Source organism: Haloarcula pelagica (assembly GCF_030127105.1).
Lineage (GTDB): Archaea > Halobacteriota > Halobacteria > Halobacteriales > Haloarculaceae > Haloarcula > Haloarcula pelagica.
This window is the reverse complement of the sequence record NZ_CP126161.1, coordinates 332088-442019: the sequence shown is the minus strand read 5'-3', so window position 1 is coordinate 442019 and position 109932 is coordinate 332088. Positions and strand designations below refer to the sequence as shown.

At 67.2% G+C, this 109932-nt stretch carries 117 protein-coding genes and 2 tRNA genes (2 of these 119 running past the window's edge); 64 read left to right on the top strand and 55 right to left on the bottom strand.

The features are described 5' to 3' along the window. Nucleotides 1-1222: the 3' portion of a nickel pincer cofactor biosynthesis protein LarC gene (larC, locus tag P1L40_RS02405; protein WP_284009717.1), read on the top strand. 44 nt of this gene lie to the left of the window's left edge; only the last 1222 of its 1266 coding nucleotides appear in the window; the start codon falls outside the window, past its left edge; its stop codon occupies nt 1220-1222. Here the strand turns inward: larC and P1L40_RS02400 are convergent, their stop codons facing one another. Further along, nucleotides 1223-1957, bottom strand: a complete 735-nt coding sequence (locus P1L40_RS02400; protein WP_284009716.1) for a hypothetical protein — start codon at nt 1955-1957, stop codon at nt 1223-1225. Nucleotides 1958-2047: 90 nt separating this feature from the next. Between P1L40_RS02400 and P1L40_RS02395 the strand changes: the two genes are divergently transcribed. Both P1L40_RS02395 and radB read left to right on the top strand, forming a co-directional pair. Beyond that, nucleotides 2048-2887 carry a hypothetical protein gene (locus P1L40_RS02395; RefSeq protein ID WP_284009715.1) on the top strand — a complete coding sequence of 280 codons (840 nt, stop codon included), beginning with the start codon at nt 2048-2050 and terminating at the stop codon, nt 2885-2887. A gap of 42 nt (nt 2888-2929) precedes the next feature. Further along, complete coding sequence (radB, locus tag P1L40_RS02390) at nt 2930-3646, top strand: DNA repair and recombination protein RadB (RefSeq protein ID WP_284009714.1); 717 nt, start codon at nt 2930-2932, stop codon at nt 3644-3646. 17 nt (nt 3647-3663) lie between these two features. On the opposite strand, the gene P1L40_RS02385 is transcribed toward radB, so the two are convergent. Next, a complete protein-coding gene (locus P1L40_RS02385) occupies nt 3664-4737 on the bottom strand; it encodes a tubulin/FtsZ family protein (RefSeq protein ID WP_284009713.1) in 1074 nt (357 codons plus the stop codon). 26 nt (nt 4738-4763) lie between these two features. Continuing rightward, a complete protein-coding gene (locus P1L40_RS02380) occupies nt 4764-5057 on the bottom strand; it encodes a winged helix-turn-helix domain-containing protein (protein ID WP_284009712.1) in 294 nt (97 codons plus the stop codon). A 132-nt stretch (nt 5058-5189) separates the two neighbouring features. On the opposite strand from P1L40_RS02380, the gene P1L40_RS02375 reads away from it, so the two are divergent. After that, the gene (locus P1L40_RS02375) at nt 5190-5720 is read left to right on the top strand and encodes an SRPBCC family protein (protein WP_284009711.1); all 531 of its coding nucleotides are present in this window, start codon (nt 5190-5192) and stop codon (nt 5718-5720) included. A gap of 1 nt (nt 5721) precedes the next feature. Here the strand turns inward: P1L40_RS02375 and P1L40_RS02370 are convergent, their stop codons facing one another. Further along, on the bottom strand, nt 5722-6384 hold the full coding sequence (locus tag P1L40_RS02370; protein WP_284009710.1) for a halocyanin domain-containing protein: 663 nt from the start codon (nt 6382-6384) through the stop codon (nt 5722-5724). A 151-nt stretch (nt 6385-6535) separates the two neighbouring features. On the opposite strand from P1L40_RS02370, the gene P1L40_RS02365 reads away from it, so the two are divergent. From P1L40_RS02365 to P1L40_RS02355, 3 genes are all read left to right on the top strand, one after another. Next, entirely contained in the window at nt 6536-7327 is a 792-nt protein-coding gene (locus tag P1L40_RS02365; RefSeq protein WP_284011100.1) for an aldo/keto reductase, read from the top strand. A gap of 84 nt (nt 7328-7411) precedes the next feature. Beyond that, complete coding sequence (locus P1L40_RS02360; RefSeq protein WP_284009709.1) at nt 7412-8155, top strand: hypothetical protein; 744 nt, start codon at nt 7412-7414, stop codon at nt 8153-8155. A 41-nt stretch (nt 8156-8196) separates the two neighbouring features. Continuing rightward, nucleotides 8197-8382 (top strand): DUF7333 family protein, encoded by a 186-nt coding sequence (locus P1L40_RS02355; protein ID WP_284009708.1) that lies wholly within the window; start codon nt 8197-8199, stop codon nt 8380-8382. Here P1L40_RS02355 and P1L40_RS02350 read toward each other — a convergent pair. After that, on the bottom strand, nt 8374-9129 hold the full coding sequence (locus P1L40_RS02350; RefSeq protein ID WP_284009707.1) for a hypothetical protein: 756 nt from the start codon (nt 9127-9129) through the stop codon (nt 8374-8376). The two genes, P1L40_RS02355 and P1L40_RS02350, sit on opposite strands and share 9 nt — an antisense overlap. A 78-nt stretch (nt 9130-9207) precedes the next feature. On the opposite strand from P1L40_RS02350, the gene P1L40_RS02345 reads away from it, so the two are divergent. Further along, entirely contained in the window at nt 9208-9513 is a 306-nt protein-coding gene (locus tag P1L40_RS02345) for a MazG nucleotide pyrophosphohydrolase domain-containing protein (protein WP_284009706.1), read from the top strand. 13 nt (nt 9514-9526) lie between these two features. Here P1L40_RS02345 and dnaJ read toward each other — a convergent pair whose 3' ends face one another. Continuing rightward, nucleotides 9527-10681 (bottom strand): molecular chaperone DnaJ, encoded by a 1155-nt coding sequence (gene dnaJ / locus P1L40_RS02340; protein WP_284009705.1) that lies wholly within the window; start codon nt 10679-10681, stop codon nt 9527-9529. Nucleotides 10682-10740: 59 nt separating this feature from the next. After that, entirely contained in the window at nt 10741-11532 is a 792-nt protein-coding gene (locus tag P1L40_RS02335) for a hypothetical protein (protein WP_284009704.1), read from the bottom strand. Between the two features lie 87 nt (nt 11533-11619). On the opposite strand from P1L40_RS02335, the gene P1L40_RS02330 reads away from it, so the two are divergent. Both P1L40_RS02330 and P1L40_RS02325 read left to right on the top strand, forming a co-directional pair. Continuing rightward, nucleotides 11620-12135 carry a type IV pilin domain-containing protein gene (locus P1L40_RS02330; RefSeq protein ID WP_284009703.1) on the top strand — a complete coding sequence of 172 codons (516 nt, stop codon included), beginning with the start codon at nt 11620-11622 and terminating at the stop codon, nt 12133-12135. A 71-nt stretch (nt 12136-12206) separates the two neighbouring features. Beyond that, nucleotides 12207-13958 carry a Rieske (2Fe-2S) protein gene (locus P1L40_RS02325; RefSeq protein WP_284009702.1) on the top strand — a complete coding sequence of 584 codons (1752 nt, stop codon included), beginning with the start codon at nt 12207-12209 and terminating at the stop codon, nt 13956-13958. An 81-nt stretch (nt 13959-14039) separates the two neighbouring features. Here P1L40_RS02325 and dnaK read toward each other — a convergent pair whose 3' ends face one another. The 3 genes from dnaK to P1L40_RS02310 form a co-directional block, all read right to left on the bottom strand. Further along, on the bottom strand, nt 14040-15938 hold the full coding sequence (dnaK, locus tag P1L40_RS02320) for a molecular chaperone DnaK (protein ID WP_284009701.1): 1899 nt from the start codon (nt 15936-15938) through the stop codon (nt 14040-14042). 265 nt (nt 15939-16203) lie between these two features. Next, complete coding sequence (locus P1L40_RS02315; RefSeq protein ID WP_284009700.1) at nt 16204-16878, bottom strand: nucleotide exchange factor GrpE; 675 nt, start codon at nt 16876-16878, stop codon at nt 16204-16206. A 98-nt stretch (nt 16879-16976) separates the two neighbouring features. Further along, complete coding sequence (locus P1L40_RS02310; RefSeq protein ID WP_284009699.1) at nt 16977-17597, bottom strand: hypothetical protein; 621 nt, start codon at nt 17595-17597, stop codon at nt 16977-16979. Nucleotides 17598-17690: 93 nt separating this feature from the next. Here P1L40_RS02310 and P1L40_RS02305 point away from each other — a divergent pair, with 93 nt between their 5' ends. The 3 genes from P1L40_RS02305 to P1L40_RS02295 all read left to right on the top strand — a co-directional run bounded on the left by P1L40_RS02305 (nt 17691) and on the right by P1L40_RS02295 (nt 21042). Further along, the gene (locus P1L40_RS02305; RefSeq protein ID WP_284009698.1) at nt 17691-19028 is read left to right on the top strand and encodes a DEAD/DEAH box helicase family protein; all 1338 of its coding nucleotides are present in this window, start codon (nt 17691-17693) and stop codon (nt 19026-19028) included. A gap of 60 nt (nt 19029-19088) precedes the next feature. Continuing rightward, nucleotides 19089-20636: a DUF790 family protein gene (locus P1L40_RS02300; protein WP_284009697.1), complete on the top strand. Its 1548-nt coding sequence runs from the start codon at nt 19089-19091 to the stop codon at nt 20634-20636. 193 nt (nt 20637-20829) lie between these two features. Next, on the top strand, nt 20830-21042 hold the full coding sequence (locus tag P1L40_RS02295) for a dodecin family protein (RefSeq protein ID WP_284009696.1): 213 nt from the start codon (nt 20830-20832) through the stop codon (nt 21040-21042). Here the strand turns inward: P1L40_RS02295 and P1L40_RS02290 are convergent, their stop codons facing one another. Together P1L40_RS02290 and P1L40_RS02285 are read right to left on the bottom strand one after the other, a co-directional pair. After that, nucleotides 21043-21543 (bottom strand): DUF7122 family protein, encoded by a 501-nt coding sequence (locus tag P1L40_RS02290; protein ID WP_284009695.1) that lies wholly within the window; start codon nt 21541-21543, stop codon nt 21043-21045. It lies immediately after the preceding gene. Then, nucleotides 21540-22448 (bottom strand): RsmB/NOP family class I SAM-dependent RNA methyltransferase, encoded by a 909-nt coding sequence (locus P1L40_RS02285; RefSeq protein WP_284009694.1) that lies wholly within the window; start codon nt 22446-22448, stop codon nt 21540-21542. The genes P1L40_RS02290 and P1L40_RS02285 overlap by 4 nt, the downstream gene beginning before the upstream one ends. A 95-nt stretch (nt 22449-22543) precedes the next feature. Here P1L40_RS02285 and P1L40_RS02280 point away from each other — a divergent pair, with 95 nt between their 5' ends. The 5 genes from P1L40_RS02280 to P1L40_RS02260 all read left to right on the top strand — a co-directional run bounded on the left by P1L40_RS02280 (nt 22544) and on the right by P1L40_RS02260 (nt 27019). Next, nucleotides 22544-23284, top strand: coding sequence for a proteasome assembly chaperone family protein (locus P1L40_RS02280; RefSeq protein WP_284009693.1), 741 nt, complete (start codon nt 22544-22546; stop codon nt 23282-23284). After that, entirely contained in the window at nt 23284-24285 is a 1002-nt protein-coding gene (gene sppA, locus P1L40_RS02275) for a signal peptide peptidase SppA (RefSeq protein WP_284009692.1), read from the top strand. Before P1L40_RS02280 ends, sppA begins: the two co-directional genes overlap by 1 nt. 40 nt (nt 24286-24325) lie before the next feature. Beyond that, nucleotides 24326-25450 (top strand): DUF373 family protein, encoded by a 1125-nt coding sequence (locus P1L40_RS02270; protein ID WP_284009691.1) that lies wholly within the window; start codon nt 24326-24328, stop codon nt 25448-25450. A gap of 35 nt (nt 25451-25485) precedes the next feature. Next, complete coding sequence (locus tag P1L40_RS02265; RefSeq protein ID WP_284009690.1) at nt 25486-26208, top strand: diphthine--ammonia ligase; 723 nt, start codon at nt 25486-25488, stop codon at nt 26206-26208. Between the two features lie 172 nt (nt 26209-26380). Further along, nucleotides 26381-27019 (top strand): NUDIX hydrolase, encoded by a 639-nt coding sequence (locus P1L40_RS02260; RefSeq protein WP_284011099.1) that lies wholly within the window; start codon nt 26381-26383, stop codon nt 27017-27019. A 2-nt stretch (nt 27020-27021) separates the two neighbouring features. Here P1L40_RS02260 and mce read toward each other — a convergent pair whose 3' ends face one another. The 3 genes from mce to P1L40_RS02245 all read right to left on the bottom strand — a co-directional run bounded on the left by mce (nt 27022) and on the right by P1L40_RS02245 (nt 29677). Beyond that, nucleotides 27022-27411: a methylmalonyl-CoA epimerase gene (gene mce, locus P1L40_RS02255; RefSeq protein ID WP_284009689.1), complete on the bottom strand. Its 390-nt coding sequence runs from the start codon at nt 27409-27411 to the stop codon at nt 27022-27024. A gap of 58 nt (nt 27412-27469) precedes the next feature. Next, the gene (locus P1L40_RS02250; RefSeq protein WP_284009688.1) at nt 27470-27862 is read right to left on the bottom strand and encodes an SHOCT domain-containing protein; all 393 of its coding nucleotides are present in this window, start codon (nt 27860-27862) and stop codon (nt 27470-27472) included. Between the two features lie 132 nt (nt 27863-27994). Further along, nucleotides 27995-29677 (bottom strand): acyl-CoA mutase large subunit family protein, encoded by a 1683-nt coding sequence (locus P1L40_RS02245; RefSeq protein WP_284009687.1) that lies wholly within the window; start codon nt 29675-29677, stop codon nt 27995-27997. Nucleotides 29678-29930: 253 nt separating this feature from the next. Here P1L40_RS02245 and P1L40_RS02240 point away from each other — a divergent pair, with 253 nt between their 5' ends. From P1L40_RS02240 to P1L40_RS02215, 6 genes are all read left to right on the top strand, one after another. Beyond that, the gene (locus P1L40_RS02240) at nt 29931-30638 is read left to right on the top strand and encodes a DUF8071 domain-containing protein (RefSeq protein WP_284009686.1); all 708 of its coding nucleotides are present in this window, start codon (nt 29931-29933) and stop codon (nt 30636-30638) included. A gap of 188 nt (nt 30639-30826) precedes the next feature. After that, nucleotides 30827-31672 carry an NOP5/NOP56 family protein gene (locus P1L40_RS02235; RefSeq protein WP_284009685.1) on the top strand — a complete coding sequence of 282 codons (846 nt, stop codon included), beginning with the start codon at nt 30827-30829 and terminating at the stop codon, nt 31670-31672. Beyond that, complete coding sequence (locus tag P1L40_RS02230) at nt 31669-32295, top strand: fibrillarin-like rRNA/tRNA 2'-O-methyltransferase (RefSeq protein ID WP_284009684.1); 627 nt, start codon at nt 31669-31671, stop codon at nt 32293-32295. Before P1L40_RS02235 ends, P1L40_RS02230 begins: the two co-directional genes overlap by 4 nt. Before the next feature lie 52 nt (nt 32296-32347). Further along, a complete protein-coding gene (locus P1L40_RS02225; RefSeq protein ID WP_284009683.1) occupies nt 32348-33430 on the top strand; it encodes a glutamate--cysteine ligase in 1083 nt (360 codons plus the stop codon). A gap of 397 nt (nt 33431-33827) precedes the next feature. Continuing rightward, nucleotides 33828-34349: a helix-turn-helix domain-containing protein gene (locus P1L40_RS02220; protein WP_284009682.1), complete on the top strand. Its 522-nt coding sequence runs from the start codon at nt 33828-33830 to the stop codon at nt 34347-34349. A gap of 70 nt (nt 34350-34419) precedes the next feature. Beyond that, the gene (locus P1L40_RS02215) at nt 34420-34908 is read left to right on the top strand and encodes a phosphopantetheine adenylyltransferase (protein WP_284009681.1); all 489 of its coding nucleotides are present in this window, start codon (nt 34420-34422) and stop codon (nt 34906-34908) included. A gap of 1 nt (nt 34909) precedes the next feature. Here P1L40_RS02215 and P1L40_RS02210 read toward each other — a convergent pair whose 3' ends face one another. Continuing rightward, complete coding sequence (locus P1L40_RS02210) at nt 34910-35218, bottom strand: cyclin family protein (RefSeq protein ID WP_284009680.1); 309 nt, start codon at nt 35216-35218, stop codon at nt 34910-34912. 91 nt (nt 35219-35309) lie between these two features. Here P1L40_RS02210 and P1L40_RS02205 point away from each other — a divergent pair. Continuing rightward, nucleotides 35310-35393: transfer RNA gene (locus P1L40_RS02205), tRNA-Leu, on the top strand. 213 nt (nt 35394-35606) lie between these two features. Here the strand turns inward: P1L40_RS02205 and P1L40_RS02200 are convergent. Together P1L40_RS02200 and P1L40_RS02195 are read right to left on the bottom strand one after the other, a co-directional pair. Continuing rightward, complete coding sequence (locus P1L40_RS02200; protein ID WP_284009679.1) at nt 35607-35849, bottom strand: DUF8028 family protein; 243 nt, start codon at nt 35847-35849, stop codon at nt 35607-35609. A gap of 177 nt (nt 35850-36026) precedes the next feature. Next, nucleotides 36027-36440, bottom strand: a complete 414-nt coding sequence (locus P1L40_RS02195; protein ID WP_284009678.1) for a DUF8009 family protein — start codon at nt 36438-36440, stop codon at nt 36027-36029. Nucleotides 36441-36593: 153 nt separating this feature from the next. On the opposite strand from P1L40_RS02195, the gene P1L40_RS02190 reads away from it, so the two are divergent. Then, on the top strand, nt 36594-37163 hold the full coding sequence (locus tag P1L40_RS02190; RefSeq protein WP_284009677.1) for a response regulator: 570 nt from the start codon (nt 36594-36596) through the stop codon (nt 37161-37163). A gap of 4 nt (nt 37164-37167) precedes the next feature. On the opposite strand, the gene P1L40_RS02185 is transcribed toward P1L40_RS02190, so the two are convergent. Beyond that, on the bottom strand, nt 37168-38388 hold the full coding sequence (locus P1L40_RS02185) for an FAD-dependent oxidoreductase (protein WP_284009676.1): 1221 nt from the start codon (nt 38386-38388) through the stop codon (nt 37168-37170). Nucleotides 38389-38566: 178 nt separating this feature from the next. Here P1L40_RS02185 and P1L40_RS02180 point away from each other — a divergent pair, with 178 nt between their 5' ends. Then, a complete protein-coding gene (locus P1L40_RS02180; RefSeq protein WP_284009675.1) occupies nt 38567-38965 on the top strand; it encodes an Hsp20/alpha crystallin family protein in 399 nt (132 codons plus the stop codon). Between the two features lie 74 nt (nt 38966-39039). Beyond that, nucleotides 39040-41019: an AMP-dependent synthetase/ligase gene (locus tag P1L40_RS02175; protein ID WP_284009674.1), complete on the top strand. Its 1980-nt coding sequence runs from the start codon at nt 39040-39042 to the stop codon at nt 41017-41019. A 22-nt stretch (nt 41020-41041) separates the two neighbouring features. Here P1L40_RS02175 and P1L40_RS02170 read toward each other — a convergent pair whose 3' ends face one another. From P1L40_RS02170 to P1L40_RS02150, 5 genes are all read right to left on the bottom strand, one after another. Further along, a complete protein-coding gene (locus P1L40_RS02170) occupies nt 41042-41428 on the bottom strand; it encodes a secondary thiamine-phosphate synthase enzyme YjbQ (RefSeq protein WP_284009673.1) in 387 nt (128 codons plus the stop codon). Nucleotides 41429-41492: 64 nt separating this feature from the next. Next, a complete protein-coding gene (locus P1L40_RS02165; protein WP_284009672.1) occupies nt 41493-43526 on the bottom strand; it encodes a SpoVR family protein in 2034 nt (677 codons plus the stop codon). Continuing rightward, nucleotides 43523-44836 carry a YeaH/YhbH family protein gene (locus P1L40_RS02160; RefSeq protein WP_284009671.1) on the bottom strand — a complete coding sequence of 438 codons (1314 nt, stop codon included), beginning with the start codon at nt 44834-44836 and terminating at the stop codon, nt 43523-43525. Before P1L40_RS02160 ends, P1L40_RS02165 begins: the two co-directional genes overlap by 4 nt. Next, nucleotides 44827-47109: a PrkA family serine protein kinase gene (locus P1L40_RS02155; RefSeq protein WP_284009670.1), complete on the bottom strand. Its 2283-nt coding sequence runs from the start codon at nt 47107-47109 to the stop codon at nt 44827-44829. The genes P1L40_RS02160 and P1L40_RS02155 overlap by 10 nt, the downstream gene beginning before the upstream one ends. Then, the gene (locus tag P1L40_RS02150; RefSeq protein WP_284009669.1) at nt 47109-49181 is read right to left on the bottom strand and encodes a PrkA family serine protein kinase; all 2073 of its coding nucleotides are present in this window, start codon (nt 49179-49181) and stop codon (nt 47109-47111) included. Before P1L40_RS02150 ends, P1L40_RS02155 begins: the two co-directional genes overlap by 1 nt. 446 nt (nt 49182-49627) lie before the next feature. Between P1L40_RS02150 and P1L40_RS02145 the strand changes: the two genes are divergently transcribed. Both P1L40_RS02145 and P1L40_RS02140 read left to right on the top strand, forming a co-directional pair. After that, nucleotides 49628-50005 (top strand): DUF5820 family protein, encoded by a 378-nt coding sequence (locus P1L40_RS02145; protein ID WP_284009668.1) that lies wholly within the window; start codon nt 49628-49630, stop codon nt 50003-50005. A gap of 32 nt (nt 50006-50037) precedes the next feature. Beyond that, nucleotides 50038-50490: a UPF0179 family protein gene (locus P1L40_RS02140; protein ID WP_284009667.1), complete on the top strand. Its 453-nt coding sequence runs from the start codon at nt 50038-50040 to the stop codon at nt 50488-50490. On the opposite strand, the gene menD is transcribed toward P1L40_RS02140, so the two are convergent. Next, entirely contained in the window at nt 50487-52259 is a 1773-nt protein-coding gene (menD, locus tag P1L40_RS02135; RefSeq protein ID WP_284009666.1) for a 2-succinyl-5-enolpyruvyl-6-hydroxy-3-cyclohexene-1-carboxylic-acid synthase, read from the bottom strand. The two genes, P1L40_RS02140 and menD, sit on opposite strands and share 4 nt — an antisense overlap. Beyond that, the gene (locus P1L40_RS02130; protein ID WP_284009665.1) at nt 52256-53587 is read right to left on the bottom strand and encodes an isochorismate synthase; all 1332 of its coding nucleotides are present in this window, start codon (nt 53585-53587) and stop codon (nt 52256-52258) included. The genes menD and P1L40_RS02130 overlap by 4 nt, the downstream gene beginning before the upstream one ends. A gap of 229 nt (nt 53588-53816) precedes the next feature. On the opposite strand from P1L40_RS02130, the gene P1L40_RS02125 reads away from it, so the two are divergent. Continuing rightward, nucleotides 53817-54032, top strand: coding sequence for a ribbon-helix-helix domain-containing protein (locus tag P1L40_RS02125; RefSeq protein ID WP_276220921.1), 216 nt, complete (start codon nt 53817-53819; stop codon nt 54030-54032). Nucleotides 54033-54107: 75 nt separating this feature from the next. Continuing rightward, nucleotides 54108-54389 carry a UPF0058 family protein gene (locus P1L40_RS02120; protein WP_284009664.1) on the top strand — a complete coding sequence of 94 codons (282 nt, stop codon included), beginning with the start codon at nt 54108-54110 and terminating at the stop codon, nt 54387-54389. Between the two features lie 33 nt (nt 54390-54422). On the opposite strand, the gene P1L40_RS02115 is transcribed toward P1L40_RS02120, so the two are convergent. Continuing rightward, a complete protein-coding gene (locus P1L40_RS02115; protein WP_284009663.1) occupies nt 54423-54935 on the bottom strand; it encodes a winged helix-turn-helix domain-containing protein in 513 nt (170 codons plus the stop codon). Nucleotides 54936-54991: 56 nt separating this feature from the next. Further along, the gene (locus P1L40_RS02110; RefSeq protein ID WP_284009662.1) at nt 54992-55786 is read right to left on the bottom strand and encodes an enoyl-CoA hydratase/isomerase family protein; all 795 of its coding nucleotides are present in this window, start codon (nt 55784-55786) and stop codon (nt 54992-54994) included. A gap of 90 nt (nt 55787-55876) precedes the next feature. Here P1L40_RS02110 and P1L40_RS02105 point away from each other — a divergent pair, with 90 nt between their 5' ends. The 4 genes from P1L40_RS02105 to P1L40_RS02090 all read left to right on the top strand — a co-directional run bounded on the left by P1L40_RS02105 (nt 55877) and on the right by P1L40_RS02090 (nt 59358). Continuing rightward, nucleotides 55877-57280 carry a cryptochrome/photolyase family protein gene (locus P1L40_RS02105; RefSeq protein WP_284009661.1) on the top strand — a complete coding sequence of 468 codons (1404 nt, stop codon included), beginning with the start codon at nt 55877-55879 and terminating at the stop codon, nt 57278-57280. A 283-nt stretch (nt 57281-57563) separates the two neighbouring features. After that, entirely contained in the window at nt 57564-58175 is a 612-nt protein-coding gene (gene sod, locus P1L40_RS02100) for a superoxide dismutase (RefSeq protein ID WP_284009660.1), read from the top strand. 92 nt (nt 58176-58267) lie between these two features. Beyond that, nucleotides 58268-58537 (top strand): DUF5827 family protein, encoded by a 270-nt coding sequence (locus P1L40_RS02095; protein ID WP_284009659.1) that lies wholly within the window; start codon nt 58268-58270, stop codon nt 58535-58537. Then, nucleotides 58534-59358 carry an ATPase gene (locus P1L40_RS02090; protein WP_284009658.1) on the top strand — a complete coding sequence of 275 codons (825 nt, stop codon included), beginning with the start codon at nt 58534-58536 and terminating at the stop codon, nt 59356-59358. The genes P1L40_RS02095 and P1L40_RS02090 overlap by 4 nt, the downstream gene beginning before the upstream one ends. A 33-nt stretch (nt 59359-59391) precedes the next feature. On the opposite strand, the gene P1L40_RS02085 is transcribed toward P1L40_RS02090, so the two are convergent. Beyond that, nucleotides 59392-59973, bottom strand: coding sequence for an MBL fold metallo-hydrolase (locus P1L40_RS02085; RefSeq protein ID WP_284009657.1), 582 nt, complete (start codon nt 59971-59973; stop codon nt 59392-59394). A gap of 114 nt (nt 59974-60087) precedes the next feature. Here P1L40_RS02085 and P1L40_RS02080 point away from each other — a divergent pair, with 114 nt between their 5' ends. Continuing rightward, a complete protein-coding gene (locus P1L40_RS02080) occupies nt 60088-60672 on the top strand; it encodes a response regulator (protein WP_284009656.1) in 585 nt (194 codons plus the stop codon). Nucleotides 60673-60682: 10 nt separating this feature from the next. Next, complete coding sequence (locus P1L40_RS02075; RefSeq protein ID WP_284009655.1) at nt 60683-61342, top strand: DUF7504 family protein; 660 nt, start codon at nt 60683-60685, stop codon at nt 61340-61342. A gap of 33 nt (nt 61343-61375) precedes the next feature. On the opposite strand, the gene P1L40_RS02070 is transcribed toward P1L40_RS02075, so the two are convergent. Further along, on the bottom strand, nt 61376-62002 hold the full coding sequence (locus P1L40_RS02070) for a trimeric intracellular cation channel family protein (protein WP_284011098.1): 627 nt from the start codon (nt 62000-62002) through the stop codon (nt 61376-61378). Between the two features lie 156 nt (nt 62003-62158). On the opposite strand from P1L40_RS02070, the gene P1L40_RS02065 reads away from it, so the two are divergent. Continuing rightward, nucleotides 62159-63376: an outer membrane protein assembly factor BamB family protein gene (locus tag P1L40_RS02065; protein WP_284009654.1), complete on the top strand. Its 1218-nt coding sequence runs from the start codon at nt 62159-62161 to the stop codon at nt 63374-63376. On the opposite strand, the gene P1L40_RS02060 is transcribed toward P1L40_RS02065, so the two are convergent. From P1L40_RS02060 to P1L40_RS02045, 4 genes are all read right to left on the bottom strand, one after another. After that, nucleotides 63373-64092 carry a hypothetical protein gene (locus P1L40_RS02060; protein WP_284009653.1) on the bottom strand — a complete coding sequence of 240 codons (720 nt, stop codon included), beginning with the start codon at nt 64090-64092 and terminating at the stop codon, nt 63373-63375. The two genes, P1L40_RS02065 and P1L40_RS02060, sit on opposite strands and share 4 nt — an antisense overlap. A 147-nt stretch (nt 64093-64239) precedes the next feature. After that, a tRNA-Glu gene (locus P1L40_RS02055) sits at nt 64240-64314 on the bottom strand. Between the two features lie 67 nt (nt 64315-64381). Then, nucleotides 64382-65596, bottom strand: coding sequence for a helix-turn-helix transcriptional regulator (locus P1L40_RS02050; RefSeq protein ID WP_284009652.1), 1215 nt, complete (start codon nt 65594-65596; stop codon nt 64382-64384). 127 nt (nt 65597-65723) lie between these two features. Further along, nucleotides 65724-66125, bottom strand: coding sequence for a YlbF/YmcA family competence regulator (locus P1L40_RS02045; protein ID WP_284009651.1), 402 nt, complete (start codon nt 66123-66125; stop codon nt 65724-65726). Nucleotides 66126-66218: 93 nt separating this feature from the next. Between P1L40_RS02045 and dph2 the strand changes: the two genes are divergently transcribed. The 5 genes from dph2 (at nt 66219) to P1L40_RS02020 (ending at nt 71887) form a co-directional block, all read left to right on the top strand. Further along, a complete protein-coding gene (dph2, locus tag P1L40_RS02040; protein ID WP_284009650.1) occupies nt 66219-67265 on the top strand; it encodes a diphthamide biosynthesis enzyme Dph2 in 1047 nt (348 codons plus the stop codon). A gap of 89 nt (nt 67266-67354) precedes the next feature. Then, nucleotides 67355-69676, top strand: coding sequence for a PAS domain S-box protein (locus P1L40_RS02035; protein WP_284009649.1), 2322 nt, complete (start codon nt 67355-67357; stop codon nt 69674-69676). Beyond that, nucleotides 69676-70119: a response regulator gene (locus P1L40_RS02030; protein ID WP_379772561.1), complete on the top strand. Its 444-nt coding sequence runs from the start codon at nt 69676-69678 to the stop codon at nt 70117-70119. The genes P1L40_RS02035 and P1L40_RS02030 overlap by 1 nt, the downstream gene beginning before the upstream one ends. Then, nucleotides 70119-71216: a hybrid sensor histidine kinase/response regulator gene (locus P1L40_RS02025; RefSeq protein WP_284009648.1), complete on the top strand. Its 1098-nt coding sequence runs from the start codon at nt 70119-70121 to the stop codon at nt 71214-71216. Before P1L40_RS02030 ends, P1L40_RS02025 begins: the two co-directional genes overlap by 1 nt. Before the next feature lie 44 nt (nt 71217-71260). Then, nucleotides 71261-71887 carry an METTL5 family protein gene (locus tag P1L40_RS02020; RefSeq protein WP_284009647.1) on the top strand — a complete coding sequence of 209 codons (627 nt, stop codon included), beginning with the start codon at nt 71261-71263 and terminating at the stop codon, nt 71885-71887. Here the strand turns inward: P1L40_RS02020 and P1L40_RS02015 are convergent. Further along, nucleotides 71884-73548, bottom strand: a complete 1665-nt coding sequence (locus P1L40_RS02015) for a rhomboid family intramembrane serine protease (protein ID WP_284009646.1) — start codon at nt 73546-73548, stop codon at nt 71884-71886. The two genes, P1L40_RS02020 and P1L40_RS02015, sit on opposite strands and share 4 nt — an antisense overlap. A gap of 57 nt (nt 73549-73605) precedes the next feature. Continuing rightward, complete coding sequence (locus P1L40_RS02010) at nt 73606-74025, bottom strand: DoxX family protein (RefSeq protein ID WP_284009645.1); 420 nt, start codon at nt 74023-74025, stop codon at nt 73606-73608. 136 nt (nt 74026-74161) lie between these two features. On the opposite strand from P1L40_RS02010, the gene P1L40_RS02005 reads away from it, so the two are divergent. Together P1L40_RS02005 and P1L40_RS02000 are read left to right on the top strand one after the other, a co-directional pair. Continuing rightward, nucleotides 74162-74506, top strand: coding sequence for a winged helix-turn-helix transcriptional regulator (locus P1L40_RS02005; RefSeq protein WP_284009644.1), 345 nt, complete (start codon nt 74162-74164; stop codon nt 74504-74506). Nucleotides 74507-74582: 76 nt separating this feature from the next. Next, nucleotides 74583-74909, top strand: coding sequence for a hypothetical protein (locus P1L40_RS02000; RefSeq protein WP_284009643.1), 327 nt, complete (start codon nt 74583-74585; stop codon nt 74907-74909). On the opposite strand, the gene aglJ is transcribed toward P1L40_RS02000, so the two are convergent. Genes aglJ through P1L40_RS01985 form a run of 3 tightly spaced genes read right to left on the bottom strand, consistent with a single transcriptional unit; the run spans nt 74906 to nt 78410 of the window. Continuing rightward, complete coding sequence (gene aglJ, locus P1L40_RS01995; protein ID WP_284009642.1) at nt 74906-75919, bottom strand: S-layer glycoprotein N-glycosyltransferase AglJ; 1014 nt, start codon at nt 75917-75919, stop codon at nt 74906-74908. The two genes, P1L40_RS02000 and aglJ, sit on opposite strands and share 4 nt — an antisense overlap. 48 nt (nt 75920-75967) lie before the next feature. Then, on the bottom strand, nt 75968-77410 hold the full coding sequence (locus tag P1L40_RS01990; protein ID WP_284009641.1) for a sulfatase-like hydrolase/transferase: 1443 nt from the start codon (nt 77408-77410) through the stop codon (nt 75968-75970). A 25-nt stretch (nt 77411-77435) separates the two neighbouring features. Then, a complete protein-coding gene (locus P1L40_RS01985) occupies nt 77436-78410 on the bottom strand; it encodes an alkaline phosphatase family protein (RefSeq protein ID WP_284009640.1) in 975 nt (324 codons plus the stop codon). A 96-nt stretch (nt 78411-78506) separates the two neighbouring features. Here P1L40_RS01985 and P1L40_RS01980 point away from each other — a divergent pair, with 96 nt between their 5' ends. The 4 genes from P1L40_RS01980 (at nt 78507) to P1L40_RS01965 (ending at nt 82757) form a co-directional block, all read left to right on the top strand. Next, nucleotides 78507-79883 carry a sulfatase gene (locus P1L40_RS01980; RefSeq protein ID WP_284009639.1) on the top strand — a complete coding sequence of 459 codons (1377 nt, stop codon included), beginning with the start codon at nt 78507-78509 and terminating at the stop codon, nt 79881-79883. A 4-nt stretch (nt 79884-79887) separates the two neighbouring features. Beyond that, nucleotides 79888-80370, top strand: coding sequence for a hypothetical protein (locus tag P1L40_RS01975; protein WP_284009638.1), 483 nt, complete (start codon nt 79888-79890; stop codon nt 80368-80370). Beyond that, nucleotides 80367-81326, top strand: a complete 960-nt coding sequence (locus P1L40_RS01970; protein ID WP_284009637.1) for a lipopolysaccharide biosynthesis protein — start codon at nt 80367-80369, stop codon at nt 81324-81326. The genes P1L40_RS01975 and P1L40_RS01970 overlap by 4 nt, the downstream gene beginning before the upstream one ends. An 81-nt stretch (nt 81327-81407) precedes the next feature. Continuing rightward, nucleotides 81408-82757: a sulfatase family protein gene (locus P1L40_RS01965; RefSeq protein WP_284009636.1), complete on the top strand. Its 1350-nt coding sequence runs from the start codon at nt 81408-81410 to the stop codon at nt 82755-82757. Nucleotides 82758-82784: 27 nt separating this feature from the next. Here the strand turns inward: P1L40_RS01965 and P1L40_RS01960 are convergent, their stop codons facing one another. Then, a complete protein-coding gene (locus P1L40_RS01960; protein WP_284009635.1) occupies nt 82785-83924 on the bottom strand; it encodes a glycosyltransferase family 4 protein in 1140 nt (379 codons plus the stop codon). 3 nt (nt 83925-83927) lie between these two features. Continuing rightward, nucleotides 83928-84863, bottom strand: coding sequence for a glucosyl-dolichyl phosphate glucuronosyltransferase (gene aglG / locus P1L40_RS01955; RefSeq protein WP_284009634.1), 936 nt, complete (start codon nt 84861-84863; stop codon nt 83928-83930). A gap of 94 nt (nt 84864-84957) precedes the next feature. Here aglG and P1L40_RS01950 point away from each other — a divergent pair, with 94 nt between their 5' ends. Further along, nucleotides 84958-87861: an oligosaccharyl transferase, archaeosortase A system-associated gene (locus tag P1L40_RS01950; RefSeq protein ID WP_284009633.1), complete on the top strand. Its 2904-nt coding sequence runs from the start codon at nt 84958-84960 to the stop codon at nt 87859-87861. Nucleotides 87862-87941: 80 nt separating this feature from the next. On the opposite strand, the gene P1L40_RS01945 is transcribed toward P1L40_RS01950, so the two are convergent. The 7 genes from P1L40_RS01945 to P1L40_RS01915 form a co-directional block, all read right to left on the bottom strand. Beyond that, on the bottom strand, nt 87942-88121 hold the full coding sequence (locus tag P1L40_RS01945; protein ID WP_284009632.1) for an HEWD family protein: 180 nt from the start codon (nt 88119-88121) through the stop codon (nt 87942-87944). 116 nt (nt 88122-88237) lie between these two features. Next, entirely contained in the window at nt 88238-88693 is a 456-nt protein-coding gene (locus P1L40_RS01940) for a DUF7992 family protein (RefSeq protein WP_284009631.1), read from the bottom strand. 82 nt (nt 88694-88775) lie between these two features. Next, a complete protein-coding gene (locus P1L40_RS01935; protein WP_284009630.1) occupies nt 88776-89522 on the bottom strand; it encodes an MBL fold metallo-hydrolase in 747 nt (248 codons plus the stop codon). 46 nt (nt 89523-89568) lie between these two features. Then, nucleotides 89569-91227 carry an ATP-dependent DNA ligase LigA gene (gene ligA / locus P1L40_RS01930; protein ID WP_284009629.1) on the bottom strand — a complete coding sequence of 553 codons (1659 nt, stop codon included), beginning with the start codon at nt 91225-91227 and terminating at the stop codon, nt 89569-89571. 38 nt (nt 91228-91265) lie between these two features. Then, nucleotides 91266-93728: a type II secretion system F family protein gene (locus tag P1L40_RS01925; RefSeq protein ID WP_284009628.1), complete on the bottom strand. Its 2463-nt coding sequence runs from the start codon at nt 93726-93728 to the stop codon at nt 91266-91268. 1 nt (nt 93729) lies between these two features. Beyond that, nucleotides 93730-95352: a type II/IV secretion system ATPase subunit gene (locus tag P1L40_RS01920; protein ID WP_284009627.1), complete on the bottom strand. Its 1623-nt coding sequence runs from the start codon at nt 95350-95352 to the stop codon at nt 93730-93732. A 95-nt stretch (nt 95353-95447) separates the two neighbouring features. Next, nucleotides 95448-95948: a DUF7549 family protein gene (locus P1L40_RS01915; protein WP_284009626.1), complete on the bottom strand. Its 501-nt coding sequence runs from the start codon at nt 95946-95948 to the stop codon at nt 95448-95450. A gap of 146 nt (nt 95949-96094) precedes the next feature. Between P1L40_RS01915 and P1L40_RS01910 the strand changes: the two genes are divergently transcribed. Continuing rightward, nucleotides 96095-96517 carry a DUF5793 family protein gene (locus P1L40_RS01910; RefSeq protein WP_284009625.1) on the top strand — a complete coding sequence of 141 codons (423 nt, stop codon included), beginning with the start codon at nt 96095-96097 and terminating at the stop codon, nt 96515-96517. On the opposite strand, the gene P1L40_RS01905 is transcribed toward P1L40_RS01910, so the two are convergent. After that, complete coding sequence (locus P1L40_RS01905; RefSeq protein ID WP_284009624.1) at nt 96514-97293, bottom strand: NAD-dependent protein deacylase; 780 nt, start codon at nt 97291-97293, stop codon at nt 96514-96516. The two genes, P1L40_RS01910 and P1L40_RS01905, sit on opposite strands and share 4 nt — an antisense overlap. 90 nt (nt 97294-97383) lie before the next feature. Here P1L40_RS01905 and P1L40_RS01900 point away from each other — a divergent pair, with 90 nt between their 5' ends. Further along, entirely contained in the window at nt 97384-97677 is a 294-nt protein-coding gene (locus P1L40_RS01900) for a hypothetical protein (protein ID WP_284009623.1), read from the top strand. 26 nt (nt 97678-97703) lie between these two features. Here the strand turns inward: P1L40_RS01900 and P1L40_RS23470 are convergent, their stop codons facing one another. After that, nucleotides 97704-97814 carry a DUF1272 domain-containing protein gene (locus P1L40_RS23470; protein WP_379775727.1) on the bottom strand — a complete coding sequence of 37 codons (111 nt, stop codon included), beginning with the start codon at nt 97812-97814 and terminating at the stop codon, nt 97704-97706. A gap of 7 nt (nt 97815-97821) precedes the next feature. After that, a complete protein-coding gene (locus P1L40_RS01895) occupies nt 97822-97929 on the bottom strand; it encodes a rubrerythrin-like domain-containing protein (RefSeq protein ID WP_284009622.1) in 108 nt (35 codons plus the stop codon). 169 nt (nt 97930-98098) lie between these two features. Here P1L40_RS01895 and P1L40_RS01890 point away from each other — a divergent pair, with 169 nt between their 5' ends. Further along, nucleotides 98099-98377, top strand: a complete 279-nt coding sequence (locus P1L40_RS01890) for a hypothetical protein (protein ID WP_284009621.1) — start codon at nt 98099-98101, stop codon at nt 98375-98377. A gap of 7 nt (nt 98378-98384) precedes the next feature. Here P1L40_RS01890 and P1L40_RS01885 read toward each other — a convergent pair whose 3' ends face one another. Beyond that, entirely contained in the window at nt 98385-99644 is a 1260-nt protein-coding gene (locus P1L40_RS01885) for a glycosyltransferase family 87 protein (RefSeq protein ID WP_284009620.1), read from the bottom strand. A gap of 128 nt (nt 99645-99772) precedes the next feature. Between P1L40_RS01885 and sucC the strand changes: the two genes are divergently transcribed. The 4 genes from sucC to P1L40_RS01865 all read left to right on the top strand — a co-directional run bounded on the left by sucC (nt 99773) and on the right by P1L40_RS01865 (nt 103230). Next, nucleotides 99773-100921 carry an ADP-forming succinate--CoA ligase subunit beta gene (gene sucC, locus P1L40_RS01880; protein ID WP_284009619.1) on the top strand — a complete coding sequence of 383 codons (1149 nt, stop codon included), beginning with the start codon at nt 99773-99775 and terminating at the stop codon, nt 100919-100921. After that, nucleotides 100918-101790: a succinate--CoA ligase subunit alpha gene (sucD, locus tag P1L40_RS01875; RefSeq protein WP_284009618.1), complete on the top strand. Its 873-nt coding sequence runs from the start codon at nt 100918-100920 to the stop codon at nt 101788-101790. Before sucC ends, sucD begins: the two co-directional genes overlap by 4 nt. Nucleotides 101791-101880: 90 nt before the next feature. Beyond that, a complete protein-coding gene (locus P1L40_RS01870) occupies nt 101881-102864 on the top strand; it encodes an ATP-binding protein (RefSeq protein WP_284009617.1) in 984 nt (327 codons plus the stop codon). A gap of 132 nt (nt 102865-102996) precedes the next feature. Then, the gene (locus P1L40_RS01865) at nt 102997-103230 is read left to right on the top strand and encodes an HVO_2901 family zinc finger protein (RefSeq protein ID WP_284009616.1); all 234 of its coding nucleotides are present in this window, start codon (nt 102997-102999) and stop codon (nt 103228-103230) included. Nucleotides 103231-103251: 21 nt separating this feature from the next. On the opposite strand, the gene P1L40_RS01860 is transcribed toward P1L40_RS01865, so the two are convergent. Continuing rightward, nucleotides 103252-103689 (bottom strand): SRPBCC family protein, encoded by a 438-nt coding sequence (locus P1L40_RS01860; RefSeq protein ID WP_284009615.1) that lies wholly within the window; start codon nt 103687-103689, stop codon nt 103252-103254. A gap of 60 nt (nt 103690-103749) precedes the next feature. On the opposite strand from P1L40_RS01860, the gene P1L40_RS01855 reads away from it, so the two are divergent. From P1L40_RS01855 to P1L40_RS01830, 6 genes are all read left to right on the top strand, one after another. After that, nucleotides 103750-104667 (top strand): ABC transporter ATP-binding protein, encoded by a 918-nt coding sequence (locus P1L40_RS01855; RefSeq protein ID WP_284009614.1) that lies wholly within the window; start codon nt 103750-103752, stop codon nt 104665-104667. Next, nucleotides 104668-106548, top strand: a complete 1881-nt coding sequence (locus P1L40_RS01850; RefSeq protein ID WP_284009613.1) for a PrsW family intramembrane metalloprotease — start codon at nt 104668-104670, stop codon at nt 106546-106548. After that, nucleotides 106541-107626, top strand: a complete 1086-nt coding sequence (locus P1L40_RS01845; protein WP_284009612.1) for an ABC transporter permease — start codon at nt 106541-106543, stop codon at nt 107624-107626. The genes P1L40_RS01850 and P1L40_RS01845 overlap by 8 nt, the downstream gene beginning before the upstream one ends. Nucleotides 107627-107656: 30 nt before the next feature. Beyond that, nucleotides 107657-108634: an aldo/keto reductase gene (locus tag P1L40_RS01840; RefSeq protein ID WP_284009611.1), complete on the top strand. Its 978-nt coding sequence runs from the start codon at nt 107657-107659 to the stop codon at nt 108632-108634. Nucleotides 108635-108731: 97 nt separating this feature from the next. Continuing rightward, nucleotides 108732-109157 (top strand): DUF7522 family protein, encoded by a 426-nt coding sequence (locus P1L40_RS01835; RefSeq protein ID WP_284009610.1) that lies wholly within the window; start codon nt 108732-108734, stop codon nt 109155-109157. 96 nt (nt 109158-109253) lie between these two features. Beyond that, entirely contained in the window at nt 109254-109532 is a 279-nt protein-coding gene (locus P1L40_RS01830) for a hypothetical protein (RefSeq protein ID WP_284009609.1), read from the top strand. 4 nt (nt 109533-109536) lie between these two features. Here the strand turns inward: P1L40_RS01830 and P1L40_RS01825 are convergent, their stop codons facing one another. Beyond that, entirely contained in the window at nt 109537-109815 is a 279-nt protein-coding gene (locus tag P1L40_RS01825) for a DUF8145 family protein (RefSeq protein WP_284009608.1), read from the bottom strand. Further along, nucleotides 109812-109932, bottom strand: partial view of a macro domain-containing protein gene (locus tag P1L40_RS01820; protein WP_284009607.1) — the final stretch only. The gene runs 380 nt beyond the window's last position; only the last 121 of its 501 coding nucleotides appear in the window; its start codon lies off the right edge, out of view — the gene reads right to left on this strand; its stop codon occupies nt 109812-109814. Before P1L40_RS01820 ends, P1L40_RS01825 begins: the two co-directional genes overlap by 4 nt.

Sequence of the window (109932 nt, the reverse complement as noted above, 5' to 3'; positions counted from 1 at the left end):
CATGCTGCTTGGCGCCCTGCTTGCGGCCGGTGCCGACCGGTCGGTGCTCGACTCGGTCGAGTCCACGCTGGACATCGGGTACGCCGTCTCGACGGTCGATCGCGCGGGCGTCAGCGCGACCAGGGTCGACGTGCTTCGGACCGACGGCGACGACGAGCACCACGACACCGACCAGGGTCACGACGGTGACCACGGGCACCACAGCGGAGACAGTCGCCCCCACGCCGAGGGCCACGGACCACACCGGAGTTACCGGGAAGTCGTCGACATCGTCGAGGGGATGGGACTCCCGTCGGCCGTCGAGGCGGACGCGCTCGCGATCTTCGAGATCCTCGGCGAGGCCGAGGCAGCCGTCCACGGCACCGACCTGGCCGAGACGCACTTCCACGAGGTCGGCGCCGACGACGCCATCGCCGACGTGGTGGGGAGTTGTCTGCTCCTCGACGACCTCGATGTCGAGCGGGTCGTGACGACGCCGGTGTCGGCCGGCGGCGGCACCGTCGAGATGAGCCACGGCACCTACCCCGTGCCGACGCCGGCGGTCGTCGAGATCGCCGAGCGTGCCGACTGGTCGCTCCAGGGCGGCCCCGTCGACGCGGAACTCCTGACGCCGACCGGTGCGGCCATCCTCGCACACGTCGCCGAGGGCGTCCCGTCGCTGCCCGCCGTGCGGGTCGAAGCGTCGGGCTACGGGGCGGGCGGTCGCGATCTCGCCGACCGTCCCAACGTCCTCCGAGCGACCGTCGGTGCGGACGAGGGACGGCTCCGCCGTGACGAGATCACCGTCTTGGAGACGAACGTCGACGACGTGGCCCCGGAAGTGCTCGGAGACCTCCAGCGGTCGCTGGCCGAAGTCGGCGCCCGGGACGTGTCGATCCTCCCGGCGACGATGAAGAAATCCCGTCCCGGCCACCTCGTGAAGGTGATCTGCAAGCCCGACGACGCCCAGCGAGTCGCCCGGCGTCTCGCCGAGGCGACCGGGACACTGGGGGTCCGTGAACACGGTGCCGGCCACCGCTGGGTGGCCGACAGGGAGATCGTCACCGCGACGGTCACGGTCGAGGGCGAGGAGTACGCCGTCGACGTGAAGGTCGCCAGCGACAGCGACGGCACGGTCTACGACGTGAGCGCGGAGTTCGACGACGCCGTCGCCGTCGCCGAGGCGACCGGGCTGTCGGTCCGGGCGGTGCTGGACCGCGCCGAACGCGCCGCCGAGGCGTAGTCAGGCGTCCTCGCGGTGTTTCGCCAGCGCCTCGTCGATAGTCAGGTCGCCGGCGGCGACCCGCCGCGCGAGCGAGTCGCCGATCGCGCGGTTAGTGTCGCTCTCCTCGCGCGAGCGGTCCTTGATACGCTGGAGTTCGCCCGCGGTCGGATCGATGTCGCGGCTCTGTATCTCTTCGCCCTCCAGGCGGGCGATGTTGACCGCCGCCAACACGTCGCCCATCCCGCGGGCGCCGGTGCCGAGATACGGCGTCGTCCCCGTCTCGTCGACGAGTTCGATCGGCACGTCCTCGATGTCGTCGATCAACCGCGAGCCCACGAGGCGGGCGCCGTCACCGATCCGGACCACGGGCTCGACGGCGTCTGTGACCTCCTGGGCGACCACTGCCGGGGCCTCCGCGGCGGGGACCTGGAACGCCGCGACGACCGTCTCGCCGTGGAGGACGGCGATGCCGGGCCGCTCCCCGGGGTCGATCCCGACGACGGTCCGCCCGCCCTCGCCCCGGAGTGTCGCCATCACCTCCTCGATCGCCCGACGCGGCGCCTCGGGATCGGCCTGGACCACCGGAACGCCGTCGGGGATCTCGACGTGCTCGCCGGCCGCGACGACGACGATCGACGTGTCGGCGGGCCACTCCTCGCCGGGTTCGATAGTCGTAAACTCCGTCCCACGGTCGCGGAGCTCGTTGACGACGCCGTGGTACACTTCGAAGTCCTCGGTCGCGACGACGATCACGACCGTAGTTACCCGGGAACCCACTTACGCGTGCCGGCGCGTCGCGACAGGGCGACCGACTTTTATCTCTCTCGTGAGTGGTTCCCGAGCATGTCGACCATCGCCGGCGAGCGGGCCGATCGGGACACCGACAGCACGTTCGCCCTGGTTCTGGGCCTGTATCTCGCGTTACTGGCCGTCGGGCCGGTCGTCGCGGCGACGGCGCTCTGGCTCGGTCTCGGCGACGATGCCGTCCTCTACGTGGTGTCGCTCCTGACAGTCGCGGTCGTCACCGGCCTGGGATGGCTGGGGACCTGGCGCCGGCCGGGTCTCGCGGTCGCGCTCGGGCGATCCCGTGCTCGATGGTTCCCGGCGCTCCTGGCTGGGGGATTCGGGATCGCCGCGATCTTGGCGGCGCCGGCGTTCGGCGTGCTCGCGCTCGTCGCGTTCTTCTTCGGACTGCTCGCCGCTGTCGTTCCGGGTCCGGCGATGGCGTTCGCCGCACGGTCGCGGTACACCGACGTGGTGCTGGCCGGCACGACCGAGTACGAGTCGTTTACTGCCGGGTGGCCCGACCGGGCGCGCAACCGACTGGTACTGGCCCTCCTCCCGGTGTTTGCCACCGGCTGTGCGAGCATGGCTGCAGCGTTCTGGTTCGAGCACGACACGTGGCTCTGGTCGATCGGTCAGTTCCTGCTCCCGGCCGCGACGATGCCGTTCAACAGAACCCAGGCACACACCTACTCCCTCAGCGACGCCGGCATCGTGCGATCGATCCCGTTCGGGAAGACGGTCGCCACCTGGGATCGCTTCGACGGCTACAGCAGCACCGACGAGGCCATCGTGCTCCACAGGCACTGGGACCTCGACGCACGGTTCGCACGCGACCAGATTGACGACCCCGAGACCGTCCTGACGACGATCGATCGCTTCCTCCCCCGGCGGGACTGAGCGTTGCGAGCGTTTTTACCCGGGGCCGACCAACCTCCGTCCGTGAGTGACCACGTCTCGACCGGGTGCGAGCCGGTCGACGAGCTACTGGACGGGGGGGTAGAGCGGGGTGCCGTTACACAGGTGTACGGCCCGTCGGCCGCCGGAAAGACGAACCTGGGGCTGTCGGCGGCGCTGGAGGTCGCGGCGAGTGGTGGCGTCGCGCTGTACATCGACACCGAGGGACTCTCCGCAGACCGCATGGAACAGATCGCCGCCGGACGCACCGACGGCACCGACCAGACCGTCGACGACCTGGCCGGGCGACTGATCGTCTCCGAGGCGCTCGACTACGACGAGCAGAGCGAAGCAGTCCAGGACGCCGCCGAGTTCGCCGACGAGGTCGAACTGATCGTCCTCGACAGCGCGACGGGGTTCTACCGGCTCCGCCGGGACGACGCCGATGGCGGCGAAGCGTTGCGCGACGTGGCCCGCCAGATCACGCATCTGCTCTCGTTGGCCCGCAAACACGACCTGGCGGTGCTCTTTACCAACCAGGTGTTCACCGACCCCGACAGCGACCGCTCGACGGCGCTCGGAGGCCACACGCTGAACCACTGGTCGGGCGCAATCGTCCGACTCGAACGGTTCCGTGGTGGGAACCGCCGAGCGACCCTGGAGAAACACCGCGCGAAGCCCGCCGGCGAGACGGCGCAGTTCCGCATCACGGACGCGGGACTGGTCGGGACCGACGACGCGAGCGCGGAGACACTGCGGTAGGTCGGGCCGTCGCGTCGCTACAGCAGACTGTCGAGGTCGTCGGACGCGTACTCCTCGACATCGGTGGTGTTTGACTCCGTGGATGCGGCCTCGCTGGCTCGTTCCATGAACTCGTCGACGCGGCTGGAGCGCTCGACGCCCGACAGCAAGACGAGCGCAGCGATCTTCTCGGAGTCCATCGGGAAGTCACCGCCCCGGACCTCCATGCTCCCGGTCTCGCCTTCGACCCAGCGGCGGGCCCGCTCGACCCCTTTCCTGGTCAGCCGTTCGGGGTCGCCGGCGATCACGAGCAGCGCCGACTCGGCCGAGACGGCGTCGGGCAGACTCATGCTCGTCAGCAGCGCCGAGCGGGTGGCGCTGGTGATCGTGTTGACGTTCTCGGTCGTGTCCTCGCTGGCCGGGGCGCTGGCGTAACCGAGCGCCGAGATGCCGCCGCCGCGGAGCGTGTTGATGATCTCCGAGGAGTCGACGACGCTCTCGCCGACGCCCTCGACGGCCTCGCCCGCAGCGAGGAGGATTCCGACCCGCTGTGCGATGGCGTCGTTGATGCGTTCGTACCCCGCGGCGACGCTGTCGCCACTGGCCCGCCAGGCGTCGTTGTCCACGAGGAGGAGGGAGTCGGCCTCGCGGACGGCGGTCTTCAGCGAGCGGCCGGCGTTGGCCTGGTAGAGGCCGCCTTCGTCCCGGCCGGGGAGGATACCGAGGACGTAGACGGGGATGTCGTAGATGCGCTTGAGTTCCCGGGCTAGCATCGGCGCGCCGCCCGAGCCGGTACCGCCGCCGAGCCCGGCGACGATGAAGATGGCTTCGGCCTCGGTGGTCAGACGGCCGCCGAGGTCGTCCATGACCTCGGTCGCGTTCTCTTGCATGATCTGTGCGCCGAGTTCGTTGTCACCGCCGACGCCGTGGCCTTTCACGCGGTCCTGGCCGATCAGCATCGTGTCGATGTCGAGGTTCTGGAGGTCGGCACGCGCGGTGTTGACCGCGAGCGCGCCGGAGACGGCGTCGAACCCCATCTGGTGGTCGAATTCGGCGAGGGCCTGGCTGAGTTTCCCGCCAGCCTGGCCGACGCCTATCAGGGCGACTCTCATACCGGATCAGTCGGCAGGCCAACTAATCAACGTTGTCCATCCGCCGACTCGACCGCGAGCGCGTAGATGCGCTTTCGCGCGTCCGAGAACGAGAACCGCGAGTGAACCACGTCGGCCTCTTCGAGCCGATTGAGGGCGTATCTGACGGTTCGCGGTGGCAGCATCGTCTCCTCGGCGAGTTGGCTCTGGGTCAGCGTTCCGTTGTACTCCAGGACTTTCGCGACGAGCTTCGCGCTCGGCGGGAGTTCGTGGACGGCGTCCCAGCCCGTCTGTTCGGTCTCCTCGGCGACCTCCGGCTGTGCCGCGTCTGGTGCACTCATGATACCGTCCCTATCGGATACAGCATGATAATATTTGCTGTTCTATTTTATGCCCTACGGGCATCTATCGGCAATTGCTGCCCGACCGGCTCGCCCCGAAGGTTTACGAACGCGACCCCCGCTGTATGAGGTGTGGACGAAGTCGAGGTCAGCACGGTCGTCTACGTGCCGGCGGAGGAGATCTACGAGTTCCTCCTGGATTTCCCGGGCTACGCGCGGTACTCCGAGTACATCGACCGCGTCGAACAGGACGGCGACGGGACTCCGGGCACGCGATACGATCTCGTGTTCTCCTGGTGGAAGCTCTCCTACACCGCCCGTTCGGAGGTGACCGCCGTCGAGCGACCGACCCGTATCGACTGGCAGATCGTCAAAGACATCGACGCGTCGGGCTACTGGGCCGTCGACCCCGATCCCGACGACGTGCCCGCGGACATCGACGACGCCGCACGCGTCGTCCTCCGGATCACGTTCGACCCGGACTCGGCGTCTTCGGACGCCGTCGATCTCCCCCGACTGGTGTCGATGGAGTGGGTCATCGAGAAGGTGAAACCGCTCATCAAGAAAGAAGCACAGCGGATCGTCGAGCGCGTCGTCGCGGACATCGAAGGACAGCGCCGGGACGTGGACCTGGAGATCCGAACCGGACCGAGTTCCGTGTAGACTACTCGGGCGTCTCGTAGTTCCCGCCGTAGCGCATGAAGAAGTACGCCATCCCCAGCGTCGCGACCAGTACGGACGAGGTCGCGACACCGAGCATCTTCGCGCTGCCGGGGACCTCGGGCGGTCCGGAGGAGCCGCCGCCACCGCTGCTCTGGGTCGGATAGTCGGTCCCGACCACGATCGACCCCTTCATCTGGAGCCCCTCGTGGGGGGAGCAGTAGTAGTTGTAGATGCCGTCCGTCTCGAAGGTGTGCTCGTAGTTGACGCCGCTGGACGCGACCGAACTCCCGGAGTCGAGCGTGTCGCCGTTGGCCTGGACGACGTTGTGACCGCCGCCGTTGCCGGTCCACTCCCACTGGACCGTCGCGCCGTTGTCGACGTGGATCGCCGCCGGGCCGAACCCGTAGGCGCCGCCGTTGGCCTCGACGCCGACCTCGACCGTCGCCGTGTCCTGGCCGGTCGCGTCGGTGACCGACCCGTTGAAGTTCCCGACGGAGTCGAGGTAGCCGCCGAAGTCCGGCGGACCGCCGCCACCGCCGCCACCGCCGCTGTCGGTGCCCTCTTCCTGTGCAACAGCGGTTCCTGCAGCGGCCGACGCCGCCGTCGCCCCCGCGGCCGTCTGCAGGAAGGCCCGACGAGACACGTCTGCACTACCGTCTGTCATACCCGGAGGGTTAGGCACACCCCGTCCTGAATATGTCGGTTTCGAGTCGCCCCCGGCGCCCGGTTTCGCAACTGTTTTTCACACTGGATGCATAACCGTGATGATGACACGGCAGGACCACACGACCGACGCAGTGGTACGCTCACAGGGGATGCCGATGCTCGGGCTGGGCACCTGGCAGAACGACGACCCCGACCAGTGTACCGACAGCGTCACGACTGCCCTCGACGTGGGGTACCGACACGTCGACACCGCACAGGCCTACGGCAACGAGGACGCCGTCGGCGCCGGGATCGCCGCCGCGGACGTGGCTCGGGACGACGTTTTCCTCGCGACGAAAGTCTGGATCTCGAACCTCGCGCACGACGACGTTCTCTCGACCGTCGAGGACAGTCTCGACGATCTGGGCGTCGACTCCGTCGATCTGTTGTACGTCCACTGGCCCTCGGGCGCCTACGACCCCGAATCGACGCTGGCCGCGTTCGACGAACTGTACGAACAGGGTGCCATCGACCGTGTCGGCGTCTCGAACTTCGAACCTCACCACGTCGAGACGGCGATGGATCACCTGGACGCGCCGCTTTTCGCCAACCAGGTCGAGATGCATCCGTTCCTCCAGCAAGAGGAGTTGCGGGCCCACGCGAACGAACACGGCTACGAACTGGTGGCGTACTCGCCGCTGGCCCGCGGCGAGGTGTTCGGCCACGACGTGCTCGCCGACATCGCCGACGCCCACGACGCCAGCGAGGCCCAGGTCAGCCTCGCATGGCTCCGCGAGAAGGGCGTGACCGCGATCCCGAAGGCGACGGGCCGGGAGCACATCACCGACAACCTCGGGAGCACCGGGCTGGAACTGACCGACGCCGACATCGACCGGATCGACGGGATCGAACGGACCGACCGGCGGATCGATCCCGACTTCGGCCCGGCCGCCTGGGACTGACCCCGGAATCGCCCGCAGTCTGTCGCTGTGCTGACGGATAATGGGCCTCAAAACTTTAACGATAGAGGGGCGAAACCACTCCGTATGTCCGTCGGCAGTCAGGGGGTCGTCGGGGGGATCCGTATCGACCTGAAGCGGCTACACGAGACGTGGATGGAGCTCGTCTATCCGCGACAGCGCGACGCCGGCGATACGGTGCTTGGCACCTGGACCCCCGACTCACAGTTCGGGATGGCGCTGTACCGACTCTGGTCGGGACTGGGTGTCCCGGTCATCGCACTGCTGTACCCGCTCGTACTGTTCGGTGTCGTCGTCCGCTACCAGGCCCGACGCATCGACGGCACCGCGACCCGCCTGGGTGTGCTCGGGGTCGTCTTGCTCTCGCTGCTCGTCTGGGGGCTGTTGACCGCGCTGGCTCGCTTCCAGCTCGATCTCGGGACCGGCGAACTGGCGGCCGTCGCCGCCGCCGGGGGTGTCGCGACCGTCTCCGCGGCGCTCGCCGTCGGTGCGCGCTCAGTGGGCGGCCGGGCGACGACGGTGCTGTTCGCCTACCCCTTCGCCGTCACCGCTATCTTCCTCCCGCCGGTCGTGGCGGCGCTGTACTCGACGGCGGCGCCACAGGTCGCGCTCTCGGTCAGTGACACGCTCTCGCGGTGGCTCCTGTTCGACGTGCTGGGCCGGCAGAACACGGTCGCACAGTTTTTCATCCAGCGGTTCGAGCGCCAGGGACTGGCCTACGTACTCATCTGGCTGGGAATCTCGATCCCGCTGGGGTGGCTCCTGGGGCTTCTGGTGACGCTTGCGGACCTCGTTCGGCCGAATCGGTGACCGCGACAGTTACGGGCCTGTGGTCCTAACCGTCGCCCGCCATGGAATTCGACTTCCTACGTTCGGTGGTTCCACTCGTCGTGATCGTCGCCGTCGCGGCGGTCGCTCTCACGACCGTGATGACTCCCTCTACGGTCTTCATGATGGTCCTGCCCTCGATGATCGTCTTCTCGGTCGTCGCGTTCTTCTTCGGGATGAAAAACGGCGAGTACCGCGCGTCACACTGAAACGTCCGCGGGCGTGACGACGCGTTCTTCCGGAACCGACCCCTCGTCAGCGACGGCCACGTCGCCGACCTCGTCGCTGTCCCGGCCCAGCAGGACCGTCCCGCCGGCACGCATCGGGGCGAGTACGCCGGCGACGAGCGCCCCGGCGGACGTGATCGGCGCTCGCAACGCGACCCTCGTTCCCTCGTCGATGTCGTAGTCGGCGACGACCCGTTCGCTGGCCGCGAGCAACGCCCCGTGGGTGTACGTCTCCGCGCCGGCCAGCGCCGGATCGTCGGGTGCCAACTCGGCCGGCGGGGCCAGCGGGTTCTCGCTCCACAGTTCCCGCTCGAACTGGGCGACGGTCGGGTCGTCGCTGGGGCCGCCGTAGGCCAGCGCCTTCGTCCCGGGACCGAGTTCGTAGCGGTCGAGCCACGCGGCCGGCGCGATCAGCGCCGTCGCGTCGACGGCACCGGGCGGGTCCATGTCGACGACGGCACCGTCAAGCGCCGCGGCGAGGAAAGCGAGCACGGCGTCCGGGGCCTCCCGCAGGTACCCCGGCTCGTCCCCGTCCTCGGGGGACTTCGGGCCGGCGACGACGGCGACCCGCATCCCCTCGCGGACGCCGTAGTGGCGCAGCAGGTTCCCACCTTTCCAGACGTTGGTCCCGAAGTCGTGGTAGCTGTAGGGGGCGCTGCGCTCCGGCGCGGTGAACAGCACGCCCTCGCGTTCCCGGGCCGCGGCGACGAGGTCTCCGAGTGTCTGCATACCGCCGGCTTGGGACCGCCCGGGCAAAAACCGGCCGGAAACCACAACGCCGATGAACCAGCCCCGACCCGTTCCGCCATGGACCAACAGGACCGCGTCGCCGCCTTCGTCGAGGACCACGAGCTCTCCGCTCCGCCCGCCTACCGCCTGCTCGACCTCGCGTCCGAACTGGGCGAGGTCGCGAAGGAACTCACCGAGTCGACGGCCTACGGGAGCGACCCCGAGAGCGCAACAGTGGCCGAGGACGAACTCGGAGACACGCTGTTCGCGCTGCTGGCGCTGTGTGCGGAACTGGACATCGACGCCGACGAGGCGCTCGACACCGCCCTGGCGAAATACGAGGGGCGGCTGGACGAGACTGGAACGGCCGCCAGCGGCGAGTGAGCCCCGCCGGGGGCTACAGCGAGTTCTTCAGTTTCTCGAAGAACCCTTCCTCGATCTCGACTTCCTCGCCGCCGGCCTCGGCGAACTGTTCGAGGGCCTCCTTTTGCTCGCTGTTGAGCGAGTCCGGCGTGACGATCTGGACCTGAACGTAGAGGTCGCCCTGCCCGCGCCGGCGCAGGCGCGGCATCCCCTTGCCCTCCAGGCGGAACACCTCGCCGCTCTGGGTCCCGCTTGGCACGTCGACCTCGACCTCCCCGTCCAGTGTCGGCACCGTGATCGTGTCCCCGAACACCGCCTGCGGGAACGAGATGGGGTGTTTGTGCGAGAGGTCGTCGCCGTCGCGCTCGAAGTCGGGGTGGTCCCGGACGGTGACCTCGATCAGCAGGTCGCCGTTGGGGCCGCCCCGCTCGCCCGGCGCACCTTCCCGCTCCATGCGCATCGTCTGCCCGTCGGCGATCCCCGGCGGGATCTCGACCTCCAGGTTCGCCTCGTTGTTGACGACGCCGTTACCGCCACAGGTCGAACACGTTTCGTCGTACAGCGTCCCGTCGCCCTCACAGCGCCGGCAGGTCGTCGTCTGCTGAACCCGGCCCATCGGCGTCTGCTGGACGCGGGTCGTCTGTCCCTGGCCGTCACACTCCGGACAGGTCTGTGAGTCGGTGCCCGGAGGATGACCCTTCCCGTCGCAGTCGTCACACTGCTCCGGTCGGGTGACGGTCAGTTGCTTCGTCGCGCCCTCGTAGGCCTCCTCCAGGTCGATCTCCATGCGTGTCTGGAGGTCCTGGCCCTGGCGCGGGCGATTCCCGCCGCCGCGACGGCCGCCACCGCCGCCGAAGAACTGGTCGAAGATGTCCTGCATGTCGAACCCGCCGGCACCGCCGAACGGGTCCCCGCCCATGCCGCCGCGGCCGCCCGCGCCGCCACCGGCGCCGCCGTGTTTCTCGGCCTGCTCGAAGCGCTCGTGACCCATCTGGTCGTACATCTGGCGCTTCTCCTGGTCGGTCAGCACCTCCTTTGCCTTCTTGGCCTGCTTGAACTTCTCCTCGGCGTTGGGGTCGTCGCTGACATCCGGGTGGTACTCCCTGGCTTTCTCCCGATAGGCCTCCTTGATCTCGTCCTCGGAGGCGTCCTGGGAGACGCCCAGTATCTCGTAGAAATCCTGACTCATTCGTTGTTGTGGGGTATACGATTGACGTACTTGAAAAGAACGGGTCCGGGACGGGCCGGTCACCCCGTCCGAACACGGAGGTCGTCGAACGCCGCGGCAACGTCCGAACCGGTCGTCGTCGTCTTCGTCCGTAACTGGAGCCGAACGGGCCGGTCCGTCCAGTCGTCGGTCGTCTCGTAGGTCGTGCTCGTGCCGTCGACGGTTGCGGTCACCGTCCCCGCCGAGACAGACAGCGCGAGTGACGACCAGTCGGTCCCGACGGTCCGCGGGAGCGAGGCCCACCCGGTCACCGACCCGCCCTGCCCGGTCCACTCCTGTACCGCGACGGCGTTGCCCGACTGCATCGGTCCTACGGCCAGTTTGGCGAACGAGTCGGGGTCGACGAGCGCGAGCGTGAAGTTCGCGCCACCGCCGCCAGCGACGACGTACCGGCCCGCCACTTCGGCCGTCACGTCCCCGCAAAACCGTGCCTGCGACCGGAGCTTCGACTCGAAGTCGCTGCTGCGGGCACGCAGCAGGACGCCGTGCTCGCCCGACCGGGCGTATTCGGTCGTCCGTTCGACGCTGAACCCCGAAGACCGGAACCGGTCGTCGAGCGGCCGCTCGAAGCCAGACTCGAACGCGGAGCGACAGCCGCCCGGTTCAGCCGTCCCCGCCGTCGGGACAGGAGTCACCGGCGTTCCCTGTGGTTCGGGTGTCGGTGTCTGTCCGACCGACGCTTGGTCGTCGCCCCAGGGCCAATCGAACGCCACGTCGCTTCTCGGGTTCGAGACGGCCTCGGCGACACCGGCGAGCGTGAGGCCGCCGATGCCCGCCAATACCGCACGCCTCGTCCGTTCTCCCCCGACCATACGCCTCTGTCTCGACCCACTCACCTAAGTGTCACGTCACCGCTCGGGACCGCGGGGCTTATTTCGGAGCCTGCGGAGTACCGAACGATGACACGGCGACCGTCGGCGGACCGGGGTGGGATCACTGCCGAGCGGCTGGCGGTCTGGACGCTGGCGGTGCTGGCCGCCGCCGGACTCGCCGTCCTGGCTGTCGGCCCCGGCGCGGACCTCCGGACCTCGGCGCCCGAGATCACCGTCGAGACGGCGTTCGACGCCGACGCCGGGGCGGTGACGCTCACCCACGCCGGCGGCGACCGGCTGACCGGGACCAACACCCGGACGCTCTCGGTAGTCGTGACGGACGCCGACAGGAACGCCTCGACGACCGTGGTCTGGGCCGACGAAACCGGCCTCCCGGTCGAACAGGGCGACTCGTTTACCGTCGACGACCCGCGCGTCGACAGCGACGGGGACGGGGACTACCTCGACGGCGACGCCTCCGTCGGCTTCCATCTCGAAGCCGGTGACAGGGTCACGGTCGTCTGGACCGGTCGCCTGCTCGGTGCGCCCGAGGAGCGGTCCGTCGCCATCGCCGAGGCCACGCTGACGGCCGACGGCGGCTGATCCGGCTGTGTCGTCGGTCCCGAAACGGAGGACAGCAAATCTTTACGCCAGTCTGTGCCGTCTGTTCACACATGTCGACCGACGACCGCTATCGCGAGTGTCTCCCCCTCGGCGAGCTGGACGCCGACTCGCCGCAGTTGATCCAGTTCGATGGCCGATCGATCGCGCTGTTCCACCACGACGGCACCGTCTACGCCGTCGACAACCGGTGTCCACACATGGGCTTTCCCCTCTCGAAGGGGACCGTCGACGACGGCCTCCTGACCTGTCACTGGCACCACGCGCGGTTCGAACTGGCCTGCGGGGACACGCTCGACCCGTGGGCCGACGATGTCCAGACGTTCCCCGTGGAGCTCCGGGACGGCACCGTCTACGTCGATCCCGACCCCGAACCGGACGTGCCGCCGGCGACCCACTGGCGCAACCGCCTCGTCGACGGGATGCAGGAGAACCTGGACCTGGTCACCGCCAAGGCGATCATCAACCTCGACGACCTCGGCGAGGGGTTCTCGACGCCGCTGGCGAAGGCCGTCGAGTTCGGTACGCGGTACCGTGCCGGCGGGTGGTCGAGCGGCCTGACGATCCTGGCCGCGATGGCGAACCTCTCCGAGGACCTGGACCACGAGGAGAAACTCCGGGCGATGTACGTCGGCGTCAGCGAGGTGGCCGACGACTGCGCCGGCGAGGCGCCACGGTTCCCCCAGCACGAACTCGGCAACGGTGACCTCTCGAACGCGCGCCTGAAGTCGTGGTTCCGCGACACCTGCGAGGTCCGCGACAGCGACGGCGCAGAACGCTGTCTCCGGACCGCCGCGGCCGCCCTGCCGCCCGAGGACCTCGTCGAGGTCCTGCTCGCGGCGGCGACCGACCACCTCTATCTCGACACCGGCCACACGCTCGACTTCGTGAACAAAGCGATCGAGACACTCGATCACGTCGGCTGGGACCACGCGGTGGACGTGCTGGCGTCGACCGTCGACCGGTTCACCGACGCGACTCGCAGCGAGGAACGGTCCCAGTGGCGCCAGCCGATCGACGTTGCGACGCTGTGTTTCGACGCCCACGACGCACTGCCGGACCTCGTCGCCGCGGGTCGGGGACGGACCTGGGAGCGCCCAGCGGACTTCGTCGGGACGCTGCTCGGCGACGACCCGGAGGCTATCGTCGACGCGCTCCGGGACGCGATCCGCGACGGGGCGACCGCCGAGCAACTGACCCGAGCCGTCGCGCTGGCAGCCACGCACCGCGTCGCGCAGTTCGCCACGAGCAACGAGTTCGGCGACTGGAACACGGTCCACCACACGTTCAGCTACGCCAACGCCGCCCACGCGCTCGCGGCCCGGACCGACGCCGTCGAGGCGTACCGCCCCTGTTTCGACGGGGCGATGTCGGTCTATCTGGACCGGTTCCTCAACACGCCGCCGGCGCCCGTGCCCGAGCCCGGCGAGTCGGACCGCGATCCAGCCGACATCCGCGCCGCCCTCCTGGCGACGTTCGACGAACAGGGCCGCGTGAACGACGCCGGCCGCCTCGTCGGCGAGCACTTCGACGCTGGCGGCGACGTAGCCGCGCTAAAGCGCACGCTGGGCGAGGGGCTGCTCCGCGAAGACGCCGGGTTCCACACGCTCCAGAACGTCGAAGCCGCCTTCCGGCAGAACGAGTTCGCCGAGACGGACGCCGAACGGCGCCTCCCGCTGATCGCGACCGCCCGCTACATGGCCGCGCACTTCCCCACGCGGCGGGAGCGAGAACAGACGTTCACGATCGCACGGCGGCTGTTCCGCGGCGAGCAGATTCACGGGGACGAGACCCCAGCGGCCTGAGGCGCTCTCACCGTGCCGTCGTGATCGGTTCGTCCGAAACGGGTCGTGTCCGCCTATCGTCGACGACGGAGAGCCGTCCGTTCAGTTCTCGTCTTCGTCGTCGACATCCTCGAAGTCGGCGTCGACGTACTCCTCGCCCTGCCCGGCCGCGCCGCCTGCGGCGCCGCCGGGGCCTGCTGCGCCGCCCGGCCCTGCGCCCGCGGCACCGCCGGCAGCCCCGCCGGCGGCCTGCTGGGCCTGCCCTTCGTACATCTGTTTGCCGATCTCCTGGAGTTCCTCGGAGAGTTCCTCGGTGACTTCCTCGTAGTCCTCCTTGGTGGCGTCCTCGTCCTCGAGGACTTCCTGCACGTCGTCGATCTTCGCCTCGATGTCGCTCTGGAGGTCCGCGTCGATCTCCTCCTCGTTCTCCTCGATGAGGGTCTCGGCGCGGCGGATCGACGCCTCGGCCTCGTTGCGGGCCTCGATGCGTTCGCGGCGCTGCTGGTCCTCTTCCTGGTGCTGTTCGGCCTCTTCCTGCATCTCCTCGATCTGCTCGTCCGAGAGACCGGCGCCGCCTTCGATCGTGATGTCCTCGCGGTTGCCCGAGCCCTTGTCCTCGGCTTCGACGTTGACGATGCCGTTCTCGTCGATGTTGAACGTCACCTCGATCTGGGGCGTGCCCGCGGGCGCCGGCGGGATGCCGGTCAGCGAGAACGCGCCGAGCAGTTCGTTCTCCTCGGCGATCTCACGCTCGCCCTGGAAGACGCGGATCTGGACCTGCGTCTGGTTGTCCTGGGCGGTCGTGAAGATCTTCGACTCCTCGGTCGGGATCGTGGTGTTTTTCTCGATGAGTCGCTCGAACAGGCCACCCTTGACCTCCACACCGAGCGACAGCGGCGTCACGTCCAGCAGGACGATGTCGTCGACATCGCCCGCGAGGACGCCGCCCTGGATCGCCGCGCCCAGCGAGACGGCCTCGTCGGGGTTGACGTTCTTCTTCGGGGACTGCCCGGTCATCTCCTCGACTTGCTCCTGGACCTGGGGCATCCGCGTGGAGCCACCGACCAGGATGACCTCGTCGATGTCGCCCTTGTCGTAGCCGGCGTCGGCGAGGGCCTGCTCCGTCGGGCCGACGGTCCGCTGGATGAGGTCCTCGGTCAGGGACTCGAAGGTCGCGCGAGTGAGTTTGCTCTCCAGGTCGAGCGGGCCGTCGTCGGTCGTCGCGATGAACGGCTCGTTGATCCGGGTCTCCTTGCGCGAGGAGAGTTCGATCTTGGCCTCCTCGGCGGCCTCGGTCAGGCGCTGGAGGGCCTGCCGATCCTCGCGGAGATCGATGCCGTGTTCGGCCTCGAACTCGTCCGCGAGGTGGTCGATGATCGCGTGGTCCCAGTCGTCACCGCCCAGTTCGTTGTCCCCGTTCGTGGCGACGACCTCGTAGACACCGCCGCCGAGGTCCAGAATAGATACGTCGAAGGTGCCCCCACCGAGGTCGTAGACGAGAACCGTCTGGTCGGACTCGTCGTCGAGCCCGTAGGCCATCGCCGCGGCGGTGGGCTCGTTGACGATGCGCTCGACCTCGAAGCCGGCGATCTCGCCGGCGTCCTTGGTCGCCTGGCGCTGCCGGTCGTTGAAGTACGCGGGGACCGTGATGACCGCCTTCTCGATGTCGTCGCCGAGATACTCCTCGGCGTCGCGCTTGATCTTCTGGAGGATCATCGCCGAGACCTGCTCGGGCGTGTACTCCTCGCCGTCGAGCGTGACCGTGTAGTCGTCCTCGCCCATGTGGCGCTTGATCGACTGGATGGTCTGCTCGGGGTTCTTGACTGCCTGGTTCTTCGCGGGCTTGCCGACAAGCCGTTCGCCGTCGTCGAACGCGACGACGGAGGGTGTCGTCCGTTCGCCTTCGGCGTTGACGATGATTTCGGGGTCGCCACCTTCCATGACCGCGAACGCGCTGTTCGTGGTCCCGAGGTCGATACCCAGAATCTTGTTGCTCGCCATCTTACTCACTCCTACCGGATTGGGCCGGTTAAAAGTTGCTAGATGGGTCGACCAGAGAAACCCACAGAGTAGCCCGCTATGCCCTGAATTCTAGGATTCGGAGCGTCTGGACCGGAGCGTATAACACGCACCGCAATTCGACCGATTCGGTCACTCCCCGCTCCGTTCGGAGACGGTTCCCTTCGGTCAGACCGCGACAGCGACCTCGCGGCTCCGTTCGTCGCCGCTCGGTTGTTCGGAGACGGTTCCCTTCGGTCACCGTCTCCTACTCCTCGCTAACGGTAACCTGCGCCTCACGCAGCACCTTCTCTGCCATCTCGTAGCCTGGCCGGTGTACGTCGGCGATCGCGCCGGCTTCTTCGTCGCTCTCGACGCGAGCGAGTACCTGATGCTGTGTCGGATCGACCTCCTGACCCGGTTCGGGATCGATGACCTCGACACCCTCGGCGTCGAGCACGTCGTCGAACTGCCGCAGCGTCGCCTCGACACCGTCTCGGATGTCGGCGTCCTCGTCCTGTTCGAGCGCTCGCTTGAGGTTGTCCCGAACGTCGAACAGGCGGGTCACGAGGTCCTCGGTCGCTCGCTGTTGTGCTTCCTCCTGGCGCTTCTCCATCCGCTTTTTGAAGTTCTTGAAGTCGGCCTGCTTTCGCTTGAGCTTCGACTCCAGTTCGTCCCGTTCGGCCGCCAGCGACTCGGTTTCGGTCTCCAGCCGCTCCGTGCGGGCTCGTAACGCCGCCAGTTCGCGGGCGATGTCCTCGTCGTCGGCATCGGACACGCGTTCGACGAGTTCGCCGGCGGGGTCGGTGTCGCCGACGACATCCTCCAGATCGATCTCGTCCGTTTCGACCCCGTCAGGGGCCTCTTCGAGGTCGATGTCGGCCGCGTTACCCGATCCGTTCTCGGGTCCCGTCTCGTCCTCGGCAGCGTCCTGCTCGGTCATGGATGGACAAACGGCGCGAGCAGGTAAAAGAATTCAGAAAAGCTCCGTCCGACGAGCCGGTAGCTCGCGACGCCACTCGCCGAGTAGCGTGACCCTACTCAGGGCTCGAACGCGAACGCGCCGATGTCGTAGCGCAGCTGTGTCTCGAACGCGTCCCACTCGCCGAGTTCCTGCAAGCGGTACCTGGCGAACGAGGGGTTCCGGACGAGTTCGAGTTCGACGAGGCGGTACTTGACCGGGTCGTAGAGTTCGTCCCAGGGGAGCGTCCGAACCTCCTCTTCCGGCTCGCTGTCGTCCGGGGCGAAGGTGACACCGCTGTCACCCCGTTTGATCGTCCCGTACTGGAACCGGGACCAGACGGTGTACTCTCCGAACGGGACCGATTCCGTCGGCGGTCCGGCCCGCCGATACTGTGCCTTGAACCGCTGGTTCGTCTCTGCCCCGCCCCAGAGCACGCCCCTCGTGAGAAGCTTGATCCGCCGTTCTACGTCGAGCCCGCTATTGTAGACCACTCTCGCGTCGGTGTACGCTCTGCTCTGGAACTGCGCCGCGACCGCGTCGGTGTGGTGGACATCGGCCTCGTGCTGGTAGGGCAGGGAAGTCCGGCGGGCGCGTTCGATCACCGAGAGGCAGTCGGTACCGCCACGCGCCGGCTCACCGGTACCGCGTCCCTGCCAGGCTTGCGGATCGGTCTCGTCCGGGTCCACCCAGTGGGCCATGTGTTTCGTTGGCCCCCGTCACAGATACGTGTTGCTCCGTGGACACGCTTCGACGCCACAGCGTTCAAGCCCCCGCCTCACGGAGCTACCGCCGTGTCGCTCACCCTCCGTTACGAGAGCGGGACAGTCCGTCTCCAGGGGACGGTTCCCGACGGGCTCCCGGGCGTCGAAGCCGACGCACGATCCAAGAGCAGTCGCGCGCCAGCGTACCAGTACGCCGCCCTCCGCCGGGCGCTCGACGAGCGCGGCGTCGAGTACACGGACGACGTGCTGTCGCTCGCAGCGCTGTCGCTCTCGACGACGTACGACCTCCGGGGGTACCAGCAGACGGCGCTTGCGGCCTGGCGCGACGCCGGCGAGCGGGGCTGTCTCGAACTCCCGACCGGGAGCGGGAAGACGGTCATCGGCATCGCCGCCATGGTCGCGCTGGAGACGCCGGCGCTCGTGGTCGTCCCGACGATCGACCTGCTGGACCAGTGGCAACGGGAACTCGACCGGGAGTTCGACCTCCCGATCGGCCGGCTCGGCGGCGGCGAGCAACGCCTCGAAGCCGTCACGGTCGCGACCTACGATTCGGCGTATCTCAGGGCCGACGAGATCGGCGATCGGTTCGGCCTCGTCGTCTTCGACGAGGTCCACCATCTCGGCGGGGAGGGGTACCGGGACATCGCACGACTCCTCGCCGCACCGGCCAGACTGGGGCTGACCGCGACGTTCGAGCGGCCAGACGGCGCACACGAGCTGATCGAAGCCCTCGTCGGGCCGGTCGTCCACCGCGTCGCCGTCGACGACCTGGCGGGCGAGCACCTCGCGGACTACGACATCAAGCGGATCGAGGTGTCGCTGACGCCGGCCGAGCGGGAGCGCTACGAGGCCGCACAGTCGACGTTTACCGACTACCTCGTCCAGTCGGGCATCCGCATGGAGTCGGGAAGTGACTACCAGGACCTCGTCAAACGGTCGGGGACCGACCCGCGGGCCCGGGAGGCGCTGCTCGCCAAGCAGCGAGCCCGCGAGGTGATGATGAACGCCGAACGGAAGGTCGACCGCCTCGCGACGATCCTCGACCGCCATCGGGACGACCGGATCATTGTCTTTACGGCCTACACAGATCTGGTCTACCGGCTCTCCGAACGGTTCCTGATACCCGCGATAACCCACGAGACGGGGGCCAGCGAGCGCCGCGAGATCCTCCAGCGATTCCGGGAAGGCGACTACTCCCGGATCGTCACGGCGAACGTCCTCGACGAGGGCGTCGACGTGCCCGACGCGAACGTCGCCGTCGTCCTCTCGGGAAGCGGCTCCGAACGGGAGTTCACCCAACGACTGGGCCGGATCCTCAGACCGACCCCCGACGGCTCCCGTGCGCTACTGTACGAACTCGTCACGGCGGAGACGGCCGAGGAGAACGTCGCCGCTCGGCGGCGATGAGCCGGTTGAGCGGCCACAGGAGACGGAGCTGATTAGTGTGGCGGCCCCGTCGGTACGCCCGTGCTGACGAAGGAGCTCCTCCGGGTCTCCCGGGCGGGTGGCGGCTACCATCCGCAGTTCGTCGACGCGAGTACCACGGACCTCGCGGCGCGGGTCCTCGGTGTCTACCAGGGCCACGTCGGGGAGACGAGGGGCGACCTGGACGCGGCGCTGACCGATCTGGAACGGGAGGCCGACGACTTCAAGCTGGTGCGTGGGTTCGCGAAGCTCCTCGAGCGGGACGCGACTTTCGAGACACGGGCGCCGGTCCAGCCACGTCGGGCGCGCCGTCGGGTGTTCGAAGCCGCCGAAGCCGTCGGTGTCGTTGACGAGACGGAGCGAGGGACCGCTCTGGAGACGGCCAGCGATCACTTCGGCGTCGCTCCGTCGGCACTCGACGGGGCGCTCTACGCGGACCGGGACAGCCGACAGATCATGACGGCGTTCGATCCCCGCTGGGGACCCGACGAACTCGGAACGCAGTACAACCTCTCGCTGGCACAGACGGCGCTGTTCGACGCCACCGAGGTCCGCGTCCGCTCGTCGGACCCGGCGACGCTCGTCTCGACGGTCAAGCGCCTCCAGTTGCTGTACGAGATCGTTTCGACGGCCAGTGGCCGGGAAGTGGTCGTCACCGGTCCCGACGCCCTGTTCTCGAACACGCGCCGGTACGGGACACGCTTCGCACGACTCTTGCGGACGGTCGCCAGGGCATCCGAGTGGGAGCTGACGGCCACGATCGACGACCGCGGCACGGAGCGGAAGCTCCACCTCTCGGAGGCCGACGTACACGTCCCCGAGGTCGACCCCATCGGCGAAGTCACGTACGACAGCGGCGTCGAGGCGGCGTTCGCCGCCCGGTTCGCGGCGCTGGACCTGGACTGGGAACTGATCCGGGAGCCGGAGCCACTGGCGGCCGGCGAACACGTCGTCGTCCCCGATTTCGCGTTCGACTGGCGGCCCGGTCACGACAGCGGGGTTCGAAAGACCCCCGCCGACGGCTCGGCGTTCCGGGTGTACTTCGAGATCATGGGGTTCTGGACGCCCGAGTACGTCGAGAAGAAGCTGTCGCGCCTCGCAACGGTCGAGGACGTGACACTGATCGTGGCGGTCGACGACTCGCTGGGCGTCGGCGACGCGATCGAGGCGCGGGACCACCGGGCGATCCCCTACAGCGGGACGGTCCGCGTGAAGGACGTTCGAGACGCGCTCCGGCCGTTCGAGGCGGAACTGGTCGCCGAGAGCGCCGAGTCGCTCCCTGCGTCGCTGGAACCGGACGACGACGTGGTCTCGCTTGCGGCCCTGGCAGCCGAGCACGGTGTCAGCGAGGACGCTATCGAAGACAAGCCGTTCCCGGCGCACGAACTGGTCGGGCGGACCCTCGTCCGGCCCGCGGTCCTTGACGACCTGGGTGAGCGGATCGAGGCGGGACAGACACTCGCCGACGTTCAGGAACTGCTGGACGAGCACGGGATCGACGACGATAGCGCCGTCCTCTCGCGGCTGGGATACCGTATCGAGTGGGACGGACTGAGTGGTGGGACGGTCCGTGAACGTGAGACGGGCTGACAGGTCCCCCTGCTCTCCCGCGGTACCGATGGGGACACGACGGCTGACGGCACCGCGGCGACAGTCAGCGCACGGGTCCGCTGGTCCCGTATTCGTTGAAAAGGGTATGGTATCGCTACTGGGAGCTTACCGCCGTCGGACCGACCGACTAGTGGGCCCATTCCTAACACCGGACACCGGGTACGCTGGGTCGATGACAGCGATCAAGATCATCAAGATACTCGGCACGTCGACAGACTCCTGGGAGGCCGCGGCGACGGAGGCCGTCGAGCGCGCCAACGAGACGATCGACGACATCCACGGCGTCGAGGTCGAAGACTGGACCGCGACCGTCACCGACGGCGCGATCACCGAATACAAGGCGACCGTCGAGGTCGCGTTCCCGGTTCAGGATCGCCAGACCTGATCAGAGGTCCCGGCGGCGCCCCTTCGGAACCTGCGACCGGAGTTCGCCGTAGACGTAGAGCCCGACACCGACCGGTTCGGCCTCGCCGGCTAGGTCGTGCGTGACGATCAGGTAGCCCCAGTCGCCGTCCCAGTCGAGTTCCTGGTCGTCGCCGGCGACGAACGTCGTCGCTTGCGACCGATCGAGATGGAGCACGTTCTCGGTGGCGTCGTCGCCGAACCGCTGGACCGCCTCCAGTGTCGGCTTCCAGTGTTCCTGGCGCGTCCGGAGGACCGTCATCCCCAGCCCCTCGATGTCGGCCGGCGAGGGCGGGTCGCCCCGAGAGAGCCAGATCTTGCCGGCCCCGCGCTCCCAGAAGGTGTGGTCGGCGAAGGTTTCGGCGGGGACGCCGAAGCGTTCGGTCCAGAACTCCAGGACTTCCCGTCGCGTGGCTCGCTCGGGGTCGTCCCGCTCGGCGTCTGTCGCCGGCAGTCGTGTGAACTTCGTGCTGTCGTTGCTCATCCCGTCACCTCCAGTTTCGCACAGAAGAACCCGCCCGTGTCGTTGTGGTGGGGGTAGATCCGCTTGGCGCGCTCGACGGCGGGGTCGAACGACTCCCCGTCCCACTCGGTGACGCCGTCGCGGTGGGTCAGCGGGAGGTCGTAGTCGACGAGTTCGCAGTCCTCGGCCGCCAGGACGTGGTCCAGAACCGCCTCGTTCTCCTCTGGGGCGAACGTACAGGTCGAGTAGACGACGGTCCCGCCGGGTTCGGTGACCTGGACGGCACGGGCCAGGATCCCCTTCTGGACGCCGGCGACGCCCTCGACGTGGGAGAGCGACCAGTCCGCCAGCGCGTCGGGGTTCTTCCTGATGGTCCCCTCACAGGAGCAGGGCACGTCGACGAGCGCGCGGTCGTAGCCGGCGCCGCCGAACGGTTTCAGCGAGTGGTTGCGGCCGTCCTCGTGGGTGACGGCGACGCTCGTCGCGCCGAGCCGCTCGGTGTTGGTCCGCAGTGCGGAGATCCGCCCGAGGTTGTTGTCGGTCGCGACCACCTCGCCGCGGTCGTCCATCAGCGCCGCCAGCTGGGTCGTCTTGCTCCCGGGTGCAGCACAGGCGTCCCAGACCCGCTCGCCCGGCTGCGGATCGAGGACCGTCGCCGGGATCGCCGAGACTTCCTCCTGGCCGTGGGTCCAGCCGTGGAAGTACGGCCAGTTCGCACCGGCCGACTGTTCGGGGAGGACGAACAGGCCGTCGTGCCAACCGACCGGCTCGGCGGCGATGCCCGCGTCGTCGAGGGCGACCCGAACCTGTTCGACGGTCGCTTTGATCGTGTTGACTCTGACCGCCGACGGGAGCGGGCGGTCACAGGCCGCACGGAACGCCGCGAAGTCGTCGACGATAGCGCGGTACCGTTCCAGTTGTTCCATTGCTCCCGGATTCGCCGGGGGGTCGCTTGTGGGTTTCGAAGGCCGGCGCCCGGGTAGCCCCGGCTTTCAAGCCGACGGCAGCCGTCCCGTCGAGTATGGCACACGTACAGGTACACCGGGAGGACATCGCCCTCGACGAGCCGACACTGGTCGAGGGGCTCCCCGGACTCGGCCTCGTCGGGAAGATCGCCGCCGACCACCTCGTCGACAGCTACGATATGGAGTACTACGCGTCCTGTCACTGTGACGGCCTGCCGGAGATCGCCGTCTACGCGGAGGGCGACCCCACCGTTCGACCGCCCGTTCGCATCTACGCCGACCCCGAGCGGGACCTGCTCGTCCTCCAGAGCGACGCCCCCGTCTCGCCGTCGGGTGCGACGGAGTTCGCCGGCTGTCTCGTCAGTTGGTTCGCCGCCAACGACGTGACGCCGCTGTTCCTCAGCGGGATGCCGGCCGATCAGGACGAGGAGCCCCCGGCGGTGTACGGGATCGCGACCGGCGACGGCGCCGCAATGCTGGAGGACGCCGACATCGCGCTCCCGAGCGAGGCCGGCGCGGTCACCGGTCCGACGGGGGCGCTCATCCACGAGGCCCAGCGGACCGGGCTGACCGGCGTCGGGCTCGTCGTCGAGGCCGACCAGCAGTTCCCGGACCCGGCGGCGGCACGCGCGCTCCTCCAGACTGCCATCGGGCCGCTCGGCGATGTCGAGATCGACACCGAGGCGCTCGTCGAACAGGCCGACCAGATCGCGACGGCCAAACAGCGGCTGGCCGAACAGCTCCAGGAGTCCGGGGACGACAGCACGAGCGCGCGGCCGCTGGGGATGTACCAGTAATGGTCTCGACAGCGGGACTCGCACGGCTCGGGATCGCACTCGTCGCGGCCGTCGTCGCGACCGTCCTCGGCTGGCTCCTCTTCCTCCGGTTCTCGGTGGACCTGGCGGACCTGCTCGGTGTCCTCCTGGTGATCGCGACGGTTCTCGGCGCGCTGCGGGTCGCGGGGAACGTCGGCGAGGCGCTGTTTCCCTCCTACAACGTCGCCGAGGTCGCCGTCGAGGGGCCGATCACCCGCGACGGCGGTGGCGGGCTCACGACCCCGCCCACCAGCGCCAGCGCCGACGACATCGTCGATCAGATCGAACGGGCCGACGAGGACAAGGGCGCTCGGGCGCTTCTGGTGAAGCTGAACACACCCGGGGGCCAGATCGTCCCCAGCGAGGACATCCGGCTGGCGGCCGAACGGTTCGACGGCCCGACGGTCGCTTACGCGACGGATGTCTGTGCCAGCGGCGGCTACGACATCGCGGCCGGGTGTGACGAACTGTGGGCCCGCGAGGGGTCGATCGTCGGCTCGATCGGCGTCATCGGCTCCCGTGTCAACGCGAAGGACCTCGCCGATCGGGCGGGGCTCTCCTACGAGCAGTTCACCGCCGGCGAGTACAAGGACGCCGGGACGCCGCTGAAAGAACTCACGGAGGACGAACGGGAGTACCTCCAGGGGATCGTCGACGACTACTACGATCAGTTCGTCGAGACCGTCGCCGAGGGGCGCGAGATGGACAGCGAGACGCTGCGAGAGACGGAGGCGCGGATCTTCCTGGGCGAGGACGCCGCCGACCGGGGTCTCGTCGACGAGATCGGGACCCGCCGGGAAGTCGAGGCGTCCCTCGGCGATCGGCTCGGCGAGGAGACGACCGTCCGGGAGTTCACGCCCGAACGAGGGATCACCGGGATGCTCCGCGGTGGCGCCGCCCGGGTCGCGTTCGCGCTGGGGGCCGGCGTCGCGAGCGCGTTCGACGCGGAGGGGGAGGTCGACGGCGTCTCCTTCCGTCGGTGACCGCGAGGGTTTTTTGTTTCGCGGGCGTCTCTGGCAGGGTGTGACAACGCTGGTGGTGTGTATCGATCGGGACAGCCCCGTCTCGACGGCGTACCCGGTCGTCGGCCGGTCAGCCGTCGAGCCGCTCATCACCGAAACCGGTGTCGTCGACCCCGAGGACAGTCGAGTGAACTGCCTGCTAGAGGGGCTCCGTGTCGCCGACGAACTGGACGCAGAGGGCAGCGACCCCCTGCTGGCCGTCGTCGGCGGCGGTACCGACAGTGTCGGGACCGACCGACACATCGCCACACAGGTCGAAGACCTCGTCGAGACACACGACCCGGACTCCGCCATCGTCGTCGTCGACAGCGCCGACGACGAGCAACTGGTTCCCATCATCGAGAGCCGCGTCCAGGTCGACGCCGTCGACCGAGTCGTCGTCCGGCAGGCCCGCGATATCGAGTCGACCTACTACCTGCTCAAGCAGTTCCTCGCCGACGAGGAACTCCGGAAGACGGTGCTGGTCCCACTGGGTCTGGCGATGGTCGCGTTTCCGATCCTGCTGGTCGTCGCCAACAGCACGACCATCGCTATCGGCGCCATCGCGGCCGCCGTCGGCGTGTTCCTCATCTACAAAGGGCTGGGGATCGACGCCTACCTCTCGCGGCTCCCCAGCGAGATCCGCGAGGCGCTGTACTCGGGGCAGGTGTCACTGGTGACCTACGTCGTCGCCGTGGGGCTCTCGCTCGTCGGGCTGTTCGCCGGCGCGCTGGGCGTCTCAGACATCCAGAACCCCGCGACGTTCGTCCTGGTCAACCGGTTTGCCTTCGACAGCGTCCCCTGGCTCACCGCGGCCGCGCTGGCGGCCTCGCTCGGCCGGCTGCTGGACGAACTGATCCAGCGTGAGGGGATCCGCAGTGCCTACGTCAACCTCCCCTTCGGCGCGGTCGCCGTCGGTCTCGTCGTCCGCGGGTTCTCCGCGTACTTCCTCGAACGGGGCGGCGTCTTCGACGCCTTCCGCGTCGCCAGAACGGACCTCGGCGTGGTCGTCGTCCAGGGGTTCACGATGGAGGCCGGGACCCGGTTGGCGGTGTTCATCCTCGCGGGCATCCTCATCAGCCTGCTCGGTGTCCGGGTGGCGGCCTACGTCAGCCGGACCGACATCGAGAGCGAACTGGCGGAATAGACAGCGATTTACACCGTCGCCGGCTACCCGCTGGCATGACAGACGGCGCGTGGGTCTCGCTGTTCTCCGGCGGCAAGGACTCCTCGTGGGCGCTGTACCGGGCGCTCGAACGCGGCTACTCGGTCGAGCGACTCGTGACGGTCCACCCCGAGGGCGACTCGTACATGTACCACGTCCCGGCGACCCGCCTGGCGAGCCTGGCAGCCGAGAGCATCGGGATTCCGTTGCTGGAGGTCGAACCCGACGACTTCGGCGCCGACGACGTTCCCGACGCCGGCGTCCAGGGCGACGAGGAACTCGAACCGCTGGAGGCCGCGCTACGCGACCTCGATTCGGACCTCGACGGCGGTATCAAGGGAGTTACCGCCGGCGCAGTCGAGAGCGAGTACCAGACCACGCGCATCGAAGCCATGGCCGAACGGCTCGAAGCGCAGGTGTTCGCCCCGCTGTGGCAGGAAGACCCCAGAACGCTGGCGGAGGCGATGCTCGACGCCGGCTTCGAGGTCCGGATCATCCGTGTGGCCGCCTACGGGCTGGACGAGTCCTGGCTCGGTCGGACGCTCGACACCGATGCCCTGGACGAACTGGAGTCGCTCAACGACGAGTACGGCGTCCACATCCTCGGCGAAGGCGGGGAGTTCGAGACGCTGGTGACAGATGGGCCTCACATGGATCGGCGGATCGAACTGGAGTACGACACCGAGTGGGACGGCACGCGGGGAACGCTCCGGATCGAGGACGCCCGGTTGGCTGAGTGAGAGTGTGGGCACTCCTCGTCGGGAGTGCCGGACTGCCACCGCGTCGTTTATCCGCCTCGGCGGGTACCTCCCAGGTATGACAGAGGAAGACGAGACACAGGGGGCGGGTGGCGGCGGGTTCACGATCAACTGGGACGAGGTCGACGAGGAGACGCGCGAGGAACTGGAGTCGATGGCGGTTCCCGAGCCCGAGGAGACCGATGTCGACATCGCCGACAAGGTCAACGAACAGAACGTCAAGGGGCGGATCGATCGGCTGGAGGCGTCCTACGGCGACGTTCCGGTCACCGAGGAGACGTTCGAACTCTCTCCCGAGGAGTACACTGAGGTCTACTCGGCGACGAACGGGACCGGTTACGACGGCAACAGCGTCGTCTTCGTCACCCGCGACGGCGAGTCGCTGCCGGACCTGAGCGAGAACATCCCGGAACAGGCCGCTCACGACACCCGCGACCGGGTCCTGATGGTGCTGGGCCGCGGCGCCGACCTGTGGGCGCTCCCCGGCGACGGGAAGGGGGGCCAGTACGAGTCCTTGCAGGAGACGACCGTCCGTCGCGTCCACGAGCAGACCGGTATCAGATGTACGATCACCGGCGTCGAAGCGGTGTTCCACCGCAAGTACTACCCCGACACCGACGCCGACGGCTCGGTCCACACGCTGGATGTCTACTTCCAGGCCGAATATCTGAAGGGATCGCTGGATGTCGACGAGTCGGAACTGACTGGCGCCGCGTGGTTCGCCGAGCCTCCGGACCGGCTGACCGAAGGGGCCGAGCAGATCTGGGAGCAGTTCGTCGACGCCGACGACTGAGCTCAGTGCTGGACGAACTCCACGAGCACACCGCCGGTCGTCCTTGGGTCGAGGAAGGCGACCTCGTGGCCCCACGCGCCGGGGCGTGGCTCCCCGTCGATGGGGTCGATGCCCGCGTCGACCGCGGTCGCGATGGCCGCCTCGATGTCGTCGGTCGCCAGCGCGAAGTGGTGGATTCCGGGGCCGTTGCGGTCGAGGTACCGCGGAATGGCCCCCTCTGCATCGGGCAGCGGTTCCAGGAGCTCGAAGTAGCCGTTCCCGAGGTCCAGAAACGTCACCGAGAGCCCGTCGAACGTCTCCTCGTGTGCGACGGGCGCGTCGAACGCTGCCCCGTACAGATCGGCGAGCGCGGCGGCGTCGTCGGTCGCGACGCCGGCGTGGTCGAAGCGCATGGGCGCGGTTCGTCCGGACGGTATTTAACTCCGAGCCGCCGGCTCGCTCTCGGTATCGTCACTCCTCCCGGAGCCGTTCCAGCCGGCGCTCGAACTCCTCGTCGCTCAGTTCGCCGCTAGCGTAGGTCCGTCGGAGTTGTTCGACGGCGGGATCGTCGTCCCCGTCGGTCCCGATCGATCGGACGAGCAGGTAGCCGAGGCCGACGACGCCGGCGACGAACAACACCGGAACGACGAGACCGAGTCCCCACAGCCAGCCGGGGCCGCCACCGCCGCCCCCGGCCATGCCGCTGCCGTGCATCCCGGTGCCCCACATCCCACCGCCGTACATCCCGCCGCCCATCGTCCCGCCGGTCAGCATCCCGAAGCTCATCACGAGCACGGGCAGGACGAACAGTGCTCCCAGGATGAGGACCACGACCGCGGCCAGTCGACGCTCGCTCGTCGTCACGGTCGATCACCCCGACGGTAGTCACGTTCCATACCTGACGATACGAGCGTCTCGTTCAATGCGGTTGCTGTTCGGATTCCAAAGTCGAATCTCCGAAAGACGTTCGAATATAAAGCCGGACTGTCGACCGGCTCACATCGACGAGCCGGGCTGGTACTCCCCGAAGACTTCCCGGAGCACGTCACAGATCTCGCCGGTCGTGGCCTCGGCCTTGACCGCGTCGATCAGGAACGGCATGAGGTTCTCGTCGCTCCGGGCGGCGTCGTCCAGCGCAGCCAGCGCCGTCTCGACGGTCTCGTCGTCGCGATTCTCCCGCAGAGCGGCGACGTTGTCTTTCTGGGCCTCCTCCAGCGCTTCGTCGACCTCCTCGATGTCCTGCTCGCCTTCCTCCTCGACCTCGTACTCGTTGACGCCGACGATGATCCGGTCGCCGGCCTCCTGTTCCTGCTGGCGTTCGAAGGCGACATCCTGGATCTGGCGCTGGACCCACTGGCTCTCGATGGCCTTGCGCATCCCGCCGCGGTCCTCGACCTCCTCGATGAGCGAGCGGGCGTCTGCCTCCAGGTCGTCGGTCAGGGACTCGACGTAGTAACTGCCGGCCAGCGGATCGATGGTGTCGGCCGCACCGGACTCGTGGGCGAGGATCTGCTGTGTGCGAAGCGCCGTCCGCACCGACTCCTCGGTCGGCAGGCCGATCGCCTCGTCTTTCCCGTTGGTGTGGAGGCTCTGGGTCCCGCCCAGGACGGCGGCGAGCGCCTGGTACGCCACCCGGACGACGTTGTTCTCGATCTGCTGGGCGGTCAGTGTCGAGCCGGCGGTCTGGGTGTGGAACTTCAGCTGTTTGGACTTCGGATCGTCGGGGTCGTACCGCTCGTCGATCAGCGAGGCCCAGAGCCGACGAGCGGCCCGGAACTTCGCGACCTCCTCGAAGATGTTGTTGTACGAGGCGAAAAAGAAGGATAGTTGCGGCGCGAACTCGTCGACGGCCAGTCCGGCATCGATGGCCGCTTCGACGTACGCCAGCCCGTTGCCCAGCGTGAACGCGATCTCCTGAGCGGCCGTCGAGCCGGCCTCGCGGATGTGATACCCCGAGATCGAGATGGTGTTGAAGTTGGGCACCTCCGCCGCACAGAACTCGAAGATGTCGGTGATGAGCCGCATCGAGGGCTCGGGCGGGTAGATGAACGTGTTCCGGGCGATGTACTCCTTGAGCACGTCGTTCTGGATCGTCCCCCGCAGTTCCTCGCGGTCGACGCCCTGTCGGTCGCCGACGGCGATGTACATCGCCAGCAACACCGCCGCGGGGGCGTTGATCGTCATGGAGGTCGACACTTCGTCCAGCGGGATGCCGTCGAAGACCGTCTCCATGTCCCGCAGGGAGTCGATGGCGACGCCGGTCTTGCCCACCTCGCCGGCGGCCATGGCGTCGTCGGAGTCGTAGCCCATCTGGGTCGGGAGATCGAACGCCATCGAGAGGCCGGTCTGGCCCTGTTCGAGGAGATATGTGAACCGCTCGTTCGTCTCGCGGGCGGTCCCCATCCCCGCGTACTGACGCATCGTCCAGAGCCGACCGCGATACCCCGTCGAGTAGACGCCGCGGGTGTACGGCTCCTGGCCCGGGAACCCCAGGTCCTCGTCGTAGTCCAAGTCGGCGACGTCGGCCGGGGTGTACAGCCGAGCTACCTCGTGCCCCTCCGTATCGGTGGTGAACGTCTCCTCGCGTTCGCCGAACCGGTCGACGGTCGGCTGGACCTCGCTGTCTTCCCACTCGGCTTTCGCCTCGCGGATGCGGTCCAGCTCCTCGGGGTCGAACATGCCCGAGGTGTCGGCCGGCGCCGGCTTAAGCGTTCGCTCGATCGCCGGACTGCAACTCACTGTCCCGGTCGTGCTGGGCGTCTGGTTCCTGGCCGGCGCGACCTCGGTCTGCCTCGTTCCGGCTTCGACCGCGAACCCGACCGGGCCACGCAACTGCTCCCCGGTAGAACCACACTGTCTCCGCGATCTGTCGCCTCGGTCCGGTGTCGACACATCTACAACTACTAAGTCCGTGGGGATCGACAGTTCTAGTGTGTCCCCTGACATGTCCCCCCTGCGAAACGGTATCGGTACTGCCGCCGCGGCGTTCGTCGCCACGCTGACCTGGATCGCAACGTCGCTCCGAACGGTGTCTCGCGTGTGCCGACGCGTGCTCGCCCGGAGCCTCCACCTGACGCGGAACAAGTTGGCCGCCGGCAGGAAACAGGCTACCAGCGTCGCTACCGGGCCCGGAAAACGCTTCGTGACCGGCCCCGTCCGAGTGTTCGCCGTCGGGCAGCGAACCGACGTGTCGATACTCGCGCTCTTGCTCGCGCCCGTACTGGCGGCAGCTAGTGCGTGGTGGGTCGGTTCGACGGTCGGCTACGGGACGCTCACGGCGTGGGTCCGTGGCACCTGGGCCGGCACCGATCCCGCCGTCGCGGTCTTCCTCGCCGTCGGCGCGCTCGTGGCACTCGCCGCCGTCAGTGCCGCGATCAACTCCGGACTCCTCCCGACGTACGTCCTCGTCAGCGCGCCCGTGTTCGGCGCCGCCGTCACTCGGTACGGGACGACCGTCACCTACTCGTGGGGGACGGAGGTCGTGTCGCTCCCCGACGCAGTCGGTGTCGCACTGCTGCTCGCTCTCGGCTTCGGCCTCCCGCTCGCGGTCAGTGGGTTCGTCCTCGGGCGACTCCTCCGCCGCGTCGTCACCGTGCTGGGCGGTCGCTCTGGCCCTCATTCGCCAGTCGATCACTCCTGAGTCGTACGCTTAGCCTTCGCTCGCGGATCCGACTGTGGCTGCCTTCCTTCTCGGACAGTTTCACCCCTCCGTCACCCTCCCTTACACCGTCTGCGACGGTCCCTTCCGAGGACCAGTCTGAAACTCCCTCGCGTGTGCTCGCGTCCCGAACAATGACACCTATACGCCGCTGTGTCCAGAGTCCACGTATGACCGAGGACACTGGCGGCTGGTTCGTCGGGCTCGACCCCGACGACGGGGCGGCCGCCGTCACACGGATCAGGGACGGGCAGGCCGACGAACCGGCCGACTGGCCGACGCTGGCCGTCGACGCCGGCTTCGCCGCCGACCGCGAGGAGTACTACGAACGGCTGCACGCGGCGACGACGACCGCAGCCAGCGAGGCCGTCCGCGAGCGCGAGGGTGCCGACGACCAGCAACTCGTCCACGCCGTCAGAGCGATGGCCGACTGCGAGCGGACGGCGAACGAACTCGCGGAGCGGGTCAGCGAGTGGGCCGGGAGCCGCTACGGGGACAGCGGCGCCGGTATCGACTACGCCCGCGAGGTCGCAGCGCGCGACCCGGAAGACGGGACCGACAGCGCGCTCGTCTCGCTGGCCGAGCGGACCGTCGCAGTCGCCGACGAAGCCGACTCGCTGCGGTCGTTCATCGAGCAGGCTGCCCCCGCCGTCGCACCGAACCTCTCGATGCTGGCCGGGCCGGTGCTGGCAGCGCGGCTGGTCTCGCTCGCCGGCGGACTGGAAGCCCTCGCCAAGCAACCGAGCGGGACCGTCCAGGTGCTGGGCGCCGAGGACGCGCTGTTCGCCCACCTGACTGGCTCGGCGCCGTCACCGAAACACGGCGTGATCTTCACCCACGAGTACGTCCGCGGGACCCACCCCGACGAGCGTGGGTCGGCCGCCCGCGCGCTGGCGGGGAAACTCTCGATCGCCGCGCGGATCGACCACTACAGCGGCGACCGCCGGCCGGAACTCCAGGCGGAACTCGACGAGCGGATCGAGCGGATTCGCAGCCGCCGGGGTGAGGAACAGTGACGCTCCCGACCGGTGTCGAGCGACACGACTTCGACGGCGAGACGGGACTGGCGACGCGCGGCCCGCCGGTGTACGGCGAGGCGACCGACGGCGAGTGGCGCCGGTGGGACCCACACCGGTCGAAGCTCGGCGCGATGCTCGAACTGGGGATGGACACTGGACTTGTGGGCGGCGAGACGGCCCTGTATCTCGGGGCCGCGGCCGGGACCACCGTGAGCCACGTCGCCGATTTCGCCGGACCGACCTACGCCGTGGAGTTCGCGCCCCGGCCGGTCCGGGACCTGTTGTCGGCCGCCGAGGAGCGGGACCGCCTCTTCCCGTTGCTGAAGGACGCCCGCCGGCCCGAGACCTACGCCCACGTCGTCGAGCCCGTCGACGTGGTCGTTCAGGACGTAGCGACCCGCGGACAGGCACGGGTGGCCGCGCTCAACCGACAGTTCCTGGGCGAGGACGGGCGGCTCCTGGCGGCGATCAAGGCCCGGAGCGAGGACGTTACCGCGGCCCCCGAGGACGTGTTCGAGGGCGTCCTCGACGAACTCCGCGAGGACTACGCGGTGCTCTCGACCGAGCCACTCGCACCGTACCACGAGGACCACCTCGGGGTCGTCGCACGGCCCCGGTAGCGAGCGGCCGGTGACGGAAAACTTTAGCGCGTCGGTTCCGATTGCCAAGGCGATGGACGAGACGGGGTCGCGCGAGAATTTCACCCGGGAGGGGACGCTTGGTATCGAAGAGGAGTTCTACGTCGTCGACGAGTACGGCCGCCCGACCTCGGGGACGGACGAACTCGTCTACGAGTCCGAGCCGCCGGCGATTCTCGAAGACCGCCTGGACCACGAGCTGTTCAAGTGCGTGATCGAGACACAGACGCCCCGCATCGACGATCCTGGCCGGGCGCGCGAACACCTCACGGCGGTCCGGGACGCCCTGATCGACCACGCGACCGATCACGGGTTCGGGATCGCCGCCGCGGGCCTGCACCCGCTTGCGAAGTGGCGCGAACTCGAACACGCCGACAAGCCCCGCTACAGGGCCCAGTTAGATCGAATCCAGTACCCACAACACCGGAACACGACGGCGGGACTGCACATTCACGTCGGTGTCGACGACGCCGACAAGGCGGTCTGGATCGCCAACGAACTCCGCCAGCACCTCCCGCTGATGCTCGCGCTGTCGGCGAACTCGCCGTACTGGAACGGCTTCGACACCGGGCTCCAGTCGGCGCGAGCGAAGATTTTCGAGGGGCTCCCCAACACCGGGATGCCGACGGCGTTCGACGACTACGCGGCCTTCCAGCGGTACGAACGCCGGATGATCGAGAGCGGGGGCATCGACGACCGGGGCGAACTCTGGTTCGACGTGCGCCCCCACTCGGGGCTCGGAACCGTCGAGGTACGGGCGCCGGACGGACAGGCCGACCCGGATCGGGTCATGGCCTTCGTCGAGTACACACACGCGCTCGTGACGGACCTGAGCGCCCGCTACGACGACGGCGAGTCCACGTCGGAGATGCGCCGGGAGCTGTTAGACGAGAGCAAGTGGCGCGCGATCAGACACGGCCGAGACGCCGAGTTACTGGTGCCCGACCGCTCCGAGCCGCTGTCCGTCGACACGCTCGTCGACCGTGAATGTGATCGCCTCGATGTCGATGGTCTCCGCCGGTTGGCCGACGCCGAGAGCGGTGCGAGCCGACAGCGACGGCTTCGACAACGTAGTGTCGTCGAGCTAAGTGAGTCGCTTCGTCTCGACGAACCGTAGAACGGTCGGCGGCTCGGACGTGAGACGGATGCCAGTCACCCCCCGGTGACGTTTTGTCGGTTGTGGTCACCCACTCTGTGATCCGGTCCAGTGTCACACTGGCACTCACGGCGATCCGTCCCTGCGTCGCGTCGGCCGCGGACGCGATGGGGACGCCGCCGGTGGTCTGTCCGACCTGCGTGCCATGCGACAGACAGTAGTACTCACCACGGTGGTAAAATACCACAGGACCGCTCTCAATGCCGATAGCTGGCCGGCAAAACCACTGCTATTTATATACTAAATTACTACCAGATATGAAATAAACCAGATTGGTCCGGCCGCCCGATACGGCACGTCCCACCAGGAGGCGAGGATTTTTCATCGCCGACGCCTTTTGTCCTCCTAGAGACAACGCATGACGACTGACGACGACGCTCCGGAAGACCGAGACGAGGTACGGAACCGAATCGAACAGGAAGCCGATCGGGCCGTCGAACAGTTCGACGAGGGGCTCGTCGACCTGCTGTCGTGGCTGCTCGACACCGAGACGCGCTCGCGCATCTACGTCAACCTCCGGAAACATCCCGGGAGCACGAGCGACGAGGTTGCCGAGGGGACCGGCCTCTACCCGAGTACGGTCCGGGAAGCACTGGCCGCGCTGCACGACGAAGACATCGTGACACGGGAGAAACGGGAGAGCGACGGTGCGGGCAACAACCCCTACGAGTACAGCGCTATCGCGCCGAGCGAACTCGTCAACACGGTCGTCGGGGACGTGCAGTCGAAGCTCAACACCGTGTTCAACCTGGACGACTACCTCGACTCCGACGGCGGCCCGCTGCCCGACACCGAGTCCGGCGGCGACAGCGATCCGGTGACGATCTCCGTCGAGGACGCGGACCCGGACGACGACGAAGACGGCGACGACGAGGCCTGACCCCTGAGACGTACCCACGCGGAGGGGGAAAGTCGACACGACTAAACCGAGTCACGCCGTCCCCGTCGGTATGAATGTCGCGCTGGGGGGGACGTTCGACCCGATCCACGACGGGCACCGCGCACTGTTCGAGCGCGCGTTCGAGCTCGGGGATGTCACTGTCGGACTCACCAGCGACGCTCTCGCGCCCAAGACCCGGCACGACGAGCGCCACATCCGGTCTTACGAGGAGCGACGGTCGGCGCTGGAAGCGGAACTCGCGGCGCTTGCCGCCGAACACGACCGAAACTGGACTATCCGCGAACTGGCCGAACCGACCGGCATCGCGACCGAGCCACAGTTCGACGTGCTCGTCGTCTCGCCGGAGACGGAGACCGGCGGCAAACGGATCAACGAGATTCGCCGGGAGCGGGGCCACGACCCCCTCGAAATCGAGGTCGTCCCCCACGTCTACGCCGACGACGGTGACGTGATCTCTTCGACCCGGATCGTCCGCGGTGAGATCGACGAACACGGGAACCCCACGCCCGAGCGCGACGGCCGGGAGACCCCGTCGTAGCTCACCAAGACGGCGCGTCCAGTCCCGCCCGTTCGAGCACGTCCTTCCAGCGCTGTTGGATCGTCAGCCGAGAGACATCGGTGGCGTCTGCGACTGTGGTCTGCGATCGTTCCTGCCCGGCGACTAGTGCGCCGACGTAGATACTGGTCGCCATACTCGCCCGTTTCGACCGTTCCTGTTCGGGGAGCGACGACAGAAAGAGATCCACCGCGTGCGAACGCGCCTGCGTCCCGAGCCCGAGCCGGTCGGCCACCGTCTCGATCTCCGAGAGCCACTCCTGTTGTTCCACCCGATCGCTGGCTCGATACATACCCCCGTCTACTCCCCGACCGTACCTAAACCATCGTGTCCCGGACCGCAAACGAAGGCTTGATACGCCGGTCGGCGATACCGGAAAGTGCGCGCGGGTTGCCGAGCCAGGAAAAGGCGTAGCGCTTAGGACGCTATCCCGTAGGGGTCCGCCGGTTCAAATCCGGTCCCGCGCATGAGCGACCGAAGTGAGCGAAGAGCAGGACCGATTCGAACCCCGGACGGAACGCGCAGCGAGCGAGCATTTCTTCCGCCGGTTCAAATCCGGTCCCGCGCACTGATCGAGTTTTCGGGCGAAACACGAACACGGAGGAGAGTAGCGATCGAACGCCATCGCTCACAGCGGTGACACGAGGTGGCGTGTGCGGACAGGACCGCTGGGGGACGATTCAGGACCGGGAGTAGGAGTGGCCGACGACGAGTGCGACCGCGTTACAGGCGACGAGGGCCAAGAAGGCCAGCCGGGTTGCAGCGGACTCCAGTCCGTACGCGAGCAGCGGGAGATAGAGGAAAGGGAGTGTGATCGCTGTCCAGAAGGCCATTCCGCGCACGGGCGTCAGGATCGACTCACGGATGTCCGTAAGCGATGCTTCGGGGAGGGCGAGCCATTCGTTCGTCGATGAGTTAGACATGGGACCTACCCCACAGTACGACGGTACACCGCATATAACCGCGAGAGCCTTCGGGGAATTTTGGATCGTTTCACGGACGAACGACTCGACGGCGGACGTTTCACGAATGGCGCAGCAATTCTTAGACGTTTTATGAAGTCCCCTCGGTTCGTCTCGTCTGTTCCCAACGATCGATCACTACGGACCGAGTATGGTGACCGAAACCGCCGTCTCGGTGTCTGCGAGCGTGGCGGTCTCCCGGACGTGGTCGAGAACCGCGTCCCGCCACTCCTCGACGCGCTGTTCGTGGTAGTCACGGTGGCGCTCGATCGAGTACGTCTCGTCGACAGCCCCCCGGAGTTCGTCCTCGGTGTCGTCGGCCAGCGGATACGCCGGCGCGTCGTCGGTCAACAGCGTCCACGGGTCGAGGTGGATCGGTGCCGGTTCAGGGTCGCCCTGTACGACGTGGAGGCGGGCACGCATGCGGCCGCTGAACGGCGGTGTCACCCGCAGCACCGCTCGCTTCTCGTCTCGCGCGGTGGTCTCTGCCGCCGCGACCAGATCTTTGGCGTGGATCGCGAGCGACGAGATCACCGACGGATCGTCGGACATCGCCCGACTGTACGGGGGCGAGCCACAAAACAGCGCGGTGTCGGAACGGGTGAGATAATCAGACATGATAATAGAGGGCATGGATTTATGCTATCGTCAGACGGTTGTTCGACAAACTGGCACGAAGCGATGCTAGACGGAGAATCAGTGCACATGAACGGTGATTCAGCGGCCGTTAGCGTGGTTGTCGTCGACGACGAGCAGGATATCGCCGATCTATACACGACCTGGCTCTCGATGGAGTACGACGTGCGCACCGCCTACGACGGCGACGAGGCGCTCGAGCAGGTCGACGAGACGGTGGATGTCGTGTTCCTCGACCGGCAGATGCCGGGCAAGTCCGGCGACGAAGTGTTAGACCGCATCGACGAGCGCGGAGTGGACTGTCGCGTGGTGATGGTCACGGCGGTCGATCCCGACTTCGATATCGTCGAGATGCCGTTCGACGACTACCTCACGAAGCCGGTCACGCGTGAGGAACTCGACGCGAAAGTCGAGGAGATGCTCACGCGGGAGACCTACGACGAGCGGATGCAGGAGTACTTCGCTGCGGCCTCGAAGAAAGCGACGCTCGAATCCCAACGGAACTCGGCGGAGCTAGACGCACACGAGGAGTATCACACGGTGAGCCAGCGTGTCGAACGCCTTCGGGCAGAGGCCACCGAATCCGTCGAGGAGTTCGACGACTTCGAGTCGGTGTTCCGGGAGTTCCCCGGCGGCTGAGCCGCTACCGACCGACGACATCCTCGTCCGTCGGCCCCTGACCGTCGTACCGCGTTACGTACTCGTCGAGCAGCTCTGGATCGTGCGCGCCGGGCAGTTCGCGCTGTGCCGTCCGGCAGGGTTCCGCGACTCCGAGTCGGTCACAGACCGCGTCGGTCGTCGATTCGGCCATCCGTCTGTAGGTCGTCAGCTTCCCACCGACGATACTGACGAAGTTCTCGACACCGTCGGTGGTGTGGTCCAGCCGGAAGAACCCACGTGAGATGCCTCGGCGGTCGCCCTCGGCCTCGTCGGGCGCGTACAGCGGCCGGACACCCCACCAGGTCCGGACGACCGTCGCGTCGGCGACGGGGGGTAGCATCTTCGCACACTCCTCGACCGAGCGCTCGACCTCCCACTGTGCCTGCTCGTACTCGTCGGGGTCCGAGACCGGTACGCTCGTCGTTCCGAGGACCGCCTCGGTGTCGTGTGGGACGACGATGTCGCCGTCGTCCGGGTCGCGACAGCGGTTCAACACCGGTCCGAGGTCGTCGTAGTCGACGGACACCATGACGCCGCGGGCGGGGGCCATCTCGACGGCGACTCCGGCCATCGAGGCCACCGACCCCGCCCAGGCGCCGGCGGCGTTGACGACGAACTCGGGAGCGACGGACTCCTCGACTGTCCCACCGAGGCGAACACTGGCGATCCGGCCGTCCTCGACGGCGATGTCTTCGACGGGGGCGTGGGGATGGATCGTCGCGCCGTGGTCCGCCGCGTCGGCCGCGTTCGCCGCGACCAACCGGGACGGATAGACGACACCGTCGGGGACACGCATCGCCCGTTCGACATCGGCGGAGAGTTCGGGGACCAGCGACCGCGCTCGCTCGCCGTCAAGCACCTCGGTCTCGATCCCGATCTCCTCACACGCGGCGAGCTTCTCGTCGAAGTACGCCGCGTCGTCGTCGACTAACTGCAGGAACAGGCCGCTCGAGTCGCAGAGACAGTCACCGGCGATGTCCCGCAGGATCCGGTTCTCGGCGAGACACTCCTCGGCTCCGACCGGATCGGCCTCGGCGTAACGGGCACCGCTGTGTAAGAGTCCGTGCGATCGCCCCGAGGTACCGCTGGCGAGTCCGCCGCGTTCGACCAGGGTCACGTCGACGCCGCGCAACGCGAGGTCTCTGGCGATTCCGGTGCCCGTGGCTCCGCCACCGACGACGAGAACGGTTGTACTGGGTGTCATCAGTATTTGTTGGTCTGTGTGAACATATGTCTGGCGACCACGTACCGATCGGTCAGCGCGGTTTCCAAGCGACTGTCGTGTCGTCGGTGGCCGCTCGACCCCGGCTTGCGATCCATAGCCGCCTGCTATCACGGATTACTACTGCTTTATCTCCACAGCGCGCCTCTGTAAGTACGAGATGCAACCACGCTACAACTCCTTCGACAGTATGGACCGACTCTTCGAGCAGATGCGACGCAGCATGTTCGGCGAGGACTGGAACGACCGACGCGGACACGGTGACGGTGTTCGGGTAGAACGTATCGACGGCGGTCTCGTCGTCGTCGCTGACATGCCCGGCTTCGAGAAAGACGAGATCGGCGTTCGACTGTACGACGACCGACTCGTCATCGGCGCGGAAAACGACGCCAGCGACGAACTCGGGTCCCGGCGCCGTTCGATGAGCGAGACGGTCTCGCTGCCCGAACACGTCGACCCCGGCGATGTCACAGCCAGCTACCGCAACGGTGTCCTCGAAGTCCGACTCACGTTCGAGAACGATACCCACGAAGGTACTGAAATCGAGATCGGCGAGTGAGCGAGAAACGGTCGACAACCGGGGAACCGTGAAATTCCCCCATATATATGCGTTTTCCCGTCGAACTGCGGGGCATGGTAGGTCACGAGGCGACGCCAGGGTGGCGGGCGGCGGAAGCCGAGTACACGGACGAGGTCATCGGGGACGACACACTGGGTGAGATGTTCGCTGCGACCGCTGAACGGAACGCCGGCGACGACGCACAACTGTACAAGGGCGGCGTGTACGACCGTTCGCTCGCCGGGGATGTCGTCCCGCCGGCACCGGACGGCGAGTACGCCGGCCTCTCCTACGAACGGATGCACGAGATCGTCAAACACGTCGCCGCGGGCCTCCGTGACCTCGGTGTGACACCCGACACGCGGGTCGGCCTGTTTTCCTCGACGCGGATGGAGTGGGCGATCTCGGACTTCGCAGTGCTCTCGGCGGGGGGCGTGGTCACGACCGTCTACACCGAATCCTCGCCCAAGCAGGTCCAGTATCTGCTCGACGACCCGGACGCGGCGTTCGTGATCGTCGAGAACGCCACTCTTCTCGACCGCGTGCTCGAAGTGGAAGCCGAACTCTCGCTCGACGGGATCGTCCTGCTCGACGAGGCCGACACCGATCGGGACGACATCCACACGCTCGCCGAGGTCCATGACCGCGGGGCCGAAGTGTTCGAGGAATCCGCCTACCGTTCCTGGCTCGAGGCCCGCGAGCCGACCGATCTGGCGAGTCTCATCTACACGTCCGGCACGACGGGCCAGCCGAAAGGCGTCCGGCTCACCCACCGGAACTTCCGCTCGAACGTCAACCAGTCACGGAAACGCCTCGCCCCTCGGCCGGACAAACACCCGGATGTCCCGGCCATCGGCGCCGACTCGACATCGATCTCCTTTCTCCCGCTGGCACACGTCTTCGAACGACTCGCCGGCCACTTCTTCATGTTCGCTTCCGGTGCGACCGTCGGATACGTCGAGGACCCCGACACGCTCGCCGACGACATCCAGTTGATCCAGCCGACCACCGGCGCCAGCGTCCCGCGGGTGTACGAGCGGATCTTCGACCGCATGCGCGAGCAGGCCAGCGAGTCACCGATCAAACAGCGCATCTTCAACTGGGCCGTCGGCGTCGCCAGAGAGTACGCTCGGACCGACGACCCCGGGTTCGTCCTCGACGCCAAGCACGGGCTCGCGGATACGCTCGTCTACAGCACCGTCAAGGAGAAGATGGGGGGCAACATCGAGTTCATGGTCAGCGGCGGCGGGAGCCTCTCGAAGACGCTCTGTGAGACGTTCATCGGCATGGAGCTTACGATCCTGGAGGGGTACGGCCTCACCGAGACATCGCCGGTGCTCACCACTAATCCGCCGGAGGATATCCGACCGGGGACGCTGGGTGTACCGGTCTACGACGTTGACACACGGATCGACACGGACGTGGTCGACGCCAGCCAGTTCGACGACGTGACCGGCGAACTCGGCGAACTCCTCGTCCGTGGCCCGAACGTCACCAGCGGCTACTGGAAGCAGCCGGGCCCCAGCGAACGCGCGTTCACCGAGATCGACGGCCAGCGGTGGTTCCGAACGGGTGATATCGTCGAACGGACCGCTGAGGACTACCTGATCTATCACGACCGTATCAAGGAGATTCTGGTCCTCTCGACCGGGAAAAACGTCGCGCCACAGCCCATCGAAGACATGTTCGCGACCAGCGACCGCGTCGATCAGGTGATGGTCGTCGGCGACGATCAGAAGTTCATCGGGGCGCTCATCGTCCCCAACTTCGAGGAGTTAGAACGGTGGGCCGACGCCGAGGGGATCGACCTACCCGAGGATCCCTACGAGCGGTGTGCCGACGAGCGCGTCCGCGAGTGGGTCCAGGTCGCCGTCGACGAGTGCAACGCCGACCTGGAGAAGATCGAGCGGATCAAACAGTTCGAACTGGTCCCCGGCGAGTGGACCGCCGAGAACGACCTGCTCACGCCGTCGATGAAGAAGAAACGGCGCAACATCCGAACGGCCTTCGAGGACAAACTGCAGGAGATCTACGGCGACAGTTACGACGGCTGATCGGTCCAGCGGGCCGAACGGCTCAGTACCGAACGTCGACCGCCCGTTCCCGTGGCCCGTCACACTCGACGAGCAGGATCGACTGCCACGTCCCGAGGTCGAGCGACCCCTCGGTGACCGGGACCGTCACGTCCGGCCCGACGAGCATCGCCTGGACGTGCGAGTCGGCGTTTCCGTCGAGGGCATCGTGGTCCCACCCCTCGTCGGCGACGAGATCGGCGAGCGAGTCGGCGAGATCACCGAGCAGCCGTGGTTCGGCCTCGTTGACTGTGAGTCCGACGGTCGTGTGTCTGACGAAGACGGTACAGGTCCCGTCGGCCGCCGGCGGCAGGGCGTCGGCGACCTGCTCGGTGATGTCGGTCACCGTGGTGTGTTCGTCCGTCTGGACTGTGAACCGTTCGCGTCCCATACCGGACGTTCTCGCCGCGTCCGTGTGTATCTTGCTGTGAGAACCGACGGCGAGTGGGGTCGGTTCAGGCCAGCCACTCGTCAGGCTTGGTGTCGTAGTCGATGTCCGTCGCGGTGAGGTGTTCGACTTCCGACCAGTCGGTCGTCTCGACGGAGAGCCCGTCACCGTCGTAGCGGATGCGTTTGCCGACCGGCTCCGGTTCCGGCTCGCGGTCCCGCCGTTTGGCCACCTCGACATCGTGGTCGTCGAACTCCTTGACGATCGTCAGGAGGTTCACTGGGCGGCCCCACAGCTCGAACACCCGTTCGAGCACGTCCCCGGCTTGCGCGATGTCGAGCATGACGCCGTTGTACTGGTGGGCCAACAGGAGTTCGTTGCGGTTGCGGTAGTTACCGTCCTCGACGACGATCGTCGGCTTGCCGAAGTTGGTGAACTGCAACATCAGTTTCTTCTTCACGTCCTCGTGGTCCGTCGAGGTGACCCGGTAGTCGCCCGACGCCTGGGTGTATTCGTAGGTGAAGTAGTCGTTGCTGTCGACGAACTCCTGGGTCAGAAACGCGTCCAGGAACGTCACGTCGTTGTGGCTCTCGCGGACCTCCCGCATCCGGTCCCAGCCGCGCGTGTAGTCGACCTCGGCCAGTGCGGCTTCGATGTCGGCGTAGCGGTCCTGCTCGAACAGGTACCGCGAGACACGCTCCAGTTCCTCTTGGCCGACCGCGGAGACGAACCCCCGGTTCTGCGGACGGACGAGGGAGTAGTGGCGTTCACACAGGCCCTCGTAGGTCAGCACCTTCCAGGGGTACGTCCCCACGTCGAACTCGCCGGCCCGGGCGGCCGCCAGCCCGTCGGCGTCGACGCGGGGGTCGTCGGGGTCCAGGTCGTCGAGGTGGCCCGGCACGTCGGTCAGCCAGGCCGGCGGTTCGAGAGCCGTCTGAACCGCCGTGAAATCGACGACATCGTGGAAGTTGCGCCAGGTGACCCCCTCGGTTCGCAGGAGGCGCTCGATCACGTCGCGGCGGTTCTCGGTGTTCTCGACGTACTGCCAGATCGCCAGCCCCAGACTGTAGGGGTTGAGCCCGCCAGAGCCCAGCACCTTCGACATGTGATCGGCGTAGAGGACGAACTCGTCGTCGCCGGCGAAGTTCTCGTCGGTCATCATCACCGACTCCCAGTAGCTGGCCCACCCCTCGTTCATCACCTTCGTCATCTTCTGGGGGGCGAAGTAGTACGCCTCCCGACGTAACAGTTCCAGCAGCTCCCGCTGCCAGTCGGTGAACTCCGTGGCCTTCTCGGCCTCGTCGTCGTAGGCCATCCCGTGTCTGCGCAGGAAGCCCAGCACGTCTTTCTCGGGTTCGGCGGGGAACGAGATCCCGTCGTCGTCGTCGTCCTGGGCGTCCAGCCACTCGTCGTCGAACACCTGGCGCTTGACCTCGTCCGAGAGGTCCAACTCGTCGAGCTGATCGGCGACCGCCACACCCTCAAGCTCTTCGAACTCCTCGGGACCGGTCTCGACGGGCGCGTACGGCTCGTGCTGGTCGATGTTGTCCTCCAGACAGAGGACGTGATCGATGAACCGCTCGACATCGGCCCGTTCGATGTCGGGGTCTTGCATGTACTCCCGGATGGTCTCGGCGTGTCGGGACAGCATCTCCGCGGCCTCGGGGCTGCGGACGCGGCGCTCGCCGTCGGTCCCGCCGGTGGTGCCGTCGGCGAACATCCGGAACCACTCGTTGTTGGCGAAGAAGTCCGCGTGGGCCTCGACGTGGGTGATGACCGCCTTCTGGTCGGCCAGGGTGTTGGACTCCTGGAGGAAGGCGTGCGCGGGGTCGTCGTTGTTGACGATCTCGAAGGCCTTCCCGCCGAGGAACTGGGTCTGTTTCTGCTGGCGGTCGTACTGCATCCCCCAGCGCCAGTGTGGGTACCGGCGCTGGAAGCCGCCGTAGGCGATGAGTTCGTTCATCTCGTCGTAGTCGACGACCCAGTAGTTGACCGGGTACGGCGAGAGGCCGAGTTTCTCGGCCAGGTTGCTGGCCTCCTCGACGTGTCGTTCGAGGTCGGCGGCGATACGCTGTTTGGTGAGTCGGTCGTCTGTGCTCATTCGTCGTCCTCCGTGCTGAGTATCTCGTAGATGGCGTCGACCACGTCCTCCGGCGAGGAGACGTACGCGACCGCGACGTTGTCGCTGTCGCGGAAGCTGCGTTCGACCTCCTCGGCGTGGGTGGCGTTGATCGCGTTGCCGCTGGGCTGGGTCTCCACGTAGGCGTGGAGGTTCGCCGGGATCTCCTCCATCAGGGGGATCACCTTCTCCTCGGTATCGTTGCTGGAGTTCTCGCTGTCGCCGGCGGCGAAGACGTAGCGGTTCCAGTCGCTCCAGGGGTACTCCTCTTCGAGGACCGCGGCGGCCAGTTCGTACGCGCTGGAGATACGGGTCCCGCCGCCGCTCCGGATGCCGAAGAACTCGTCGCGGTCGACCTGCCAGGCGTCGGCGTCGTGGGCGATGTAGACGAACTCGGCGTTGTCGTACTTGCCCTGGAGATACCAGTCAAGCGGCGTGAACGTCCGCTCGACCAGTTCGCGTTTCTTCTGTCGCATCGAGCCCGACACGTCCCGGATGTTGACCACGACGACGTTCTTCTCTCGCTCTTCGACGATCTCCGGGTAGCGGTAGCGCTCGTCCTCCCGGCGGAAGGGCACCTCGTCGACGCCGTCCCGGCGGATGCGCTGGGCGGTCGTCACCTGCTCGACGGTCTCCTCCATCTCCTCGATGGACTCGTATTCGGTCTTCTCGTCGCTGGAGAGTTCGGCGTAGGCGTCCTCGATCCAGGCCTTCGAGACGGGGATGTTGTTCTCGCGGGCCCACTCGAAGACGGACTGTGGCCCCCAGCCGTCGACTTTCAGGGCCTCGCGGACGTAGTCCTCGTCGAACTCCATCGCCAGCTTACGCTTGAGCCCCTTCTTGAACAGCCGCTCGAAGTCCAGCGTCGAGGACGGGCCGGTTCGGGTCATGTCGGTGAAGTCGCCCTCCGTCTCCTCGACGACCTTCTTGCCTTTCGGCTCCAGGTCCAGCCCGAGTTGCTCGTCGAGTTCCTGGGCGAACTCCTCGGGGTCCATCTCGTAGTACTCGTGCTCGCCGCCCTCCTCGCCGGGGTCGCCGTCCTCGTCGCCGTCGCCGGGCTGGGGCTGTGGCTGGCCGACCGGGTCGCCCGGCTGGGCGCCCTCACCCTGACCGACGCCGCCCTTGTCGCGCTGGTCGTACTCGAACGCCGGGAGGTCGACGATCTTGATCGGGATCCGGACCTCGTCGTCCCGTGACTGGCCGAGATCGCCGTACTGGATGAACTCGGCGAGGTCCTGCCGGCGCTGTTCGCCGACTTCGCGGTACCGTTCAAGGTCGTCTCTCAGTCCCATCTGTAGCTCACCTGGTTCATGACGTGCCGGCTGGTCAGTTCAGCCGACGCCTCGCTGTAGTCGTGCATCTCGGCCATGTTCCGGATCGTCTTCTCTTTCAGTCGGGCCGTCTCGGTCCCCGACGGTGGGGTGTCCCACTGCCGGGGATCGAAGTCCTCGTAGGTCCGCTTGACATCGTCCCAGTCGTGCCGGCCGAGGACGGTGTTGATCACCGGGATCTCGGTCGGCGAGACATCCCCGACCTGGAACTCCTCGTCGCGGCGCTGCCACGCGTGGCGGTTCAGCGCCGTGATGATCTTGTCCGTGCGGAACGCCTCGACGGCCTCGTCGGGCTCGTTGCCGTCGTAGTTGTCCTCGTCGAACCGGCCCAGGTGCTCGATCTCGAAGACCTTCATCTCCAGGGGGTTGGGATCGACGTACTCGCCGCGGTCGTTGACGATCTGCTCGTCGGACTCCCAGGCGTAGACCTGCTCGATGTAGGCCTCGACGGTCGCCTCGTCGACGCGCTTGTCCCGCATCATCGCGTCGAGCACGTCCTGTTCCTGCCGGCCGAAGACGTAGTTCTTGACAGTCACGACACGCTCCTCGTACTCGCTCGCCTCGTTGGCCGAGAACACCGGCGCCTCGCGCATCCCCTCGGCGACGGCGTTGAGCACGTCACGGGGCATGACGACGTGTTCGACCGGGAGGTCCGGGTGGTGACGGTCCTGGGTCTCGTGGAGCAGGTCCGCGACCACGTCCCGGACGTAGGTGACGGGGATGCCGTGGTCGCCGTCTCGTGCGGTGGTCTTCAGGTCGTAGTCGTCGATGTCGACCCGCTCGTCGCCCTCCATCAGGTAGCCACGGTCGAACAGCAGCGCCTTGTCGACCAAGTCGAGTCCGTTCGGCACCGAGTGGTCGTCGAGCCGCGAGACGACGGCGTACAGGGCCGCCGCCTCGACGGTGTGGGGGGCGAGTTCCTTCTCGGTCACCGTCGCGAGTTCGTCCCGGACGGAGATGGTCAGTGGCTCCTGAATCCAGCGCTCCAGTTCCTCCCAGGAGTCGGGGTCCCAGACGCTCGTCTCGTCAGTCAGTTCCCGTCGGAGCAACTGGGCTTCCAGCGAGAGGTTCGTCAGGTACGTGAACTCCCGCTTGTCCAGCCGCCGTTTGAGCGCCTTCAGCGGGTCCTGGCCCTCGCGGTCGGCGTGTTGGTTCAACTGTGCCTCGAGGTCGGGGTTCGAGATGATGATGAGCTGGGTGTCGATGTCCATCCCGATCCCCTTGTCCAGCTTGACGTGGCTCTCGTCGGGGACGTTCAGGAGCTTCTGGAGCAGGTCGGCGTGCTGGCCGGCGTCCTCGACGACGGTCAACAGCCCGTTGCCCTGCGAGAGCACGCCGTCGTAACTGAACGCCTGGGGGTTCTTCCGGCCGCGCGAGTCCAGTTCGCGCAACATCCCGTGCATCCAGGAGCCGACGAGTCGCTCCTTGGGCGTGCCCTCGTCCTCGGAGTGGAGGACGCCGATGCCCCGGCCAACGTCGACGACGAAGTTCTTGATCCGGAGGTGGGTCGGGGCCGTCACCGCCGAGAACAGGTCCGCCGTCCCGGTCCGGCGGTACTGCTCTTCGAGGTAGTCGTAGGCCTCCCGGGAGAACGGGTCGAGGTCGCCGTCGACGCGGATCGGGATGTGGTCGTCCAGGCGCTCGTTCAGCGCCGCCAGCAGGTCCTGGCGAACGTCGTCGGGAAACACCGTCAGCGGGTGGGCCTGGACGGGGCTCTCGTACCAGTCGTCCTCGTCCTCGACGGGTTGGTCCCCGTAGGTCAGCGCCGAGTCGGTGCCGCCGGCGCCGGCGACGTTCCACTCCAGGGTGTAGCGCCGGCCGGCCGGCGTCTTCGAGTACTCGCGCAGGCCGTTGATGAGACAGCGCTTGAGTTCGGACTTCCCGGTCGCGGTGGGACCCTCCAGCCAGATGATTTTCTCGTCTTTCCCCCGTCCCGCGGCGATCGACCGCAGGTCGTCGACGAAGGCGTTGAGTACGTCGGTGTTTCCGAGGATCGCGTGCTCGCCGTCGTTGTGCGGGTCGTCGAAGAACCGATAGCGCTCTTTCTCCTCGCCTTCCTCGATGACGGTGCGGGTTCCCGCCGCTTCGATCGCGTCCAGCAGGTACTTCGAGGCGTGGGCGGCCAGCTCCGGCGACTCCAAGAGCTGGTCGACGTACTCGGCCAGACTCATCGGCGCCTCGTAGGCCCGATCCAGCGAGTCGTCCGCCCGGCCGATGTACTCCTCGCCTGTCATCACTCCTCCATTTCGCTCTTTGCGACCTCGGCGCCGGCGAACTCTAAGACCTCCTTGGCGCCGGCCTCGGAGTAGCCCTGCTCGATGAGCGCGTCGATCCACTGGTTGCGGTCGTCGTCGTCCATCTCCCCCGACGACACTAGCGCCGAGAAGTTGATGTTGTGTTTCTTGTCCTCCCAGAGCTTGCGTTCCAGCGCACGGCGCAGGCGGTCGTTGTCCTGCGGGTGGAAGGTGTCACCCTCGCGGGCGCGCCGGGAGACCCAGTTCGAGACCTCCTGGCGGAAGTCGTCCTTGCGGTCCTCGGGGAGGTTGAGCTTCTCCTCGACCGAGCGCAGGAACTGCTCGTCGGGTTCCTGCTGGCGGCCGGTGAGTTCGTCCTCGACGGTGTCGTCGTCGATGTAGGCCATCACGTGGTCCATGTACTTCTCGCCCTGGCGCTGGATCTCGTCCATGTCGTAGGCCAGCGCGTGGCGAACGTCCTCGATGGCCCGCTCCTTGTACTCCTCGCGGACGAGTTCGAGGTAGCGGTAGTACTCCTCGAAGTTCTCGGCCGCGATCGAGCCGTGGTTCTCTAAGTTCTCTTCGAGGTGGTTGAACGTCGTCAGCGGCGAGAGGAACTGCCGGTCGCGGTGCATCGAGTCCATGATCGCCTCGGCGATCTCGTCGCCGATGAACCGCGGGGAGACGCCGTCCATCCCCTCGCCGATGTCGGCGGTCTTCTCGGCCTCCTCGCGGAGCTTCTTCACGTCGATGTCGTCGGCCTCGTCGATCTCGCCGTTGTAGGCTTTGGCCTTCTGGACGAGGTCGATCGAGGAGGTGTCCGGTTCCTCGATGCGGGTCAACACGCCGAACAGGCCGGCCATCTCTAAGGTGTGGGGTTCGACCTGGATGTCCGGGAGGTCTGCGTTGCGCAGCATCTTCCGGTAGATCTTCGACTCCTCTTCGTACTGGAGGACGTACGGGAAGTCGATCCGTTTGGTCCGGTCGTTAAATGCCTCCATCTTCTCGTCGCCTTTCTTGTCCCGGTACTCGGGCATGTTCGTCCGGCCGACGATGACCTGGTCGATGTCGATCCGTGGGTTGTTCTTGGGCTTGATCGTCTGCTCCTGACTGGCGTGCAGGAAGTCATAGAGGAACTCCCGCTGGAGTTTCAGCAGTTCCTCGCCGGAGAAGATGCCGCGGTTGGCGTTACAGAACGCCCCGGAGTAGTCGAACGCCCGCGGGTCGCTCTCGCCGTAGATCGCGATTTTCGAGTAGTTGACATCCCCGGTCAGCTCGGTCTCGTCCTGGTTCTTCTTGTCTTTGGGCTCGAAGGTCTCGATCCCGCGTCGGCGGTTCTCGTCGGCGACGAAGCGGATGATCTCGACGTGGTTCTCCAGGACCCGCTGGAGGTCGTCGTCGTAGTAGGCCAGCAACTCGTCCATGTAGAACTCGCTGGCCGGATCGAGCGCCTGCTCGTTGCGGATGGTGTAGGGGGCGTCCAGCACCTCGTTGATGTCCTCGATCACTCGGTCGCGTTGCTCCTGGGGGAGCAACACGAGCGGGTCCTGGTTCATCGGGGACCGAACTACGTCGTCGGCCGGGTCCTGGTCGCCGACGACATCACAGAGGTTCGTCCACCGGAACGTGTACATCCGGCCGTCGTCCCGCCGGGTGTACTCCTCGAAGTACCGACGGAGCTGGCGGTCGAAGTCGGACTTCCCCGAGCCGACCGGCCCCAACAGGAGTTTGATCCGCTTTTGCGGACCGAGCCCGCGGGCGCCGGACTTGACCTTGTTGACGAACTCGTGGATCGCCTCGTGGATCACGCGCCCGTAGAACGTGTTCTCCCCGTCGTTCAGCGGGTCCTGACTGGCGAGTTCGTACTCGACGACGCCCGCTTCCTCGTCGTACTCGGTCCCGTAGTAGTCGAACATGTCCGCCACTCGCTGGTGGGCGTTCCGGGCGATACGGGGCTCGTCGTACAGCTGTTCCAGGTACCAGTCGAACGATCTCGACTTTCTGAGATCGGCTGGTATCGTGTCCCGGTACTCCTTGCTCAACGCTTCCAGTGTCTCTTTGTTCTTGCTCATGCTATCACAGTGAGTTCGTCTCGCGGCTGCGTGGATCGGTCAGCACCACCAGACGCCACGGGAGTGACCCGCGGTAGCGTGTCGGTAACAGACAGCCCGCCGTGCTCGATGCGCGTGCGAGCGGGCGGCGCTCGGCCCGAGGGTGTGGGCCAGTCGTTGTACCATGCCATTAGTTGTCGTTGGGGGAGGCGGGGCCGACTCCACCCGGTCTGCGAACGGTTGACAGTGTGTGACTGTTTCCGATACTATTTATTGTATGAGTGATTCAACTTTAAAAGGTTGTTCCCGTAACCCATAAAACACCGCATCTTTTCACTCCGATTTCCGAGCAAACACGGGGACTGCGAAGTGAAGGAGTGGTACCATATAGCATGGTTGTTCCCGGTCGTTTAAATACCCCTACTGTCGACCGCGGGATTATTGCCCGTCGGACCGTTCCTCCGGGCATGAGATTCGCGGCACTCGACGAGGACTGGACGGTCTGGAACGAGACCGACGAGAAGGTGATCCTGGCTTACCGTCCCGATGTCTTCGACAGCCACGACTTCCCCGCGCCCTGTCTGCCGACGATCTATCTCACCCGCGGGAAACGGACCCGGCGGCCCGGGGCGATGCGGGCCGGCGAGTCGTGGTACGTCACGCTGTATCTCGAACCGGAGGTCGACCGGGACGCCGATCAGTACGACGACCGGGACAGCGCCGTCGAGGGCGCCGTCGACCTCGCCAACCGGTTCGCTGCGGGGGAACTCGACTACCGGTCGCTGTACCAGATCCCGCGCGAGGAGTACCTGACGGAACTGGACGACCGGACCGGCCGTGCCTGACGTTTAACTCGGCCGGTGGTCTACGGAGGGGTATGAGTACGGTAACGCTCGTCGGCACTCGGCTCGCGTCCGTCGGCGAGGAGTTCGTCTACCACGGCGAAGCGAGCGGTTGCGCCGGCTGTCCGTACCGGGACCAGTGTCTCAACCTCACGGAGGGACGCCGGTACCGGATCACCGAGGTCCGACAGAGCGGCCAGACCTTAGACTGTGCCGTCCACGACGACGGCGTCCGGGCGGTCGAAGTCGAACCCGCGCCCGTCCGGGCGAACGTCCCGACGAAGGGCGCCTACGCGGGCAGCGCGGCCACACTGGCCGGCCCCTGTCCCCACACCGAGTGCCCGAGCCACCGGTACTGCGAACCGGCCGGGGCCGACTTCGACGAGGAGTACCGCATCGATTCGATCGTCGGCGACCCGCCACACGACTTCTGTCTGCTCGACCGGGATCTCACGCTCGTGGAGTTCGAACCGCCAGAGGACGCCTAACGGTCGAGTCGGCCGGCGACGGTCGTTTCGAGGTCGTCCCGGACCGCGTGACTACTCGCGGCGTCGAACGGCACCTCGATGACCTGTGTGCCCGTCGACCCGACCGACTCCTCCAGCGCCGCGACGAACGACGCTCGATCGGGTGCCCGCTCGAACGAGAGGTCGTAGAGGTCGCTCGTCGGCGCGAAGTCGAGCCCGTGTGGCGTCCGGAACTGCGACTCGAAGGTCTCGTGGTCGGCGATCGGGAGCATGTGGAAGATGCCGCCGCCGTCGTTGTTCACGAGGACGATCGTCGCGTCGACGCCACAGCGCCCCAGCGCCAGCAGCCCGTTCATGTCGTGGTAGTACGCCAGGTCGCCGGTGACCAGCACGAGCGGGTCCAGCGTGGCGCTGCCGGCCCCCAGTGCCGTCGAGGTGATCCCGTCGATACCGCTTGCCCCGCGGTTGCCCAGCACAGTTAGCTCTGCGGTCCCCGGGCGGGCAAAGCGGTCCAGGTCCCGGACGGGCATGCTGTTGGAGACGAACACCGTCGCCGGGTCCGGCGCCGACGCGGCCACGTCGGCCAGCACGCCGCCCTCCCAGTAGGTTTCGGTCAGTTGCTCCTCGACGGCCTCCCAGTGGGTCGCCTCTGCGTCGGCGAACCGTTCGGCCCAGCCGTCGACGGGGGCGGTCGTCACGTCCGCGGCGACCGCCTGCGCCGTCGCGTCCTCGTCGGCCACGAGGAGGTCGGTCGCCGTGAACTCGGCTTCGGTCCAGCCCCCCGCCGGGTCGACGACGAACTGCCGGCAGTCCGCGTCCCGGAGGTACTGCCGGAGCGGCTTGGATGTCGGCGAGGCGCCAAAGCGGACGACCACGTCGGGGTCGGGCCACCCGCCTGCCGCGTCGCTCCCGAGATACGCGTCGTAGCCGCCACACACCGGCGGGTCGACCTCGTCGACGTGGGGGCCAAAACGGAGGTCAGACAGCGGATCGGCAAGCACCGGGAAGCCAGTGGCGTCAGCCAGTGCCCGCAGCGCCTCGGCCGAGAGCCCGTCGTGGGCCGGGCCGGCGACGAGCAGCCCCCGGTCGGCCGCCGCAATCGCCTCGGACAGCCGTCGCCGGTCGCCCTCGTCGAGCGTCGGTGCCCCCTGACTCGTCGTGACGAAGGGTCCGTCCCGACCGTCGGCCGAGAGCCCGGTCTCGGCCCAGTCGTCGGGCACAGCCGCCGGATCGTCTGCCGACACCGGCGTCGGCTCCAATGGCTTGCGGAACCGACAGTTGAGGTGGACCGGCCCGGGGTCGGTACCGGTCGCGGCCGCCAGCGCCCGCGCTGCGGTCGTCCGGAGCATCCTGACCTTCCGTGGCTCGGCCTCCGGTTCGGGCATGTCCCGGTACCACCGGACGGCGTCGCCGTACAGCTTCTCCTGGTCGACGGTCTGGTTGGCACCGCTGTCGATGAGTTCCGGCGGTCGGTCGGCCGTCAGCACGAGCATCGGAACCCCGGCCTGGTTCGCCTCGATCACGGCCGGGTGGAAGTTCGCCGCGGCGGTGCCTGAGGTACAGACCAGCGGCGTCGGCCGGCCCGTCCGTCGTGCCCGCCCGAGCGCGAAAAACGCCGACGAGCGCTCGTCGAGGTGCGAGAAGACGGTCACGTCGGGGTGCTGAGCGAACGCCACCGTCAGCGGCGTCGACCGACTCCCCGGCGAGACGCAGACGGCGTCGACGCCGCCGGCGACCAGTTCCGCGACGAGCGTCTCGGCCCAGAGGGTGTTGACGTTCGGGTGGCTCATTCGAGTTCGTCCAGCATCGGCCGATACTTGAGTTGGACCTCGTCCCACTCGCGGTCGGGGTCGCTGTCGGAGACGATGCCGGCCCCGGCAAACAGCGTCGCGGTCCGGTCCCGTGCGACCGCCGAGCGGATGCCGACGGCGAAGGTCCCGTTGCCGCTCCCGTCGAGCCAGCCGATCGGAGCGGCGTACCACCCGCGGTCGAACGCCTCCGTCTCGCGGATGGTCCGCAGCGCCGCGTCCGGGGGAAGCCCACCCACGGCTGGGGTCGGGTGTAACGCCTCGACGAGGTCGAGGACGTGCTCGTCGGCGTCCAGTTCCGCGGTGATCGAGGTCCGGAGGTGCTGGACCGTCGCGAGCCGCCGGACGGTCCGCTCGCCCGTCCGGATCGACGTGGCAAACGGCGCTAGCTGATCGCGGATCGCGTCGGCGACCAACTGGTGTTCGTGACGGTCTTTCTCGCTCTCTAAGAGCTCCGTCGCCAGCCACTCGTCTTCGGCCGGCGTGTCACCCCGGCCGGTCGAGCCGGCCAGCGCCTCGGTCCTGACCGTTCGACCCCGAACCGACACCAGGCGTTCCGGTGTCGCGCCGAAGAACGTCCCCCCGTCGGCCGGGGAGAACATGAACCGGTAGCAGTCCGGGTAGGTCTCGGCCAACCGGGCGAGCGCGTCCGGGACCGAGAGATCCCGTTCGAGCGAGACCTGCAGCGCCTGCGCGAGCACGACCTTCCGGAGGTCGCCGCGGTCGACTTTCTCGACCGCCGCCCGGACCTGCCGGCGCCAGGCCGACTGGGAGGGTGTCCGCTTCCGGCCGGCGACTCCTGGCGGCCCGGACCGCGGACCGTCGGCGAGCGCCGAGAGCCTCGTCCGCCACTCCGCGAGCCGTTCGTCCGCCGTCAGGCCGGCGTCCGGCCCCGTCGCGGTGACAGTCAGCCAGGCGTCGTCGTCCCGGACCGTCAGCTGGACTGCCGGCAGAAAGAAGCCAGCTCCGGGGAACCCGTCCCAGGGCGAGTCGTCGTGATCCCCGTCGTGGAACGCGAACCCGCCGAACAGGCGCGGTCGGGCGACACTCGGGAGCGTCGCCGGGGCGTCGTACCCCTCGAACAGGGTCCGGGCCGCCGCCCGAACGTCACCGAACCGTGAACTCCCGTCGGCGGTGATCGTGGCGGCTGCCCCGGCGGCAGCGAGTGTTTCCGTCCCTGCCGCCCACGCGAACCGCGGTCTGGTGTCCGTGTCCAGAAACGCTCGGACTGGCGCGTGGTCGACGGGACACCCGCGCGTGGCGACTGTCGTCTCGCCCACCGTCGCTTCCTCACCACGCAGTGGTTCCATCGACCAGCAGTTAGGGTTCCGTACCTTTGAGCCTGACTATACCCCACTCTGTGGACGGGACCGGGCGACCGTCTCCGTGGTCCAGCGCTCCCCTGCACCCTATCGGTATCGAGAACTCTCGGCCACGAACGGGAAACAATAGTTGTGGTTCGGAGACAGAGTGTGGGTCTTTCCGTAACATCCCCCCGTCAGGTTTAAATACAACTTGCTCGAACCACCCTACAGAGCGATGCCAAAGGTAGAGATAACGATCCCGGAGCATCTGGAGATGCAGATCGCTCAACTCGTCGACCAGGGTGAGTTCCTCAACCGCGAGGAGGCCATCGAGGATCTGCTGTCGACCGGGTTGAAGGCGTACAAAACGTCCGGGCCACAGGACGAGGAGGAGGAACCGGGCTTCGAAGAGGACGGGATGATGGGACACGACGACGAGTACGTCTTCTAACGACGCGGACGTGACACTCTGTCAGCTCTTCCCAAGTAATTCTTATACGCGTCCCTTCACATAGAGGAGACAACGATGCACAAAGACGAGCTTCTGGAGTTACACGAGCAGATGGTGACGATCATGCAGTACTTCCGCGACGAGATGGACTCCGTCGACCCGAGCCTCTTCGACCAGTACGACGAACTCGATGTCCGCCCGTCCGATGTCCACAAGTCGAAAAGCGAGCACAAACACGCCGTGTTCGTCCTCGGGAACGCCCTCGCGACCGCGATGAGCGAAGACGAGTTCTCCGACGCCGGCCGTGTGGGCAAGCGCATGAAGGAACTGGCCGAGGACGCCGAGCGGAAACTGTAGACGGGGCTGGCTGCGTCGAGACTCTCTTTCTCTCTATTCCGCGGACAGGTCGGTGAACAGCTCCGGATCCGTGCGGAACTTCAGAACGTTGTGGATGACGGAGTTCCGGACGTTCTGGACGAGGTCGCCGTGTTCCTTGTAGAACTCGTGGATCCACTTGGACTCGGCCTGCCGACTGGGGAACATCATCACCGACTTCCACTGGTAGGTCCCGTCCGAGAGGAAGTAAAAGAGCGTGTGTCGGTCGTCCCGGATCGAGACCATCGCGTCGTGCCAGGCGTCGGCGAAGTGTTCGGGGTTGAACTTGAACTCGAACAGCGCGAAGTTGAACAGCGACTCGTTGGGGACGATGGCTTCCCTGAACACCCCCTCGTCGCGCATCTTCCGGATGGACTCGCTGACGGTCACGTGGGAGACGCTGATCCCGTACTCTTCGTCCAGAATATCCGCCAACTCCCGCGAGGAGCGCTGTGGATCGGCTGCGAGCTCACGGAGGATGTAGACATCCCGCTCCCTGAACTCCCAGTCGGGCGTCTCAGATGTCATACGTTGACTGCAGCGTGGAGGATTGTGACCGTTTCGCTCGTCCGTGGCGGAGCCAGTCAGCGCCCCTCGAACTCGGGGCTGCGTTGCTCCATGAACGCGGTGGCGCCTTCCTCGTGGTCGGCCGTGGTGAACGCGATCCCCTGAGCAGTAGCCTCTCGGTCCAGGGCCTGCTCGAAGGACAGTTCGGTCCCACGGTCGAGCAGTCGCTTGGCCTGGGTCAGTGCGACCGTCGGGCCGGCCGCGATCTCCGCGACCATGTTGTCGACACCGTCTTCGAACTCCTCGCCCTCGAACAGCCGCGTGAAGATCCCGAGATCGCGGGCGGTGTCGGCGTCGAGCAGTTCGCCGGTGAACACCAGTTCCTTGGCCTTGTTCGGGCCGACGAGGCGGGGCAGGAAGTAGGACACGCCGGAGTCGATCGCCAGGCCGACCCGCCGGAAGCCAAAGCCGATCTTGGCGTCGGGGCTGGCCAGTTGCACGTCACAGGCCAGCGCCAGCCCGGCGCCTGCACCGTAGGCGGGGCCGTCGATAGCCGCCACCACTGGGAGCCGACAGTCGTGGACGGCCTCGATCGCGCCGTTGATCGCCGAGACGATGAGTTCGATGCGCTCGGCGACCGCGTGGTCGCTGGCGACCCCCTCGATCATCGCACTGATGTCCCCGCCGGCACAGAACGCCTCGCCGGCCCCCTGGACGACGACACAGCGGGCGTCGCTGTCTTCGATCTCGGCGAACGTGTCCGCGAGCGCCAGCGCCGTGTCTTCGGCGAGCGCGTTGCGCACGTCCGGGCGGTTCAGCGTGACGGTGGCGACCTCGTCGGCGAGTTCCAACAGTACTGGGTCGGTCGACATACTCTGGGGGAGTACCGGGGCCGGCAAAACGTTGGTGCCCCCACAGTGGTTTGGTAGTACCTTTTGAAGGGGCGGCGACGAGTGGTCTGTATGCGCCTCCACTGGCACCGGCGTGACCTGCGGGCGGCCGACAACGCGGGGCTGGCCCGCGCGAGCGCGGACGACACCGTCGTCCCCGTGTTCGTCTTCGATCAGGACGTGCTCGCTCACGGGGCTCCCCCTCGCGTGGCGTTCATGCTCGACGCTCTCGACAGCCTCCGAGAGTGGTACCGTGCGCACGACAGCGACCTGCTCGTCGCCCGGGGAGACCCACGCGAGGTCCTGCCCGACCTGGCACGGGAGTACGGTGCCGATGCGGTCACCTGGGGGAAAGACTACACCGGCCTCGCCCGCGAGCGGGACGCGGCGGTCCGGCGGGCGCTCGACGACGCCGGCGTCGAACGTGCGGCGGTCCAAAACGCCGTCCTCCACGAACCGGGCGAGATCACGACCAACGACGGCGACCCCTACAGCGTGTTCACCTACTTCGGCCGGAAGTGGCACGACCGCGAGAAGACCGACCCGTACGATCCGCCCGCGGCCGACGTGCTGGCGGACATCGACGGTGAGGCGCTCCCCCCCCGGGCCGACCTCGGGTTCGAAGCGCCGGAGGCGGACGTACCGCCCGCCGGAACCGACCACGCCCGTGAGCTACTGGAGGCGTTTCTGGAGGAGAACGTCTACCGCTACGACGACCGTCGGGACTACCCCGCCGACGAGTGCACCTCCCGACTCTCGGCCCACTTGAAGTTCGGTACCGTCGGTATCCGGGAGGTGTACGCGAAAACACAGGCGGCCAAGGACGAAGTCGAACCCGGGAGCGACCGCGAGGCGTCCGTTGAGGAGTTCCAGTCCCAACTGGCCTGGCGGGAGTTCTACACGCAGGTCCTGTTCGACCGCCCCGACGTGGTGACGGCCAACTACAAGGAGTACGAGAACGCGATCGAGTGGGACCACGACGAGGAGGCACTTCAGGCCTGGAAGGACGGCGAGACGGGCTATCCGATCGTCGACGCCGGGATGCGCCAGTTGCGCGAGGAGGCATACATGCACAACCGCGTCCGGATGATCGTCGCCTCGTTCCTGACGAAGGACCTGTTGCTCGACTGGCGCCACGGCTACGACTGGTTCCGGCGGAAACTGGTCGACCACGATACTGCCAACGACAACGGCGGCTGGCAGTGGGCGGCTTCGACGGGGACGGACGCCCAGCCGTACTTCCGTATTTTCAACCCGATGACACAGGGAGAGCGGTACGACCCGGACGCGGAGTACATCAAACGGTACGTCCCCGAACTCCGAGACGCGGGCGCGGAAATCATCCACGAGTGGCACGAGGCGTCGCTGACCCAGCGGCGGTCGGCCGCCCCGGAGTACCCCGATCCGATCGTCGATCACTCCACCCGCAGGGAGGAAGCGATCGAGATGTTCGAGCGAGCGAGAGGCGACGCGTAAGCGTCGGCTCTCGGCGGAACGGCGAGAGACGAGCCGTGAAGCGAACGGGAACGCATCGAGGCGGACACGGCGACAATCGCACAGAAAAAGCGAGTCCCGGCGGCCGCTTCCCACCCGACCGACATGTCGAGCGCCCGTCCGGACCGTGGGAGTATCCGGCGATGGCTGCCGGTATCCTACCGGTCAGAACCGCCGTACAGCAGTGGGTGCATGTGGCGTGGTAGCGTGGCGCTCCTAACGTTTAACACGGCTCCGGACCACTGTAGGGGTGGAGGAATTTCCTATGCCCGAACATTCCGAACCCGAGCTGCCACCGCTCCCGTACGACTACGACGCGCTGGAGCCACACATCTCCGAGCAGGTCCTCACCTGGCATCACGACACCCACCACCAGGGCTACGTAAACGGCCTCGCCTCGGCCGAGGAGACGCTCGCGGAGAACCGCGAGTCGGGTGACTTCGGCTCTTCGGCCGGCGCGATGGGGAACGTGACCCACAACGGCTGTGGACACTATCTCCACACGCTGTTCTGGGACAACATGGACCCCAACGGCGGCGGCGAGCCCGAAGGCGACCTGCTGGCCCGTATCGAGGAGGACTTCGGCTCCTACGAGGGCTGGAAGGGCGAGTTCGAGGCCGCCGCTTCGGCCGCCGGTGGCTGGGCGCTGCTGGTCTACGACCCCGTTGCCAAGCAACTGCGCAACGTGCCGGTCGACAAGCACGACCAGGGCGCGCTCTGGGGCGCTCACCCCATCATGGCGCTGGACGTTTGGGAGCACTCGTACTACTACGACTACGGTCCGGCCCGCGGCGACTTCATCGACGCCTTCTTCGAGGTCGTCGACTGGGACGAGGTCGCGGATCAGTACCAGACCGCAGTCGGGCACTTCGAGTAACTCCCCACCTGCATTTTTATCGGCGCTCCCCCGCCAGTGACGACCACGGCGACTCCGAGAGATTTACCCACCCGCTCGGCCAACCGGCGGGTATGCCTGCCGACAAAGCCGCGTTCGACGAGATCCTCCCCTTCCAGTTACACGAACCCGAAGACGTGCTCGATCCCGACAAGCTCTACACCATCCCGGAGCTGGCCCGCCTGCTCCAGGGCCTGCCCGCCGACGCCGAACTGAGCGACTTCAACGAGTCCGTCTTCATCGACTGGGCGATCCCGTGGATGATCTACAACCAGGACGCGCTCGTGTTCGCCGAACCGGACGACGAGGACGTTGTCGGGCTCTACGGGCTCGCGGAGTCATGAAGCTCCTCGTCGCCGGCGCGGACCGCGTCGACGCAGGGAAGACGACGTTCTCGGTCGGGCTGCTTTCCCACACCGGCGCACGCGGCTTCAAGCCCCGTGCCGGGAACAACTACTGGTTCGACCAGGACGACGTTGTCTACGCGACCGAGGAGGGCCGCTTGTTCGGGAAAGACGCCAAGCGACTTGCCGCGGCCTCGCCCGGTGAGGTGGTGCCAGAGGAAATCAATCCGATCCACCGGCTGTGGCACCCCTCGCCGGGCGGCGGCACCGGCATCCTCGGCCGCGAGGACCAGCAGTTCGTCGTCGACCGGGTCGGTACCGACGGGGACGGCGGGACCGGCGAGTTCGTCGTCAACGGCAGCGTCGACCTCCCGACCGCGTTGGCCGACCGCCTGGACCTGGCGGCGGCCCCGCGGGTGACCTCGCTGCCGGACTTCAACGACCTCATGGGCGCGATGCACGTCGAAGCGCTGGCCGACGTGGCCGAGGACATCGTGGCGGCCGACCGAGCCGTGGTCGAATCGTACGGCGACGTAGCGCGGCCGCTCCAGGGGTTCGAACCGGACGCCGTCGCGGTCGTCGAACCCGGTCGAGCGCGCTTCTACGACGGCCGCCGATACGCGAAAGCCTGCGAAGTCGCCACCGGCAGTCCCGAGGAGGGCCAACTCGAACAGCGCGTCGAGAGCGTCGTCGATCTCATCGACGCGGCGGGGGCGGTCAGGCTCCCGGCGCTCGACGGTGACACCCAGTCCGATCCGGCCGCCGTCGCCGACGCCTACGACCACGCCTACGACGCCCTGCTGGCGACTGCGTTCGACTGAGCCTGTCCGGGCGGACAGTGCGGCCGTAGCGACTCAGAACCGTGCGGCCTGCCAGGCCAGTTCGATGTCGTGATAGGGGTTGTCGGTGACACTCGGTCCGTGACCGGTGTGCATCTCGCCGAGGTCCTCGTCGACGGCGTCCAGCACGCGGTCGATACTCTCGACGAGCAGGTCACGGTCGCCCTCTTCGAGGTCGGTCCGGCCGAAACTCCCGTTGGCAAACACTAGATCGCCGGCGAAGAGGACGCTCGCGCCCTTCGAGTAGAAGCAGAGATGGTCGTTCTTGTGACCGGGGGTGTGCATCGCGCGGTAGTTGTCGTCACCGAGGGCGACCGTCTCCTCGTCCGCGATGGCGTGGTCGATCCCGTCCTGAGCGGTGTCGTACCCCCAGACATCGACATCGAAGGCCGCCGTCACGTCGTCGAGGTTCCCGACGTGGTCGTAGTGGGTGTGCGTGAGGACGACGGCGTCGAGTCCATCGGCGTGGTCCGCGACGGCCGAGACCACGTCGAACTCGTTGCCGACATCGACCAGTACTGTGCGGTCGCCGGCGACCAGAAAGACGTTGCTCGTAAACTCCTGGGCACCGCGTGCGAGGTTCCGAATCCGACTCATACTCGGTCCTTGGAGGGGGTGGGGAATGTCGCTGTCGTTACCCGAGGACGCGGCCCCGGCCGGTGACCCACAGGGCTTTGTAGGTGGATACTTTAACGGCATCAGTAGAGACGAATGTCAGACTCGGACCCCCCAGTGGTACTCATTGTCGAAGACGAACCGGATGTCGCGGAGACCTACAAGCTGTGGCTCCAGGAGGAGTACGAGGTCCGCATGGCACAGAACGGGGACGAGGGCCTCGAAATGCTGGACGAGTCGGTCGATGTCGTCCTGCTGGACCGGATGATGCCGGGGCTCTCCGGCGACGAGGTACTCGAACAGATCCGTGAGGGCGACCTCAGCTGTCGGGTCGCCATGGTCACGGCGGTCGAACCGGACTTCGACATTCTGGAGATGGGGTTCGACGCGTATCTCTCGAAACCGATCCGGAGCGCCCAGCTCCACGAGACGGTCGAGAACCTGCTGGAGCGGTCCGAGTACGACTCACTGTTGCAGGAGTACTACTCGCTGGTCGAGAAACAGGCCACACTCGAAGCGACGAAATCGAGCGCCGAACTCGCCGAGAGCGACGACTACACGGCGCTGACCGAGGAGATCGCCGGGATGAAAGGGGAACTCTCCGACGCACTTGGGGGTATCGAGGACGACGACGACTTCATCGCGACGCTCCGCGGGCTGAACGAGGGAGACGAGAACTGAGCACCTGACAATGTACGATCTCTCATCCGTTCTCGACTTCGACGCGCTCCGCGAGGTCCGGCCGGGGTCCAATATCCTCGTCTCCGGGCCCGCGATGAGCGGCAAGGAACGTCTGGCATACGAGATCCTGGCCGACGGCGCACGGAACGGCGACGGTGCGGTGGTCGTCTCGACGAGCGATCAGGCGGCGACGATCGTCAACGACTTCCGCGAACTCGTGCCCGAACTCGAAGAGTCCCAGCTCGGCGTCGTCGACTGCCGCGGGGAGGGCAGCGGCGACAGCGGCTCGGTCAACGGCGCGTACGTCCACCAGGTGTCCTCGCCCGGTGACCTCACCGGCATCGGGATCGGGATCACCAAAGCGCTCGAAGGACTCCACAACTCCGGGCGCGACCAGGGTCGACTGGCGCTCGTCTCGCTGTCGACCATGCTGACCTACACCGACAAGAAGACCGTCTTCAAGTTCTGTCACGTGCTCTCCTCGCGGCTGGACTCGGCGGGCTACATCGGCGTGTTCACGATCGATTCGGGGGCCCACGACGAGCAGACGCTCCAAGTCATCAAGCAGGCGTTCGACGGCCTCATCGAGATCCGCGACGCCGAGGGCGGGGGCCGAGAGGGTCGCGTCCTCGGACTCGCCGGCGAGCCGACATCCTGGAAAGAGATCTGAGTCTGCCACCGCGAGCACCGTTCGTCGTCGACCTTACCGCTTGTCGCCGAACCGTCTTCCCACGCGCCCGAGCACCTGCGCCGTCGGCAGCTCCCACCCACGGGTGACCGCCGTGAGTCTGAGTCCGACGGTCACGGCCGCACAGACGCCCGCGGCGAGTCCGCCCGAACCACTCGCGGTCACGACCACCCAGTACGTTGCGCCGCCGCCGATCGAACAGCTCGCGTAGAAGTCGTCGAAGAGGATGAACGGCGAGCGATCAAGCAGGATGTCCGCGAACGCGCCGCCACCACAGGCGTTGATCGCCGCCACCGCGACGACGCCGAAGGCCGAGACGCCCGCGTCGGTCGCGACGATCGCGCCCGCAGTCGTGAACGCCGCCAGACCGAGCGCGTCCGAGACGAGCGTGATCGGGTGTCGGTCGGGGCCGTCCAGCAGGACGCTGAGTCCGAGCGCTAGCGCGACTCCCAGCAGACCGAGGCTGATCTCGCCCATCGACTGGAGCGCGAGCGGCACTCGGTTGACGAGGACATCCCGGGTGGCGCCGCCGCCGAAGGCGGTCACCAGACCGACGACCGCGACGCCCAGCAGGTCGAACTCCTCGCGGATCGCCTTGGCCGAGCCCACGAGCGCGAACGCCACCAGGCCGATGGTGTTCATGACCGTGAACGGATCGGCCGGAAACGACCTGGCAACGACGGCGAGGAGGTCCTGTGGCACTGGATCGACAGTCGGCGCGGACCGTCTTGAGGACTCCGAAACGACCGCGGGCGGACAGTGAAAGCACCTAACTACCCGTGAGCCGAGTGTTCCGACGTGTCCCGTGATGACACCGGGAGACCGGTACGTCGGCGTACGCTGCTCTCCGCGCTCGGGGTTGGACTGACGACCGGCTGCCTCCAGTTAGAGGAACCCCCGGAGAGTGGGGCGACGACGGGGACAGCCGAGAGGGCGACGGCTGAGCCGGACGCGGCCAACACGGCCACTGGCACGGGGTCGGAAACCGGCGAGTCCTCGCCGACGGCCCGCTCGACACTCGAACCCCAGGCGGCCGGTAACGTCCGCTGGCGATACGAGACGGAGCCGCCGATCCGGGAACGCCCCGTGGTCGCCGACGGGACGGTGTACGCGACGACGGTCGGCGGGGAGGTTCTGGCACTCGGGACCGATGTCGGGACGCCGGAGTGGCGCTACGAGACGGGGATCGACAATTCGAACCTCCGCCACGCCGTCGCCGGCGATCACCTGTTCGTCGCTGGCGCCTTCGCGACGGAAGCCGTCGGACTCGCCGACGGACGCCTCGCCTGGGGGACCGCCAGCGGCACGAAGTACAAGCCCCTGGCCCGGGACGGGATCGCGTATCTGGGGTCTTCGACCGGCGAGGCGACGCTCCGGACCTACGATGTCGCCGCCGACGAGTTGCTGTGGTCGTTCACGACGGACGGCTCGGTCCGGGGGCGTCCCGCACTCGTCGACGGGACGCTCTACGCCACGGCCGGCGCACACGACGGTGACACGCCGGCCCCGATGTACGCGATCGATGCCGAGAGCGGCACACTGCAGTGGGAGACGACGTTCGAGGACCGGCTCCCGTCGAGTGTCGTCCCGTTCGACGGCCTGCTGTACATCACCGGGGAGACCGGAACGGTCGCGGCTGTCGAGCCGACCGACGGGAGCGTCGTCTGGCAGCGGACGATCGACGGCGTCCGCGGTGCGGCGGGCGCACCGGACCCGCAGTTCGACCAGGGCCGACTCTACATCGCCGACCGGGCGCTCCGGGCGTTGGCGCCGAAGACCGGCGAGACGCTGTGGACCTACACCGAGGATCGCTGGTTCAACCGCCCGGCGATCGCCGACGGTGCGCTGTACGCCACTCAGTACGACGGCGGTGGCGTTCACGTCGTCGACCCCGGGACGGGGACGAATCGAACGACCTTCGAGACGCCGCTCGACGAGCCCACTGCTCTCGCGGTCGGGCCCGAGACGCTGATCTGTGGCGATCGCACTGGCGATGTCGTGGCGATCTGGCGCTAACGCCGGGCGCTGATCTCGGTGACGTAGGCCGTGTGTTTGCCGGGCCAGACACCGAGGACGAATCGCAGTTCCGTACCGGGCGGGTAGTCACGCGAGAGAGTCGCGGTCATCGGCTCGCCGGGCGCCTTGCTCGTCGCGATCTGGTTCTGGTTCGCGTTACCCCGCCCCGGCGGAAAGAGGACGAGTCGGACCTGGCCGCGGTCGGGCTGGAAGTCCGGGGACTCCCAGGCCGCGCGGACACGTGTCCCGGCGGTCAGGCCGTCGACGGTCCGCGCGACACCCACGGCGCCCGGTCTGCCGTCGACGTGGAGGCGGACGCTGCCATCGTATTCCGCCGAGTGGCCGCCGTCCCCCTCGACGAGTTGGTACTGCGGGAACTCGCCGGCGCCGGGCTCTTTCGTGTTCCCCGTTCGAAAGCGAGTGTTCACGACCCACTCGCCGAGACCGTCCGGAAACGACGCCGTGAACGGTACTGACACCGGTGGCGTCTCGACGTTCGCGGGGAGTGTCTCGGGTGCCGGCGACGGCGTCGCCGTCTCGGTCGTCGCCGAGTCCGGTTCCCGTGTCCCCGTCGGCGTGGCCTCCGCCGCCGTGGACGCGTCGGTCGCAGCCTGAGCGTCCGTCTCACGCCCGGCAGTACCGGCCGTCTGTCGGAGACACCCACCCGCGCCGCTTACCACACCCAGCGCTGCCAGACAGAACGACCGCCGATCCATACGGTGGTGGTGTGTCGACTGCTACTTACCACTTTGTCTCACCGCCACGACCGGTCGGGTCGCCGGCTCCCGACCGAGCGAGTACGATCCCCGAGAGCGGACCGCTTCGAACCCGGACGCACGGCTCGTGGATCGGTCGTCGAAGGATGCTCCGTCAGGGATTCGAACCCTGGTCATCACCGTGAGAGGGTGATATGATTGGCCGGACTACACCAACGGAGCGTGCACTCTGTGGTAACGAGGAGGGACGTTTAACCATTGCGCTTCGGGCGTGCCCTGTGTGGGTTTCTCACTCCTCTTCGAACGGCGAACCGGCTGCGTCCGGCTCCTCGCCGGCGAGGCTGATGATGTTCTCGCGGCCGACACGGAGCTTGCTTATCTCGTCGTCGTCTTCCATATCCGACAGCAGCATACTGACTTTCGACTTCGACCAGTCCGTCCCGTCGACGATGTCGACCTGTTTCATCCGCCCGCCGTTCTCCCGGAGGAGTTTGAGCACGCGGTCGCTGTCGCTCAACAGTTCCTCGTCGGGGACCGCCGGCTCCTGTGCCTGTGCCGGCTCAGCCGTGTCCGGCGCCGGTTCGGGTGTCGCCGTCCCGCCGGCGTCGGTTCCGCCGTCGGAACCGTCCGAAACAGTCGCTCCCCGGCCGCCGAACCGCCAGACTGCGGCCCCACCGACCGCGAGGACGACCACCGCGACGACGGCGAACAGCCAGCCCGATCCGCCGCCGCCCTCCTGTGGCGTGGCCGCAGCCGTCCCGTCTGAGCCGTCGGTATCGCCCGTGCCGCCGCCGGTCGACTGCTGGGTCGTCGTCCGTTCGGGTGTCGCCGTCTCGGTGTCGACGACGGCCGATCTGACGCCCAGTTCGACGTAGGGGCGCCGGTCGTTGAACGACCGCTCACCCTCCCAGGTGACGGTACTGCTCCGGGCAAGCGAGTTCGGGTCGCTCCGGGAGTCGGGGGTCGGCCGGGCGTCGGTAAAGGCCAGGTCCGGGCCGCGTTCGACCACGAACGACTGGTTCGGGCCGATGTAGAACCCGCCCTCGAACACGTCGCTCATGACGACACGTTCGCCTCGCTCTCGTGTGAAGTTCGTCCACTGGAACGACATCCTGACCGCGCCGGTCCGCCGGACCGGATCGATCGACGCGGACCGCTGGAACTGCCCGGGTGTCATGGGCCGGCCGGTCCGGTTGCTGGCGAACTGCGTCAACAGCCCGGCCTGCTCGACGAAGTCGGCGTACAGCGGCGTCTCCGCCGACTCGAACGTCTGTGCGAACTCCTCGAACTGCCCTCGCTCAGACTCGTTTGCCAGCGGCGTCCGGTGTTCGATCGTCCAGCGCGCGGAGCCGTTCGCGTACGCCGTCACGCGGAAGGTCGTCTCGTCGAATCGCTCCGGCGTCTGCAGTCGTGATGGCTGTTGCTCGCCCGCTACGGCCGGGATACCGGCCAGCACGCTGACCACCAGAACTGCGACGACGACCACGACTGCCCGAGCAGACATCACAGTGTAACGACCCGAGGACACGACAAAAACACTGTGGCTTCGTCCATCTGAGCGTTGATCGTTCTGACACGAGAGTGGGGATTACCGCCGCTATCGAACGGAAGAATCCGGAGCGGGCGGCGGGTCAGTCGTCCTCGCAGCAGCCGCCGGCCTTCTGTCCGAAGTCGACGGCCAGCTCCTCTGAGACCATCTCGTTGAGTTCCTGCAGGCGCAGTTCGAGCTCGTTCTGTGCCTGGAGGTAGTCACTCATCACCGGCATGTCGTGGAGTTCCTGCTGGGCCTTCTGGAGGTTGCGCAGGTCCTCCTGTGAGGCCTGGCCGGTCTGGCGAGCCATCATGTACTCCTCGCGGATCTGTTCGAACTCCTGGATCGCCTCCTGGGCCTCCTCGTCGCTCTCGACGGCCTCTTTCGCTTCGGCGAATCGCTGGTAGACGGACAGCTCGGCGATCGCTTCGCCGAACTCGGTTGCGAGTTCCTCGACGCGGTCACCGGCCGGATCGGCGGCGGTGTCGGTCTCGATGCTCATCGCCGTGTGGTTGGGACTCGCGCGGTATAGGCCTGCCGAAACCCCGGGCTCGAAGCGCGGACGTTTTACGCGCCCAACGGGTATCCCTGTCCAATGAGCCAAGAGCGGACAGAGGGTGACCTCCGAAACACCGGTCTCTCACTCAAACACGATCGAGAGTGGGATTACGAACTCGACCGCATCGTCGAAGCGGTCCACGAACGCGACGCGGAGACGGTCGGCCTGCAGTTTCCCGAAGGGTTGAAACGCCGCGGCCCCGCCGTCGCCGACGATCTCCGGCGGGAACTGCCCGACAACGTGCAGGTGATGATCTCCGGCCAGCCCTGCTATGGCGCCTGTGACCTCGACACCTACATGATGCGCCGGACGGACGTGTTCGTCCACTTCGGCCACTCCCCGATGAAGGAGTCGGAGAAGATCATCTACGTCCCGCTGTTCTCGAACGTCGACGTGTTCCCGATCATGGAGCAGGCGTACGAGGAGCAACTGGCCCCGCCCGAGGAGGACGACGCCGTCGGGCTCGTCACCACGGCCCAGCACATGAACAAGTTCGAGGAGATGCGCGAGTGGCTCGAACAGCGGGGCTACGAGGTCCACACGCGCAAGGGCGACGCGCGGCTCACCCACGAGGGGCAGGTACTGGGCTGTAACTACGCCTCCGCCGACGTGGACGCCGACCAGATCCTCTACGTCGGCGGCGGGAAGTTCCACCCCCTCGGCTTGGCGATGGAACACCCCGACAAGACGGTCGTCATCGCGGACCCGGTCAACAACGCCCTGACGGTCGCGGACACCGAGCAGTTCATGAAACAGCGCTACGCCTCCGTCCACAAGGCGATGGACGCGGAGACATGGGGCGTGATCTTCTGTACCAAGATCGGCCAGGGACGGTGGGACCAGGCCCAGGAGATCGTCGAGAACAACGACGACGCCTACCTCATCACGATGGATGAGGTCACGCCCGACCGGCTGACCAACTTCGGGATGGACGCCTACGTCAACACGGGCTGTCCCCGCATCACGACCGACGATGGCCCGCAGTTCAAGCGACCGATGCTCACCCCGGGCGAGTACGAGATCGCGATCGGCGAGAAACCACTCGACTCCCTGGAGTTCGACACCTTCCACGGCACCTGGTAGGCCGAAGACTCGAACGCCCAACTGCGGCCGGTTCTCACCTTCGAAAACTGGGGGCGTAAGGTATTAACGGGGGGTCGTGAGGTTCGGGTATGGCGACGGACGAGGGCACACACGTCTTTCGGGATGTCTTCGACGCGTCCCCCGATCCGATCTTCATCCACCACCCGGAGTCCGGCGAGGTGCTCCAGGCGAACACGGCGGCCGCCGAGTTGCTGGGCGTGACGACCGAAACGGTCGTCGGGAGCCACATCGGCGAGTTCAGCCCCGATGCGTACACGTCCGAGGAGGCCCGAGACCTCGTCAGAGCGGCCGCAACCGAGGGCGAGACCCGTGTCGAGTGGGCGATCGAGGGGTCCGGAGGCGACACACGATGGGTCGACGTGGCGCTGCAGTCCGCGACGGTCGGCGGAGACGATCGTGTCGTGGCGTACGTCCGGGATGTCACGGAGTACCGACTCGCGGAGGAACAACACCGGACCGAGCGGAACCTGCTCGATCGCTTGCTGGATGTCAGCCCGGTCGGAATCGTCATCCACGATGCCGACGGCGCCATTCTGCGGACGAACGAACAGGCCGAACAGATACTCGGTGTCGACCGCGAAGAACTGATCGGCGAATCGAGCATCCCGGACCGGTTCCGCCTGTTGACGATCGACGGTGATCCGATCCCGAAAAGCGAGGTTCCCGCAGAGACGGTCCGAACGTCGGGACAACGAGTCCGGGGGCGGGAACTCCGGATCGAACGGGCCGACGGCGAACAGGTCGTCGTCTCGACGAGTGCGACGGGGCTGTACGACGAGGCCGACGGCCTCCAGCGGATCGTCGTCAGTATCGCGGACATCACGGAGCGCCGTGAACGCGAACGCAAGCAGACTCAGCGCAACGAACAGCTCCGCACGCTGATCGACAACCTCCCGGTCGTCGTGTTCACGCTCGACACCGACGGTATCTTCACCCACTCGGCCGGCAAGGGGCTCACGACACTCGGCTTGGAGCCCGGGGAACTCGAAGGAACCTCGGTGTTCGATGTCTACGAAGACTACCCCGATATCACCGACGCCGCGGCGCGTGCGCTCGACGGGACGGAGGTCCGTGTCACACAGAACATCGACGGACTGACGTTCGAGACGTGGTATCGGCCGGTGTTCGACGGCGACGGGGACCTCACACAGGTAGTCGGAGTCGCGCGGGACATCACCGACATCAAGCGCCAGCAGCGCCAGGTCGAACGGTTGAGCGACACCACGCAGGAACTGCTGTACGCCCAGTCGGTCGACGATGTCGCCGAGACGGTCACCACGATCGCACGCCAGATCATCGACCGCCCGGTCGCCGCGCTGTGGGCCGCCGACGAACGGGAGGAGACGCTGTCTCCAGTCGGTGCGACGGCGACCCCCACGGCGCTGGGCGGCGTCGAGACGGCGAGTGACCTGCCGACGATACACGCCGCGACACGGGAGATGGCGGTCTTCGACAGCGGCGAGACGACACAGCTCTCGGACTACGATCGACTCGACGACCGCGCGCTCCGGGACGCTTCGCTGGGGTCGCTCCTGTGTCTCCCGCTCGACGACCACGGGATGCTCTGTATCGGCGGCGAGGACGACGCGGAGTTCGAGGACACGGAGCGGCTCCTGCTCGAGATCCTGGCCCAGACGGCGACGGCGGCGCTGGATCGCGTCGAGCGCCAGCGCGAACTCCGGGAGTACCGCGACGAACTCGAACGGTCCAACGAGAGCCTCCAGCAGTTCGCCTACATCGCCTCCCACGACCTCCAGGAGCCGCTCCGGATGGTCTCCAGCTTCCTCGATCTCCTAGAGACCGAGTACGCCGACGATCTGGACGGGGAGGCACTGGAGTACATCGACTACGCCACGGACGGCGCCGACCGGATGCGGTCGATGATCGACGCGCTGCTCGACTACTCGCGGGTCCACACCCGGGCGAACGAACCGCAGCCGGTCGACAGCGACCAGCTCTTCGAGGAGACGCTCGCGGACCTGGGGATGCTGCTGGAGGAGACCGACACGGCCGTCGAGCACGTGGATCTGCCGACGGTTCACGCCGACCCCGATCAGCTCCGACAACTGTTCCAGAACCTGCTCAAGAACGCGGTCGAACACGCCGGGGCCGACTCCGCCGGCCACGTCCACGTGACCGCAACGCCGGCCGACGAGATGGTCCAGTTCGAGGTCGCGGACGACGGTCCGGGTATCGAACCGGACCGCCAGGAGCGGATCTTCGAGATCTTCCACTCCAGCGACCGGGAGGGGACGGGGATCGGACTCGCGGTCTGTGAGCGCATCGTCGCCAGGCACGGCGGGGAGATCTGGGTCGAGTCGACCCCCGGCGACGGCGCTGCGTTCTGCTTTACGCTCCCGGCGGAGCACACTGACGGAGGAACCTACTGATGGACGACACCGAGACGGAACCGGTCGAGGTACTGCTCGCGGAAGACAACCCCGGCGATGTCCGACTCACCGAGAAGGCGTTCGAACAGGGCGGGGTGTTGAACAACCTGCACGTCGTCAACGACGGCGACGAGGCCCTGGCCTTCCTCAGACAGAAAGGCGAGTACGCGGACGCTCCGAGGCCGAACCTGGTGTTGCTGGACATCAACATGCCCAACACCGACGGGACGACCGTCCTGGAGACGATGCAGGCAGACGAGCAACTCGCACGGATTCCGGTCGTGATGCTGACGAGTTCGGAGGCCGAGGAGGACATCGTCAGGTCCTACGATCTGGGGGCGAACGCATACCTCACCAAACCGGTCGACTTCGACGGGTTCATCGACGTGATCGAACGGATCGAGGACTTCTGGTTGACCGTCGTCGAGATGCCCGAAGACTGATGTCCGAGATCGTCCACGACCTCGACGTGCTCGTCGTCGAGGACAACCCCGGCGACGCGACGCTGCTCCGCAAGCGGTTCGAGCGACAGTTCGGGAGCCGCGAGGCGTCGCTGACGCTGCTCCACGAGGAGACGCTCGACGCGGGGATCGAACAGGCCCGGACCGCCGGTATCGACATCGTCTTGCTCGATCTCGGGCTCGAACGGACGACGGGACTGGCGACGCTCGAGGCGTTCCTCGACGCGGTCGACTCGGTGCCGGTGATCGTCCTCACGGGACTGGACGACGAGGAACTGGCCCTGGCCGCGATCCGGGAGGGCGCACAGGACTACCTCGTCAAGGGCGATCTGACCGACGCGTTGCTCACACGGACGATCCGGTACGCGCGCGAACGCCACGAGCAGGAACAGGAGCTCCAGCGCCGGACCGAACAGATGGAGTTCTTCAACAGCATCCTCCGGCACGACATCCTCAACGGGATGAACGTCATCCGGTCGCGCGCCGACCTCCTCGAAGGTGATCTCGACGGGCAACAGGCGGAGTACGCGGAGACGATCGTCGACTGGAGCGACGACATCATCGACCTCACCCGGAAAGTCCGCTCGGTCCTGGACACGCTCTCGGGCGAGTCACTGGCGGAACTGGAAGCGGTCGAACTCGGGCCGACGCTGGAGGCGGCCGCCGACCGAGCCCGATCGATGGCCGAGGGCTGTACGGTGACCGTCGAGGACACCGCGGACACCACCGTCGTGGCCGACGAACTCCTGGAAGATGTCTTCGGCAACGTCCTCACGAACGCCGTCGAACACGGCGGCCCGGCCCCCACGATCGACATCTCGGTCACCGTCGACGACCAACGCGTCACGATCAGGGCCGCGGACGACGGCCCCGGGATCGACCCGGCGGATCGGCGGTCGGTGTTCGAGCGGGGCGCGACCGGCGCGGAGTCGAGTGGCACCGGATTCGGTCTCTACTTCGTCGACGCGATGATCGAGAGCTACGGCGGCGAGGTCTGGATCGAGGAGAGCGACGCCGGCGGGACGGCGGTCGTCGCCGATCTCCAGCGCGCCAGCGGCCACTGGCCCCCCGAGGGGTGAGCGGACGCACAACAACTTTACACGAACGCGGTGTATCGCCGACGATGCCCACGAAGAGCGCCCTCGCCCAGCAACTCGCCGTCGTGGCGGGGTTCGACGATCCGCGCGCCAGTCTGGAACAGTATCGGACGCCGCCGGACCTCGCCGCCCACCTCGTCCACACCGCGGACCTTCAGGGCGATCTCGACGGCCGGACCGTCGTCGATCTGGGCTGTGGCACGGGGATGCTCGCGCTCGGGGCCGCGTTGCGTGGCCCGGACACCGTGGTCGGACTCGACATCGACGCCGCACCACTGTCGACCGCTCGGGACAACGAGCGGAAGGTCGGATCGACGACCTCGGTGTCGTGGGTCCGCGCGGACGCGACCGTCCCGCCGCTGTGTCCTCCCGTCGAGGAGACGACCGTCGTGATGAATCCCCCCTTCGGCGCACAGGCCGACAACGAACACGCCGACCGGGCGTTCCTCGAAACCGCGGCCGCCCTCTCGTCGGTCTCCTATTCGGTCCACAACGAGGGCAGCCAGTCGTTCGTCGAGGCCTTCGCCGAGGACAACGGCGGACGGGTGACACACGCCTTCCAGACGGCGTTCGAACTCCCCCGCCAGTTCGAGTTCCACGAGGCCGACCGCAGCGAGATCACGGTCGAGGTGTACCGCGTCGAGTGGACCTAGGTCCGCTGGCCCGGCGGGACCCGGACCGTCGCGACCCGCACGCGGGTGTCGTCGAACTCGGCGTACAGGCGGCTGCGGTTGTGTTCGAAGGTCAGCCCGCCGATCTCTCGCGTAGAGGTGTTTGCCGGTACGGGTCCGGTCGCCAGCGTCTCGTTCCCTTGCGAAACCGCGAGTTCGAACCCGCTTCCGTCCGGCCGGAGCGTCACGTTCCGGCCGCCGATCGTCGCGTCGGCGGTCGACGGCGGCGACCGGTAGCTGGTCCGGGGGGCCTCGCCCCGGCGCCACAGCTGGACGACGTACACCGACCGGTTTCCGGCGACGTTCCAGGTCGTCCGGTTGGCGAACACCGTCTCGCGCCAGCCGACGCCGCCGACGGTCACCGACGCCCGGCCGCTGGTCGCCAGTTGGCCTTTCGGAACCTGCGCGATCCAGATCTCCCTGGCGTCGCTGGCGACGACGATCCCGCTCTCGTTGACCCGCGTCTGTTCGGTCTCGATCGGTGTCGGGATGTTGGCCGCGTACTGGTTCAACACGTCCTCCTCGTAGGCGACGACGTAGTCCCGGATCTCGATCCCGTCTTCCGGCACGTCGTCGGCGTCGATCGACGTGAGGTTCCCCGGCACGGCGCCCAGGCTGAGCGTCGCCATGACGATCAGGAGGACGACACCGGCCCAGCCGATCCAGCCCGCCTCGAACCGCGGCCGCAGGATGAAGTGCTCGTCCGTGTCGGCCGTCGCCGCCGCGACGACCGCCGCGAGCAGGAAGACCAGCGCGGTTCCGAGCCAGCGAAACAGCGTAAACCGGGCGTTGCCCAGCGGGACGTACACCGCCCAGAGCCCCTGGAAAGCGGCGTACACCACGGTGGCGGCGAACACCCGCCTGGGGTCGGGGCGCCGGCCGCGCGCCCACAGCAGCATGGCCGCGAGCAGGATACCGGCGACGACTCCGATGGCGTGGCCTTGGATCGCCACGTCGGACCACCACGGCGTGACGAAGCGGCTCTGGCCCCGCACCGTCGGCTCGGGGAACCGAAGCGCGGTCAACACCAGGTCGACGACGCGGTTGGTCACCAGGGCACCGAGGAACAGGTAGGGACGGATCAACAGCGCGAACCCGGCCATCGCGAACACGACACCGGAGAAGCCGATGACCGGTCCCAGCGAGAACAGGCCGGTGAAGACGCCGACGACGACCGACGCGGCGGGGATGGCGAGCACCCGCGCGTAGGGGTTCGTCCGCAACGAGGTGAACGTCTGTGTGCCCCGCTCGGACGGGTAGTGGCCCCAGATGTACTCGACGACGGTGCCATAGACCAGCGTCCCGATGACGTTGCCCACGACGTGGCCCTGCCCGCTGTGGGTGAAAGGCCCGGTCAGGATGCCCAGCGGATAGAAGTACGACCAGGTCCGGAACGGCGTCACAAGCGGGCGGGCGTGCCACCACGCGCCCTGGAGGAACAGATACAGCGCGAGCACGCCCGTGATCGTCAGCAGCGTTCCCCAGGGGACGCCCAGCACGAGCCTGCGACGCAGCGGGTCCGCGAGCCGGTCGCCCGAGAGCCGCCGGACCGCGACGAACGACCCCACCACCGCGACCACGACGACGAGTTCCCGAAACGGGAGCCACCCCGGGAGTGCCGGCACCGGCAACGACTGAAGCATCTACACACATCTGTGGGCGGTGACGGCTTAGGCGTGACGACGCGTGTCGGAGCGGTGTCAGACCAGTCCGAGGCCGACGCTGTAGGGCCAGGCGGTCCCGGCGGCCGAAAGCAGCGCGAACGCGCCGCCGGCCAGCGCGACGTTTTTCAGGAACTGCGTCATCTCGTCTTGCTGTTGGTCCTCGGGGACCGCCCAGAAGTCGTGCATCGTCACCGCGGACCCGACGAGGAACGTCGCCAGCGCGCCGGCAGCGATCACCGGGTACGCCCCGAGAATCACCAGGACGCCGCTTACGACGAGCAGCCCCCCGCTCCCGTAGACTGCGGCGGCGGGCGCGGGCAGTCCCTTCGCCTCGGCGTAGGGGATCATCCCGTCGTCGTTCAGGAAGTGGTTCAGCCCGGTGAACGCGAGGACGCCGCCGAACAGGACCCGCCCGAGCAGGAACAGCTCGGCCGCGCCGGCCGTCTCGAAGGCCATCAGGCGCTCACCGCCGAGCCGGCAGTCGATCGTGGGTCGGTCCGTCGGAACTGTGGGTGTGGTTTCATTGCGTTACGTGGTTCGTATCCGAACCTATTTATCGGTTCCCGGACATAGAGGTGACCAGGTATCACCGATGTCATCCGAACTTCGCCACGAGGCAGACGCCGACGAGGGTCCCTGTGCCGTCATCGAATCGCTCGACCAGATCGGGTCGCGCTGGCGGCTGGTCGTCCTCCACGAACTCCAGGACGGGGAACGCCGGTTCAACGAACTCAAGCGCGCGACCGACGCCAGTTCTCGGACGCTGTCCCGCGTGCTGGACGATCTACAGGAGATGGGCTTCGTCGAGCGCCGGCTCGAAGAGGACGCGCCGGTCGCGACGTACTACCGACTCACCGACAAGGGACGGTCGCTCTGTCCGGTGTTCGAGGAGATCGAGGACTGGGCCGACGAGTGGCTGGCGCCGGGCGCGGACTGAGCGGCGCCGGCTGGCTTGCCGGTAGTATGCGTCGACAGCACAGGACTTTCCACCGAGTACGTCCTAACGAGGGGTAATGGGAGTACGGCCACCAGCCGACGACACCGACGAACCCGATGTCATCGAGTTCGGTATCGCCGCCCTCGACGCTCGACTGACCGAGACCGAGCTCTCGTATCCGGCTACCGCCGACGAGGTCCGTGAGACCGCAGGCCACATCGAGGTGCCGTTCGACGCGGCCGGCCACACCGTCACCGTCGAGGAGGCCCTCGGCGAGACCGGGACACACCACTTCGAGAACGAGCACGAACTCCTCGATGCGTTACACCCGGTGTTCGAGCGCAAGCGCGAGGCGACGAGCAACAGCATCATCTCGCAACTGCGTTCGCTCGTCCCCTTCTAGTCCTCGCCGTCCCCGGGCGCGACCGCCTCGGTCTCCGCGTCGCTCTGGCGGTCGGATTCGGCCGTCTCGGCCGGTTGTGTCTCCTCCGAGAGCTTCCGTGCGATGTCTTCGAGCCGCCGGGTCTGTTCGCGGTTGACCGTGACGATCATGTCCGAGAGGACGCCGAACATGAGCAACTGGAGGCCCAACACGATGGCGATGCCGCCGACCATCGCGATGACCTCGTGGGAGATGCTGTTGACGAACCAGTCGTAGGCGACGTAGGCGCCAAGCACGATCCCCAGCCCGATCGACCCGAAGCCGACGCTCCCGAAGTAAAACAGCGGGTTGTTGGTCTTCGCCATCCGGTAGAGCGTGAGGATGATCGTCGCGCCGTCCCGGAACGGGTGGAGGTTCGTCTCCGATTCGTCGGGGCGGGGCTCGTAGGTGATCGGGACGACGGTCACCCGGACGCTGTGTTTGACACACTCGACGGCCATCTCCGTCTCGATGCCGAAGCCGTCCGAGGACAGCGAGAGCTGTTCGAACGACTCGCGGGTAAAGGCGCGATAGCCCGAGAGGATGTCGACGTACTGGTGACCGTGGATCACCGAGAACGCCCAGTTGATGACGCTGTTTCCGGTCTGGTTGAGCCGGCTCATCGCGCCGGGCCGCATATCGGCAAAGCGGTTCCCGATGACGTGTTCGGCCCGGCCGTCGAACAGCGGTTCGAGCATCCGCCCGGCCTCGTCCGGGCGGTAGGTCTCGTCGGCGTCGGCCATCAGGACGTACGGCGCGTCGACGTACCGGCGGACCGCCTCACGCACGGCCTGGCCTTTCCCGCTCCCGGACTGCTGGACGACGCGCGCACCGGCCGCCTCGGCGAGTTCGACGGTGTCGTCGGCGGACCCGCCGTCGATGACCAGGACGTTCTCGAACCCTTCCTCGCGGAACCCGCGGACGACCGGCTCGATCGTCGCCGACTCGTTGTAGGCCGGCAACAGCACACAGACATCGTCGCGGTCAGCCATTGGTGGAGGCTCCACTCCCCGGCGATAAAAACCACTGGGTCTGGCGGGTCATACGTACCCGAGGTCTTCGAGCCGCTGATAGGTGTCGCCCTCGATGGCATCGACGCCGTCGCCCTCCTCACGGAGGCCGGCGTCGCCGATGTCGGCGAAGGCGGACTCGACCTCGTCGGCACCTGTCGTCGCGGTGCGGTAGGAAGTCTGTGCGTCTCGGACCCGGACGGTCGCGGACCCGTCACGACCGGTGCAGTACTTGTCGACTTCGCCGTCCGGGGCGGGCTCGAAGACCGCTCGTGAGGTCGAGAGCCACGGCGAGAGGTCGTCGACGTACTGGCCGGCCCGCTCCTGGAGCGGTTCGTCGAGCCCGACGGCCGACGCGATCACGGGACCGTCTGGGCAGAACTCGTCGCGGTCTGCCTCGCCCGTCCGGGCGGCCTCGACGACGCGGGGGAACTCGGTCAGCGACGCCGGCGCGGCGATACGCTCCCCGCTGCCCTCGCCGGGGAATCGGACCACGAGCGGGACGTGGAGCACGGCGTCGTGAATCGACACGCCGTGTTCGGCCACGCGGATGTCATTCCGGACGTAGCTGGGTTCGCCGAAGCCCTCGCCGTGGTCGCTGGTCACGACCAGGAGCGTGTCGTCGAGTTCGCCACGCTCGCGCAACCGCTCGACCAGCAGTTCTAGCGCGGCGTCCATCTCGTGGATGGCGCCGTCGTACAGCGCTTCGACGGCTTTCTTCTGCCACCAGGGGCGCCGGCCCGAGGCGAAGTCCCACTTGTGGTCGAGGAAGGAGTCGTGGAGGGACTGACACTCCGACCCACCCCAGATGTCGTGTTCACCTCGGGGCTCGTAGGGGATGTGGGCGTCCATGAGATTGAGACACGCGGCCCAGTCGCCCGTCCGGTCGGCCTGCCAGTGCAGGAACTCGTCGATGTAGGTGGTCGCTGGGGTCGACGCCTTCATGAACTCCGGCGTGTAGGACGGGTAGTCCGAGGAGAGTTTCGTGCTGACGCCGTTTGCGAGGGATTTCAGCGGCTGCTCGCTCCGCAGTGCGGCCTTGAGATACTCGCTGTAGGCGCCTCGGCCGTGGTTCGAGACGAACGACTCGGGGTTCATCGCCTCGGGGAACATCGCGCTCCGGGCGCCAGCGACGTGGTCGAACCCCTCGCTGAGTCCGACATCCACGTCGGTGATCCAGTTGTTCTCCGAGAACACGCCGGTCGCGTAGCCGTCCCGGCGGAGCTGCTCGAAGACGGTGTGGGCGGGGTCGATCCGGTACTTCGCGGCGGTGACGTTGTGTTCCTCGACGTGGAGGCCGGTGAAGATGGACGTGTGGCTCGTGACGCTCCGGGCGCCCGGCGAGCGGGCCTGCTCGTACACCGTCGCGTCCGACGCGAACGACGAGAGGAAGGGCGTCGTCTCGTTCGCGTGGCCGTACAGGCTCAGGTTCCGTGCTCGGACGCTGTCGAGAATGATCAGTAGGACGTTCATGGTATCACTCACTGCTCGGGGACTGTCACATGTACCCCAGGTCTTCCAGTTGCTCCTGGACGCGCTCGCCGCCCGCGGCCACGTCGGCGGTGTCGTCCCGCGGCGACGGCGAGTGGTCGTGGGCGTCGAGTTCGGCGTCGATCGCGGCCCGCACGTCGGTGACCGACTCGATGTCCGCGACGAGTCGCTCGTCCGTGGCCGCGACCATCGCCTCGTGGGTGTGTACCCCCTCCTGGAGGCCGTGGTCGCTGACGAGGAGGAGTTCGTCGTCCTCGTCCAGGTCCGCGAGGAGTTCGCCGACGAACTCGTCCAGTTCTTCGTACGCGCGCTCCTGCATCGCGGGCTGGCTGTGGGCGATGTGGCCGACGAGGTCGAGGCCGCTCGTGTACGCGAAGACGAGTTCGTGACGTTTGCCCCGGAGTCCCCGCCGAGCGCGGGCGATGCGGACCATCGACATCTCCAGACACTCCTCGTAGAACGCCGCCGGGTCCGAGGAGGTGTGTCCGCCCGTGGCGTCGGGGTCGCGTTCGAAGAGGTCACCGAGGTTCCGTCGGAGGTTGTGCTCGCGGTCCTCGGAGTCGGGGTCGACGACGTAGTTCGGGACGCCGATGGGCTTGGCTTCCCGGCCGTCGAAGACGGTGGTGAGGCCGTTGTCGGCGTAGTAGCTCGCCCGCTCCCGGAAGGCGTCCTCGCTCGTGTTGGTCAGCAACCAGGCGCCCAGGCGGGTCTGGAGGCCGCCCGGAAGCAGGTAGTCGGCGACGGTGCTCCCGAGGTTCAACAGCGGGTTGTCCCAGGAGACGCCGTCGTCGAGTTCGAGGCCGTGTTCGGCGGGCGTGAGCCCGGTGATGATAGTCGGCCAGAGTTCGTGCGTACTGGGTTCGCCCTCGACGGAGTCGATCGTCTCGATGGCGTGGTGCGCCGACAGGGTGAGATGCGGATGGCGGTCCTCGTCGACGAGTTCCGGATCGAGGGCGTCGATCCCCAGCACGACTAGCACCATTGGTAGGTTGAAAGGCACCGCGGGCGAATTAATCTCTTTCGGAGACGAACCGGAACCGAAAAGACAGTCGGCGGGATGAACGCTACGTAACAGGGTATGTCTCGCAAGAATATCGTCTGGATCACGCTCGACAGCGTCCGCTCCGATCACACCTCTATGGACGGCTACGAGCGGGACACGACCCCGACGATGGCCGATATCGGCCGTCGGGGCCACCAGTTCACCGAGTGCATCGCCCACAGCAAGTCGACACTGCCCTCCAGTGGCGCGATGCTGACCGGCTACACGCCGTCCCGGAACACGCTCGGGATCGACGGCAACGTCCTCCCGGACGGGGTCCGCACTATCGCCGAGCGGTTCTCTGACGCGGGATACACGACCGCCTGCCTCTCGCGGAACTCCTACGTCAGCCCCGAGACGGGGCTCGACCGCGGCTTCGACCGGTTCCAGTGGCTCGCCGCCTCCAACGTCTACGAGGCCGGCGTCGGCACGCTGTTGCGCTACCTGCTGAACATCCGCTCGCACTCGGCGGGCCTGACCCTCGACACCGCAAAACACGCCTCGCCGTTCCTGATGAACGAGGTCGCCAAGGACTGGCTCGACGACTTCGCCAGCCAGGAGCCCTTTTTCTTCTATCTCCACTACAACGAGCCCCACCGCCCCTACTACCCGCCGAAGCCGTACCTGGACCGGTACACCGACGGGCTCTCGATGTCGCCCAAGGCCGCCGCCGAGCGCGCCCTGGAGATCCACTACGACTTCGCGGAGATCATCGCGGACGGCTGTAACCTCACCGACGAGGAGTGGCGGGCGCTGCACGCGATGTACGACGCGGAGATCGCCTACACGGACGACATGGTGCGGCGGCTCCTGTCGTACATCGATTCGCTCCCGATGGACGACCCCATCGTCGTCGTCACCGCCGACCACGGGGAACTGTTCGGTGAGGCCGGGCTCCTGGCCCACCGGTACGTCCTCGACGACGCGGTCACGCGGGTCCCGCTGGTCATCGACGGCATCGGCGACCTCGCGGCCGGTCCCGACGACCTCGTCCAGCACGCCGACGTGATGGCGACGCTGCTCGCGATGGCCGACGCCGACCACGAGGACACGATGGGCGTCGACCTCCGGGAGGAGGTCCGCGAGTTCGCCGTCTCCCAGCGAGTGTCGGTCGGCTACGACGCCATCCTCGAACACGATCCGGACTTCGACACCTCCCAGTTCCACAGCGGGCTGCTGACGGCGCTCCGGACGAAAGAGCACAAGCTGCTGACCAGCGACGACGACCCCGAACTGTTCGAACTCCCCGACGAGGAGACCGACGTTGCCGACGCCCAGCCGGAGACGCTCGCGTCGCTCTCGGCGGCCCTCGACGACTGGCTCGCGGTCCACGGCCAGCCCGACACGGAGGCCGAGACGGGAGAGTTCTCCGACGAGGTACAGGATCAGCTCCGGGACCTGGGGTACATCTGACGGGATGAAGCTCGGAAAGACCGCCGCTCTCCACTTCGGCTCGCAGGTCGTCATCACCCTCTCGGGCTTCGCGGCGACGTTCCTGATCGCCCTCTTTCTCGGCCCCAGCGGGCTCGGCCAGTACGCCGTCGCGCTCTCGCTTGGCTTCTTCTGGCTCGTCATCCCGGCCAACGCAGTCGCCAACGCGATGAAAAAGCGGATGAGCGAGGGCGAGGACCCCGCGGGCTTTCTCGGCGGCGGCCTCGCGCTGAACACCGCCGTCGCCGCGGTCGGCGCCGCCGTCGTCCTCGTCGCCGGCGACGCCCTGGGCGGTATCGTCTCACGGAACCGGGAGATAATGCGGGTGCTCATCACCTACGACGCTGAGATCGCGGCGCTGTTCGTCGGCGCCGTGGCCTACCGGAGCGCCGTCGCCTCCTCGAAGGGCAAAAGCGCGTCGCCTTCGGCGGCGGCGTCCAGGCGGCCGAACGGGTCGGCCGCACGGTGATCCAGGTCGCGGTCCTCTACGTGGGCTTTCGAGTCGCCGGGATCACACTCGGACACGCGGGCTCGCTCGTGCTGGCGGCGCTCGCGGCTATCCTGCTCAGCGACGTACGCCCGTCACTGCCGAGTCTCGCCCAACTCCGGAGCATGCTCGACTACGCGAAGTTCGCGTGGGTAGGGGCGCTCCGTGGCCGGGTGTTCGGCTGGCTGGATACGATCGTCCTCTCGTTTTTCGTCGGCGCGTCGCTCATCGGGATCTACGAGGCCGCGTGGGGGATCGCGTCGATGCTGGCGATGGCCAGCGCCTCGATCAGCAAGACGTTGTTTCCGGAGGTCAGCGACATCAGCGGCTCCGAGCAGTTCGACCAGATCCGCCACTACCTCGACGAGGCGCTCGCGTTCAGCGGCGTGTTCGTCATCCCCGGCCTGTTCGGTGCGCTCGTGCTGGGCGAGCGCATCCTCCGGTTCTACCGCCCGGAGTTCGGCCAGGGGACCGGAATCTTGCTCATCCTCATCACGGCCTACCTGGCGGATGTCTACGCCTCCCAGCTGATGAACGTCATCAACGCCATCGACCGCCCCGACGCCGCCTTCCGCGTCAACATCGTGTTCGTCGCCGTCAACGCCGTGTTGAACGTCGTCCTCGTGTGGCGCGTCGGCTGGTACGGCGCCGCGGTCGCGACGGCGATCTCGACGGTGTTGCGGACCGTCGGCGGATACATCGTCCTGCGGAGCCTGGTGGGCTCGATCAGCGTTCCGACCGGCGAGATCGCGAAACAGTTCCTCGCCAGCCTCGCGATGGCAGCCGGAGTCTGGCCCGTGGTCGGCCGGGTCCCGGCGGGGCGCCCCGGGACGCTCGTCCTCGTCGCCCTCGGCGCAGCGATCTACGGCACCGTCTGGCTCGCACTCTCGACGCGCGCCCGGACGAAGGTCACCGGGCTGCTCCCTGTCAGCATCTGACGGCCGGTACCGGGCCTGAGCCGGCCGTCAGTCCACGTTCGTATGAGAACGCTTAACTGCGACAGTTGCGCAACCGAGCCTATGGATAAGGTCCTTCTCGTAACTATCGACTCCCTTCGTGCGGACCACGTCGGCTACCACGGCTACGAGCGGGATGTGACGCCCAACATCGACGAGTACGCCCGCCAGGGCAGTCGGTTCATGAACACCCACGCCCACGTCGGCGGCACCCGCTTCTCGTTTCCGAGCATCCTCACCGGCGTGACGACGGGGATGTACGGGGGTCACCGACGGATCTCCGACGATCAGACCCTGGTCTCGGAAGTGTTCCAGGACGCCGGCTTCCACACCGGCGGGTTCAACTGTAACCTCTACGTCTCCGGGGAGTTCGGCTACGACCGCGGCTGGGACGAGTTCTTCGACTCGGCACCGGACGAGTCGGCCACCTCGAAGCTCCGCAAGTGGGCCAAGACGAACCTCGACGGTGCCGTCCTGAGCGCCCTCCAGCGAGCGTACGACTTCGTCGAGTCCAGCCAGGGGATCAACGTCGGCGACTACCACCTCCCGGCCGACGACATGACCGACCGCGCTATCGAGTTCATCGAGCGAAACGGCGACGAACCCTCCTTCGTCTGGGTCCACTACATGGACGTTCACCACCCGTTCCTGCCGCCCGAGGAGTACCAGCGGGAGTTCATGGACGAGCCCGTCTCGAAACGCGAGTCGGTCCAGCTCCGCCGGAAGTTCCTCGAAGAGCCCGAGAACGTCACCGAGGAGGAACACCAGACGTTCATCGACCTCTACGACGCCGAGATCAAGTTCAACGACGCCGAGGTCGGTCGGCTGATGGAGACCGTCGAGGAGGAGTGGGGCGACGACTACCTGTTCGCGCTGACCGCGGACCACGGCGACCACTTCCTCGAACACGGCTACTTCGGCGGCGCTCGGCTGCTCGACGTGAAGACCCACGTCCCGCTGTTCGTCGAGGGGTGGGACGACGCCGGCGAGTACGACGAGATGGTCGGGCTCGCGGACGTGCCCGCGACGCTGCTCGACGCCGCCGACCTGCCGGTGCCGGACAACTACTTCGGCGAGAGCCTCCGTCGCCTGGTCTTCGACGGCGAGTGGGACCGCACCGCCGTCTTCGGGAGCTACGAGGAGGAGAGCGGCGAGGATCACGTCCACGTCCGCAACGCGGAGTGGAACTACATCGAGCACTCCGACGCGCCTGACGAGCTGTACAACCTCGTCGACGACCCCGGCGAACAGGAGAACGTCGTCGACGACTACCCCGATGTCGTCGCCGAACTGCGCGGCCATCTCGACGACCACCGACAGCTCGTCAAGTCGACCGAACGGGACGACATCCAGCGCCCGGACATGAACGAGGAAGTCAAAGAGCGGCTCCGCCGGCTGGGGTACAACGAGTAACGCCCGACGGCTGGCGACGCGTCGCTGCTACCCGGCGGCCCGCAGGATCGACCGGTACCGCTCACAGGCCGCCTCGAAACTGTACTCAGTCTCGATCAGTGCTCTCCCCCGATCACTGAACTCCGCGAGGTCGTCACGTGCCAGTATCGCCGCTATCTCGTCTCTGAGTGCCGCGGGCTCGCGGGACTCGACGAGGAAGCCGGTCTCGCCGTCCCGAACAACGTCCGGAACCCCCGAGACCGGCGACGCCAGTACCGGGGTCCCACAGGAAAGCGCCTCCAGGATGGTCGTCGGCAGTCCCTCCGTCGGCTGTGAGGGCAACACGAGCAGGGAGAGCTCGTTCAACTGCTCGGGCACGTCGTCGTGGTCGACCCAGCCGGTCAGTTCCACCCGACCGGCTGCGATCTCCGCCGTGAGTTCGGCTTCGAGCCACGCCCGGAGGTCGCCGTCGCCGATGAACCGGAAGGTCACGTCCTCCGGGAGCGAGCGCGCTACCTCGGCCAGTTCGCGGATTCCCTTCTCCTCGTCGAGCCGGCCGAGGAAGCCGACCACGCGCTCGCGGTCGGCGTACGGCGTCTCGATGTCGAACTCGTCGGTCCGGACGTAGCGCGCTCCGGTGGGATAGACGGTCGGTGCTTCGGGATGGAGGTCGAGCTGTCTGGCCATCTCGGGCGTGTAGGTGACGACGCCGTCTGCCAGCGCGAAGCCCGTTCGTTCGAGCAGTCCGACGGCGCCGGCGAGTGTCCGGGCCAGCGGCGCCGGCATCCGCTGTTCCCAGGTCAGTCGGAGCGTCAGCGGCACGTCCCCGCGTGGCTCGACGAGGACCGTCTTGCCAAGCAGTCGCGCGGCCAGGATCGGGAGCACGTACGACGTGGCGCCGTAGAACAGCACCACCTCCTCGTCGCGGTCGGCCAGCACGCGACACATCCGCAGTTGGTTCAGGAGGAATCGAACGGCGGCCACGACCACGGAGTCGCCGGCGCCCTTCTGCGTGAGTTCGACGAGCTCGCGGCGCTCTCTGATCTCCGAGTCCGCCGGGAGATCCGCTGTCACGAGCGCGACACCGGTGATCGCGGCGAGGATGTCGAGCAGACTCCGGGTGGCGTTCTCGCCGGCGGCCGCCAGCGGATGCGTGACGACACAGACGTTCGGCAGCTCGTCGGTCATCGGTTACCTCCACACCGTCGCCCCGTAGAGATAGCCCGCGCCGACGGCGGCCGTCAGCACGAACAGGAAGATGAGTTGCAAGACGCCGGCCAGAGAGGGGGACGTGACCACGCCGTCCAGTCTGTCGGGGACCGACTCGAACAGCAACGACGAGAGGAAATCCGATTCGTCGCCGGTCGACTCCGGGACGAGGACCTCCATCCCGCGTTTCGAGTAGCCTTGCCAGAACGCCCGGTCGACGAGCCACCCCGGGTCCGTGCGGTAGTCGAAGACCTTGTGGGCGACGACGGCCGCGGGTGTGTAGTAGACGCCGTGGCCGTACTCGCTTTGCATCCGGGCACACAGTTCCGTCTCCTCGCCCTGGAGGTTCTTGTCCCCGGTCCGGCCGCCGATCTCCTTCTCGAACCCGTCCAGGGCCTCGAACACGTCCATCCGGAAGGAGATGTTCGAGCCGAACGTGTTGCGGACTTCGCCCGCCTGTTCGGGGTCGCCGTCGGGACCGAACCCACGGTGGGTGACACCGATCAGCCAGTAGAACTCGTCGGGGAGAAAGGACGGCCGGCCGGCGACCCACGCCGGGACCATCCGACCGCCGGCGGCGGGCACGTCCCGCTGTTCGTAGACGGCGACGAGTTCGGCCACCCACGACGGATCGGCGATGGCGTCGTCGTCGAGGAACGCGACTACGTCACCCGTCGCGACCGCCGCGCCGTTGTTGCGGCTGACCGCCAGCCCGACGTTCTCGTCGTTGCAGTGGATCCGAACGTCCGCTCGGTCGCCGAAGTCGGCCCGGAACCGGTCGGCGACGGCCTCGTCGCCGTCCGAGACCAACACGAGTTCGACATCGTCGTGGGTCTGGTCGAGCACGCTCCGGGCGGCCTCGTAACAGTCAGTGTACCGGTCCATCGCGTGCGTACAGACGACGACCGAGACGCGCATGCCCGCAGGTGTGCCACCTGCCGTTTTAGGCGTTTCCATCCCGCTTCGGCGGAGGTCAAAAGGCTTATGCGCGCCATGCCAGTCTTTCCGTCCAATGAGTCAATGGCGGGGCCAATTCGAGGATAACCCCGAACTCGAGGCTGCCCTGGACAAGGTCGAGCGGTGGTACCACGTCCCTGTCCTCTTGGCGCTTTTCGGGTTCATGCTGTGGAATCGTGTGCGTAGCTGGCAGAACTTCATCGTCGACGGCGAAGTGCTGTTCTCGGGCAACGACCCCTGGTACCACTACCGGTCGACGGTGTATACGGTCCAGAACTGGCCGGCGACGATGCCGTTCGATCCCTGGACTCGCTTCCCGATCGGCGCGTCACCGGGGCAGTTCGGCACGCTGTTCGATCAGGTGGCCGCGACGATCGCACTGATCGTCGGCCTGGGCTCGCCCAGCGAGAACACCATCGCGATGGTGGCGCTGTTCTTCCCAGCAGTCATCGGGACGCTCGCGATGATCCCGATGTACGTGATGGGACGGCGCCTGGCCGGCCGGCTGGGCGGTGTGACAGCCGCCCTCGTCCTGGCGCTCTCCGCCGGTGCGTTCCTCGGCCGGAGTCTCGTTGGCACCTTCGACCACCACGTCGCCGAGGCGTTCCTCCAGACGATCGCCGTCCTCGGGATGATGGTCGCGATCAGTGCCGCCGACCGTGACAAGCCGGTGTTCGAGCAGTTCGCCGACCGCGACATCGACGCCCTCCGCTCGACGGTCCTCTGGTCGGTGCTCACCGGATTCGCGATCGCGACCTATCTCTGGACCTGGCCGCCCGGCGTCCTCATCGTCGGTATTCTGGGGACCTTCTTCCTCCTGCGTCTCATCATCGAGTTCGTCCGCGGCCAGAGCCCGGAACACACCGCGATCGTCGGCACGATCGCGCTCGCGACGACTGGGGTGCTCACGCTCGCCAGTATGGACACGCTGACGGTCAACGCGACCCGTCACTCGCTGCTTCAGCCGGCGCTCGCCTTCGCGGTCGCCGGTGGCTGTGCGTTCATGGCGTGGCTCGCTCGCTACTTCGAGCGGGAGTCCCTCGACGCGACCCTCTACCCGGTGACCGTCTTCGGCATCATCGGCGTCATCGCCGGTATCGCGTCCGTCGCGACGCCGGGCCTGTTCAACTTCCTCGTCGACAACATCCTGCGTGTCATCGGGTTCTCGGTCAGCCCGACCGCGGGCACCGTCGGCGAGGCACAGCCGCTCGATCCCGCTAGCCTCTATCCGCGGTACGGGCTGACGGTCTTCATCGCGGCGATCGGTGTCATCGCGATCGTCGCCGAGCAGTTCCTCGCGAGCGACCCCGACGGCGAGGAACTGCTGGTCGCGGTCTGGGGCGTCTTCCTGCTTGCCGCGACGTTCACGCAGGGCCGGTTCGACTACTACCTGGTGTTCCCGATCGCCGCGATCACCGGACTGCTCATCGGCCGGCTGGTCAGCTGGGTCGATCTCTCGGGTGACGGCGACATCGCGCCCTACGAGGTGTTGACGGTCGTCTCCCTGCTCGTGGTCGTCGTCGCCCCGTTGCTCGTCGTCGCGCCGACGCCGATGGACTACGGCGGCACTGCCGGCCCGGGCCAGGGCATCGAGAACTGGGACGACAGCCTCCAGTGGATGGAGGGTAACACCCCTGCCGTCGGCACCTACGACAGCGGGGGCGAGCAGTCGCTCGACTACTACGGCACCTACAAGAACCGCGAGGACTTCGACTACCAGACCGGTGACTACGGCGTCCTCTCGTGGTGGGACTACGGGCACTGGATCACGACCCGCGCCGAGCGGATCCCGAACGCCAACCCGTTCCAGCAGGGGACCGACGTGGCCGCGAACTTCCTGCTCGCACAGAACGAGAGCGAGGCAAACGATGTCCTCGAAACGTACGACGAGGACGACGCTCGCACGCAGTACGTCGCCGTCGACTGGAAGATGACCCAGGTCAAGGCCGGTCGTGGCTACGGCGGGAAGTTCTTCGCGCCGCCGCAGTTCGACGAGGACTCCAACCAGAGCGACTACTACCGGCCGATCGTGGCCGAGAGCGGGAACTACTTCTTCAACTACCGGACCCAGGACTACTACAACAGCACGGTCGTCCGGCTCTACGAGTTCCACGGCAGCGCGGTCAGCCCTCAGCCGATCGTCGTCGACTGGGAGGCGTCGACGGTGAACGGCCAGGCCCGCCGGATACCCGCCGAGACGCCGCTCCGGACGTTCCCCAACATGAGCGCCGCACGGGACTACGTCCAGCAGGACGGGACCGCACAGGTCGGCGGTGTCGGGATGGTGCCGGGCGAGCGTGTCTCGGCGCTGGAACACTACCGCTACGTCGGGTCCAGTAACCGCACGGCCTACGAGTCCTCGGAGCACAACCGGGCGACCCTCACCGAAGCACAGGGGCTCGGACTGCCCGCACGGCCGGTCAACGGCACCTGTGGGGCCAACCAGACCTCCGCGCCGATCAGCGGGACGAACTACTGTACGCCCGATCAGGTCGCCAACGTGATGCACCGGAACTCGCCGACGTGGACGAAGATCTTCGAGCGCGTCCCCGGAGCGACCATCGAAGGCTCCGGTCCGGCCAACACGACCGTCCAGGTCGCTGTCCCGATGCGCAACACTCAGACCAACGAGACGTTCACCTACCGGCAGACGGTCCAGACCGACGACAGCGGGAACTTCGAGACGACGGTCCCGTACTCGACGACCGGCTACGACGAGTACGGCCCCGCCGAGGGGCACACGAACGTTAGTGTCCGCGCGGACGGGCCGTACCGGTTCCGTGCGATCACGGTCCAGAACCGTAGCCTCACGCCGGTTTCGGGAACGACCCAGGTCACCGAAGGACAGGTAATCGGCGAGAACGAGACGGCCTCGACGGTCGAACTCACCGGCCCACAGACCTCACAGACCGTCAGTACCGGCTCACTCTCGCCCGCCGCAGTGCCGGCCGATAGCTGAACGGGACTGACCGCTTTTTCGCCCGGTTGCGACTCGTCGACACCGCGCTGTCGACCGCCCGAAAAAGACCGGCCGCCCGATCAGCTCGTTAGCGGGTTAAACGTGCCGTTGATGTCCCACTCGTGGAGACAGTAGGGGTTTCCGGCCAGTTTCTCGCCGTCGTCGTTCGCGATGGTCCAGCTGACGAGCTCGTCGTCCCAGATGTCGCGTCGTCCACACCGTTCACACGTCCGTTCGCGTGGTGGCTCGATATCTACCATACACGGTGGCAATACAGCGGCGACTATCAGCGTGCCGGTCACGGGCCGTGTGAACGACCGCCGCGTCGGCCACGCTGAGGGAAAATGGTGTTCGGGTGGCCCTGACACCGGGCCGCTCAGAAGTCTGGCAGGTCGTCGGCGGCCACGTCCTCGGCCTCCCAGTCGAGGTAGTCGTCGGCCAACACGTCACAGACGGTCTGTCCCAGTTCCGTCAGCGCGGCGTTGATCCCAGAGACCGTCTCCCAGGAGTCCAGATCGGGGTGGAGGTCCCGCTCGCGCCAGTTCTCCGGGAGTCCGGGGGCGTGGTAGCCGACACGGCCGGCGAAAGAGTCCCAGAAGAAGTCGAACTCCGCGACCAGTTCCAGATCGCGGACGATGGCCCACGCCTCGGCGTCCAGCCCCGTCTCGGCGGCCCACTCCTCGAACGCCTGGGCCCAGGCGCCCTCGTCGAGCGCCGTCGCCAGTTCGTCGCGGCGGTAGTCGTCGCCCTCGACCGATACGTCGTCGTACTCGTCGGTCCCGGCGACCGGGCTGAGCGCCGGCGGGGCCGGCGTCGCTACGTCCAGTGCCATACCCGGCTTTCGCGGGCGACCGGGATAAATCACCGCTCCGGGCGGTCGTCCGGGCGGGGTGGTCCGGGAGCGGGCCGACCGGTCACCGCTCGTCGAGGACGACCGGCACGCCGCGTTTCGCAACGTCCTGTGCGAACGCGCCGGAGTCGGCTTCCAGATTCCCGAACGTGTTGTAGTGGATCGGGAGCACGAGGTCGGGATCGAGGTCCTCGGCGAGGTCGGCCGCAGCGTGGCGGTCCATCGTGTAACTCTGTGCAATCGAGGGGACGAACAGCGAGACATCCAGTTCCGCGTGGCCCTCTAACACGTCGGAGTCGCCGGGCCAGAACACCCGCGTGCCGTCGACCGACAGCAGGAAGCCACAGCCGATCCCTTTCGGATGGATCGGGGTCCCGTCGGCGTCGGTGTTCGGGCCGTCCTCGTGGTTGTACGCCGGCATCGTCCAGATCGGTACGTCGTCGACCAGAATATCGGCCTCCATCGAGACGGTGCGTACGTCGTAGGGCAGGTCCGCCAGTCGGTCGAGGTCCCGATCGGACTGGTGGACGTTGATCCCCTCGAAGGCGACGACGGTCGCGTCCTCGCTGGCGACCCGACGGATGCCGTCGGGGTCGTAGTGATGGACGTGTGTCACACAGACGATGTCACCGTCTTCCGGTCGGTAGTCCCGGGCGGGCGGATGGCCGACGCCGGGGGTGTCTGGTTCCCACTCGCCGGTCAGGACGCCGTACCGCCCCGGATCGAGGTAGACGACCGTGTCGTCCCCTTCTACGCGTAGCGTCGCGTAGCCGAGCCACTCGGCGGTGAGCCCGTCGTGTCGGACTGTCATACGTCCCGGTACTGCCACCGGCGTCATACGCGTGTCGGTCCCGCACTCACTGCGACGCCGCGAGGCGTTCGACGCGCGAAAGCGAGTCGGCTCCCGCCGGACCGGTGTCGTCCCGTACCGCCAGAAACCGCGGGAACCGCAGTGCGTAGCCCGACTCGTAGGTCGTCGAGGGCTGGATCTCCTCGTAGCCGACCTCGAAGACGACTTCCGGTGACACCGTCACCGACTGGCCGTCCTCGGCCGTGACCAGGGGTTCGATCCGTTCGGTCAGCGATTCGAGTTCGGCGTCGGTGACGCCCGTCGCGACGTTTCCGACGGTCGCGTACCCCTCGTCGCTCCGGACCGACAACTCGAACGTCCCGAGAACGTTCGCACGCCGGCCCTCGCCCCACTCGGCGCCGGTGACCACGCAGTCGAGCGTCTCAACGTCGGGTTTGCGCTTGCGCCAGTTCTTTCCACGCTTGCCGGGAGTGTACGTCGATTCGGGGTCTTTGAGCATGATCCCCTCGTGGCCGGCGTCGAGGGCCGCCCGCTCGATCTCGGCGATCCGGTCGGGGTCGTCGGTCTGCCAGTACGCCGAGACCACGTCGCTGTCGGCCGGGACCAGGCCGTCGAGCCGCTCACGCCGCTGTTCGAGCGGCGTATCGAGCAAGTCCTCGCCGTCGACGTGGAGGCAGTCGAACGCGTGGAACCTGACCGCCACCGCCTCGCGGGCCCGTGCCACGTCGTGTTTCCGGCGGAACCGCCGGAGCACCTCCTGGAAGGGGAGCGGATCGCCGTCGTCGTCGACCGCAACGACCTCGCCGTCGAGGATCGCCGGCCGGTCCAGCGCCGTCTCGATCGTCTCGACGACTTCCGGCAGCGGGTCGGTCACGTCCTCCATGTTCCGCGAGAACAGCCGCACGTCCGCCCCGTCGTAGTGGACCTGGACCCGCGCCCCGTCGTACTTCCATTCGACGGCGGCTCGGTCCCAGTCGGCCAGCGCGTCGGTCACGGTCCCGGCCTGTGCGAGCATCGCCTTGACCGGCCGGCCGACGGCGAGCGCGATCCCGTCGAGTCCCGATTCACCCTGTTCGCGGGCGACGACCGCGACGCGGCCACAGTCGTTCGAGACCTGGAGCGCGCGTTCGACCGCTTCGACCGGGACATCGAACGCGGCGGCCGTGGCGTCCCTGACGGTTCCCTCGCCGACGCCGATCCGCATCTCTTCGAGGACGAGCCGCGCCAGAAAACGAGCCTCCTGGGGACTGCAGCGGTTGAACAGCCCGAAGAGGGTGTCGACTTTCGTCGCCTGGCTTCCGTCGCCGTCGGCGGCCGCGAGTTCGGCGAGTCGGTCGGCGACCTCGGCGACCGTCACGCCGTCGGGGCCGCCGCCCGCGAACGCGCCGAGTCCCTGCTGGCCACCGAAGTCGTAGCTCGCGGCGACGGCGCCGATCTCGCCCCGGTCGGCAAGCCGCCGTTCGACGGCGTCCGCGTCGACGTTCCGGCCCGCCGCCCGAGCGATCGCCTCGTAGCAGAGCCGCGGGCCGATATCGAGCGTTCGGGACTCGTGGGCCGGGAAGACACGACCCTGGACGAACCGCGCGACCGTCCCGAGGTCCTCGCCGGCGACCGCAAAGAGGTCCGCGACGGCGGCGACGATCTCGGTGTCTGCGGACTCGGCTTCGATGGCGGCGGCGCGCTCGGCGAACGTGGCGAACTCCATCGACCGACGCTACCACGCGGGTCGTCCTAAACCCAGCGTCACGACTCCAACTGGACCGTCACCGTGACGAACTCGCCCTGACCCGCGGCCGGATACGGCGCGTCGGTGTCGCCCGGCGGCCCGTCGAAGGGGTAGTCCAAGCGTTCGTTGCCGTTCGTATCCCGGTGCGGGACGAGCACAACGTCCCTGTTCGCGCCCGGTGTCCGAGACAACTGGATCGAGACATCCTTGTGGGTCCCCGCTTCGAGGTACCGGGAGGTACCGATGACTTCCCCGTCGGCCTCCAGCGCGTGGACGACGACGAACCCACCCGAGGACAGCGACACCGAGTCGACGGTCAGTTCACCCCCGGTCGCCGTCGGCTGGTCGACGGTCAGCGACGCGACCGGCGAGGACAACAGCAGGAAGGCGACGTAGGCGACGCCCAGGAGGATCGCCGCGTGTTTGGCCCCGTCTTTCAGCGTCCCCTCGCCGAGTTGGCCGCCGATGAACCCGGTCAGGACGGCCTGGATGATCGCCGTGTGGAAGAAGACGAGGGTGTAGGCGGCCTTGTCGACCCGGCCAAAGCGGGCGAACTGGTCGGCGTTGACACCCAGCCGGCTCGAATCCGGCGTGGCGATGTTCGAGGGCAGGGCCGGGACCAGCACCTCCTGAACGGCGACGATGATGACCAGGAAGACGAGAAAGGAGATGTAGATGACGACGAGGTAGGTGAACATCTGCTGGCGGCGCCGCTTCCGGAGCCGGGTGTCGGCACGGGCCTGCTTGGACGCGATCCGGAGCACCGGTCCCAGTTGGCCGGAGGAGTGCATCGCGTTGGTCAGCAGCGTCACGACGCGGGTGATGGCGGTCGTCCGGATGCGCCGCCCGAACCGGACCAGCGCGTCGTCGACGTTGGCCCCCATCTTGATGTCGGCCCAGATGCGCTCGACCTCCGGGGTGAGGACGCCGATGTCACTGCCCCGGAGCCGGCGGAGGCTCTCGACGACGGTCATCCCGGCCTCGTTGAGGCTCGCCAGCCGTTCGAGCAACTCCGGAGTCGCGTCCTCGATGCGCTGGATCCGGCGCGTGTAACTGTACCGGACGAGGGCGAAAGAGCCGAACACGAGCAACAGCGACTGGATGACCAGATCGTCGAGCAGCCTGATGTTCACGGCGGTGGTCTGGAACGCGGCCGGGACCCTGACGGCGAACATGACGACGGCAATCGGGACGGCGAGATACAGCACGCGGTCTGGGTTCCACAGCAGGGATTCGACGGGCGAGCGAACCATCCGTTTGATCGACTTGAACCGATCGTAGGTCCGGAGCCGCTCTAGATTGTCGTTCACCGAAGCGGTCACGCCGCCGTCGGTGAGTTTCGACCGCGCGGCGGTCGTCGAGGGCTTCCCGAACGTCGCCGTCTGATACCGGTCGAGGACGCTGCTGGACCCTGTCCCGCCGATCCCCAGGGCTTCGAGCTTCTGGGCGAGATACACCATGAAGCCGGCGTTGGCCAGCGGGATCACCAGGTACGCCAGCAGCTGGAGGATCCAGAGCGTGTCCGTCGTCGTGAGCCCGAACACCAGCAGGATCGTGATGAGAAAGAGGACGGCCGCCACGAACAGCGTGACGTACGCCTCGGCGATCGTCGCCAGGCGTTCAAGCAGTTCCGCCTGGCGCTCGGCGGCCTCCTCGTGGTGGCGCTCGTGTTGGTCGTGGAGGAACGACGACAGCGACTGCCCGCTCTGGAGGACGCTGGAGAGGTTCTCGGAGAACGTCTTGAACGTCTCGCTGGGCGTCCGGTGGGAGACGTGACGGAGCGCGGTGATCATGTCCCGACCGAACAGGTCCATCTGGCGGACGGCGACGCCGACCTCCCGGGCGGCTTCGCCGTAGATCTCCTCGTTCCGGGCCAGCACGTCCATCACTTCGGGGAACGACATTCCGCCGCGGGAGAGGGCATACATGAACGCGATGGTCCGGGCCATCCCCTCGTCGATGCTGCGCTTTCGGACCTCCGCGTCGCTTTTGGGGAGCTCCCAGCGCATCGTGTACGTGATGCTCGCGGCCGCGAGCCCGGAGACGACCCCCCCAGCGACGAGGACGGCGAGGGTCTGCTGGGGCCGTAAGACGAGTTCGAACCCGCGGATACCCAGCGCGTTGACCATCGTCCGTGGCAACCCCATCGCGAGGTCGACGATCGTCGGGATCGCCAGTAGGAGTCCGCCGAACAGATACGCGCCCGCCAGCGCGCCGCCGATCGCGCTCAGTCCCGTAAACAGCAGCGTCCGGGCGGCGTAACTGCGGTAGCTCTGGCCGATGTAGGCCGCCTCCAGTTGGCGTTTGCGTTCGTTCGACTCGGAGACGTACCGACCGAACACGCGCCGGGCGTACCGCGTCATCCGCCGGTCGACGGACTCGTTGACGGTGCTGAGTACGACGACTCCGACGATCAGGACGAGGCCAGCAAGCGGCGCGAGACCGAGCGGGTTCAGTGCCCCGAGCGGGTTCAGCGCCATATCAGACCGTCGCCGCCGACTGGATGCGTTCCATGACGGCCTCTGAGTCGGCGTAGTACTTGTTGACCATCGCGGTGAACCGACGGTAGTCCCTGATCCCCTCGTCCTGGAGGTACTGGAGGAACTGCTGACGGTTGTTCAGTTCCCGCAGGAGCTGTGACTGACTCCACCCGCGCTCGTTCCGGATCTCGTCGAGCAGTTCGCTGTTGTTCTCGCGGAACCGGTCCTCGGTCGCCTCCCAGGCGTAGGTGTTCGAGTAGTCCAGTTCCCCCGTCCGCTGGTCGATCCCCTCAATCTCGGCCAGGGTCTTCGCCCGACGGACACGCTCGTCGCCCGAGCGGGTCAGCACCTGGACACAGAGGATATCGAGGCTCTGGACCATCGGCCGCGGGACGTTGATCGGCTCGTTCTCTAAGCGATTTATCACCGTCTGGACGGAGTCGGCGTGCATCGTCGAGAACGTGGTGTGGCCGGTGTTCATCGCCTGGAACAGCGTGATCGCCTCCTCGCCCCGGACCTCGCCGACGATGATGTACTCGGGCCGGTGGCGCAGCGCGGACCGCAGCAGATCGTACATCGTGATGTCTGAATCGTCCAGCCGTTCGCGGGTCACCGAGGAGAGCCAGTTGTCGTGGTACAGCGATAGCTCGCGGGTATCCTCGATGGTCAGCACCTTCGAGCGGGGCGGGATGAACATCGAGACGGCGTTCATCGAGGTGGTCTTGCCAGCGGCGGTCCCGCCGGCGAAGATGAGCGAGCGGTTGGACTCGATCGCGAGCCAGAGATAGGCGAGCATCTCCAGTGAGAAGGTCCCGTACTCCAGCAGGTCGATCGGCGTGAACGGCTCGTCGGCGTACTTCCGGATCGTAAACGCCGAGCCCCGCGGGGTCACCTCCTCGCCGAGCGCCAGTTCGATCCGCGAGCCGTCCGGGAGTGTCGTCGAGACGACGGGATCGGCGACCGAGACGTGTCGCCCGGACCGCTGTGCGAGCTGGATGACGAAGTTGTTCAGCTCCTCCTCTTCGAAGACGATGTTCGTCTCGATGTCGGTGTACTCGTCGTGGTAGGCGAAGATCGGCAGGCTCGCCCCGTCACAGGAGATATCTTCGATGTTCGGATCGTGCATCAGGGGGTCGATGTGCCCGTACCCCTGGAACGACCGATACAGGTAGTAGAACAGCCGGTAGTACGTCTCGGGCTCGACGACGACTCCGTACTCCTCCAGGCGGGCGCGCAGCTCCTCGTGGAGCGCGACTTCCGGGTCGTCGTCGACGACATCCCGGTAGATGAGCGGGCCGCGGATGTCCTCGAACAGCCGATCGAGTAGCTCTTCCTCGACCTCGTCGAGCTGTGGTTCGACGACGTGGTACCGGTGTTCGTCCCGCTCGTGGTCGCGGTTGATCGAGACGAACGCGAACGGGGTGTTGAGCCAGTAGCGATCGATCTCCTCGTAGCCGTCGAGGCCGTCGAACTCGACGAGGGGCTGGTGTCGGCTCGGATCGTATTTGGACTCGGGGATCGCGCCGCCTCCCAGCAGCGTCGCCGTCTGGGAGAGCCAGGCCCGGATCCGGCCCAGCGGATTCCGAACGTCGTCGCCTGCGTCGGGTGTCTCTGGGTTGGACATAGAGAGAGTCGACGTGGACTGCCGTCGCTTGTCTGTCGTTGCGGAGCCACCTACTTAAATTCGCTCCGCCAGTAACAATCGCTGAGAACGACCGGTCAGGTTCGGTCCACTGTCGCCAGCAGGAACGCGAGCACGAGCGCCAGGACGGAGCCGACAGGGATCGTCGTGCCCGCGAAATAGCGGACGAAGAGGACGCTCGCGGCCAGCGAGAGGAGCCCGACCAGTCCCAGCAGGCCGGCGAACAGCCCGACGGGGTCGACCGGCAACAGTGCCGTGACTCGCTCTTCCTCGTAGTAGTAGTAGAGGCTGAGCCAGAACGGGAACAGGTAGCAGACGAACGCGGCGGTCCCGAACTGGCCGGCGAGTGTCAGCTCGGCAGACTCCTGGAACGCTCCAACGTTCCAGACCCAGAGAAACGGGCGCTCACCGGGAACGGTCCCACCGAAGATGTACTGGACGCGAAAGGGGAGAAACCGGAACGCGGCGACGGTCAACCCCGAGACGGAGAACGTCGAGATCGACCACGGCGCCAGCCCGACCAACCACGTCGAAAGCACCGCGAGTTCGCCAGCGTACTCTGATTTGACCCACACCATCTACCTCCAGAGGCGACGGGCGCCGAAGAAAAGCTACCGGTCCGGGAGTGGCCGCCGTCGCTGCGGGGCGCTCTATACTCCGGCCCGGTTCGGCCTCCGGCGCCGTTACGTTCATTGCGCCACACGCCAAAGCGTACCGTACCGAGATGAGGCGCGACTACTTCACCGTCGACATCGAGAGCGAGTCCCCCGACGGTACGCCGACCGTACGAATCGACTACGACGGCCCCGACGGCGAGCTTCAAGAGCGCCTCACGACAGCCGACGACGTACTCGACGCCAGCGAGATCGACGTGACCTTCCGCCGACAGCCCGACGCCCCGAACGGGGTCCTCTCGCTGACGAACCGACTGACCGGCGAGTACGTCCTCGAAGCGAACGTCACCATGGAGCTCGTCGATTCCCTGGTCGACGCGGCAGAAGACCGTGACGACGGCCGCTACGAGGTCAGGCTGACCGACAGCACCGGCAAGTCCCGCGTCTACGAGAAACGGACGCTCCTGGTCTACGATGCCGACGGGAGCCTCCTCCGCCAGCGGAGTCTGATCCCCGGCGGCGTCGAACTCTAGAGCCGGTCGACGACGGCCGGGAGGACCGCCGTCACGTCGCTTCTGACGGCCAGGTCAGCCAGTTCGTCCCGTTCGGTCGGGTCGAAGTTGAGCACGACCAGCCGCCCGCCCGCGTCGACCGCCAGTTTCGGCAGCAGCGAGGCCGGCCTGACCGAGAGCGACGAACCGACCGCGAGCAACAGGTCACACTCCCGAGTGAGCCGCTGTGCCTCCGACAGCGTCTCCTCGGGCAACGACTCGCCGAAGAGGACCACGTCGGGCTTGTAGACACCGCCACACGGACAGCGAGGGGGCACCTCGTCCGTCGCTGCTCGCTCGAAGACGGGCGTCGCGTCGGCCCGCTCGCCGCAGTCGTCACAGACCACCCGGCGGTTGGTGCCGTGCAGTTCGAGGACTCGCTCGCTACCCGCGTCGCCGTGGAGGCCGTCGACGTTCTGCGTGACCACGGCGTCGAGGTGGCCGGCGGCTTCCAGGTCGACGAGCGCCCGGTGTGCGGCGTTCGGTTCGGGGTCGCGGTCGCCGTCGATCGCCTCGCGCAGCGAGACGCGGTCCCGCCAGAACCCCTCGGGGTCGGCGTCGAACCGCCGCCGGTGGAAGGCCATCGGATCGAATCGGTCCCAGAGCCCGTCCTCGCCCCGGAACGACGGGATCCCCGACGCCGTCGAGACGCCGGCACCGGTCAGCGTGACGGTCGAGGACGCGCTCCGGATGTGGTCAGCGAGCGCGTCCAGCTCCGACTCGGCGACAGCCGCTGTCTCGGTTCGGTCGGTGGGCATGTCTGAACCGAGGCGCCCGAGCCTGGTGGCTGTTGTGGCTCGCCTGTCCGGCGGCCCCACGACTATTACCGTGTCGACCGTACGACGGGTATGGATTCGAGCCCGGACGAGATCGTCGACCGAGCGATCGTCGAGCGCCGCCGGCCCCCGGGACGACTCGACGCCGACAGGATGTGGATCGCGGAGGACCCGGTGACTGACTGCTCCGGCGTCGGGACCGTCGAACGCGAGGCCGTCGGGAACCTCGTCGCCGCCGTCGTCGAGTACGAAACGAGCGATGAAACCCGGGAACCGCTGCTGAAACTACCCGGCCAGGTCGTCTCCCGTCCCTCGCCGTACACCGACACGTCGTCGCTGTTCGACCGGCTCGGCTCGCTGTTCTGAGCCGGCTGGGAGACGCGGGCGACCGACTAGTCCGACTGGTGTCTCGACACGAGTGAGCCGCCGCAGTGCGGACACGTGTGTCGGAGCGGGCTCCCGGTCACCTGCTCCTGACAGCGCTGGCACTCGTACTCGATCATCACACGCTCAGAGGTCACGGCCCCGGCCGAGGTTCTGGAGCGTCCCGCCACAGTCGGGACAGACGCGGGCACTGGGCGCCTTCGTCCGCGACCCACACTCGAAACATTCGTACACTTCTGCGGATTCGGAAGCTTCGTTTGGTCGCATAAATGCATCTACGCAGTCGGTATGTGTGAAGTCGGCCCTAAAACACGTAATATACACTAACTATGATAATGTCATTCTAGTTGACGATCGTCCAGTCGGGGTGACGATTTAACAGGGTCCAGTCCGCAGGGGAGGTATGTGCTACGACCGACTCGTCGAGGACGACGTGGTCGAGACGAGGCTTCCGGACCTGCTCCGGTCGGAACTACGGTGTGCGCTCCGCAACGGTGCCCTCGCCGGTGTGATGGTCCTGGCGGTCCTCGTGTTCGAGGGCGCCCCACCGTGGCTCGTCGCCGCCAGCACGCTCGGTGCCGTCGTGCTCGGAGCGGTGTTGCACCAGGGCCTCTTCGCCGTCGGGACGCTCGTCCAGCGAGCCCGCGCCCGCTCTGGCGAGGCCGACGTGCCGTCCGCGTGACGCCGTCTCAGTCGTCGGTCGAAGCCGACTCCGGCTCCTCGGCGCCGGTCCGAAGCGCGTCGGGACGCTCCGCGTCACGGGCGACCTGGAGTGTCGCCGTTCCGACGAGCAGGAGCGTCCCCCACAGGCCCGGCTGGAGGACGAAGTACGGCCGGAGCACCTGCACCGGCGGGAGCATCGACGGCAGATGGTTCGCGAGGAAGTTCAGCCCGTACGCGTGCAGGTGGACACAGAGCAGTCCCAGCACCGGCAGCGCCGGATAGCCGTCCGCGGTTAGCTCCTCGTCGACGAGCAGGACGACCGCTGGCAACAGCGCCACGAAGTAGTAGGTGTAGGGCAGCGGCGTCAACAGCGCGAACGCGCTCACACCCAGCGCGAACAGGGTCCTGTCCGAGCCCCAGTCGGTCAGGCCGGCGACCGCGATGATCGCGAAACTCCCGAGGAGCCGCAGTGCCTGGGCGCCCGGGAGCCAGTGAATCGGGCGATAGTACGGCGGCAACCACAGTGTCGGCGGGCGAGTGCCGCCGCCCTGACCGACTCCCCAGGCGAGCACGTCGATGTACGTCCGGTGGGCCTCGACGCCGACGAGCAGGACCGACGCTCCGACGAAGACGACGCCCGCTGTGACGGCCCCGAGAAGGCGTGTCCGACTGCGGAGCAGGTGGGCGCCGACCGGTGCGTACGCGAACTTCACGAGGCCGACGACCGCCGTCGCTGCGCCACTGACGCCCTGTTTCAGCCGGCCGTCCGACTGGACCATCACGGCGGCCGAGAGCGTGAGCAGTCCGGCCATAAACGGCGCCATCTGGCCGAGTTTCAGCGAGATGAGCAGCGGCTGGAACCCGACGAGCAGGGGGAGCATGAGGCTCGACTCCCACCACCGGAGCCGGTAGCCCAGCCCGGTGACGAGCGCCTGCAACGAGAACCAGAGGAAGGCGACACTGGCGATGTTCCAGGCCGTCGCGGCTTCGGCGCCCAGTTCCGTGAACGGGACGAACAGCACCACGACCAGTGGCGGATAGAGGTACGAGCCGTGGTAGCCGCCGTCCTCGTTTTGCACGTACAGCGACTTCCCGGCCTCCCAGCGGTCGACGGCGCCGCTGAAAGCACCGAAGTCCCAGTAGACGAACTTCGGCGCGACTTCGATCGATCGGAGCCACCAGTCGACGAGGGGATAGACGAACAGCGAGAGGGCAGTGATCGCGACGACGACGACAAACACCGGCCGCCGCCGCCGGAGCGACCACAGTCGGGCGGCAGTGGACATCTGTTCGGTAATCGCTGACTCTCGGTGGGGATGTAAATGTCTTCTGACAGCCAGTTTCCCGCCGGGTGGGCCAACGGCCGTCGGAGAAAGACGGATTTAAACCGTCACCGCTCGCCCTTCCGTATGACATGCGCTTGCACGAATATCAGGCGAAGCAAGTCTTCGCCGACGCGGGAGTCCCCACACCCGCTTCGCAGTTGGCCGAAACGGTGGACGAGGCCGTCGACGCGGCCGAAGAGATCGGCTACCCGGTCGCGATCAAGGCACAGGTACACGTCGGTGGCCGCGGGAAGGCCGGCGGCATCAAGCTCGTCGAGAACACGGAGGAGGCCCGCGAGGCCGCCGAGGATATCATCGGGATGGACCTCAAGGGCTACCACGTCTCGACGGTGCTGGTCGAGGAGGCGGTCGACTTCGTCAACGAGCTGTACGTCGGCGTGACGATGGACCGCGGCGAGGGCGAGCCCGTCGCCATGGTCTCGACAAAGGGTGGCGTCAACATCGAGGAGGTCGCCGAGGAAGACCCCGACGCCATCGCCCGCGAGCACATCGACCCCGCGTTCGGGATGCATCCCTTCCAGGCCCGGAAAGTCGTCTACGAGGCCGGCGTCGACCGCGACGTGGCAAACGACGTGGCGTCGGTGCTGACGACGCTGTACCAGCTCTGGGACGACCGCGACGGCAGCGACGTGGAGGTCAACCCCCTGATGATCACGAGCGACGACGAGGTCGTGGCGGCCGACGCCGTCATGAACATCGACGACGACGCCCTGTTCCGCCAGCCGGAACTGTCCGAGATGGCCGAAGAGGCAAGCGAGGGCGACGAACTCGAACAGAAGGCCGACGAGTACGGCTTCGACTACGTCCGCCTCTCGGGCAACGTCGGGATCATCGGCAACGGCGCCGGGCTCGTGATGACGACGCTGGATCTGGTCGACTACTACGGCGGCGAACCCGCCAACTTCCTCGACGTTGGGGGCGGCGCGAAGGCCCAGCGGATCGCCAACGCGCTCGATATGGTGTTCTCCGACGACAACGTCGATTCGGTCGTGTTCAACATCTTCGGCGGCATCACCCGCGGTGACGAGGTCGCACAGGGGATCAACCAGGCCCTCGAACAGTTCGACGAGATTCCCAAGCCGGTGACGGTCCGGCTGGCCGGGACCAACGCCGAGGAGGGGATGGAGATTCTGAACGAAGAACTCGTGACCGTCGAGCACACGCTGGAGGACGCCGTCCAGCGTGCGGTCGAGTACGCGAAGGAGGTGGAAGCATGAGTGTTCTTGTAGACGAGGATACGCGCGTTGTCGTGCAGGGTATCACCGGCGGCGAAGGGAAGTTCCACACCGAGCAGATGCTGGAGTACGGCACCAACGTCGTCGCCGGCGCGGTGCCGGGCCGCGGCGGCCAGGAAGTCGCCGGTGTTCCGGTGTACGACACGGTCCAGCAGGCCGCCCGCGAGGAAGACGCCAACGCCTCCGTGGTGTTCGTCCCGCCGGCGTTCGCCGCCGACGCCTGTTTCGAGGCGCTGGACGCCGACGGACTCGATCTGGTGGTCGCGATCACCGAGGGTGTCCCGACCCAGGACATGAGCCGCGTCTACCGCAAACTCCAGGAGACCGACACCCACCTGGTCGGACCGAACTGCCCCGGCGTCATCACGCCCGGCGTCGCCAAACTCGGCATCCTGCCGGGCAACATCTTCTCGTCTGGCAACGTCGGCCTGGTGTCCCGCTCGGGGACCCTGACCTACCAGGTCGTCGACAACCTCACCCAGCGCGGGATCGGCCAGACGACCGCCATCGGCATCGGCGGGGACCCGATCATCGGGACCGACTTCGTCGACGCCCTGGAACTGTTCGAGGCCGACCCCGACACCCACGCCGTCGCGATGTGCGGCGAGATCGGCGGCGAGGACGAGGAAGAGGCCGCCCGCTTCATCGGCGAGCACATGGACACGCCGGTCGTGGGCTTCATCGCCGGCCGGACGGCCCCGCCGGGCAAGCGTATGGGCCACGCCGGCGCCATCGTCTCCGGGAGCGGCACCGGGACCGCAGAGTCCAAGATCAACGCTCTAGAGAACAACGGTGTGCCGGTGGGCGACACGCCGGAAGAGGTCGCGGACCACGTCGAAGACCTGCTGTAACGGTCCGCTCCGAGAGCGAGCGCCCCGCTCACCCTCGGATTCCCGATACTGCCGACGGTTTCTTATCCCCTGTTTTCGTAGGTCGAGAGCATGGCCGATACGGTGGTGTGTCTCGTAGTGGACGACGAGGGTGGGACTGTGTGGTCGGCGCTGGACGCCGCCGACGGTGTCGCGGTCGAGGGGGTCGACGGCGACGCGCTCGCGGACCGACTGGGATCGGGTGACGGTGATGTCGTGATCGTTCACGACGACCCACCCGACCGCGACGGTGTCGAGTTGTTCCTGTCGGCCCGGGCGAAGTCGTCCGTCCCGGTCCTCCTGGTCGGAATCGACCCCACTCCCGACCGGATCGAAGCGGCAGTCACCGCCGGCGTCACGGACTATCTCCCCTGGACGGATGGCCCCTCGCTGGCCGCCCGTGTCCGGGGCTACGCGGCCAGGCCGATGTTGGACCCCTACGCGCAGGCCGCCGAGTACGCCGAGTTCGGAAGCGGGCTCTCACACGACGCCAAGAACCCGTTGAACGTCGTCACCGGTCGACTGGAACTGCTCGATGTCGACTCGACACACGAGGACGCGATCGACCGCTCGCTGAGCCGTGTGGGGACGCTTCTGGACGACCTCTCGACGGTCGGGAAGCTGTCGCGGCCGGTCGTCGACCCCGAGCCGACCTCCATCGAGGCGGTTGCGACCGACGTGTGGGGCCGGATGAACGTCCCGGACGCGACGCTTTCGGTGACGGCGACCGGCGACGTGCCCGCCGAGGACGGGCGGCTCCGCGAGCTGTTCGAGCGGCTCTTCGAGAACGCCGTCACACACGGCGGGGACGCCGTCGCCGTCGAGGTCGGCGAGACGGCCGACGGGTTCTACGTGGCCGACGACGGCGAGGGGATCCCGGACGACGACCGACAGCGGGTGTTCGAGGGCGGCTACGGGACTACCCGTGAGGGAGAAGGGTACGGGCTGTACGTGGTCAAACGGATCGCCGACGCCCACGGCTGGACGGTCGACGCCGTCGAGAGCGAGACGGGCGGTGCACGGATCGACGTTCGGACGCGACGAGTGCGCCAGTAAGCCGACCGAACCGACCGAGAGAGTTGACAGACGGCAACCGGGTCGGCCGAAAACCTGACGTTCTCACCCCTGGCGAACGGGTGACGTGAACATTCCGGTGTAGTTATTACAGAGGCATAGGTACTCTCGACTATGCCCCATACCTGCCGGAACTGCAAACGAGCGTTCAGCACAGAGCTCGAACTCGAACTCCACCTCGACGTATGCTCGGACGGGCAGCTGTACTGTGACGAGTGTGGCGACCGGTTCTCGGAGCGGGCCGCTACAGAGGACGGCTGGCACTATCGATGCCCGAACGAGGACTGTGACGGCACCGGGATCGGCGAGGACATCCACAACGTCTCCGACGCGCGGATCACCAACTGACCGGCGCCGTCCCGACTCGACTCACTCTCTTTGTCGTTCTCTCTCCTCGACCAGCTCACCGATGCGAGCGCAGGCTCGCGCACACACCGGCACGTAGCCGGCAGCGAGTGGGGGGATCTCGAAGGCGACGACGGTCCCGCTGGGACCCGGTTCGACGCGGTGGCCGGTCGCCCGAAGCCGCGCGACGGTCCACGTCCAGCGGTAGCTCTCGCAACTGGTCACCTCGAACGGGAGCCACGCCGTGTCAGCGACCCGGACTCGGCCGGTCGTCCCGGCCTCGATGTAGCGGTCCTCACAGTCGACTGCCGAGACCGACGGCCCCCACTCGGACCATCGCTCGGTGTCGACGAGGACATCCCACACCGCGTCGGCGGGAGCGTCCACGTCCCGCCGGACGACGATCCGGCGGCCGTCGGGAGTCTGTTCGATGTCTGCGGTCGCGCCGTATGGTGCCCACATTATCAGCAGAGATAGGGCGGAGCCAAGGTATAGGTTGGTCCGGTCACAACCCCCGACCGAATGATCGACGCCCGGGACCTTCGGAAGGAGTACGGCGATTTCGTCGCTGTCGAGGGCAGTACGTTCTCGGTCGACCGCGGCGAGGTCTTCGGCATCATCGGCCCCAACGGTGCCGGCAAGACGACCACGCTGAAGATGCTCGCCGGCCTGCTGGACCCGACCGACGGCGAGGCCGAGATCGCCGGGTTGGACACCGAGACGACGGAGATGCGCCAGCGCCTGGGCTTTCTCCCCGAGGAGTCCCCGCTGTACGAGGAGATGACGCCGGTCTCCTATCTCCGGTTCTTCGCGGACCTGTACGACGTGCCGACCGAGGTCGCCGACGAGCGGATGCACGAGACGCTGGACGAACTCGATCTGGAACACCGCGATCGGAAACTCGGCGACATGTCCAAGGGGATGAAACGGAAGGTCGCCATCGCCCGCTCGCTGATCAACGACCCGGACGTGCTCATCTACGACGAACCGGCCTCGGGACTGGACCCGCTGACGACCAACTACGTCATCGAGTTCACCGAGCAACTGGCCGCCGAGGGCAAGACGATCGTCTTCTCTGCGCACAACCTCTTTCACGTCGAGTCGATCTGTGACCGGGTCGCCATCATGAACGAGGGCGAGATCGTCGCCCGGGGCGAACTGGCGGACCTCCAGCGCGACTACGGCGAGACGCGCTATCACGTCTACACGACCGTCGAGGTGCCCGACGCGGCCCGCCAGAACGGCCACTTCGTCCGGGAAGTCGGGAGCATGGACGCCGTCGAGGAGACCCGTTCGCAGGCCCAGGACCGGGGCGGCGAAGTCGTTGACATCCGGACCGAGGAGTCGAGTCTGGAGGAGGTGTTCCTCAACGTCGCCGAGTCGGGGACCAGCGGCACCCGCTACGTCGGCGAGGGCGGGCAAGCGGAGGACGACGCGTAGATGCACCCGCGGAAGCTCCTGCGGATCGCCAAGTGGGAGGTGACGAAAAACGCCGGCGGCGTCGACAAGCGGACCATCGTCGTGATGGCGCTCGCCATCCTGGCGATGGGGGTCGTCGCCGCGACGGCCGTCGGCGGTGGCGGCGCCGCGGCGCTCGACCAGGGGATCTACCGGGTCGGCGTCGAGCAGTCAAGCCCGTACTACGCCGTCGCGGCCAGCGACTCGACGTTCCAGGTCCGCGAGCCCGCCCCCGGAGAGATGGCGAGAAACCGTCAGGAACTGTGGTTCGAGGGGACGACGCTCCAGAACACGCCACGGACGCCAAAACAGCGGGCCGCGCTGGCTGAGTTCGGCGAGTCCACCGAGCGGTACAACGACGCCCGACTGGGCCGGGACGACAACCGGACGGCGGCGTTCCCGGTGACGGTGACGCTCCGGTACGCCGAACAGGACGGCCCCAGCCTGGTCGACCCGCGGACGGGCGAGGGCGCGAGTGGTGACGGAGCGGCCGACGGGGACGGAGCCGCCGGCGGAGGCACGACCGGCGGGGACGGCGACGGAGCGAGCGACGGCGGAAGCGGTGACGGTGCGAGCGGCCGCGACGGGACTGCAAGCGGTGGTGGCGGCGCGAACCTCGGCAGCCTCGGTGCGCGTCTCTCGGGTGATGTCGAGGGCGGGACGCCCGGCGACATCTCGCCGCCGTTCCCCTTCGAGTCGCTCGTGCTGGCCTTCCTCTACATCGTCCCGATGAACTTCGTGATCCAGGCCTACGGCTCGTCGATGCTCTCCGAGCGGCTGAACCGGCGGGGGGAACTCCTGCTCGTGACGCCGGCCTCGCGGGCCGACATCGTCGGCGGGAAGACGCTGCCGTATCTCCTTGGCGCGGTCGGTGTCGCGGGCGTCATCACCGCGGCGCTCCGGCTGACCGGGATCGCGCCGAGCGGGAGTCCCATCGCGGTGCTGGCGGTCGCGCCGGTGGCCTTGCTCTTCCTCTCGGCGACGTTTCTGGGGGCGATGTTCGCCCGCTCGTTCAAGGAACTCACGTTCGTCACCGTCACGATCACCGTCACGCTGACTTCGTACGCGTTCGTGCCGGCGATCTTCACCGACGTGACGCCGATCGCGCTCATCTCGCCGCTGACGCTCGTGGTGATGGACCTGACCGGCCAGTCGATCAGCCTCGCGGAGTTCGTGTTCTCGACGACGCCGCCGCTGTTGACCGCCCTGCTGTTGTTCGGGCTCGGTGCCGGGCTCTACCGCGAGGAGGACATGTTCACCCAGCGGCCGATCCCGCTGAAGGTGCTCGACACGCTGTCGGGCCGGATCAAGTCCCGCCGGAGCGCGTTCAAGATCACGGTGATCCTCCTGCCGCTGGTCATCGTCGCTGAGCTCGTCGCCATCGCGTTCCTGTTCGTGCTGGATTCGGTGTCGCTGAACGTCTTCGGGACGAACCAGACGCTCGGGATCGTCCTGATCCTCGTCGTCGTCGCCGTCGTCGAGGAACTGGCGAAGAGCCTCCACGTCTACGCCGGCTACACGAACGCCGACTACGAGGCGACGCTCCGGTCGGCGCTCGGACTCGGATTCCTCTCGGGACTGGGCTTCTTCGTCGCCGAGAAGGGGCTGCTCATCGCTCGGCTGGCGAACCTCGATACGCTGCCGATCGGCCAGGCGGCGCTCCAGGGGGCGTCGGCACCCGCGGATGTCCCGCTCTGGCTGGCGGGGGTGCTGTTGTTCCTCCCGCTGGCGTTACACACCGTCACGGCGGCCATCTCGTCGGTGGGGGCGCTCCGCGGACGGCGGGGCTACCTGCTCGGTATCGGCGCCGCGATCGCCGTCCACTTCGCCTACAACTTCACGGTGGTGAGCGCCTATGTCTGACCGCTCCTTGCTCTCGGACGCCCGGCTTCGGATCGCCCGACGGGACGTGGCTTCGCTCTCACGTGAGAAGACGATCGTCCTGGCCCTTCTGATCCAGTTGTTCGTCGCCGGCTTCTCCTCGTTTCTGGTCGTCGGCCTCACGTCGCTGTACGACCCCGGCTCGGTCGCGACCAGCGAGGTCGAGGTCGGCGTCACCGGCGACGCTCGGGCCGAACTCGTCGGTGCGGCCCGGGAACACCCCGAGACCGGCGTGGTCGCCTTTGCCGACGCCGAACAGGCCCAGCGGCAGTTCGAGCGCGGGGAGGTGGACGCGTTACTGCGGGCCGACTATCAGGCCCGGGAGGGCAGCGACGGCCGGGTGATCGGGGTGACGGCCACGATCCCCGAGGGGAGCATCCGCTCGACGCTGATCGTCGTCCAGGTCCGACAGCTCCTGGGCACGCTCGAACGCCAGGAACGGCTCGAACGGACGGGGTACCTCGACGAACCGCCGGTCCCCCTGCCCCCGGAGATCGGCGCCAGCCCGTACTTCGGGTTCACCTACACCGTGTTGATCCCGCTGTTGCTGTTCCTGCCGCCGTTCATCAGCGGCTCCGTCGCCGTGGACACGATCACCGAGGAGATCGAGCGGGGGACGCTGGAGCTACTGCGGGTCGCGCCCGTCTCCTTGCTGGACATCGTCGAGGGGAAGGCCCTGGGGATGACTGCCATCGCGCCGGCACAGGCGTTGCTGTGGATCGGACTGCTGTCTGCCAACGGGATCGCCGTCAGCAACGTCCTCCCGATCCTGCTGTTCGTGACGGCGATCACCGTCGTCGTCGTCGCCATCGGCCTCGTGCTCGGTGTCACGATGGGGCGACGACGGCCGGCGCAACTGCTGTACTCGGTGCTGACGCTGGTGGTCTTCGGTGGCGCGGTCGTGCTGCCGGAACACCCGGCGACGACGATGGCGAAACTCGCCGTCGACAGCCCGACGGCGCTGACCTACGCCCACGTCGCGCTGCTGGCGGCGGTGGCGGTCGCCGGCTATCTGGCCGTCCGGCGGTACGTCCGGACCGTCGAACCGGAGACGCTGTAGCTTTTTGTCCTCGCCGGCCGGCGGTCCGGTATGGAGTACACGACACTCGGTTCGACCGGGATGGAAGTCAGCCGCCTCTGCCTGGGCTGTATGAGCTTCGGGACCCCCGACTGGCGCGAGTGGGTGCTGGACGAGGACGAGAGCCGCGAGGTCATCGAGCGGGCCATAGACCTGGGGATCAACTTCTTCGACACCGCGAACATGTACTCGATGGGCGAGTCCGAGCGCGTGCTGGGGACCGTCCTCGACGACTACGACCGCGATTCCCAGGTCGTCGCCACGAAGGGCTACTTCCAGATGGACGACGACAACCCCAACTCCGGCGGCCTCTCCCGGAAGGCCCTCGAACAGGAACTGGACAACTCCCTCGATCGGTTGGGGATGGACACCGTCGACCTCTACCAGACCCACCGGTGGGACTACGACACGCCGGTCGAACAGACGATGCGGACCCTGGACGACGCGGTCCGGCGGGGGAAGGCCCGGTACGTCGGTGCCTCCTCGATGTGGGCCCACCAGTTCACTCGCACCCAGCGGATCAGTGAGCGCGAGGGCCTCGAACGGTTCGAGACGATGCAGAACCACTACAACCTCCTCTACCGGGAGGAGGAACGCGAGATGCTGCCCCTCTGTGACCGGGAGGGCGTCGGTGTGATTCCCTGGAGCCCGCTCGCTCGTGGCTATCTGACCCGTCCGCACGAGGAGTTCGAGGCGACCACGCGCGGCGAGACCGACGACTACGCCCGGGAACACCCGTACTTCGAGGGCGGCGGCCGCGAGGTCAACGAGCGTGTCGAGGAACTGGCCGACGAGTACGACGCCTCGATGGCACAGATCGCGCTGGCCTGGGTCCTCTCCAAAGATGTCGTCGACGCGCCCATCGTCGGCACGTCCAGTCTGGAACACCTGGAGGAAGCCGTCGAAGCCCTGGAGATCGACCTCTCGGACAGCGACATCGAGTGGCTGGAAGCGCCGTACGAACCCGTCCGCGTCTCGGGTCACGAATAGGTCGGAGAACGGCAATAGAACGCTCAAAACGTTCGTTTAATCTCGTTTTTCCGAACATTCTGCGCACAGTTAAGCTCCTGGGGCGCCAACTCGTCGTATGTACGACGTACCGTTCGACACCGGAATCGAGACCCCCTTCGCCGACAGCGTGATCAGCGCCGCGCGGACGAGTCTGGGCGACACGCTCCGCAGCGTCATCTACTTCACCCCCTCGGAGATGGACCTCCTGTACGTCCGCCGGGACCTCTACGAGTCCAGGCAGGGCGCCCTGGAGGTCAAGTCCCGCCTCGTCGAGTTCGAACGCGGCGGGTTCGCCGAGGCACCTGTCAGGACCGTCCTCTCGGTGCCGGACGATCCGTCGGGGATCGGCCCCTACGAGTTCACGGTCCGGTTCCACCGGGACGGGTTCGTCGTTCGCGTCCTCGAAGGCGACGCCGGCGTCATCCTGACGACCGACTCGATGGACGTGGACGCCTTCGAGGACGCGGCGACCGCGATCACCACGCTCCTGGCCGCCACGTAGCCCGATCTGGACGGTTTCACTCGCTTCCGAGAAACATTTACGAGCCTACATTTATTACACTGCGTCGACGACTATCTAGTACGGTGGCCGGTACCAATGCACAACCCCGAGTCGAACGGGACCGACGGTCGTAGTTCGGAACCGCTCTGCCAGTCGGCCAGTAGCTTCGAGCACTGGCTGACCGGGCTGGTGGGCCTGGCGGTGACGTTCGTCGTCGCGCTGGCGGCGTACTCCTCGGTCGTCGCGATGGCCGAACCGCTCCAGTACCTCTCGTCGACGGCCGTCATCTTCCTGTTCATCGGGCTCTGGATCGCGTTCTGGGGGCTCCTCGAAATCGTCTGGGAGTGGCGAGCGGGACGGCTGTTCGGCGGCTGAGCACTCAGGGAATCCGTCCACCGGGGGTACCCGGCTCGTCCCGGCCCGGATGCTGGAACAGCCGTACCAGCGGCGTGCCGTCCTCGGTGCTGACCGGCTGGACACAGACCCGATCGAACCGGCTGTCGTCGCCCAGTTCGACCAACAACCCCTCGTCGTGGAGCGAGGCCGAGGCGAACGCGCTGCCACAGACCGGGCAGACGACCGGCTCGTCGGCTTCGACACCCGCGTCTCCGTCCGTCTCCGTGTCCGCCTCCGTCGTCGCGTCCGCGTCGCCGGTCACTGCTTTCCCTCCGCCGCGACCCGCTGTATCGTCTCGTAGTCGTCGTCCGAGTACGCGATGAGGCGCACGTCGGTCAACGACGAGGGCTCGAAGGCGTCGATGACCTCACAGATGATC

Bases quoted from the DNA above. Each gene is read 5' to 3' on its own strand.
- P1L40_RS02395 (WP_284009715.1), top strand. From the start codon at position 2,048: ATGTCGACCATCGCCGGCGAGCGGGCCGATCGGGACACCGACAGCACG.
- P1L40_RS02385 (WP_284009713.1), bottom strand. From the start codon at position 4,737: ATGAGAGTCGCCCTGATAGGCGTCGGCCAGGCTGGCGGGAAACTCAGC.
- P1L40_RS02380 (WP_284009712.1), bottom strand. From the start codon at position 5,057: ATGAGTGCACCAGACGCGGCACAGCCGGAGGTCGCCGAGGAGACCGAA.
- P1L40_RS02370 (WP_284009710.1), bottom strand. From the start codon at position 6,384: ATGACAGACGGTAGTGCAGACGTGTCTCGTCGGGCCTTCCTGCAGACG.
- P1L40_RS02365 (WP_284011100.1), top strand. From the start codon at position 6,536: ATGCCGATGCTCGGGCTGGGCACCTGGCAGAACGACGACCCCGACCAG.
- P1L40_RS02360 (WP_284009709.1), top strand. From the start codon at position 7,412: ATGTCCGTCGGCAGTCAGGGGGTCGTCGGGGGGATCCGTATCGACCTG.
- P1L40_RS02355 (WP_284009708.1), top strand. From the start codon at position 8,197: ATGGAATTCGACTTCCTACGTTCGGTGGTTCCACTCGTCGTGATCGTC.
- P1L40_RS02350 (WP_284009707.1), bottom strand. From the start codon at position 9,129: ATGCAGACACTCGGAGACCTCGTCGCCGCGGCCCGGGAACGCGAGGGC.
- P1L40_RS02345 (WP_284009706.1), top strand. From the start codon at position 9,208: ATGGACCAACAGGACCGCGTCGCCGCCTTCGTCGAGGACCACGAGCTC.
- dnaJ (WP_284009705.1), bottom strand. From the start codon at position 10,681: ATGAGTCAGGATTTCTACGAGATACTGGGCGTCTCCCAGGACGCCTCC.
- P1L40_RS02335 (WP_284009704.1), bottom strand. From the start codon at position 11,532: ATGGTCGGGGGAGAACGGACGAGGCGTGCGGTATTGGCGGGCATCGGC.
- P1L40_RS02330 (WP_284009703.1), top strand. From the start codon at position 11,620: ATGACACGGCGACCGTCGGCGGACCGGGGTGGGATCACTGCCGAGCGG.
- P1L40_RS02325 (WP_284009702.1), top strand. From the start codon at position 12,207: ATGTCGACCGACGACCGCTATCGCGAGTGTCTCCCCCTCGGCGAGCTG.
- dnaK (WP_284009701.1), bottom strand. From the start codon at position 15,938: ATGGCGAGCAACAAGATTCTGGGTATCGACCTCGGGACCACGAACAGC.
- P1L40_RS02315 (WP_284009700.1), bottom strand. From the start codon at position 16,878: ATGACCGAGCAGGACGCTGCCGAGGACGAGACGGGACCCGAGAACGGA.
- P1L40_RS02310 (WP_284009699.1), bottom strand. From the start codon at position 17,597: ATGGCCCACTGGGTGGACCCGGACGAGACCGATCCGCAAGCCTGGCAG.
- P1L40_RS02295 (WP_284009696.1), top strand. From the start codon at position 20,830: ATGACAGCGATCAAGATCATCAAGATACTCGGCACGTCGACAGACTCC.
- P1L40_RS02290 (WP_284009695.1), bottom strand. From the start codon at position 21,543: ATGAGCAACGACAGCACGAAGTTCACACGACTGCCGGCGACAGACGCC.
- P1L40_RS02285 (WP_284009694.1), bottom strand. From the start codon at position 22,448: ATGGAACAACTGGAACGGTACCGCGCTATCGTCGACGACTTCGCGGCG.
- P1L40_RS02280 (WP_284009693.1), top strand. From the start codon at position 22,544: ATGGCACACGTACAGGTACACCGGGAGGACATCGCCCTCGACGAGCCG.
- sppA (WP_284009692.1), top strand. From the start codon at position 23,284: ATGGTCTCGACAGCGGGACTCGCACGGCTCGGGATCGCACTCGTCGCG.
- P1L40_RS02265 (WP_284009690.1), top strand. From the start codon at position 25,486: ATGACAGACGGCGCGTGGGTCTCGCTGTTCTCCGGCGGCAAGGACTCC.
- P1L40_RS02260 (WP_284011099.1), top strand. From the start codon at position 26,381: ATGGCGGTTCCCGAGCCCGAGGAGACCGATGTCGACATCGCCGACAAG.
- mce (WP_284009689.1), bottom strand. From the start codon at position 27,411: ATGCGCTTCGACCACGCCGGCGTCGCGACCGACGACGCCGCCGCGCTC.
- P1L40_RS02245 (WP_284009687.1), bottom strand. From the start codon at position 29,677: ATGTTCGACCCCGAGGAGCTGGACCGCATCCGCGAGGCGAAAGCCGAG.
- P1L40_RS02235 (WP_284009685.1), top strand. From the start codon at position 30,827: ATGACCGAGGACACTGGCGGCTGGTTCGTCGGGCTCGACCCCGACGAC.
- P1L40_RS02225 (WP_284009683.1), top strand. From the start codon at position 32,348: ATGGACGAGACGGGGTCGCGCGAGAATTTCACCCGGGAGGGGACGCTT.
- P1L40_RS02220 (WP_284009682.1), top strand. From the start codon at position 33,828: ATGACGACTGACGACGACGCTCCGGAAGACCGAGACGAGGTACGGAAC.
- P1L40_RS02215 (WP_284009681.1), top strand. From the start codon at position 34,420: ATGAATGTCGCGCTGGGGGGGACGTTCGACCCGATCCACGACGGGCAC.
- P1L40_RS02210 (WP_284009680.1), bottom strand. From the start codon at position 35,218: ATGTATCGAGCCAGCGATCGGGTGGAACAACAGGAGTGGCTCTCGGAG.
- P1L40_RS02200 (WP_284009679.1), bottom strand. From the start codon at position 35,849: ATGTCTAACTCATCGACGAACGAATGGCTCGCCCTCCCCGAAGCATCG.
- P1L40_RS02195 (WP_284009678.1), bottom strand. From the start codon at position 36,440: ATGTCCGACGATCCGTCGGTGATCTCGTCGCTCGCGATCCACGCCAAA.
- P1L40_RS02190 (WP_284009677.1), top strand. From the start codon at position 36,594: ATGAACGGTGATTCAGCGGCCGTTAGCGTGGTTGTCGTCGACGACGAG.
- P1L40_RS02185 (WP_284009676.1), bottom strand. From the start codon at position 38,388: ATGACACCCAGTACAACCGTTCTCGTCGTCGGTGGCGGAGCCACGGGC.
- P1L40_RS02180 (WP_284009675.1), top strand. From the start codon at position 38,567: ATGCAACCACGCTACAACTCCTTCGACAGTATGGACCGACTCTTCGAG.
- P1L40_RS02175 (WP_284009674.1), top strand. From the start codon at position 39,040: ATGGTAGGTCACGAGGCGACGCCAGGGTGGCGGGCGGCGGAAGCCGAG.
- P1L40_RS02170 (WP_284009673.1), bottom strand. From the start codon at position 41,428: ATGGGACGCGAACGGTTCACAGTCCAGACGGACGAACACACCACGGTG.
- P1L40_RS02165 (WP_284009672.1), bottom strand. From the start codon at position 43,526: ATGAGCACAGACGACCGACTCACCAAACAGCGTATCGCCGCCGACCTC.
- P1L40_RS02160 (WP_284009671.1), bottom strand. From the start codon at position 44,836: ATGGGACTGAGAGACGACCTTGAACGGTACCGCGAAGTCGGCGAACAG.
- P1L40_RS02155 (WP_284009670.1), bottom strand. From the start codon at position 47,109: ATGACAGGCGAGGAGTACATCGGCCGGGCGGACGACTCGCTGGATCGG.
- P1L40_RS02150 (WP_284009669.1), bottom strand. From the start codon at position 49,181: ATGAGCAAGAACAAAGAGACACTGGAAGCGTTGAGCAAGGAGTACCGG.
- P1L40_RS02145 (WP_284009668.1), top strand. From the start codon at position 49,628: ATGAGATTCGCGGCACTCGACGAGGACTGGACGGTCTGGAACGAGACC.
- P1L40_RS02140 (WP_284009667.1), top strand. From the start codon at position 50,038: ATGAGTACGGTAACGCTCGTCGGCACTCGGCTCGCGTCCGTCGGCGAG.
- menD (WP_284009666.1), bottom strand. From the start codon at position 52,259: ATGAGCCACCCGAACGTCAACACCCTCTGGGCCGAGACGCTCGTCGCG.
- P1L40_RS02130 (WP_284009665.1), bottom strand. From the start codon at position 53,587: ATGGAACCACTGCGTGGTGAGGAAGCGACGGTGGGCGAGACGACAGTC.
- P1L40_RS02125 (WP_276220921.1), top strand. From the start codon at position 53,817: ATGCCAAAGGTAGAGATAACGATCCCGGAGCATCTGGAGATGCAGATC.
- P1L40_RS02120 (WP_284009664.1), top strand. From the start codon at position 54,108: ATGCACAAAGACGAGCTTCTGGAGTTACACGAGCAGATGGTGACGATC.
- P1L40_RS02115 (WP_284009663.1), bottom strand. From the start codon at position 54,935: ATGACATCTGAGACGCCCGACTGGGAGTTCAGGGAGCGGGATGTCTAC.
- P1L40_RS02110 (WP_284009662.1), bottom strand. From the start codon at position 55,786: ATGTCGACCGACCCAGTACTGTTGGAACTCGCCGACGAGGTCGCCACC.
- P1L40_RS02105 (WP_284009661.1), top strand. From the start codon at position 55,877: ATGCGCCTCCACTGGCACCGGCGTGACCTGCGGGCGGCCGACAACGCG.
- sod (WP_284009660.1), top strand. From the start codon at position 57,564: ATGCCCGAACATTCCGAACCCGAGCTGCCACCGCTCCCGTACGACTAC.
- P1L40_RS02095 (WP_284009659.1), top strand. From the start codon at position 58,268: ATGCCTGCCGACAAAGCCGCGTTCGACGAGATCCTCCCCTTCCAGTTA.
- P1L40_RS02090 (WP_284009658.1), top strand. From the start codon at position 58,534: ATGAAGCTCCTCGTCGCCGGCGCGGACCGCGTCGACGCAGGGAAGACG.
- P1L40_RS02085 (WP_284009657.1), bottom strand. From the start codon at position 59,973: ATGAGTCGGATTCGGAACCTCGCACGCGGTGCCCAGGAGTTTACGAGC.
- P1L40_RS02080 (WP_284009656.1), top strand. From the start codon at position 60,088: ATGTCAGACTCGGACCCCCCAGTGGTACTCATTGTCGAAGACGAACCG.
- P1L40_RS02075 (WP_284009655.1), top strand. From the start codon at position 60,683: ATGTACGATCTCTCATCCGTTCTCGACTTCGACGCGCTCCGCGAGGTC.
- P1L40_RS02070 (WP_284011098.1), bottom strand. From the start codon at position 62,002: ATGAACACCATCGGCCTGGTGGCGTTCGCGCTCGTGGGCTCGGCCAAG.
- P1L40_RS02060 (WP_284009653.1), bottom strand. From the start codon at position 64,092: ATGGATCGGCGGTCGTTCTGTCTGGCAGCGCTGGGTGTGGTAAGCGGC.
- P1L40_RS02050 (WP_284009652.1), bottom strand. From the start codon at position 65,596: ATGTCTGCTCGGGCAGTCGTGGTCGTCGTCGCAGTTCTGGTGGTCAGC.
- P1L40_RS02045 (WP_284009651.1), bottom strand. From the start codon at position 66,125: ATGAGCATCGAGACCGACACCGCCGCCGATCCGGCCGGTGACCGCGTC.
- dph2 (WP_284009650.1), top strand. From the start codon at position 66,219: ATGAGCCAAGAGCGGACAGAGGGTGACCTCCGAAACACCGGTCTCTCA.
- P1L40_RS02035 (WP_284009649.1), top strand. From the start codon at position 67,355: ATGGCGACGGACGAGGGCACACACGTCTTTCGGGATGTCTTCGACGCG.
- P1L40_RS02030 (WP_379772561.1), top strand. From the start codon at position 69,676: ATGGACGACACCGAGACGGAACCGGTCGAGGTACTGCTCGCGGAAGAC.
- P1L40_RS02025 (WP_284009648.1), top strand. From the start codon at position 70,119: ATGTCCGAGATCGTCCACGACCTCGACGTGCTCGTCGTCGAGGACAAC.
- P1L40_RS02020 (WP_284009647.1), top strand. From the start codon at position 71,261: ATGCCCACGAAGAGCGCCCTCGCCCAGCAACTCGCCGTCGTGGCGGGG.
- P1L40_RS02015 (WP_284009646.1), bottom strand. From the start codon at position 73,548: ATGCTTCAGTCGTTGCCGGTGCCGGCACTCCCGGGGTGGCTCCCGTTT.
- P1L40_RS02010 (WP_284009645.1), bottom strand. From the start codon at position 74,025: ATGGCCTTCGAGACGGCCGGCGCGGCCGAGCTGTTCCTGCTCGGGCGG.
- P1L40_RS02005 (WP_284009644.1), top strand. From the start codon at position 74,162: ATGTCATCCGAACTTCGCCACGAGGCAGACGCCGACGAGGGTCCCTGT.
- P1L40_RS02000 (WP_284009643.1), top strand. From the start codon at position 74,583: ATGGGAGTACGGCCACCAGCCGACGACACCGACGAACCCGATGTCATC.
- aglJ (WP_284009642.1), bottom strand. From the start codon at position 75,919: ATGGCTGACCGCGACGATGTCTGTGTGCTGTTGCCGGCCTACAACGAG.
- P1L40_RS01990 (WP_284009641.1), bottom strand. From the start codon at position 77,410: ATGAACGTCCTACTGATCATTCTCGACAGCGTCCGAGCACGGAACCTG.
- P1L40_RS01985 (WP_284009640.1), bottom strand. From the start codon at position 78,410: ATGGTGCTAGTCGTGCTGGGGATCGACGCCCTCGATCCGGAACTCGTC.
- P1L40_RS01980 (WP_284009639.1), top strand. From the start codon at position 78,507: ATGTCTCGCAAGAATATCGTCTGGATCACGCTCGACAGCGTCCGCTCC.
- P1L40_RS01975 (WP_284009638.1), top strand. From the start codon at position 79,888: ATGAAGCTCGGAAAGACCGCCGCTCTCCACTTCGGCTCGCAGGTCGTC.
- P1L40_RS01965 (WP_284009636.1), top strand. From the start codon at position 81,408: ATGGATAAGGTCCTTCTCGTAACTATCGACTCCCTTCGTGCGGACCAC.
- P1L40_RS01960 (WP_284009635.1), bottom strand. From the start codon at position 83,924: ATGACCGACGAGCTGCCGAACGTCTGTGTCGTCACGCATCCGCTGGCG.
- aglG (WP_284009634.1), bottom strand. From the start codon at position 84,863: ATGCGCGTCTCGGTCGTCGTCTGTACGCACGCGATGGACCGGTACACT.
- P1L40_RS01950 (WP_284009633.1), top strand. From the start codon at position 84,958: ATGAGTCAATGGCGGGGCCAATTCGAGGATAACCCCGAACTCGAGGCT.
- P1L40_RS01945 (WP_284009632.1), bottom strand. From the start codon at position 88,121: ATGGTAGATATCGAGCCACCACGCGAACGGACGTGTGAACGGTGTGGA.
- P1L40_RS01940 (WP_284009631.1), bottom strand. From the start codon at position 88,693: ATGGCACTGGACGTAGCGACGCCGGCCCCGCCGGCGCTCAGCCCGGTC.
- P1L40_RS01935 (WP_284009630.1), bottom strand. From the start codon at position 89,522: ATGACAGTCCGACACGACGGGCTCACCGCCGAGTGGCTCGGCTACGCG.
- ligA (WP_284009629.1), bottom strand. From the start codon at position 91,227: ATGGAGTTCGCCACGTTCGCCGAGCGCGCCGCCGCCATCGAAGCCGAG.
- P1L40_RS01925 (WP_284009628.1), bottom strand. From the start codon at position 93,728: ATGGCGCTGAACCCGCTCGGGGCACTGAACCCGCTCGGTCTCGCGCCG.
- P1L40_RS01920 (WP_284009627.1), bottom strand. From the start codon at position 95,352: ATGTCCAACCCAGAGACACCCGACGCAGGCGACGACGTTCGGAATCCG.
- P1L40_RS01915 (WP_284009626.1), bottom strand. From the start codon at position 95,948: ATGGTGTGGGTCAAATCAGAGTACGCTGGCGAACTCGCGGTGCTTTCG.
- P1L40_RS01910 (WP_284009625.1), top strand. From the start codon at position 96,095: ATGAGGCGCGACTACTTCACCGTCGACATCGAGAGCGAGTCCCCCGAC.
- P1L40_RS01905 (WP_284009624.1), bottom strand. From the start codon at position 97,293: ATGCCCACCGACCGAACCGAGACAGCGGCTGTCGCCGAGTCGGAGCTG.
- P1L40_RS01900 (WP_284009623.1), top strand. From the start codon at position 97,384: ATGGATTCGAGCCCGGACGAGATCGTCGACCGAGCGATCGTCGAGCGC.
- P1L40_RS23470 (WP_379775727.1), bottom strand. From the start codon at position 97,814: ATGATCGAGTACGAGTGCCAGCGCTGTCAGGAGCAGGTGACCGGGAGC.
- P1L40_RS01890 (WP_284009621.1), top strand. From the start codon at position 98,099: ATGTGCTACGACCGACTCGTCGAGGACGACGTGGTCGAGACGAGGCTT.
- P1L40_RS01885 (WP_284009620.1), bottom strand. From the start codon at position 99,644: ATGTCCACTGCCGCCCGACTGTGGTCGCTCCGGCGGCGGCGGCCGGTG.
- sucC (WP_284009619.1), top strand. From the start codon at position 99,773: ATGCGCTTGCACGAATATCAGGCGAAGCAAGTCTTCGCCGACGCGGGA.
- sucD (WP_284009618.1), top strand. From the start codon at position 100,918: ATGAGTGTTCTTGTAGACGAGGATACGCGCGTTGTCGTGCAGGGTATC.
- P1L40_RS01870 (WP_284009617.1), top strand. From the start codon at position 101,881: ATGGCCGATACGGTGGTGTGTCTCGTAGTGGACGACGAGGGTGGGACT.
- P1L40_RS01865 (WP_284009616.1), top strand. From the start codon at position 102,997: ATGCCCCATACCTGCCGGAACTGCAAACGAGCGTTCAGCACAGAGCTC.
- P1L40_RS01860 (WP_284009615.1), bottom strand. From the start codon at position 103,689: ATGTGGGCACCATACGGCGCGACCGCAGACATCGAACAGACTCCCGAC.
- P1L40_RS01855 (WP_284009614.1), top strand. From the start codon at position 103,750: ATGATCGACGCCCGGGACCTTCGGAAGGAGTACGGCGATTTCGTCGCT.
- P1L40_RS01850 (WP_284009613.1), top strand. From the start codon at position 104,668: ATGCACCCGCGGAAGCTCCTGCGGATCGCCAAGTGGGAGGTGACGAAA.
- P1L40_RS01845 (WP_284009612.1), top strand. From the start codon at position 106,541: ATGTCTGACCGCTCCTTGCTCTCGGACGCCCGGCTTCGGATCGCCCGA.
- P1L40_RS01840 (WP_284009611.1), top strand. From the start codon at position 107,657: ATGGAGTACACGACACTCGGTTCGACCGGGATGGAAGTCAGCCGCCTC.
- P1L40_RS01835 (WP_284009610.1), top strand. From the start codon at position 108,732: ATGTACGACGTACCGTTCGACACCGGAATCGAGACCCCCTTCGCCGAC.
- P1L40_RS01830 (WP_284009609.1), top strand. From the start codon at position 109,254: ATGCACAACCCCGAGTCGAACGGGACCGACGGTCGTAGTTCGGAACCG.